84 protein-coding genes (1 of these 84 running past the window's edge) are annotated in these 115,343 nt (G+C 45.8%); 35 read left to right on the top strand and 49 right to left on the bottom strand.

Annotation, left to right across the window (positions count from 1 at the left end):
- From hrcA to bioF, 5 genes are all read left to right on the top strand, one after another.
- Positions 1–527, top strand: partial view of a heat-inducible transcriptional repressor HrcA gene (gene hrcA, locus H6F52_RS01770; RefSeq protein WP_190410381.1) — the 3' portion only. 586 nt of this gene lie to the left of the window's left edge; 527 of the gene's 1,113 nt are visible here — the last part of the coding sequence; its start codon lies beyond the left edge, outside the window; it ends in the stop codon at positions 525–527.
- Positions 528–646: 119 nt separating this feature from the next.
- The gene (locus H6F52_RS01765) at positions 647–1,333 is read left to right on the top strand and encodes a DUF2834 domain-containing protein (protein WP_190525348.1); all 687 of its coding nucleotides are present in this window, start codon (positions 647–649) and stop codon (positions 1,331–1,333) included.
- Between the two features lie 14 nt (positions 1,334–1,347).
- Positions 1,348–2,031: a hypothetical protein gene (locus tag H6F52_RS01760; protein ID WP_190531521.1), complete on the top strand. Its 684-nt coding sequence runs from the start codon at positions 1,348–1,350 to the stop codon at positions 2,029–2,031.
- Between the two features lie 180 nt (positions 2,032–2,211).
- On the top strand, positions 2,212–2,895 hold the full coding sequence (locus H6F52_RS01755) for a DUF2834 domain-containing protein (protein ID WP_190531519.1): 684 nt from the start codon (positions 2,212–2,214) through the stop codon (positions 2,893–2,895).
- A gap of 297 nt (positions 2,896–3,192) precedes the next feature.
- Positions 3,193–4,359: an 8-amino-7-oxononanoate synthase gene (gene bioF / locus H6F52_RS01750; RefSeq protein ID WP_190531516.1), complete on the top strand. Its 1,167-nt coding sequence runs from the start codon at positions 3,193–3,195 to the stop codon at positions 4,357–4,359.
- A gap of 67 nt (positions 4,360–4,426) precedes the next feature.
- Here bioF and H6F52_RS01745 read toward each other — a convergent pair whose 3' ends face one another.
- Positions 4,427–5,848, bottom strand: coding sequence for a general stress protein (locus H6F52_RS01745; RefSeq protein WP_190531514.1), 1,422 nt, complete (start codon positions 5,846–5,848; stop codon positions 4,427–4,429).
- Positions 5,849–5,910: 62 nt separating this feature from the next.
- Complete coding sequence (locus H6F52_RS01740; RefSeq protein ID WP_190531513.1) at positions 5,911–6,075, bottom strand: hypothetical protein; 165 nt, start codon at positions 6,073–6,075, stop codon at positions 5,911–5,913.
- A 381-nt stretch (positions 6,076–6,456) separates the two neighbouring features.
- Here H6F52_RS01740 and H6F52_RS01730 point away from each other — a divergent pair, with 381 nt between their 5' ends.
- Together H6F52_RS01730 and H6F52_RS01725 are read left to right on the top strand one after the other, a co-directional pair.
- The gene (locus tag H6F52_RS01730) at positions 6,457–8,067 is read left to right on the top strand and encodes a HAMP domain-containing sensor histidine kinase (protein ID WP_190531511.1); all 1,611 of its coding nucleotides are present in this window, start codon (positions 6,457–6,459) and stop codon (positions 8,065–8,067) included.
- Between the two features lie 158 nt (positions 8,068–8,225).
- Positions 8,226–10,847, top strand: a complete 2,622-nt coding sequence (locus H6F52_RS01725) for a CHAT domain-containing tetratricopeptide repeat protein (RefSeq protein WP_190531509.1) — start codon at positions 8,226–8,228, stop codon at positions 10,845–10,847.
- A 56-nt stretch (positions 10,848–10,903) separates the two neighbouring features.
- Here H6F52_RS01725 and H6F52_RS01720 read toward each other — a convergent pair whose 3' ends face one another.
- The 15 genes from H6F52_RS01720 to H6F52_RS01650 form a co-directional block, all read right to left on the bottom strand.
- A complete protein-coding gene (locus tag H6F52_RS01720; RefSeq protein WP_190531556.1) occupies positions 10,904–13,192 on the bottom strand; it encodes a CBS domain-containing protein in 2,289 nt (762 codons plus the stop codon).
- A 483-nt stretch (positions 13,193–13,675) separates the two neighbouring features.
- The gene (locus H6F52_RS01715) at positions 13,676–14,158 is read right to left on the bottom strand and encodes a hypothetical protein (RefSeq protein ID WP_339380271.1); all 483 of its coding nucleotides are present in this window, start codon (positions 14,156–14,158) and stop codon (positions 13,676–13,678) included.
- Positions 14,159–14,355: 197 nt separating this feature from the next.
- Positions 14,356–15,516, bottom strand: a complete 1,161-nt coding sequence (gene recF / locus H6F52_RS01710) for a DNA replication/repair protein RecF (protein WP_190433608.1) — start codon at positions 15,514–15,516, stop codon at positions 14,356–14,358.
- Between the two features lie 106 nt (positions 15,517–15,622).
- A complete protein-coding gene (locus H6F52_RS01705; protein WP_190531506.1) occupies positions 15,623–18,469 on the bottom strand; it encodes an HAD-IC family P-type ATPase in 2,847 nt (948 codons plus the stop codon).
- Between the two features lie 65 nt (positions 18,470–18,534).
- Positions 18,535–19,425, bottom strand: coding sequence for a lipid kinase (locus tag H6F52_RS01700; protein WP_190525338.1), 891 nt, complete (start codon positions 19,423–19,425; stop codon positions 18,535–18,537).
- 165 nt (positions 19,426–19,590) lie between these two features.
- Entirely contained in the window at positions 19,591–20,664 is a 1,074-nt protein-coding gene (locus H6F52_RS01695; RefSeq protein WP_190531504.1) for a glycosyltransferase family 1 protein, read from the bottom strand.
- A gap of 2 nt (positions 20,665–20,666) precedes the next feature.
- Positions 20,667–21,473, bottom strand: coding sequence for a glycosyltransferase family 2 protein (locus H6F52_RS01690; protein WP_199300303.1), 807 nt, complete (start codon positions 21,471–21,473; stop codon positions 20,667–20,669).
- Between the two features lie 35 nt (positions 21,474–21,508).
- Positions 21,509–22,582 carry a glucose-1-phosphate thymidylyltransferase gene (locus H6F52_RS01685; RefSeq protein WP_190531500.1) on the bottom strand — a complete coding sequence of 358 codons (1,074 nt, stop codon included), beginning with the start codon at positions 22,580–22,582 and terminating at the stop codon, positions 21,509–21,511.
- Positions 22,554–23,453: a dTDP-4-dehydrorhamnose reductase gene (rfbD, locus tag H6F52_RS01680; RefSeq protein WP_190531498.1), complete on the bottom strand. Its 900-nt coding sequence runs from the start codon at positions 23,451–23,453 to the stop codon at positions 22,554–22,556. Before rfbD ends, H6F52_RS01685 begins: the two co-directional genes overlap by 29 nt.
- Positions 23,453–23,995, bottom strand: coding sequence for a dTDP-4-dehydrorhamnose 3,5-epimerase (gene rfbC / locus H6F52_RS01675; RefSeq protein ID WP_190531554.1), 543 nt, complete (start codon positions 23,993–23,995; stop codon positions 23,453–23,455). The genes rfbD and rfbC overlap by 1 nt, the downstream gene beginning before the upstream one ends.
- A 19-nt stretch (positions 23,996–24,014) precedes the next feature.
- On the bottom strand, positions 24,015–24,941 hold the full coding sequence (locus H6F52_RS01670; protein ID WP_190531496.1) for a glycosyltransferase family 2 protein: 927 nt from the start codon (positions 24,939–24,941) through the stop codon (positions 24,015–24,017).
- A gap of 127 nt (positions 24,942–25,068) precedes the next feature.
- A complete protein-coding gene (locus H6F52_RS01665; protein ID WP_190531551.1) occupies positions 25,069–25,803 on the bottom strand; it encodes a methyltransferase domain-containing protein in 735 nt (244 codons plus the stop codon).
- A gap of 68 nt (positions 25,804–25,871) precedes the next feature.
- A complete protein-coding gene (locus tag H6F52_RS01660; RefSeq protein ID WP_199300302.1) occupies positions 25,872–29,429 on the bottom strand; it encodes a glycosyltransferase in 3,558 nt (1,185 codons plus the stop codon).
- 56 nt (positions 29,430–29,485) lie between these two features.
- The gene (locus H6F52_RS01655; RefSeq protein ID WP_190531494.1) at positions 29,486–30,856 is read right to left on the bottom strand and encodes an ABC transporter ATP-binding protein; all 1,371 of its coding nucleotides are present in this window, start codon (positions 30,854–30,856) and stop codon (positions 29,486–29,488) included.
- Between the two features lie 41 nt (positions 30,857–30,897).
- Complete coding sequence (locus H6F52_RS01650) at positions 30,898–31,743, bottom strand: ABC transporter permease (protein ID WP_190531492.1); 846 nt, start codon at positions 31,741–31,743, stop codon at positions 30,898–30,900.
- 438 nt (positions 31,744–32,181) lie between these two features.
- Between H6F52_RS01650 and H6F52_RS01645 the strand changes: the two genes are divergently transcribed.
- From H6F52_RS01645 to chlG, 3 genes are all read left to right on the top strand, one after another.
- A complete protein-coding gene (locus tag H6F52_RS01645) occupies positions 32,182–32,376 on the top strand; it encodes a DUF2862 domain-containing protein (protein ID WP_190531546.1) in 195 nt (64 codons plus the stop codon).
- A gap of 6 nt (positions 32,377–32,382) precedes the next feature.
- Positions 32,383–33,480, top strand: coding sequence for an ArsA family ATPase (locus H6F52_RS01640; RefSeq protein ID WP_190531490.1), 1,098 nt, complete (start codon positions 32,383–32,385; stop codon positions 33,478–33,480).
- Positions 33,481–33,570: 90 nt separating this feature from the next.
- Complete coding sequence (chlG, locus tag H6F52_RS01635; protein ID WP_190410408.1) at positions 33,571–34,563, top strand: chlorophyll synthase ChlG; 993 nt, start codon at positions 33,571–33,573, stop codon at positions 34,561–34,563.
- Between the two features lie 84 nt (positions 34,564–34,647).
- Here chlG and hpsP read toward each other — a convergent pair whose 3' ends face one another.
- From hpsP to H6F52_RS01585, 10 genes are all read right to left on the bottom strand, one after another.
- Entirely contained in the window at positions 34,648–35,847 is a 1,200-nt protein-coding gene (gene hpsP, locus H6F52_RS01630; RefSeq protein WP_190531488.1) for a hormogonium polysaccharide biosynthesis glycosyltransferase HpsP, read from the bottom strand.
- 35 nt (positions 35,848–35,882) lie between these two features.
- Positions 35,883–37,058: a hormogonium polysaccharide biosynthesis glycosyltransferase HpsO gene (hpsO, locus tag H6F52_RS01625; RefSeq protein ID WP_190531486.1), complete on the bottom strand. Its 1,176-nt coding sequence runs from the start codon at positions 37,056–37,058 to the stop codon at positions 35,883–35,885.
- 49 nt (positions 37,059–37,107) lie between these two features.
- Positions 37,108–38,703, bottom strand: coding sequence for a glycosyltransferase family 39 protein (locus tag H6F52_RS01620; protein ID WP_190531484.1), 1,596 nt, complete (start codon positions 38,701–38,703; stop codon positions 37,108–37,110).
- Between the two features lie 2 nt (positions 38,704–38,705).
- On the bottom strand, positions 38,706–39,683 hold the full coding sequence (hpsN, locus tag H6F52_RS01615) for a hormogonium polysaccharide biosynthesis glycosyltransferase HpsN (protein WP_339380834.1): 978 nt from the start codon (positions 39,681–39,683) through the stop codon (positions 38,706–38,708).
- Between the two features lie 67 nt (positions 39,684–39,750).
- Positions 39,751–41,433, bottom strand: coding sequence for a hormogonium polysaccharide biosynthesis protein HpsL (gene hpsL, locus H6F52_RS01610; protein WP_190531482.1), 1,683 nt, complete (start codon positions 41,431–41,433; stop codon positions 39,751–39,753).
- Positions 41,434–41,536: 103 nt separating this feature from the next.
- Positions 41,537–43,000, bottom strand: a complete 1,464-nt coding sequence (gene glmM, locus H6F52_RS01605) for a phosphoglucosamine mutase (protein ID WP_190410413.1) — start codon at positions 42,998–43,000, stop codon at positions 41,537–41,539.
- A 73-nt stretch (positions 43,001–43,073) separates the two neighbouring features.
- On the bottom strand, positions 43,074–45,047 hold the full coding sequence (locus H6F52_RS01600) for an ATP-binding protein (RefSeq protein ID WP_190531481.1): 1,974 nt from the start codon (positions 45,045–45,047) through the stop codon (positions 43,074–43,076).
- Positions 45,048–45,200: 153 nt separating this feature from the next.
- Entirely contained in the window at positions 45,201–45,500 is a 300-nt protein-coding gene (locus H6F52_RS01595; RefSeq protein WP_190531479.1) for a hypothetical protein, read from the bottom strand.
- Positions 45,501–45,592: 92 nt separating this feature from the next.
- Positions 45,593–46,192, bottom strand: coding sequence for a DUF3177 family protein (locus H6F52_RS01590; protein ID WP_190410416.1), 600 nt, complete (start codon positions 46,190–46,192; stop codon positions 45,593–45,595).
- Between the two features lie 457 nt (positions 46,193–46,649).
- On the bottom strand, positions 46,650–46,871 hold the full coding sequence (locus H6F52_RS01585) for a Calvin cycle protein CP12 (protein WP_190429721.1): 222 nt from the start codon (positions 46,869–46,871) through the stop codon (positions 46,650–46,652).
- A 411-nt stretch (positions 46,872–47,282) separates the two neighbouring features.
- Between H6F52_RS01585 and H6F52_RS01580 the strand changes: the two genes are divergently transcribed.
- Positions 47,283–48,533, top strand: a complete 1,251-nt coding sequence (locus tag H6F52_RS01580; protein ID WP_190531477.1) for an FIST N-terminal domain-containing protein — start codon at positions 47,283–47,285, stop codon at positions 48,531–48,533.
- A gap of 116 nt (positions 48,534–48,649) precedes the next feature.
- Here H6F52_RS01580 and H6F52_RS25950 read toward each other — a convergent pair whose 3' ends face one another.
- The 4 genes from H6F52_RS25950 to H6F52_RS01565 all read right to left on the bottom strand — a co-directional run bounded on the left by H6F52_RS25950 (position 48,650) and on the right by H6F52_RS01565 (position 52,103).
- On the bottom strand, positions 48,650–49,459 hold the full coding sequence (locus H6F52_RS25950) for an acyltransferase (RefSeq protein ID WP_199300300.1): 810 nt from the start codon (positions 49,457–49,459) through the stop codon (positions 48,650–48,652).
- Between the two features lie 102 nt (positions 49,460–49,561).
- Positions 49,562–50,317 carry an acyltransferase gene (locus tag H6F52_RS25945; RefSeq protein ID WP_190531474.1) on the bottom strand — a complete coding sequence of 252 codons (756 nt, stop codon included), beginning with the start codon at positions 50,315–50,317 and terminating at the stop codon, positions 49,562–49,564.
- A gap of 415 nt (positions 50,318–50,732) precedes the next feature.
- Positions 50,733–50,861 carry a hypothetical protein gene (locus H6F52_RS25940; RefSeq protein ID WP_277877460.1) on the bottom strand — a complete coding sequence of 43 codons (129 nt, stop codon included), beginning with the start codon at positions 50,859–50,861 and terminating at the stop codon, positions 50,733–50,735.
- Between the two features lie 141 nt (positions 50,862–51,002).
- Positions 51,003–52,103, bottom strand: coding sequence for a metallophosphoesterase (locus H6F52_RS01565; protein ID WP_190531472.1), 1,101 nt, complete (start codon positions 52,101–52,103; stop codon positions 51,003–51,005).
- 284 nt (positions 52,104–52,387) lie between these two features.
- Here H6F52_RS01565 and trmB point away from each other — a divergent pair, with 284 nt between their 5' ends.
- Entirely contained in the window at positions 52,388–53,023 is a 636-nt protein-coding gene (gene trmB / locus H6F52_RS01560; protein WP_190531470.1) for a tRNA (guanosine(46)-N7)-methyltransferase TrmB, read from the top strand.
- 95 nt (positions 53,024–53,118) lie between these two features.
- Here trmB and H6F52_RS01555 read toward each other — a convergent pair whose 3' ends face one another.
- Entirely contained in the window at positions 53,119–54,729 is a 1,611-nt protein-coding gene (locus H6F52_RS01555; protein WP_190531468.1) for a phospholipid carrier-dependent glycosyltransferase, read from the bottom strand.
- A 90-nt stretch (positions 54,730–54,819) separates the two neighbouring features.
- On the opposite strand from H6F52_RS01555, the gene H6F52_RS01550 reads away from it, so the two are divergent.
- The 8 genes from H6F52_RS01550 to H6F52_RS01515 all read left to right on the top strand — a co-directional run bounded on the left by H6F52_RS01550 (position 54,820) and on the right by H6F52_RS01515 (position 71,018).
- On the top strand, positions 54,820–56,274 hold the full coding sequence (locus H6F52_RS01550) for an NCS2 family permease (protein WP_347276176.1): 1,455 nt from the start codon (positions 54,820–54,822) through the stop codon (positions 56,272–56,274).
- Positions 56,275–56,608: 334 nt separating this feature from the next.
- Complete coding sequence (locus H6F52_RS01545) at positions 56,609–62,623, top strand: hybrid sensor histidine kinase/response regulator (RefSeq protein ID WP_190531466.1); 6,015 nt, start codon at positions 56,609–56,611, stop codon at positions 62,621–62,623.
- Complete coding sequence (locus H6F52_RS01540; RefSeq protein WP_190531464.1) at positions 62,623–64,191, top strand: response regulator; 1,569 nt, start codon at positions 62,623–62,625, stop codon at positions 64,189–64,191. Before H6F52_RS01545 ends, H6F52_RS01540 begins: the two co-directional genes overlap by 1 nt.
- A 654-nt stretch (positions 64,192–64,845) precedes the next feature.
- Positions 64,846–66,471, top strand: a complete 1,626-nt coding sequence (locus H6F52_RS01535) for a glycosyltransferase family 39 protein (RefSeq protein WP_190531462.1) — start codon at positions 64,846–64,848, stop codon at positions 66,469–66,471.
- Between the two features lie 499 nt (positions 66,472–66,970).
- The gene (hflX, locus tag H6F52_RS01530; RefSeq protein WP_190531460.1) at positions 66,971–68,671 is read left to right on the top strand and encodes a GTPase HflX; all 1,701 of its coding nucleotides are present in this window, start codon (positions 66,971–66,973) and stop codon (positions 68,669–68,671) included.
- Positions 68,672–68,871: 200 nt separating this feature from the next.
- Positions 68,872–69,270: a hypothetical protein gene (locus H6F52_RS01525; RefSeq protein ID WP_242033814.1), complete on the top strand. Its 399-nt coding sequence runs from the start codon at positions 68,872–68,874 to the stop codon at positions 69,268–69,270.
- A 190-nt stretch (positions 69,271–69,460) separates the two neighbouring features.
- On the top strand, positions 69,461–70,006 hold the full coding sequence (locus H6F52_RS01520; RefSeq protein ID WP_190531455.1) for an NUDIX hydrolase: 546 nt from the start codon (positions 69,461–69,463) through the stop codon (positions 70,004–70,006).
- Between the two features lie 229 nt (positions 70,007–70,235).
- Entirely contained in the window at positions 70,236–71,018 is a 783-nt protein-coding gene (locus H6F52_RS01515) for a DUF72 domain-containing protein (protein WP_190531453.1), read from the top strand.
- Between the two features lie 103 nt (positions 71,019–71,121).
- Here the strand turns inward: H6F52_RS01515 and H6F52_RS01510 are convergent, their stop codons facing one another.
- Complete coding sequence (locus tag H6F52_RS01510; RefSeq protein ID WP_190531451.1) at positions 71,122–71,499, bottom strand: hypothetical protein; 378 nt, start codon at positions 71,497–71,499, stop codon at positions 71,122–71,124.
- On the opposite strand from H6F52_RS01510, the gene H6F52_RS01505 reads away from it, so the two are divergent.
- Positions 71,498–72,631, top strand: a complete 1,134-nt coding sequence (locus tag H6F52_RS01505) for a hypothetical protein (protein WP_190531449.1) — start codon at positions 71,498–71,500, stop codon at positions 72,629–72,631. The genes H6F52_RS01510 and H6F52_RS01505 overlap by 2 nt on opposite strands.
- Before the next feature lie 532 nt (positions 72,632–73,163).
- Here the strand turns inward: H6F52_RS01505 and rppA are convergent.
- Complete coding sequence (rppA, locus tag H6F52_RS01500) at positions 73,164–73,871, bottom strand: two-component system response regulator RppA (RefSeq protein WP_190531540.1); 708 nt, start codon at positions 73,869–73,871, stop codon at positions 73,164–73,166.
- Positions 73,872–73,957: 86 nt separating this feature from the next.
- On the opposite strand from rppA, the gene hisG reads away from it, so the two are divergent.
- From hisG to H6F52_RS01485, 3 genes are read left to right on the top strand one after another with little or no spacing between them, the layout of a single operon-like run.
- The gene (hisG, locus tag H6F52_RS01495; RefSeq protein ID WP_190414808.1) at positions 73,958–74,602 is read left to right on the top strand and encodes an ATP phosphoribosyltransferase; all 645 of its coding nucleotides are present in this window, start codon (positions 73,958–73,960) and stop codon (positions 74,600–74,602) included.
- 14 nt (positions 74,603–74,616) lie between these two features.
- Positions 74,617–74,850 (top strand): hypothetical protein, encoded by a 234-nt coding sequence (locus tag H6F52_RS01490; RefSeq protein ID WP_190531446.1) that lies wholly within the window; start codon positions 74,617–74,619, stop codon positions 74,848–74,850.
- A gap of 27 nt (positions 74,851–74,877) precedes the next feature.
- Complete coding sequence (locus tag H6F52_RS01485; RefSeq protein WP_190531444.1) at positions 74,878–76,752, top strand: ABC transporter ATP-binding protein; 1,875 nt, start codon at positions 74,878–74,880, stop codon at positions 76,750–76,752.
- A 61-nt stretch (positions 76,753–76,813) separates the two neighbouring features.
- On the opposite strand, the gene H6F52_RS01480 is transcribed toward H6F52_RS01485, so the two are convergent.
- Positions 76,814–79,210, bottom strand: coding sequence for a PhoX family phosphatase (locus H6F52_RS01480; protein WP_190531442.1), 2,397 nt, complete (start codon positions 79,208–79,210; stop codon positions 76,814–76,816).
- 555 nt (positions 79,211–79,765) lie between these two features.
- Here H6F52_RS01480 and H6F52_RS01475 point away from each other — a divergent pair.
- Positions 79,766–80,605 (top strand): hypothetical protein, encoded by an 840-nt coding sequence (locus H6F52_RS01475; RefSeq protein WP_190531440.1) that lies wholly within the window; start codon positions 79,766–79,768, stop codon positions 80,603–80,605.
- A gap of 362 nt (positions 80,606–80,967) precedes the next feature.
- Here the strand turns inward: H6F52_RS01475 and H6F52_RS01470 are convergent, their stop codons facing one another.
- The 3 genes from H6F52_RS01470 to H6F52_RS01460 all read right to left on the bottom strand — a co-directional run bounded on the left by H6F52_RS01470 (position 80,968) and on the right by H6F52_RS01460 (position 88,999).
- Positions 80,968–81,444 (bottom strand): hypothetical protein, encoded by a 477-nt coding sequence (locus H6F52_RS01470; protein ID WP_190531439.1) that lies wholly within the window; start codon positions 81,442–81,444, stop codon positions 80,968–80,970.
- A gap of 212 nt (positions 81,445–81,656) precedes the next feature.
- Positions 81,657–84,452 carry a PAS domain S-box protein gene (locus H6F52_RS01465; RefSeq protein ID WP_190531437.1) on the bottom strand — a complete coding sequence of 932 codons (2,796 nt, stop codon included), beginning with the start codon at positions 84,450–84,452 and terminating at the stop codon, positions 81,657–81,659.
- Positions 84,453–84,592: 140 nt separating this feature from the next.
- The gene (locus H6F52_RS01460) at positions 84,593–88,999 is read right to left on the bottom strand and encodes a PAS domain S-box protein (protein ID WP_190531435.1); all 4,407 of its coding nucleotides are present in this window, start codon (positions 88,997–88,999) and stop codon (positions 84,593–84,595) included.
- 382 nt (positions 89,000–89,381) lie between these two features.
- Between H6F52_RS01460 and trpD the strand changes: the two genes are divergently transcribed.
- The 6 genes from trpD to H6F52_RS01430 all read left to right on the top strand — a co-directional run bounded on the left by trpD (position 89,382) and on the right by H6F52_RS01430 (position 94,956).
- Entirely contained in the window at positions 89,382–90,506 is a 1,125-nt protein-coding gene (gene trpD, locus H6F52_RS01455) for an anthranilate phosphoribosyltransferase (RefSeq protein WP_190433664.1), read from the top strand.
- Between the two features lie 247 nt (positions 90,507–90,753).
- The gene (gene carA, locus H6F52_RS01450) at positions 90,754–91,905 is read left to right on the top strand and encodes a glutamine-hydrolyzing carbamoyl-phosphate synthase small subunit (RefSeq protein ID WP_190414798.1); all 1,152 of its coding nucleotides are present in this window, start codon (positions 90,754–90,756) and stop codon (positions 91,903–91,905) included.
- A 222-nt stretch (positions 91,906–92,127) separates the two neighbouring features.
- A complete protein-coding gene (locus tag H6F52_RS01445; RefSeq protein WP_190414821.1) occupies positions 92,128–92,496 on the top strand; it encodes an anti-sigma factor antagonist in 369 nt (122 codons plus the stop codon).
- Between the two features lie 340 nt (positions 92,497–92,836).
- Positions 92,837–93,274, top strand: coding sequence for a ribonuclease III domain-containing protein (locus H6F52_RS01440; protein ID WP_242028867.1), 438 nt, complete (start codon positions 92,837–92,839; stop codon positions 93,272–93,274).
- 412 nt (positions 93,275–93,686) lie between these two features.
- Positions 93,687–94,607, top strand: coding sequence for a 23S rRNA (guanosine(2251)-2'-O)-methyltransferase RlmB (gene rlmB / locus H6F52_RS01435; protein WP_347276055.1), 921 nt, complete (start codon positions 93,687–93,689; stop codon positions 94,605–94,607).
- A gap of 61 nt (positions 94,608–94,668) precedes the next feature.
- Positions 94,669–94,956 carry a DUF1816 domain-containing protein gene (locus tag H6F52_RS01430; RefSeq protein WP_190414796.1) on the top strand — a complete coding sequence of 96 codons (288 nt, stop codon included), beginning with the start codon at positions 94,669–94,671 and terminating at the stop codon, positions 94,954–94,956.
- 217 nt (positions 94,957–95,173) lie between these two features.
- On the opposite strand, the gene H6F52_RS01425 is transcribed toward H6F52_RS01430, so the two are convergent.
- The gene (locus tag H6F52_RS01425; protein WP_190531432.1) at positions 95,174–96,025 is read right to left on the bottom strand and encodes an alpha/beta hydrolase; all 852 of its coding nucleotides are present in this window, start codon (positions 96,023–96,025) and stop codon (positions 95,174–95,176) included.
- Between the two features lie 5 nt (positions 96,026–96,030).
- Complete coding sequence (locus tag H6F52_RS01420; protein WP_190531430.1) at positions 96,031–96,747, bottom strand: CAP domain-containing protein; 717 nt, start codon at positions 96,745–96,747, stop codon at positions 96,031–96,033.
- A 527-nt stretch (positions 96,748–97,274) separates the two neighbouring features.
- Between H6F52_RS01420 and H6F52_RS01415 the strand changes: the two genes are divergently transcribed.
- Positions 97,275–100,421: a PAS domain S-box protein gene (locus H6F52_RS01415; protein ID WP_190531428.1), complete on the top strand. Its 3,147-nt coding sequence runs from the start codon at positions 97,275–97,277 to the stop codon at positions 100,419–100,421.
- Between the two features lie 112 nt (positions 100,422–100,533).
- On the opposite strand, the gene H6F52_RS01410 is transcribed toward H6F52_RS01415, so the two are convergent.
- On the bottom strand, positions 100,534–101,322 hold the full coding sequence (locus tag H6F52_RS01410) for a thioredoxin domain-containing protein (protein ID WP_190531426.1): 789 nt from the start codon (positions 101,320–101,322) through the stop codon (positions 100,534–100,536).
- 236 nt (positions 101,323–101,558) lie between these two features.
- Between H6F52_RS01410 and gatA the strand changes: the two genes are divergently transcribed.
- Positions 101,559–103,016 (top strand): Asp-tRNA(Asn)/Glu-tRNA(Gln) amidotransferase subunit GatA, encoded by a 1,458-nt coding sequence (gene gatA / locus H6F52_RS01405; RefSeq protein ID WP_190414791.1) that lies wholly within the window; start codon positions 101,559–101,561, stop codon positions 103,014–103,016.
- A 65-nt stretch (positions 103,017–103,081) separates the two neighbouring features.
- Positions 103,082–106,627 (top strand): DNA polymerase III subunit alpha, encoded by a 3,546-nt coding sequence (locus H6F52_RS01400; RefSeq protein WP_190531424.1) that lies wholly within the window; start codon positions 103,082–103,084, stop codon positions 106,625–106,627.
- Positions 106,628–106,675: 48 nt separating this feature from the next.
- On the opposite strand, the gene H6F52_RS01395 is transcribed toward H6F52_RS01400, so the two are convergent.
- The 4 genes from H6F52_RS01395 to H6F52_RS01380 all read right to left on the bottom strand — a co-directional run bounded on the left by H6F52_RS01395 (position 106,676) and on the right by H6F52_RS01380 (position 109,292).
- Positions 106,676–107,863 (bottom strand): serine/threonine-protein kinase, encoded by a 1,188-nt coding sequence (locus H6F52_RS01395; protein ID WP_190531422.1) that lies wholly within the window; start codon positions 107,861–107,863, stop codon positions 106,676–106,678.
- Positions 107,864–108,008: 145 nt separating this feature from the next.
- A complete protein-coding gene (locus H6F52_RS01390) occupies positions 108,009–108,311 on the bottom strand; it encodes a TMEM165/GDT1 family protein (protein ID WP_190531420.1) in 303 nt (100 codons plus the stop codon).
- A gap of 95 nt (positions 108,312–108,406) precedes the next feature.
- Positions 108,407–108,733 carry a TMEM165/GDT1 family protein gene (locus H6F52_RS01385; RefSeq protein WP_347275957.1) on the bottom strand — a complete coding sequence of 109 codons (327 nt, stop codon included), beginning with the start codon at positions 108,731–108,733 and terminating at the stop codon, positions 108,407–108,409.
- Between the two features lie 208 nt (positions 108,734–108,941).
- Positions 108,942–109,292, bottom strand: coding sequence for a YkgJ family cysteine cluster protein (locus H6F52_RS01380; protein ID WP_190429480.1), 351 nt, complete (start codon positions 109,290–109,292; stop codon positions 108,942–108,944).
- Positions 109,293–109,555: 263 nt separating this feature from the next.
- Between H6F52_RS01380 and H6F52_RS01375 the strand changes: the two genes are divergently transcribed.
- The gene (locus H6F52_RS01375) at positions 109,556–109,678 is read left to right on the top strand and encodes a photosystem II reaction center protein Ycf12 (RefSeq protein ID WP_190414819.1); all 123 of its coding nucleotides are present in this window, start codon (positions 109,556–109,558) and stop codon (positions 109,676–109,678) included.
- Positions 109,679–109,837: 159 nt separating this feature from the next.
- Here the strand turns inward: H6F52_RS01375 and recJ are convergent, their stop codons facing one another.
- From recJ to cysH, 4 genes are all read right to left on the bottom strand, one after another.
- A complete protein-coding gene (recJ, locus tag H6F52_RS01370; protein WP_190531418.1) occupies positions 109,838–111,991 on the bottom strand; it encodes a single-stranded-DNA-specific exonuclease RecJ in 2,154 nt (717 codons plus the stop codon).
- Positions 111,992–112,080: 89 nt separating this feature from the next.
- Positions 112,081–112,554 (bottom strand): hypothetical protein, encoded by a 474-nt coding sequence (locus tag H6F52_RS01365; protein WP_242033813.1) that lies wholly within the window; start codon positions 112,552–112,554, stop codon positions 112,081–112,083.
- A 193-nt stretch (positions 112,555–112,747) separates the two neighbouring features.
- Positions 112,748–114,100 (bottom strand): exonuclease subunit SbcD, encoded by a 1,353-nt coding sequence (sbcD, locus tag H6F52_RS01360; protein ID WP_190531538.1) that lies wholly within the window; start codon positions 114,098–114,100, stop codon positions 112,748–112,750.
- Positions 114,101–114,191: 91 nt separating this feature from the next.
- Positions 114,192–114,923, bottom strand: coding sequence for a phosphoadenosine phosphosulfate reductase (gene cysH, locus H6F52_RS01355; RefSeq protein ID WP_190414784.1), 732 nt, complete (start codon positions 114,921–114,923; stop codon positions 114,192–114,194).
- Positions 114,924–115,343 lie beyond the last annotated feature (420 nt).

The raw sequence follows: 115,343 nt of genomic DNA, 5'->3' as shown, positions 1-115,343 counted from the left end.
TTCTGAATAGCCACTTGCGGGGGCGATCGCTCAGTGAATTGGCAACTTTAGACTGGAGCGAACTAGACCGAGAATTTCAACGATATGTCGATTCCTTGCGAAATCTGCTTTCCGACTTGATCCGTCGCACTTCCCAACCTGCCACAACTCAAATTATGGTTCGTGGCGTCGCTGAAGTATTGCGTCAGCCAGAATTTTCCGAGTTACAGCAAGTGCAGACGCTTATACATCTATTGGAAGAGGAACAAGACCAGCTGTGGCCTTTAATCTTTGAATGGCCTAGACCAGATGTCACGGCTATCTCAGATGTCACTTCTGGTTCGCGGGTGACGGTGCGGATTGGTTCGGAAAATCCTTTAGAACCGATGCGTACCTGTACGCTGATTTCTGCAACTTACCAGCAGGGTTCAGTACCCGTGGGAAGTGTGGGTGTTTTGGGGCCAACGCGGATGGTGTACGAAAATGCGATCGCACTCGTTGAAGCCGCCGCCGATTATCTCTCGGATGCTCTTACGCAACCTGCTTAATTTAGAAAATCGCTAATCGCGATTAGCGATTAGCGATTGGGTAGCCCACCACGAACCACGAACGATAAACATGGCTAATTGCGATTAGCTCTAATTTTTGCTTTTCATTCTTCACTGATATGGCTAGAAAAATTGGCTTTTGGTTGCTTTGGGCAGCATTTATTACCTATGCCTTTCTGTTAGCACCTCCTGAACAACCAGGCACATTTGAACTTATCAAAAATCTCTCCACAGGTCAATGGACAGGGATTAACCCCCTAGTCGTCACGCTATTCAATCTTCTGGGCATCGTACCGATGATTTACGCCTGTCTGATGCTCATTGATGGCAAACAGCAAAAGGTAGCAGCTTGGCCTTTTTCGGCGTTCTCTTTTGGAGTCGGAGCATTTGCTTTGTTGCCTTATTTAGCACTGCGAGAACCCAACCAGGAATTTCACGGAGAAAAGAATTTATTTCTGAAAATACTCGATTCCCGGTGGCTTGGTTTTTTACTAACATTCGGCGCTGGGAGTTTGGTTGTATATGGCTTATTGGGCGGGAATTGGGCAGATTATATTCAGCAGTTCCAGACAAATCGCTTCGTTCATGTCATGAGTTTGGATTTCTGCCTGCTGTGGTTAATATTTCCCGCACTTCTGGGAGATGATATGGCGCGTCGGGGAATCAAGAATTCTACACTTTTTTGGATAGTAGTGCTGATTCCTTTGTTTGGCGCTTTAGCTTATCTTTGCCTGCGTCCTCCCTTACCAGAAACTAATGCCGAAGCTTTCTCCACGGAACGGCAACCCGCACAATCTAGAAATTAAAATTTGATGGAAATATGGCTAGAAAAACAGCACTTTGGTTATTATGGGCTGGATTTATCTCCTATGTTTTGCTGCTGGCACCGCCAATTACGCCAGACACACTGAGGCTCATTAAAAATATATTGACGGGTCAGTGGACCCAGGTCAACCCAATTATCCTTTCTATATTTTCCCTGATTGGCATCTGGATACTCATCTATAGCTGTCTTTTGTTCGTCGATGGGAGGATGCAAAAGATTCGTTTCTGGCCTTTTGCTTTGGGTTCAGCGGGAACGGGAGTGATTAGCCTAATACCTTATTTAGCATTGAGGGAACCGAATCAAGAGTTTTCCGGGCAAAAGGATACCTTGCTGAAAGTTTTTGATTCTCGCTGGACGGGTATTATCCTCAATTTCAGCACGCTTTTCTTGCTAGCATTTGGCTTGCTTGCGGGTGATTGGGCAGGGTTTATTCAACAATTCCAAAGCGATCGCTTTGTCAATGGCATGAGTTTGGCTTTTTGCCTGTTCTGTCTGTTGTTTCCGAGCGTTCTCGGCGATGATATGGCGCGTCGAGGGTTCAATATTCCCCCAGTTTTTTGGGCAGTATCGCTGGTTCCTCTACTGGGACCCCTTGCCTATCTCTGTATTCGTCCACCTTTACCAGACTCTGGTGCTGGTTCAGCACCAGAGTCTGTTGCGAACACTACACGAGTGTGAACAATTTTCGAGGTTTTTAGGAGAGAACAAACCGCGGAGGTCGCAGAGGACGCGGAGGAAAGAAAGGAGAGGCTGTGGCTTTCTTTTGAATGCAAGTTGGTGTGACTTAAGACGGAGGTAAGTGCTGTTATCGGACTTTTAAAGTTAAATAATTGATGTATAAAGTTATGGGTCAAGATTATGGGCAGAAAAATTGCCTTGTTCTTGATATGGATTACATTTCTTGTCTATACCGTATGGTTAGATCCACTTGCTCAACCAGAGACGTTTTCGCTGGTTTGGAAGTTGTTAACATTCCAGTTGGCAGATGTGAATGCAATTCTTGTGGCTATCTTCTGGCTCATGGGCGTTTGGCCTATGATTTATGCTTGTCTGATGTTTGCGGATGGCACAACGCAACCGTTTCGCTCATGGCCTTATTTCATTGGGGCAAATGGAACGGGTGTGATTTGTTTGATCCCCTATTTAATTTTCCGAAAATCAAATCAAGAATTTTCTGGACCGAAGGATAAATTACTAAAAATTCTAGATTCCCGTTGGACAGGAATTTTCCTACTGTTAACAACGATTGGCTTACTTGCCTACGCAATATTTGCTGGAGATTGGGGAGATTATATTCAACAGTTTAAAACCAGGGAATTCGTTCACCTCATCAGTTTGGATTTTTGTCTCATGTGCCTGGTGTTTCCATTAACGTCACTGTTTGGCGATGATATGGCTCGTCGGGGCATAAAGGAGGCTCGAATTTTCTGGGCGGTGGCGCTAGTACCTTTATTTGGACCACTTGCTTATCTTTGCCTGCGTCCACCTTTGCCAGAATCAAGTGCTGACGTCAGCTTTCAAGCGTCTAATTTGACAGCTTAGCTTGCGAGTTGTGCCAGGAGAATGTGAAAGGAGAAAATGAAAATATAGAGGGGTGCTGTAGCGTCTCTGGGAGGTGGAAAGCATGATTGCCACTTTTCCTGTATTTTCTTTTATAGCAATTCTCGTTTGGACGCAGTACCGTTTAACCCCACCCCTGCCCCTCCCCGCAAGCAGGAAAGGGTTCAATACTGCCCTCTCTCCGCTTGCGGAGAGGCGGTTGGGGGTGAGGTTCCGAGTATATTGCAACAAAGTGAGAACTGCTATATAGGCGAGTTAAAGGTGCGATAACCGATCGAAATGCCAACGAATCCTTACGCTTGGGTAGAGCAATCCCTCGCCACCATTCACCGCGCAGATTGGTATCGGTCGGTGCAAGCGATCGCTAGTCGTCCGGGTGCGACGGTGTTGCTGGAGGGGCGTGAAGTCATCAATTTTGCCAGTAATGACTACTTGGGACTCGCGGGGGATGAACGCCTCATCCAAGCCGCAGTAGCGGCTACTCAGACATTTGGCACGGGTAGCACGGGTTCTCGGTTACTCAGCGGACATCGGGAACTGCATCGGGAATTGGAAAAAGCGATCGCATCCCTCAAACAAACTGAAGATGCCTTAGTTTTTAGCTCTGGATATCTGGCAAACTTAGGTGCGATCGCTGCTTTAGTCGGAAAACGCGATCTGATTGTGTCTGATGGGTACAATCACTCCAGTCTGAAAAATGGGGCGATTCTTAGCGGTGCAATGGTTATTGAATACCCTCACTGCAATGTTGAGGAGTTAAAAACCCAACTGAATTTACACCGGGAAAAATACCGTCGATGCCTGATTCTCACAGATAGCGTCTTCAGTATGGATGGCGATTTGTGCCCCTTACCGGGACTGTTAGAGCTGGCGGAGGAATTTAGCTGTATGCTGCTCGTTGATGAAGCTCATGCCACAGGGGTACTCGGAGCAACGGGTGCTGGGTGTGTAGAACATTTTGGCTGTAGCAATGTCCCGTTGATTCAAATCGGCACTCTCAGCAAAGCTTTAGGCAGTTTGGGTGGATATGTCGCAGGCAACTCGGCTGTGATTGACTTTTTGCGGAATCGGGCACCTAGTTGGATTTATACAACGGCTCTTTCCCCCGCGGATACCGCTGCGGCATTAGAAGCCCTTCGCATCATCCAAAAAGAACCGGAACGCCTCGCTAGTCTGTGGCGTAATGTCAATTTTCTCAAACAGCAGATTGCCCAGAAGTTACCACTACAATTACTGCCTTCTGAATCACCCATTCTCTGCTTTCCCTTGGAAAGTGCAGAAGCAGCGCTAAAAATGGGACATCAACTAAAAGCATCCGGCATTTTCGCCCCAGCGATTCGTCCTCCCACGGTGCCTACGAGTCGAATTCGGCTCTCGGTAATGGCAACCCATGAAGCTGCCCATCTTCAACGATTGGTGGAGGCGTTAAATGAGAATTACTTTTGATTATCTCGCGCAAAGGCGCTAAGACGCTAAGAAAAACTTTGCGCCTTTGCGCGAAATTCTGGAAAAACTATTGCCGATGGTCAACGATGGTAACGCGATCGCTTACTTGGGTCACGTTATCCTGAGACTTAATCTCATTCACAGCCGTCAGATTCTCCTGAGGTTCGACGATGCGGTTAGTGGAATCGCTTCTCGAAGTTGTAGAAGGCGGTACATCGTAGATAGCCCACTCTTGAATGCCGCGATTGCTCAGAACTGATTCGGCACGTTCGATATCGTCTTCGGTGCCATCTACCATAACCAGATAATCACCGCGAGCCACAAGATTGTTATAAACTTGCGCTCGATCTTCAGGAATTCCTAAACCCAGCAGTGCGCCAATCAAGCCACCTGCGGCTGCGCCGATTCCACTCCCCGCCAGGGTGGTTGCGATCGCAGTTGCGGTAGCACCAGCCAACAAAATCGGGCCAACTCCGGGAATCGCCAATACACCCAAACCGAGTAATAAGCCAGTCAGACCGCCTAAAGCACCCCCTGCGATCGCCCCTGTGGTTGCGCTTTCATCAACGTTATTGTCATCAACGCGATCGCTCATTTCAACGCCAGCGATTTGATCCTGGGGGTCTGCATCTCTGGCAACGACGGAAACTTTACTCATCGGAAAGCCAGAATTACTCAGCTCGTGAAGCGCATCTTCCGTATCCCGACGGCTGACAAAGGCACCAACGGCTCGCTTGTGTCGGCTGAAATCGCTGTCATTGACATTATCTTCTGTAGGAACATAGGTGACGGGAGAGGCGGCACCCAGCGGATTCATTCCTAACGAAGAGGAATAACCCGTCGCCAGGGGATCGAGTCCTAACGGGGAAGGATACGTGCTGCTGATCGGATCGAAGGGGGTTGAGGAAGAAGCGCCATAATTGTCAGGAACCGCCGAAACCCCCGTCACATCGTAGACACCCCAATGCTGAATACCTTGCCGGTTCAAAATCGATTCAGCACGATTAATTTCGTCTTGCGTACCCTCGACAATTACTAAATAATCTCCTTGGGAGACTCGGTGGTTGTAAACTTTGGCTTGTTCTTCAGGAATTCCTAAACCCATCAGTGTGCCGACAATGCCACCTGTCGCAGCGCCAACCGCACCCCCGATTAAAGCATCTCCCAGAATAGAAGCGATCGCACCTCCTGCGATAACCGGACCAAATCCCGGAACTGCCAACGCACTTAAGGCTCCTAGGACGCCAACTAAACCGCCGACCGCACCGCCTGCTAAGGCACCCGCCGCTGCACCCCCACCGGCTTCATTGCCACCTCCGTAAGGGTTGACTTCAACACCAGCTACCTCATCTTGCCGAGTGCTATCCCGTGCCACCACAGAAACTGTGTTCATGGCAAAACCAGAGTCCCTAAGCTCGTTGAGCGCATATTCCGCCTGTTCAGGTGTAGAAAATACGCCGACAGCTCGCTTGTTTTGGTCGAGGGTCATTTTTTTCCTCCTAGAAGTATTCAATAACTTCCGTCAGCACAAATACAGAATCAATTTTTTATTTATGCACTTTGCTTATCTTTCTGTTTTTTTCTACACTTTTCATCAGCCTGGAGATGTAAAATTTTCTCTATCAACAGATGGGTAAAAGATGTTCTTCTGTCAGCTCCTAATGCATTTTTTGCATCAGTTTTTTTGACGAAAAACTCTTTTTGGTTTTTGCTCATTTTTTTGTATGCCTTTATTCCTTGCCCCTTAGCATGAGTGGAAAGACACTTATACTTTGTCTTATACAGTAAACTTAACCCCGAAGCTGCTTCTGTTTCGGGGAAGGGGAAAGAACTTATCTTTTATGAACTTACTTTTATAAGGAGAGGAGTTGCCAAGAGATTAACGGACATTTATCAGGGAGAACCGGCTCCTAGAGCATGAATGGGGAGATTGTGCCCCGATGACCCTGAGAAATTTTTCCGAACAGAGCGCGGGAATTGCCACTGATTCGTTCGGTTATACCACCACCGATAGAGGGCAACTATCGGTACGCTCATAATCAGAAGTAGTTTAAAAGACGCACCGCCAGTTGATTGCCGTTAAAGGGGTGGATCTTTGTGCAAAAGAAGTGGTTACTACCAACCATCAGTGAAATATTAGCCCAGAGCGAACACAGCGAACAAACTGGGGCAAATTCTGTTATGCCTTCTGTAGAGCAGACAGCAGAAAAAGCGCATGGATTGCGCCCTGCCAGCCGGACGGCACGAGAGTACGCCCGTGCCTCGCGGGAGTGGTGTGGAGCGATCGCTGCCTTGGAACAGTTGCTGCTGCAAGTTCTAGAACCTGCCACTGATTCGCTACAAGATTCGCCACAAACCTTGGGCTTAATTTTAGCGGGTCCTGTGCCGGTTCTGAGCCACCCAGCGGTCATGACTCGCGTTCATACCGGAATTTTTACAGCAGAGCGATTTAATCCTCTGGCATTAATGCCATTTCTGCTGCCTCCCGCAACAACTCAGCAAAAGGAAAACGAACCTCAATCCACTTCCAACTTCCCGTTAATCCCTGCCGATCCCTTAACAAGCGAACAGTTTTGCGTAATTTTCACACCACGGTTTAGTTTGGTGATGGTTGTTGGAGAAGATATTACAGGTGCCCCAGCTTTCCAATATTCTTTTGATCCGCAAGTGGTGGAGCAAGCGTGGCAAACTTTGCGATCGCGCTTGTTGCTGACCAGTCTTCATCAAGTGAGTCAGTTAGAAACTTTAGTCGAACGCTTTGCACCCCAAGCGCCCGATTATCGAACCGTTATGCAGTTTAGCCGCTTGCTATTGAAACATCTGCCCGAAGAAATTAGAGGCGAAAATCGGAAAGACGCCGAGTTTTCCCGTCTTGGGTGTGAGCAAGAAGCAAAAGGTAAAGAGCTAGAAGATAATTCCCAACTGCCCATTTTGAATCCTAAATTAATTGAAAATTCAAAATTAAAAATTCAAAATTCTAATGATGTGGAATTACTTCAAGCGTTTGCCCACGAAGTACGGACGCCCTTGAGTACCATACGCACCTTAACGCGGCTGTTGCTGAAGCGCCGCAACGAATTAGCACCGGACATCATCAGGCGTTTGGAAGCGATCGATCGCGAGTGTACCGAGCAAATTGACCGCATGGAGTTGTTTTTCCGAGCGGTGGAATTAGAAACAGAAACCGTTAAGCGCTCGCCCGTTCACCTGACTGCGATGTCGGTAGCGCAGGTCTTCCAAAACAGCATTCCTCGCTGGCAAAAACAAGCAAATCGTCGCAACTTAACCCTAGAGGTGGTATTACCGCAAAAGCTCCCCGCTGTTGTCAGTAATCCCGCCATGCTGGATCAGGTACTAACTGGGTTAATTGAAAACTTCACTCGCAGCATCCCCGCAGGCGGTCATATTCAGGTGGAGGTGACACCCGCCGGAGACCAGCTAAAATTGCAACTTCAGTCTCAAAACCAACCTGACGAAAGCGGCAACTCGCTAGCCGCAGACAACAACCCACCAACGTGCAAGTCAATTGGTCAGCTATTGATGTTTCAGCCAGAAACCGGATGTTTGAGCCTCAATCTCAACGTCACCAAAAATCTCTTCCAAGCGTTAGGAGGAAAACTGATTGTACGGCAACGACCCCAGCAAGGTGAGGTCATGACGGTTTTCCTACCGTTAGATGTGGATGGTTCCGGCATTTGGAATGCTTAATTGGTAATCGCGGGATAGCGATCGCTATCCCGCCACCAATGCGAGTCTTAACATCTAGCATCCGCTCTTCGTTACAGCCGCGATCGCTGGACAGTATCTTTGTGTCTGGGCTATGACAGTGTAGCTAGTGCCACACATCTACACCTGTTGACCCAGCCATGCGACGCCCAAAAATCGGACTGATGCTATTCGCCATGCTTGTTGCCAATGGCGTGACGCCAGTTGCCAATCTTCCAGCACCCTTAACAGCACCCCAAGCGTTGGCTCAAACCCCAAATGCAAGGAAAGCGGAAGCAGAGCGACTGGATGGGCAAGCATTTGACCAGTATCTTGCCAATCAACAGGAAGCGGCATTACAGTCTTGGCAACAGGCACTCTTGATCTACCAGGAACTCAAAGACCGCCGAGGCGAGGAGTTGGTTTTAGAAAAGATCGACATGGTTTATGAGACTCAAGCAGACCGCCTACGTAAACAAGGAGCTGGGCAGTATTTTACCAGTCAATGGGCAGCTGCATTACAGTCTTTGGAACAGTCACTCTTAATCTACCGGAACATCAAAAACCGAAAAGGCGAGGCATTGGCGCTAGGAGGGATAGGACTGGTTCATGACTCTCTAGGTGACTATGCCAAGGCGATTGATTACACTCAGCAGCAGTTGGTGATCGCAAGAGAAATAGAAGACCCACTCAATGAGAGGGCGGCATTGGCCAATCTGGGAGGGATTTACCTTAACTTGGAAAACTACCCTAAGGGGATTGAGTATTCTCAGCAGGTATTGGCGCTCGTCGCAGCAGATGGATTTCCCGATCCACAAGCTGAGGGAAAGGCAGTAGCCAATTTAGGAGCAGCTTACGTTTCCCTGGGAGACTATGCCAAGGCGATTGACTACCTTCAGCAGCAGTTAGCCAACGCACGGGAAATAGGAGACCAACGAAGCGAGGGGGCGGCACTGGGCAATCTAGGAGTGGCTTACAGTAACCTTGGGGACTATGCTAAAGCGATTGAATCCTCTCAGCAGCAGTTAGCGATTGTCCGGGAAATAAAAAATCGACGAAGTGAGGGGTTGGCACTTGCTAATCTGGCAATGGCTTATATTTTTTTAGGAGACTATACCAAGGCGATTGATTACACTCAGCAGAGTTTGGCGATCGCACGAGAAATCAAAGATCGACGCAATGAAGGAGCTTTACTAGGTAATCTGGGAGTGGCTTACCGTCGCCTTGGAGACTATGCTAAAGCGCTTGAATACTCTCAGCAACAGTTAGCGATCGCACAAGAAATTCAAAACCGTGAAAGCGAAGGCATAGCGCTGCAAAATATAGGTTTTACTCTCTATAAACAAGGCAATTTCGTAACCGCAGAGCCAATTTTAATGGATGGAATTAAGGTTCTGGAATCTATTCGAGCGGGCTTAGGCAGTAACGATGCGAATAAAGTGTCAATCTTTGAAAGGCAAGTTGGTACGTACCAGACATTACAAAAAGTCCTCATTGCCCAGAGTAAAACTGAGCCAGCACTGGAAATTGCGGAGCGGGGAAGGTCACGAGCCTTTGTGGAATTACTCGCTGATAGGTTGCAGGATGACAGGTTACAGGTTGAAGGTTCAGCTCCACCTTCTAACCTTCAACCTCCTACCATTGAGCAAATTAAACAAATTGCTAAAGCGCAAACCTCGACACTCGTTCAATATTCGATTATTTACGACACATTCAAAGTTCAAGGTAAACAACAAGCTCAAGAATCAGAACTCTATATTTGGGTCATCAAGCCTACAGGTGAAGTAACGTTTCGCACCGCTGACCTGAAACCTCTGTGGCAAAAACAAAATATTTCTCTAGAAGAACTTGTTACTAGCAGCCGTGATTCCATCGGCGTTAGAGGTCGTGGCCTTGCCGTTGCCTCTAAAGTGGATAAAACCAGCACTAATAAACGATTACAGCAACTGCATCAACTGCTGATTCAACCGATTGCTGACCGATTGCCAAAAGACCCCAACGACCGAATTATTTTCATCCCTCAACGTGAACTGTTCCTAGTTCCCTTCCCAGCACTCCAAGATGCCAGTGGCAAATACTTCATCGAACAACACACTATTGTGACAGCACCCGCTATTCAGGTTCTGGAGCTAACCCACAAGCAACGGCAACGTGTATCGGGAAAGGAAGTGCTAGTGGTAGGCAATCCTACAATGCCTAAAATTGCTCTTAAAATTGGGGAGAAACCGGAGCCGTTATCTCAGCTACCGGGTGCGGAACAGGAAGCAAAAGCGATCGCTTCTCTCCTCAAAACCAAACCGCTCATTGGCAAGCAAGCGACCAAAATAGCGATCGCGCAACAGATGCCCAAAGCGAAGATTATTCATCTGGCGACACATGGATTGCTGGATGATTTTCAAGGTTTGGGTGTACCGGGTGCGATCGCTCTCGCTCCATCTGAGCAGGATACTGGCTTACTTACTGCTAGCGAAATTCTAGACATGAAACTGAATGCTGAGCTAGTCGTGCTGAGTGCTTGCGACACTGGCAGAGGCAAAATTACCGGCGATGGCGTTATCGGACTATCTCGCAGCTTAATTACTGCGGGTATACCCAGTGTAATTGTGTCCCTCTGGTCGGTTCCAGACGCCCCTACAGCATCCTTAATGACCGAATTTTATCAAAACCTTCAAAAGAATCCCGACAAAGCGCAAGCGATGCGTCAGGCGATGCTGACAACAATGAAGCAACACCCCGATCCGAAAGACTGGGCGGCTTTTACTCTTATTGGAGAAGCACAATAATTAAATTAAAACAGAAAGATAGAAATTCTTCGGTTTTTAATTCCTTCTCCCATTCGCTAAGCTCCGTGTAGCTGTTGCTCTTCATTTCGCTCAATGGCAGGCTTTAGACGACGGGATGTATACATAGAATCGGCATGAGTTGTCTGTCGGATTGGAATCTGAATTACAAACTCAGTTCCCTCACCGGGTGCGGAAATACACTTCAGCTGACCGCCGTGTTTTTCCACAATCTGATAGCAAATTGACAATCCTAAGCCGGTACCTTTACCCACAGGTTTCGTTGTGAAGAAAGGGTCAAACATTTGCCGCCGTACTGCTTCCGTCATCCCTATTCCGTTATCTTCAATCCTGATAGCTACCTGATTTTTACCGACTAATTCGGTGCGTATCCAAATTGTCGGGGGTTGAGAATCGATACTGTCCTCCCCATGAGCCATCCCCCATGATTCCTTAGCAAAGACCTCTTCGAGGGCATCAATGGCATTACTGAGAATATTCATAAATACCTGGTTAATCTGCCCCCCCAAACACTCCACAGCAGGGAGATTGCCATATTCTTTAATAACTTTAATCCCAGAGCGTCCCGCTTTTGCTTCTAGTTGATTTTGTAATATCAGAAGAGTACTATTTATCCCATCGTGGATATTCACAAATTTCTGTTGCGCTTCATCCAATCGGGAGAAATTTCGTAGGGACAGTACCAAGTCCCGGATACGGTTGGCTCCCACCTTCATCGAGCCTAAAAGTTTCGGGAGGTCTGTCTTCAAAAAATCCAGGTCAATTGCCTCAATTTCTGTTTGAATTTCCGCTTCTGGTTGAGGATGATGTTTAATATAAAGTTGCAGCAGATTCAGCAAATCCTGGACATATTGACCGGCATAGCTGAGATTGCCGTAAATAAAATTAATCGGATTGTTAATTTCGTGGGCAATACCAGCTACCAGTTGCCCCAAACTGGACATTTTTTCTGTTTGAATCAGCTGGGCTTGGGTTTTTTGCAGTTGGTGTAAAGTTTGTTCCAGATGTTCGGCTTGTTGTTGTAGAGACGCGATTAATCCTGTCTTTTGCGCCTCTGATTTCCGCAAAGCCGCCTCTACTGCGACACGCTCAATAATGTCCTTTTTGAGAAGCACATTCGCTTGAGCTAATTCGGCAGTTTGTTCCTCTACTTGTTTTTTTAAGTTATCGTGCGCTTGTCGCAATGCCTTTTCAGCTCGTTTGCGCTCAGCAATTTCACAACGCAATCGCTCGTTGCTATTTTCTAATGCTTTGGTACGCTCTTCTACTGCCTGCTGCAATACCTCAATGACATTGTACATATCCGCTGGGTTCAGCACTTGTAGCAGGCTGGTTTGGGAGACAATGCCGAGTAATTCGCCCTGATTGCTAGCAACTACCAGACGTCGCACGCGCCGCCGCTGCATTTCTTGATGGGCAACCCATAGGGAATCTGAGGGTTGCAGACAAAATAAGGGTGTACTCATTACGTCTTTTGCCTGCAATTTCGACAAGTCTAATTCCATCGCCTGAAACTGCACCACATCTCGCTCTGTGACAATGCCTACGGGCATTGGGAATTGAGAATTAAGCGTCTTTATTGGCTTGTTCTCAATTTGGTTTTCCCTCTGTTCTGTAATGACGACACAGCTGACTAGCTGACTCGCCATGATTTGGGCTAAATCGAGAACAGAAGCCGTCATAGGCGCATGAACGACTTGGGATGTCATCACATCCGCGACGTATCGCAATCGCGTTAGAAGATTAACGGGTTGCAACGCTTTGCGAATACTATCGTGCGTGACAATTCCGACTACCCCTGCATTATCGTCGATGATTGGCAAATGGCGAATTCGGTGCTGACGAAACAAGGAAAGAGCTGTGAAAACATCGTGAGCTTCTGATTGTCTGAGGGTAATGGCTGGTTGCGTGACGACATCGGCAATTTTGACGTTAATTAGGGAAGCTCTGGCGGCAGTCAGTCTAACGATATCGCGCTCTGTAAAGACTCCCACAAGCTGCGATCCTTGCATGACTAAGACACAATGACCTGCGGCATCGGCAGTGTCAAAATCGGTCTCCTCTTGTGACAACCAACAGGATGCAGGGTGCGGCAAGGCGGCGTTCATTCCCTCGCTCGCCTCCCAGCTTGGGTCTTCTGATGCTGCACTGGTGTCTGCTTGTGTCCCTCTGGCTTGGGTTCCTCTGGGCAACTCACAACTACTACGTAACTGGCTCATGAGCGCCAACACATCAAGGAGGGGTGTATCAGGCGCTACAGTCAGAGGCTGACGGTCAATAGCAGGGTCTAGAGATAGGCAAGGAAGCGGCAGGGCGTTGGGCTGCATTGTGAACCCATCCAGTAATTTCCACAGGGGTACTGTTGGCAATTGTAAACTGTGATACACCCAAACTTCTGCTAATTCTTAGTTATGTGCAATAAATCATTACTTGATTGCAATAAATATTTATGTTTTATGAAAGAAAATAAATCCCTAGATAGAGGGCTAATTCATAAATTGTCTATATAAAATCAGTACAAGTATCCTAAGAGCAAATATTTCCCTTTCTAGAAGAGAGTCCAATGAGTCCAATGGTTCTTAGCTCTTCAAAAATGAGGAATCGAGGGTTATTTTTCTTATCAAAAAAGAATAATAAAAAGGCTCCAGCAACGACTCAAAATTAGGATAACGAGCAAGAACAAATACATTAAACCCAAATTCGTGCTGGTATATTGCACCTAAAATAATTTACAAATAAGCTTAATGATTAGGGTATAGGCTAATTGCTAATTGGGCAAAAAAGGGCTTTGATTAGCGACTAGCCATTCGTTATTCAGGCTTAAACAGCACCAGTATTTTATCAACAATCGCATCACCAGCGCGGGTTTGCAGGATGGAATATGCTAATTCAATGAACGCAAAATCAGGGCGATTGTCTGTTTTAATCAGTTTGCTAGCAGGATAAAAAGTAATGTCATTGACAATGCCTTCATTCGTTATCCCTGTTTGCCAACCTGCTCGATTCCACGACAGCGATTTCCCACGTAAAGTCAACTGAAACCACTCGATATCATCTTCTCGCAGGTCAATAAACAGATCGAAATAAGGTTCTCCACCCTGATACCATACTCTTTTGACGCCATCTCCCTTGGCTGAGGTCAATAGCTTCTGATTGATCCGTCGCAACGAAGCGCCCAGTCCTGCAATCTCATCCCGATCCATAGCCATATCCATTTTTCGCATAGCAGCAAGGTTAATTACGTCACAATCAATCTGGGCGTAGGTTGACAGTTCGTTAAATAAGTAAGGCACGGATTCTCTCTTTAGAACATATTGGTGGATACGAGACTTCTGAGGGTGACTCCGGATTTGAGAATAAGGTTATAGGCTGCAAGCCAGCGATTAACACTAAAAGAGAAAGAACGACTTGTTATAGGTGCAGGTTTATCCATCTAGTTGGCTATTTACAAATATTTGGCTTCAATCCGTCCTTATGCAACTAACAAACTTCATCGTTTTATTTGTCCTGCCTGAACAGAGAGAATTTGAGAAGAATTCAACCACTGGGCATCGAAGGAACCTAAGTGAGTAGTGGTAATCAGGGTCTGAAAGCGGTCTTGGATGGCATCTAACAGTTGATTTTGGCGGTTTGGGTCTAACTCGGCTAGAACATCATCAAGTAGTAACAGTGGCGGTTCTCCAACGACTTCTTCAATCAACTTTAGCTCTGCCAGTTTCAGCGCCAAGACTAGGGTTCGCTGCTGACCTTGGGAGCCATAAATTCTTGCCGGTGTTTGGTTGATGGTAAACTCAACTTCGTCCCGGTGAGGACCGACGAGGGTTGTGCCTTGGTGACGTTCGACGACCCGACGCTGTTGAATTTTCTCTAGAAAAGCTTGTTGCACCGCTTCGGGTTCTTCCTTCTCCAGGGTGACATTGGGGGCATATTTTAATTCCAGCACTTCAGCTCTACCGCTAATGCTAGCGTGCCAAGCCTGAGCGAGAGGTGCCAGCCGTGTCAGGACTCTGGCTCGACGACGGGTAACGCGAGAACCCGCGATCGCTAATTGGACATCCCACAAGGCCAATTCTGAGTCACGATTCAAGTCCCCATCGGTGGAAATTTCCTCTTGCCTGTTACTAGAAGAAGGTTGGGCTTTTCTCGCTTCTTGTCTTAATAAGGCGTTGCGCTGCCGTAATACTTGGTTATATTGCTGCAAAATGTGGGCGTAGACGGGTTCCAACTGGGTGAGGATGGAATCTAGCCAGTTGCGGCGTTGTTCGGGGGCACCTCGCACTAGATCTAAATCTAAACTGGAGAATTCTACAGCGTTGAGGACGCCGAGAAAATCCATTTGGCGTCGCAAAGCTTCTTGGTTAATGGCTGCGGTACGACGCCCTTGAGTGCGGAGGGTTAAAGCCAGATCCACTAAGCCGTTAGCGCGTTCCAGCGTGGCTGTAATTTTACCGTCCGCCGCGCCTTCGCGGATCAGGTCGCGATCGCGTCCGGCTCGATGGCTTTTGAGGGTTGATAGTAACTCGACTGCTTCCAAAAGATTGGATTTTCCTTGGGCATTATTCCCCACCAAAATCGTCTTAGGAGCCTCGAAATCAACTCCACAATCCAAGTAGTTGCGAAACTGGCGCAGGTGGAGGGTTTTGAGATACATAGCTAATGGATCATTAGTAATGGAATGGGTAATGGGGCATGGGTGATTATTTTCAGCCTAGATTCTTCCAATAACCAGTCCCTAATTCCCCATTACTTATTACCCATTACCGTCTGCCTTTGTAAAAAAAACGGATAAACAGTTTTTCCATCTCAACCCAAACGAACATTAAGGCACTGAAGCCGATACAAATACCGAGTTCAGTAAGAGTCAGGTAGTGAGTTCCAAAGAAAGAACGCAGAGGGGGTACGTAGACGAGCATTAGCTGCAACGCCGTGGTAACAACCACCGCTCCCCACAAATACAGGTTGGTAAAGGGATTCATCTCGATCGTCAGTTGGCTGTTAGAACGAACCGCCAAAGCGTGTCCCATCTGAGCGAGACACAAGGTTGTAAAGACCATAGTCTTCCAAACATCTGGATTTCCCGGATAGCCGGGTGCATGAGTATAGTTGTAAGCCCATGCCATCAAAGCAATACTGATAATCGCAAAGACAATCCCAATCCGAACCATGTAAGAACCCAGCCCTTGGGCAAAAATACTTTCGCGGGGATTCATGGGAGGACGGCGCATCACGTCGGGTTCTGCGGGTTCTACGGCAAGGGCGAGAGCGGGTAAACCATCCGTAACCAGGTTCATCCAGAGAATCTGCAACGGCGAGAGCGGAACGCCCCCCAAGCCAAGCAGAGGTGCAGCGGCAATGGTCAACACTTCGCCGATGTTGCTGCCCAAAATGTATTTAATAAAGCGGCGAATATTACTGTAAACAGTCCGCCCTTCTTCTGTAGCGGCGACGATGGTGGCGAAGTTATCGTCCAGTAGCACCATATCGCTGGCTTCTTTGCTGACATCGGTGCCGGTAATGCCCATTGCGATGCCGATGTCGGCTTGTTTGAGTGCTGGGGCATCGTTGACGCCATCGCCGGTCATGGCGACAAATCTACCGCGACGCTGGAGGGCTTGAACAATGCGGAGTTTGTGTTCGGGGGCAACACGGGCGTAGATGCTAACTTCGTCAACGACTTGATCTAGCTCCTCTGGACTAAACTTTTGCAGTTGTAGACCTGTGAGGACGCGATCGCCTTCTTGGGCAATCCCTAAATCTTGGGCGATCGCTTGTGCTGTTAGCTGGTGGTCGCCAGTAATCATCATGGCTCGAATTCCAGCGGCTTTGCATTTAGCGACTGCATCCCGCACTTCCGGACGCGGAGCATCCTGCATTCCGACTAAACCCAGCCAAACTAATTCTTGCTCGTTTGTTTCCTCCGATCCTTCGGGCGGAACGCTCTCTAAAGGCTTGTAAGCAAATCCCAGTACCCGCAAGCCCTTACTTGCCATCTGGTTATTTTGCTCCAGAATTTGAGTTCGTTGCTCATCGCGCAGAACTTCGCTCTGGTCGCCTACCTGAATTTGGGTACAACGCTCCAAAATTAACTCTGGAGAACCCTTCGTAAACATCAGGTGGCTGCTAGAAAAAGGCGTGTTTTGAATCCAAGCGCCCGCTTCGCAGATCGCGCTCATCCGCTTGCGTTCGGAGGAAAAAGGAAACTCGGCAACGCGGCGCATTTGGCGGCTTAGCGGTTCCTTATCAATTCCTCCCTTCCCAGCCAGGACAATTAATGCCCCTTCTGTGGGGTCGCCGAGAATTGCCCACTCATTCTTGTCGTGCTGTAACATTGCGTCATTACAAAGCACGCAGCCAAGCATGAGGATTTGCAGATCCCGATACTGCTCTGCGGCTACCTGCCGCTCGTCGAGATAAAATTCTCCGGTAGGGATGTAACCTTCGCCGGTAACGCGGAAGGTATGGTTTGCCGTGTCTACCCGCTGCACCACCATTTTATTTTGGGTGAGGGTGCCGGTTTTATCCGAGCAGATAGTTGTGACAGAACCGAGGGTTTCTACCGCTGGGAGTTTGCGAATCAGTGCGTGGCGGCGTACCATCCGCTGGGTTCCCAGTGCCAACGTCACTGTAATGACTGCTGGCAAGCCTTCTGGCACTACCGCCACTGCCATCGATAGAGAAACTTCCACAAGGTCTTGCAAGACATTCCAGTTCCAACGCCCCTGGCTGAAGAAATTATGCAGCATTCCGCCGACGATGACGATGGCAACTAAGATCAAAGAACCCGTCACCAGCACGTTGCCCAGCTGGGTCATTCGCTGTTGCAACGGGGTGTCTTCAGCTTCGACGGATTGCAGCATATCGGCAATTTTGCCGAGTTCCGTCTTCATACCAGTGCCGGTGACGATGACCTTGCCGCGCCCTTGGACGACTTCAGTGCCTTGAAAGACTAAGTTAATGCGATCGCCCAATGCGGTTTCTTCACTCAGATGCACCGCTGCCTGCTTACTTGATGGATGAGCTTCGCCGGTTAGTGCCGATTCCCGCACTTGCAGATTTGACTCTTCAATTAGACGCCCGTCGGCGGAAACCTGCACCCCTGCTTCGAGGAGCATGATGTCTCCTGGAACAAGATCCTTGCCGTCCACCTCTAATTGTCTGCCATCGCGGATCGTTCGCACTTTCGGAGAGGAAAGCTTCTTGAGGGCGGCAAGTGCTTTTTCGGCGCGGCTTTCCTGGAGATAGCCCAAGACGCCGTTAAGGATGACAATCAGTAAAATTGCAATTGTGTCCTTGAAGGGAATTTCACCAGGGGCTAATCTGCCAGCGCGTAAATCCACCAGGTCTAGAATCCCGGAAATCAGTGCTACTAGAATCAGCATCAACAACATGATGTTCTTGAACTGATCGAGCAAGATTTCCCAGGTACTTCGACCCGCAGTTTCTTGCAGTTCGTTGGGGCCGTATTGCTGCAACCGCTGTTTGGCTTCCTGGGTCGTCAGACCAACTTCTGGGTCGCTTGCTAGCTGCTCCAGTGTCTTGTCCACTGGTAGAGTATGCCAGACGCTTGCTAGATCGGGTTTTGAATGTGAAGGAGATGGGGTCACGGGAAATGCTTTAACACCTACTAGCACTTAATCATAGGGCTTAAATCCGGTGACTGGGAGGTATTTTAAGGAGTGCGTAGGGGTGATTGTGGAACTAAAACCGATATTGCTTTAGGAATTAGGCGAAATTTGGCAGGGGTGTAAGTGGTGATTTCACCATCAGTATTAATCGGGAGAGGTTTTAGCGTGGATACCTCAATTTCCCGCCCTTGAAGACTTCGCACCTCAGGCCATTCTGCTTGTTTTCCTTTTAGCATGGAAGGTAGCAATCGGACGATCTGCCATGCATTTTGAACTTCCAAGCTGTACAGATCCAAGCGCTGGTCGTCAATGGTAGCATCGTCAGCAACGGTCATGCCACCGCCGTAATATCGTCCGTTGCCTACGGCAATCTGAACGGTTCTCACCTGAATAGATTCGCCATTGAGACGAATTTTTGCTAGAAAAGGACGCGATCGCCCAACTACCTGGATGGCGGTGACTGCATAGGCGAAGACTCCCCAGCGTTGCTTAGTTTCTTTGGTTAGCTGCTGAGTAATTTGCACGCTCAATCCGAGACTAGCAACATTGAAGAAGTGCTTTCCATTCACCCAACCTAAGTCAATTCGCTGTTTTTGACCTGTTGCGATTACCTCGCAAGCTTCAGGGAGGGAGACAGGAATTGAAAGGGTTCGTGCCAGGTCGTTGGCTGTTCCTAAAGGTAGGATGCCTAGCGGGAGTTGGGTGTCAATCAGACCCTCGGCAGCGGCATTTAGGGTGCCATCTCCGCCACCGATGATAACCAGATCGACGCGATCGCGGTAGCGACGGATAATTTCTGGTATCTGCTGGGGCTTTTGTGTGGACTCTTCTTGCAGGTCAAATCCTAACTCCTGCAATTTGGCAACCGCCTCTGATAGACCTTCTTTTCCTCGGCGTGCGTGGCGATTTAGCAGCAACAATGCTCGCCGGTTCATGCTGAGCCTCTTCCATTAATTGTCAATTATTTTGACAAACCTTTGATAAAAAGAAATCTACCTGGGGAGGCAAGAGGAATTGAAGCTTGAAGGAGAATCTTGAGCTGACCCCCAATCTTAACTTGACAATTTGCCACTTTGTAATTTTGATAATTTTCGCTGTGTTTACAAATATCGCTGAAGGACTTGGGCAGTCGCTTGTCCAGTTTTTGTCCAGCTAAATTGACTGGCTCTAGCAAGACTAGCTTGACGAAGACGCGATCGCCATCCTGAATCCGTCACCACTGCCTGCATCGCTTCGGCAATTTCTCCCACGTTGTAGGGATTGACTAAAAGGGCGGCGTCACCCGCGACTTCTGGCAGCGAGGAGAGGTTGGAAGTAATCACGGGGGTGCCACACGCCATTGCTTCTAAAACGGGCAGTCCAAAGCCCTCCCAGAGGCTAGGGAAGACGAGAGCGATCGCTTGATTAATTAGCGTCGGCAATTCCTCGTAGGAAACGTAATCTAGAAATTTTACTTGATTCTTTATACCTAGCTGTTCCACCTGCGCCATCAACACAGGCGTATAACGCTTATCCCCAGATCCAGCTATCCATAATTCATTGTCACGGCAACTTGGTAAAGTAGCGAATGCGTTAATTAACCGAGCAATATTTTTGTAGGGATCTTGGCGACCAATATAGAGGAAATAACTGCTTCTAGGAATATTTAGAAACCGAAAATGATTGACGTCATAAGCCAAATGAATTGGCGTAATTTTATATTCTGGAATGTGGAAGAAATCAATAATATCCTGAGCGGTGGAGCTAGAGTTACAAATAATATGCTCAGCTTGCGCTAAAACCTGGGGAATATAGTAGCGGAAGTAGGGCGTTAGGGGAGAAAAGCGTTTAGGAAACCGCAGCGGGATGAGATCGTGAACCATTACCACTGAACGGCAACCCGCATACAACGGCGCTTCAGGAACTGGGGAAAAGATTAAACTAGAATTCAATTTTTTGTAAATTTCGGGCAACTGCCGCTGCGTCCACAGCAGACGGCGAAAATGCCCTTTTGACCCTTGTGCGGGGGTTAGATCCGACGGAACTGGATAGCAGCGATAGTTGGGAAAATTTTGGGCTGTCAGTAAGGTTGGTTCGAGAGGCTGGAGGTGCGGAAAAAGATTTATGGCATAGGTGCTGATGCCAGTCGGTTGGGAAAAAATGAAGGAAAGATTGACTAGGAGTGGACACAGCAAGGTTAGTATCGCTTTTTTAAATAGAGGAAGACGCCGTAAAGTTTACCAAGGGCGACCGACGGTTTTACTACAAGTAACATAAACGCATGGAAAATAAGACGGAGAAACCGTAGCGATCGCACTGTTAAACTTGCATATCTTTCCAAGGTTAGCAAGTAGCTATAGGTACTATGCTTGATTTTATTAAAAATGTTTCTGTCTGTAATCGAAGACGGTTGATGCCCGATGCGAATCAGAGGGGTAATACCGATTAAATGCCCCTCTAGGGAATAGCGTCTACAAAAATCAAAATCTTCATAATAAAGAAAGTAAGCCGGGTCAAACTCAGGACAATTGGGAAACATTCGGAAATTGACCAGCAGACTACATCCCGAAACCCAATCGCAGGGCATATAAGCTAATTTTGGATGCGTCAACAACAGGTTTTCAGAGAGAATTGTTCCAGTTTCAGGAATAAAGCGTCCTCCACCAAACCAAACTTCTCCTGCCGGTGTATAGATAAAAGTGCCAACAATAGAAAGTTCTGGATAAGTCTTAAAAAAGGCTGGCACTTGTTCTAGAGTCTTTTCTAGAAGATAGCTGTCCGGGTTGATAATCCAGACGATTGCTTCATTATCTTGCTCATAAATCCAATTTAAACCTAAGTTACAGCCTTTGCCAAATCCTAGATTAGTTTTTGCTTGAAGAATCAGAATACTATCCGTTTTGACTTGCTCAATTGAAGCATCATCTAAAGAGTTATTGACAATAACAACCTGATAGGGAACCTCGCTATCCTCCGGAAACGATCTAATGAGTTGAGTAACCAAATCTGTTGAATAATAGTTAACTGTAACGAAATAGATCACGTTAGTTCAACGTGGCAATCATCACCAATCATAAAACGCAGGGCCTTGGGTCGGCGGTGGGCCGCGGTTAGCTGGGCGCGTTGCCCAATTAGACTATCTACAATTCGCTGATGAATTCCCACCACTTGAGCGCCCTGTAAGATAACACTATGCTCAAGATCGGCGTCGATTAGGATGCTGCAATCACCAATGCTACTATAGGGGCCAATAAAGCAGTTTTCGATGTGGCAATCTCGACCGATAATCGCAGGACCCCGAATGGTACTGTTAACAACTTTTGACCCTTCACCAATTTCCACTCGTCCAATGATTTGAGTTTGGTCATCCAGCTGACCTTGAACTGAACCAACGAGATAACTATCTAGAATAATTTGATTGGCTGACAAAAGATCGTCTTTTTTACCAGTATCCAGCCACCAGCCTTCTAATTGACACGCTTCTACGCTTTTTTGCTGGTCGATCAAGCATTGAATGGCATCTGTAATTTCCAGTTCGCCTCGCTTAGATGGGTGGATACAAGCAATGGCGTGATGGATGCTGCGATCGAAAAAGTAAATCCCCACTAAGGCGAGATTGGAGGGAGGAACTTGGGGTTTTTCTACCAGATACAATACTCGTCCCTTCTCATCCACTTTGGCGACACCAAAGGCGCTGGGATTAGCCACTGGACGCAAGAGAATCATCGCGTCCAAGTTTTGGGCTTTGAAGGTGTCCAGAAATGGATCTAAATTGTTCTGGATCAGGTTATCGCCCAGGTACATGATGAAGGGTGCATCTTCCAAGAAAGGTTGGGCAATTTGGACGGCGTGGGCAAGTCCTGCTGGCTGTTCCTGGAGAATGTACGTAATTCTGGCACCGAAGCGATCGCCATCGCCAGTTTTGGCTTGAACTTCTGCGCCGGTTTCGGGACTGATAATAATACCAATGTCGGTAATGCCTGCGGCAACGATGCGTTCGATGCCGTACCAGAGGATGGGTTTGTTCGCGACGGGCACGAGTTGTTTTGCCCCCGTATAGGTGAGAGGACGCAGCCTCGTGCCTTTACCGCCGGAGAGAATTAAAGCTTTCATCGCCTATGTACTCCAGTAACATCTGCCGCAATCCCTGTCGCCAGTGGGGGGGATAAGTTCCCATAACCGCAGATATTTTCCCACAGGAAAGGACAGAATAGGCGGGACGATGTGCGGGAGTGGGATATTCAGCAGTAGTAATGGGGATGATGCGCTGGACTTTTAAGGGGAACCCCACGTGTTTGGCTTCTTCAAAGATGGCAACAGCAAAGTCATACCAGCTGGCGACACCGCTATTGGTGTAGTGGTAGGTTCCGGCGATTTCTGGTGTCAGATGGGGAATGAGTTGCGCGATCGCTTGTGCTAAATGTTTTGCCCAAGTCGGGCTACCAATTTGATCGGCAACAACGCGGATTTCCTCGCGTTCCCCACCCAGTCGCAGCATGGTTTTGACAAAATTACTTTTGCCGTAGGTGCCGTATACCCAAGCTGTCCGCAAAATAATATAGTTATTGCAGTTTTCTTGAACTGCTTGCTCTCCGGCTAATTTTGTGCGACCGTAAGTGCTTGCAGGGTTAGTATTGTCAGTTTCTTGATAAGGGTAACCGTTTTTGCCGTCAAAAACGTAATCTGTAGAAATATGAATTAGGTACACGCCTAATTTTTGGCTTTCTTGGGCTAGGATAGCAGGCGCTAAAGCATTTACAGCGTCAGCCTGTTCTGGTTCACTTTCGGCTTTATCCACTGCCGTATAAGCGGCAGCATTAATAATTACCTGCGGCTGAACTTCTTGGACTATCTGACGCAGGGTTTCTGGCTGTGTAAAATCAACTCTTTCACGTGCAACAGCTATTACTTCTGCATTAGTAAATACTTGCTGTAATTCTTGACCTACTTGCCCTGCACTACCAGTAAGTAATATTTTTGTCATCAAAAAACCTCAGCAGTTTTTATAGTTTTACCAGCTTGGTCTTTTACAGATAGTATTGGTGTCCCATCTAAAGGCCAATCTATAGCTAAATCAGGATCGTTCCAAAGAATACAACGTTCGTGTTGAGGGGCGTAATAATCAGTAGTTTTGTAAAGAACTTCCGCTACTTCTGAAATAACTAAAAATCCGTGAGCAAAACCAGCAGGAACCCAGAATTGCTTTTTATTTTCAGCATTAAGAATACAACTAACCCACTGACCAAAAGTCGGAGAGTTTTGGCGAATATCTACTGCGACATCAAAAATTTCACCAACAACAGCACGGACTGACTTTCCTTGAGGTTGTTGGATTTGGTAGTGTAACCCACGTAAAACATTTTTAACTGAACGTGAGTGATTATCTTGCACAAAGTTAGCTGAAATTCCAGCTTTCTCTATAAAGCTGTTTTGATTGTAGCTCTCAAAAAAGAAACCGCGACTATCACCAAAAACTTGCGGCTCAATCACTAATACATCAGGAATTGCAGTAGTTATGATGTTCATCAGTATACTAATTTGAATATCAATTCCAAGTTTTACCAAGCTTACCTATCAAACCATGAAATGTTCCTATTAAACAACCCCACATTTTGAAAAATTTATTTTTAGGGTCAAATACTATTATTTTAATAATAGTATAAATTAAATACTTGACTCTTCTTAAAACGCTTATAAACTTATATACACCTTGGGCATAATTAGTTTCTAAATAAGTATGATTCCTACAAATATAATAATGACGTAACGCCGAGTATTTTTGGATAATAATTTCTTTATTAATAAACTTGATTTTTAAAGGCTCTCCAAAATTATGCTTCATAAAAGCATTAGGAACAATTAAATTATGGTAACCTGCTTGTTTTAGTCTTAGTCCATAATCCAAATCTATTCCATCAATAAATAGATCGCTACGTGGCGGTGGGATAGTTTTAGCAGCAGCGATAGAGATTAGAGAACCAGAAGTAATTGGTGCATCACAATCATAAGGATTAGTTAGGCTCTCTGAGCCATACCCTCTAAAACTATCTTTTTTAAAAACAGCACCTTGGACTATTTTATTGTTTCTACTATCTATAGGAGTAGGTGCAGTAATACCAATTTTATATTTATTACTTGAAAATTTTTTATAAACTTCTAGAAGAATTTCAAGACAGTTATATTCAGGGACACTATCTTGATCGAAAGCCCATAAAAAGTCATATCCTTGTTTAATAGCCCATGCAATTGCCCAAGTTAAACCAGCCCCAATTCCTATGTTTTCTGGATGAAATTTGATTAAAATATTTTCTTGATTAGTAAGATGTAATAAAGGCTTCGTGCTGGAGTTATCTACTATTAGTAACTTCTCAACGGGCAAGGATTGGCAAGTAATAGCATTGATACAATCTATAACTGCTGTTGGATTTTCATAAGCAGTTATATAACCTGCTATCTTGTATTGCTCGCTCATTTATGTAGTATCACTCCAGCAAAGCGATGTAAAGACAACACTATTGAAATATATTCAATTAATTAGTAATGAAAACCCTTACATTCACTATAAATATTATTTTTGACTATTATAGTTCAGGCTGAATTTATCTGGCAGATTTTAGAGCAATCAAGAATTCGTTATAAACAATATTATTGTATTGTTTATCAACAATTTCCAACCCTTCAATCATACCCGCTTCAATCAAATAGCTAATTTGGTTAAAAAACTCTTCATCTGTCCAAACGTGACAATGAGCATCTGCCATTCCCGATTCAAAATTTTTGCATCCCCATTCATAAAACTCTTTAGGTGATTTTATGCTTTTCTGCCTTAAATCGTCAGATGCAGCCTTGGCAAATTCCAAGATATGCTCTAATGAAGGATAGTTACAATTATTATAATAATCGTCTAGCAGATGTTCTATTGTAGTTGAAGGTCTTGAGGCATCAAAAGTTCTTCTCTTATCTGGACAGGCAATAATAATTACCCCTCCTGGTTTGAGCAAATTGTGTAAATCCTTAATATAGCCAATGACATTAGGAATATGCTCAATAACGTGGCATAGAACTACAAAATCAAACTTTTTGTTAATTTGAGTGTGAACCTCACTATATCTTTGGAGAATGTATTTGACAGGCATTACTGTCTCTGGCGGCAGGTTCCAGAGACGAATCATTTCTTCTGCTGAACGAAAGTCTGCAAATTCGCAATTGCCAACCTCTTTGGAGACAGTTGGTAAGTCGCAAGCTCCTATTTCTAAACCTTCTGATTTTTCTAAGTCAACTAAATTATTTAAAAATTGTAAGCGGTTTAACTGATAATCTGCTCTAGTAATCATTCTTTTACTCTGAATTCTAAATTTTTTAAACAAAATCAATTTTCTCTTTTTTATCTGTGTATATTCATTCAACTTCTAAAGTTAAAGCTATATTCTCTAATAATTTTCTCAAATTGAGAACACATATTTTTAACTGTTAAGTCTTTGACAGAGTGATAACCAGCAGTTGCAATTTTGTGTCTTAGTCCAGAATTATCTACAAGGTTTGTTAATGCCTGAAAAACAGATCCTACATTAGGCTCGCATAAAATACAAGCTTCATCATCAACCATTGCTCTCACTGGAGGAACATCTGCTTCTACTGTGGCACAACCGCAAGCCATTGCTTCAAACACTACTGTGCTGATATTGGTCATAGAAAAAGATAGATGTATATCAGATGAGCGCATTGCTTCTGCTGCTTTTGCTTGAGTTAAAACACCTAAATTTTCGTAAGGAAATGGCAGTTCTAAAGCTTCTTCCAGTCCGTACAACTTAATTTGCACATTAGGATTATGCTTATGCAATTTATCTAATATTTCAACCCCTAAGGCAAAGTTACGCCTAGGGATATAAGGACGAGCAAAAAATAAAATTGAGCAGGATTTATTTGTATCTAAATGCCGCTCCAGAATCGGCTCTTTTGCTAAGAAAGCTTCATTCAATGAGAAGTTTATATAGGGGTATTTGATGCGATTTCTTTTACTCAAAACTTCGGCTAAATACTTGCCAATACAAATCATTCCCAAATGTAAATCGTAAGTCGCTTCTGCTTGTTTAAAACAAATATCCTCTGGATCGTAGAAATGAGGTTCGTAATCTTGAATAAAATATGCTTTAAATCTTGTATTAATTAACCCCTCGACAACATAGGCTGTAGGCCAATTGGTTGCAATTGCTACATCAGAGTCTAGAATACCTTGATGACCACAATGAATGATTGCTTTGCTCTTGCCAAAATTATCCTCGCAAAATTTCTGAACTTGTTCAGGCGTAGAACCTGCTAGATGCGCGATAGGTTCAACATAAATATGTACTTGATAACCTTGTGCGGCTAAATAATGGGCTAGGTAAAAAATCTGCTTATAACCTCCACCCGTTTGAGCAATTGGCGCTCGTAGAATAAAAGCAATTGAAAGAGGTTTATTGGCTGCTAAACTTCCACCTAATAAAGTGTTCCATAATTTCAAATTTTCTAAGGCTGAAACTCGTGTTAGGTAGCGACAATTTACATCCTCAAAGGCTTTCTGCCCCATTTGCTGTCTTATTTTGTCGTCAGTTACAAGTTTGTATAAAGCAGTTTCCCATTCCTCTAAAGTCTTACATAGTCGTCCATTAACTCCATCTTGAATAGCGACACGGAAAGCAGTTGTATCTGAGGCAATAGTTGGGACTGATAAAAGCGCCGCCTCAAAATATTTAAGTTCGCTTTTCGATTCCGTAAAAGCATTATTCTTTTCCAGTGGCGCAAGATTGATATCAACTTTTCGGTAGATTTTTGGTAAATCCCTCCAAGGCATAAACGGAATAAACTCTATCTGTGAGCTAACTTCCTGTAATTCTTCGGGAATATCTAGATGTCCAACTACTAGGAGACGAACATGAGAAAATTTAGTCAAAATACTTTTCAAAGCTAAAACGCATTCTGCGAAATCTTTGGCATGAGTTTTAGTGCCGCTAAAATACGCAATCCGAAGCATCCCATCCTTAGGAACATAGCTTTTACGAGCTTCAATTGCTCCTTGCTCCATTTCATCACTAATACGATTACGTAATATTATTGAATCTTTATTAGGAAATTTTTCTTTGATTTCTTGCTGGAGCCGAGCGGTACTTACTGTGACGTAATCACATAAAGATAGGGATTTACGATAGCGCTTAATACCATCTTCATACAGCGCCTTTTCTTGTTTATCCATTCTATTGTAAGCATCAATTTGAGAAAGACGCGATGGATCAAATACTAAATCATCAGTATCAAAAATTACTTTTATGCCTAGTTGTTTAGCTTTAATAACAAACTGTTCAAATTCGTAAGTATGCGGAACCCGATGAGCAACAACTATTTTATATTTAGAAAGAAGTCGATCGTATAAAAATACCATTGGTTCATAAACATCAACTGAATATCCAAGGTATTTTAAAATTTCTGCTTGATGATGACACCGATACCGATAAGCATCTCCAGGACAGCCACTAATAAAAGCAAACATTTTTAAGCTGTCATCAGTGGATGTTTCTTCCTGACTAGACTTAGAATTTACTTGACTAGACTCAGAATTTATCTGTTTATCTTCTATTTTATGAACTACATTTAATACTTTATTAGTATTAGGTGTAAACATTTCTGAGGCGGGAACCAAGTTTAGGAAGCCCTTAATTTTGAACCAAGCGACCCTTAGCCTCCAAAACTTACTGGTTTGCATTGCAGTCACTAAAGTCTGAGCATATACTAGGTCAGACTGCGATCGCTCAAATTCTGTCTGAGTTTTTCGCAACTGGGATTGCGATCGCTCTAGTTCTGCCTGAGTTTGTTGCAATTGAGATTTCACTCGCTCTAATTGAGATTGAGATTGCTGCAATTGAGATTGAGATTGCTGCAATTGAGCCTGCGTTTGTTGCAATTGAGATTGAGATTGTTCAAATTGTGCCTGAGTTTGTTGCAACTGAGATTGGGATTGCTCAAATTGTGTCTGCGTTTGTTGCAACTGAGATTGGGATTGCTCAAATTGTGTCTGCGTTTGTTGCAACTGAGATTGGGATTGCTGTAAATTACCTAAATTAGTCTTTAAACTTTTTTGTAGCCAGCGAATATCTAACCAATCTTGCAGAACCCATGCTAAGGAAGATTGCTCTTGAACATCTTCAATTAAAGGCAAATTTGGAAATAATTTGTTTGTGTCTGCTTGAATGTTTAGTTCCTCATAAAGAGCTAATGCTTCTGGAAAGTAATTCTTTATTAAAGTTGGTCTTTGGGACTTAGATATTTGAGTATTAAGCAATTTTGGATCGTAAATATCTGCTGCTTTAACTTGTAAAGAAATCCCAAATTTTTCAGCAATTGCTTTAGTTAATATATCCTGATGGCTAGATAAAATATTAAGGTTGAATAATAAACACCGCTCAGGAAACTGAGAATAAAAATCTAGTACTGCTTGGTTATAGTTAATCCAAACTTTTAAGGCAAAATTCGGGTTGTGCTGAAATATTTCATCGCCTCTTCGATATAGCGAGTCAATTACTTCCCAAGGAGCGCGATAAACAAATAAAAACTTAGCTTCAGAAAGTAAATCTGCCCAAAAATGAAGAAAGAGAGTTGTGCGTGGATCTTTCCAACCCCAAAGATTATTTTCTGAATTTTTCTGAACTATTAATTTTGCTTTCTTTATAAACTGCTCTTGGACTTTAATATTGTTTTCTAAAGTCCAACCTTCGGGACTAATACCTTGGGAAAATAAAACTTCTTTATGAAAGTCTACAAAATCTAGATTTTCAAAGTGTCCTTTAGCATTTGTTGGGTTACCTCCCATCAATCTTTGACCAATGTTTATTCCAGCATTTTGCAGTAGAGAAGCTGTTAAAGAAGTTCCGGAACGATGCATTCCAGCAATGATTAATGTTAAGTTTTTTACTTCTTGGGGTAGCATTAGCAAAGATTAAGATTAAAAATTATTAAAGCAAGTTCAAAGAACACCAATACTTATTAAACAACTTGTTCCAAATCAGAGTTTGGTTGGGCTAACGATACATAGGTTTCTGTGTTAAAGTCCACAAAATTAGTCTCTAACAAGTTTTCTTCTGGTTGTACTCTAAACATAGCTGCATCTATACATCGGTGTAAATATATTTCTTCTGTATCTAATATCCCCAAAACTCCTGCATTCAAGAAATAAACTCCTGGTTGTAAGCAGCAATGGAATTTAAACTGAACTTGAAGAACACTTCCTTTTTCTACACAAGCAATTGCCTTATCAAAGGTATGCGATGTGGCTCCACCTAGTTCCAAGCCGCTTGTAGTTTTAATTAACATACCACATCTTACTTTATAAGCTGTTTGATGAAAACAAACAGAGTATGTGTATATATATCCTTTCCGTCTTTGTAAGATATTAGCGCGTTCACCTGATAAGGTGGTTATATGAGCTTGCTTAATTTCTGCACCTCGTACTATATAGGAAACAGTACTTTGAGGCCGCATGTTTGGGTCATAAATATTCTTTTCCTTTGTTTGAGAATATTTATTTTTTCTCTCTATAGGATTATTGTTTTGTAAGTTGATATTTAAGATATTCTGGTTATTTAAATTGCGAATCTCATCTCGTAAACTACTTTGTTTTTCTGGTGGGGCATAAAGCAGTTTCTGATAGCTAGAAACTATTAACTTAGGATTTGCACGTAGTAGTAATTCACCTTTATCAATTAACACAGCAGTATTGCAAAGTTCTACTATCGAAGAGGCTGAATGCGAGACAAATAAAATTGTTCCGCCTTTTTCCTGAATTGCCTGAATACGAGCAAAACATTTGCGCTGAAAAGCCTCATCACCAACAGAAAGAGCTTCATCGACAATCAAAATATCCGGATCAATACTAGTGGCAACTGCAAATGCTAAACGCACAAACATCCCACTTGAGTAAGTTTTAACAGGCTGGTCAATAAAATCCCCAATATCTGCAAATCGAGCAATTTCATCAAATTTTTCTTCTGTTTCTTTTTTACTTAATCCTAAAATCTTGGCATTAAAAAATACATTCTGCCGACCTGTAAACTCTAGATTAAATCCGCTACCTAACTCTAACAAAGCTGAAACACGACCATTGACTTGGACATTGCCTGTAGTTAATGTCAGTGTTCCGGCAATAATTTGTAGCAGGGTACTTTTTCCAGAGCCATTCTTTCCTACAATCCCTACTGTTTGTCCCTTAGGAATTTCCAAATTAATATCTCGCAAAGCCCAAAATTCATCAGCTTTACTCTTGCCTGGGAGCAACAGTTCCTGCAACCTGTCTATAGGATGAGCATAACGCTTAAAGCATTTTGAAACATTGTTCAGCGAAATTGCTATTTCACTCATCACACCACTACTAAAGACACAACTAGCAGATTAATCTAAATTTAGAGAACATCAGCAAAGGCTGGACGTAATTTTCGATACACGCTTAACCCCCCAAGGAATAGTAATAGAGATACTACGCATAAACATCCCCATTCTGCCCCATGCTGCACGCTTCCTACTAAGACTAAGTCTCTATACACTTCCGCAAGTGTCGTTAAAGGATTTGCCCAAAGAACCCAATTCTGCCACTCTTTTGGAATAGCTGATATTGGGTAAAGAATTGGTGTCAAATAAAGCCAAAAATTTAATACCACTGCTAGGGTTTGTGGCACATCTCGTAAAAATACTGTTATGCTTGCTCCCAAATACCCAAAACCAGCAGTTAATAACAACTGTGGTAACCAGATCAGAGGCAGTAAAGCTAATGTAGTATGTAAGGTATGAAAGGATAATGCTATTAACACAATCAACGCCATTAAGCCAAAGGCACTCTCAATGAATGTTGATAGTACAGGCACAAGGGGTAATAAAGCTAAGGGGAATACTACCTTTTTGACTAAATTTGGTTGTGATACTACAGATACAGATCCCTGCAAAAATCCGCCTGTGAAGGCAATCCATGGCAACAATCCAGCAAAAAGCCACAAGCCAAAGGTAGCACTATCGGCTGGCAATCCCTTGAGATTGAGCTTGACCTTAAGAACAATGGAAAATACGTAGGTATAAATTACTAATTGCGATACCTGATTTAGGAGCGGCCATAAATTGCCTAAAATTGAACCTTTATAGCGAGCCTCTAAATCCCTTCGGACTAAAGTCCTTAATAAATCAAACTTGACCCACCACAGGTCATTAACCGGAAGCCAACGCCTCACCCTGCCAGCCTTGCGAACAACTGCTTTCATCGACTTCAACAAATCCTGCTACTCTCTCACAACCGAAACACGAATCCACTTTTTCCTATGAAGCTGAGTTAAACATTAGAGTTCCCATTGCCGATTCTTGGCATTTGTTGGCTTTTGTAACAAGTCTAGTCTATTTAAGTTAAAGATAATATAAGAAATTTGCCCTAATACAAGCAGAAGTTTTACGAGTTACAGTTTAGGCCAAGAGTCGAGGGTAGCAGGCTCTTGGTCATCTGGATGCTAGAGCAACAAAGCAGCGGAGCAACGAGTATGGGCGTAAATACCTTCTATGGGCATTGGGAAGAGGTCATCTGAACCGGAAAAAAGCGATGCCTAAGAGGACGCCCTTCGGTTCGTCACCGCTCGATCAAACCAATCTGCGAGGTTTTGCCCTAAACTGTGGAATGATTTGGAATGGTTCATTGCATCGGAGCAGTAATGGAGATCGGTCAAAAAGTTAAAGTATACCGCCTCAGAGACAGGGTTTCTCCCGCTGTTGCTAATAAACTGGGGAAAGTCGGCAGCATCAAAGGCTACAAAATGACAGATGGTAGTGGCGTTGGGGTCGTTGTGCAATTTGACGACAACTCGACCACTTGGTTTTTTGAAGATGAACTGAAACCCGTACAGTAAGAACAGATGGCCCTGATTTTAACGTTTTTGGGCAAAGGCGGCACGGGTCGCACCACAGTGGCGATCGCCGCCGCCAAACAACTGGCAAGCAAGGGAGCGCGAGTGCTACTTGCCGGACAAGACCCCGGCCCCACTCTTGGATTGCTCCTAGGGGCGTCCCCTAGCGTTGACCCCCAGGAACTGGAGCAAAACTTACAAGTAGTACAGTTCCAGTCTGCCGTGCTACTCGAACGCAGCTGGGAAGAAGTCAAAAAACTGGAAGCGCAGTATCTACGGACGCCTCTGCTGAAAAATGTCTACGGTCAGGAGTTGGGCGTTCTGCCAGGGATGGACAGCGCCCTGGCTCTCAACGCCATCCGCGAGTACGAAGCCAGTGGCAAGTACGACGTCATCATCTACGACGGCAGCGGCGACCAGACCACGTTGCGGATGCTAGGGATGCCAGAGATCCTCAGCTGGTATATTCGCCGCTTCCGGAAAGTGGTGGAAGATTCCGACCTGTGGAGAACCGTTTCGCCTTTTATTCAACCCATCAGCAGCGCTGTTCTCAATGTGTCATGGACTGGGGATAATTTTGCCCAACAGCCCACGAATGAGGTAAACAATCTGCTGGAGCGAGGGAGAGCCGCAGTCGCCGATCCCAACCGCGTTGCCGCCTATTTGGTAACGACGGGTGCGCCAACTGCTGTTGCAACTGCTCAGTATTTTTGGGGCAGTGCCCAACAAGTCGGGCTGACCGTGGGAGGCGTTCTGCTCAACCAAGAATCGGTCGCAGAAGGTATTTCGGAAAACTTTACTCCACTTGCGGTCAGTGCCCTTCCCAGCTCGCCATTGGGTGACTGGCAACCACTGATAGACGCCCTCCCAGATTTGCGCCAAGTATCGGGGCTGCCCAAACCTATCGAGATTGACATTCCAGGTCGTCAGGTACGTCTATTCTTGCCTGGTTTTGATAAAAAGCAGGTAAAACTCACCCAATACGGCCCTGAAGTCACCATCGAAGCCGGAGATCAGCGGCGCAATATCTCCTTACCCCCCCAGTTGAGCGGTCAACCCGTCAAAGGCGCTAAATTTCAAAATAGTTACTTGGCGATTTCGTTCTAATTGGTCATTGAGAATTGGTAATGGGTAATGGGTACTTGATAATGACCATTACCCGTTACCCATTACCTATTACCTATTACCCATTAGCAAATGACAACCGACAAACAACAAACAACCGATAACAACCCATCTGAGCGGAGTGCGAAAACTCGTCAACTGCTGGGCATGAAAGGTGCGGCTCCTGGCGAGACTTCTATCTGGAAAATTCGCTTGCAGTTGATGAAGCCGATTACCTGGATTCCCTTGATTTGGGGCGTTGTCTGCGGTGCGGCTTCTTCCGGTGAATACACTTGGACGCTGGAAAATGTCCTGAAAGCCGCTACTTGTATGCTGCTGTCGGGACCTATTTTAGTTGGGTATACCCAAACTTTAAATGATTTTTACGATCGCGATATCGACGCGATTAACGAACCCTACCGTCCGATTCCCTCTGGTGCCATTTCTGTTCCCCAAGTGGTGACGCAAATTTTGGTACTGTTATTTGCGGGGTTAGGGCTTTCCTACGTTTTAGATAGATGGGCGGGGCATGATTTTCCTACCATCACCTGCATTGCCTTGGGCGGTACGTTTCTCGCCTATATTTACTCTGCGCCACCGCTGAAGCTGAAGAAAAATGGCTGGCTGGGCAATTACGCCCTTGGTGCGAGTTACATTGCTCTCCCCTGGTGGACAGGTCACGCGCTGTTTGGCGAGTTAAACCCTACGATTATGCTTCTGACGCTGTTCTACAGTTTGGCGGGGTTAGGAATTGCCGTAGTGAATGACTTCAAGAGCGTTGAAGGCGATCGCCAACTCGGTCTACAATCGCTTCCGGTGATGTTTGGCGTTGGCACGGCTGCTTGGATATGCGTGCTGATGATTGATATCTTTCAAGCTGGAATTGCCGCGTATTTAATTAGCATCCACCAAAATCTTTATGCGGCAATCTTGATATTACTCATCATCCCCCAAATCACTTTTCAGGATATGTATTTTCTGCGCGATCCCCTGAAAAATGATGTGAAATATCAGGCAAGCGCTCAACCTTTCCTAGTTCTAGGAATGCTTGTTGCTGGTTTGGCGTTAGGTCACGCCGCTTATTAGTAGTAGCGCGTCTAGCCTAGAATGCTTGGTTAAACAAATGCCCGAAAGCTTACATTTCAAGCTTTTCAGGTCTGAGTAAGCCCACTAAATTAGACTGGACGCGCTACTACTTTTGCTTGTAAGAATTTGTTGGTAAGCTTTAATCGTTGTTTGAGCGATCGCTTTCCAACTGTAATTTTTCAAAGCGTATTCTTGGGCATTGATTCCCCGCCGCTGTCGTTCCAAAGCATCAGCCAGCGCCTCGCGCAATTGTTCAGTTAAACTATCTACATCACAGGTGCAAACCCAGCCAGCTTCCGCTTGTTGAATTTCCTCCCAGATATAAACTTGGTCAGAAATTACCACTGGGGTTCCATTGCACATTGCCTCTGCCACAGCAATGCCAAAGTTTTCGTAGTAGGAAGGGAGGACAAATACATCGGCATCTTGTAGTAAGGCAGTTTTCGACTCACCAGTTACAAATCCGGTTATAGTCGTGCGATCGCGTAAAGGTGACGCTTGCAACTGTTCTCGAATTTTGTTCTCATAAGCTGGATCTTGCGGATTTCCACCTGCCAGCACAAAGTGAAAATCAGCACCCTCTTCTAAAAGTTTTTCCAAGGCTGGAATCAGTAAATTTAGCCCTTTTTTCGGGTCAATCCGAGACATAAACAGCAGCAAAGGCTGAGTCTCCGGAATGCCTAATTTCCTTCTAGCTTGACCTTTCGGTAGGATTGCTGGCTGCTTTACGCCTAAGGGAATTACCACATCCGGCGTTGAAGTTCCGAAGCGTTCGGAAATCTTAGCTTCTTGGGGGCTGGTGAAGTGAATTCCCGCCGCACCTGCTAAATTGGGACGTTCCAGCAACGCCGCATAAATCTGCTTGATTCTCTTCTTCTTGCGTAAGTCTGCGGGGTCTAGCGTCCCCAAAGGACGCATTAAATACGGTAAATGACGCGATCGCGCCACAGTCGCCGCTGCTGTGGTTACAGGCGAAAATAAAGCATGAATATGAGCTAAATCAAATTCAGTCGCGTGTCCCGCTAACCAGCGCAACAAATCTAGGGAAAACTTATAGCGTCGGAACGGGGAACAGGGGAAATAACGCACTTGATAGCCGTTTTGTTCCACCGGACGGTCGAGAGGCACATCCAAGGGTGGCTGACCGACATCACCGTTGCTATTTGTTGTTAGTACCGTCACCTCTACCCCTTCAGACGCCAGTGCCTCTGATAGCCCCAGAACCATCTGACTGGGACCCCCATAAACTAAAGAAATTGAAGGGACAATTTGTAAAATTTTCATTTTGTTTGTCAGTTGTCAGTTGTCAGTTGTAAGCACTACTGACTCTTGACTAACTGTTTATAAAAATCTAATTGCTGCTTAGCTAATGCAGTATTTGTATATTGCGCGATCGCTCGTTCATAACCCAGCTTACCCAACTTCTGGGCTAAATCTGGTTGTTCCATCAATTGCCCCAGGCAATTTTGCAAAGCTACTGCATCTTTCTCTGGAAAGATTAACCCCGCATCTCCAATGACGTGCGGAATTTCCCCGGAATCAGAACCAATTACAGGAACTTGGCAAGCCATCGCTTCAATCAGCACATGACCAAACTGTTCTTTCCAACCAGCGGCAGTCAAAGTTTTAAACTTATAAGTTGTTTCTGAAGGTAACACTAGCGTATTCATCAGGTTGATATAGCAGGGAACTGCGTCATGAGGAACGCTTTCCACCAAAATCAATTTATCTTTAATCCCCGCCTCAGCGGCTTGTTCTAGTAGTACCGATTGCAATGGGCCGCGACCGAGTAAAAGCAATTTCCAGGGGCGTGACTGCAAGCCTTTCAACGCTTGCAACAGCGTCAGCAGACCTTTTTCTTCCACAAACCGCCCCACAAACCCGACCACAAATTCATCCGGTTGAATCCCCAGTTTTGCTGCCAATTCTGGCTGGGGTGTTGGTGAGAACAATCTTTCATCTACACCCAGCTGCGGCATCACCTTGCTAGGGCCGTCGTAGCCACGCTGCCGCAATATATCCACACCATCTTGATTTCCGGCAATCACTCCGTGAGTGTGTCGTAGGTTATAAGCTTCTAGCAAGGAAACCGGAAATTTTAGTTCGTAGGGTAAGTTCCACCAGGTAAAAAACACATTTTTGGCCTTCAGCCCTAACAGTCGATTAAGCGTAATCAGCTGAGCATACCCTAAAGCCTTTGAACCCTGTTCCACTTGAATAATCTGGGGTCGAAACTGGCGCAACAAAGAAATCAAGTCAGCCCCAAAGGTAAGCATTCCCTGGTTGTTCTGGCTGAAATTAGAAACTGGCACGATTTGAAAAGAGCCTTCTTGACGCAGCTGAGTTTCAATCGTCTTATTTTGAACACCCCCAGGTTGCCACTGGCGCGGCACAACGACAGTTACTTCAATTCCGGGTTCCAGTTGAGCTAACGCCCTTAGTTTCTCGCAGTTGAGGTCAACGATATAAGTGTGACTGGCAACTAAAATTTTCATTGCGAATATCAAGAACTATTTTTGAATTTTTAGGTTTCGGCTATTAGCTTTAATTTTTTTCTAAACGCCAAATATCCTGTATTTTAGGTGAATTATTCTGTGCTACCAAAACAGGTTCTATTTTATAGTTCTGCTCTTGCTTTAGTTTCTGAAGCAGTCCTTTAGACACTTCCAATAAAAAAACATCGCTATAACCATCTGGTACATTGACTGAGCTAGCTTTTTTAGTCAGTATTTTAAACTGTACTTTTGAATCTAGTAGATAGCTAATCGTGAATGCACGGCCTAAATTATCAGTAATTACTAGAGGACGAGTTGCTTGGTTGATTGTACGAGCTACCGCTGGATAGTGTGGGCTTCCAAAAGCCGACCAGGAAGGAGTTTGAGCAATGATTCCACAGGATATAATTCCGCTCATAAGTATGGCTGATGCTGCTACTTTTCCAAATGTTCTTTGCCAAGATTGTTTGGAACTTAACCAATTAGCTAAAAAGTACGAAACTACTATTTCTAAACCTAAAACAGTAGGAATTAAATATCTAAAACGGGTCGAAATAGAACCTCCGGTAATTATATCTTTGAGCATTAGTAGGATCCCTGTCATCCCAATTAATGTCAAAATAAATAACCATACCCGTTCTGGATTTTTTTTGAAAAGTAGATAAAAAGAAAAGCCAGTAATTATTAAGATTAAAGGAGTAAAAAATAATTGTAAATATCGTAAATTTTGAGTAAGACCAGCCCAAGGATCGTAAAAATCAACAAAAGTAGTTACTATATTGTCTATCCAGACCTTAATCAGTGATAGCAAAGGGATGCGGCTTGATACCTGATCGACTGAATACGAAGACATACCCGATGCCATAAAAAGATAAAACCACGGCAAAAAAATTAATCCACTACAAGCCGAGGCAAGTAGATAACATATTAAATTTCTGTAAAATCGAAATCTTTCGGTAAGAAAAACATAGGCCCCGTGTGCAATTAAAACAAATCCAAATAGTACATTAGAATATAAACCACCAATAGCAGTTATTCCATATATTACCCAACTAAGTTTTGTCTTGGTTCGCATCGCTCTCAAAAGAGCCGCGCTGGATAATAAAGTGACGACTGCCAGTAAACTATACGGTCGCACCACTTGAGCATATTGTAAATGAAATGGAGAGACAGCGACTAGAGCTGTGGCGATCCAGGCGGCAAGGTGAAATTCAAATAATTCCCAACATAGCCAATAAATACCTACTAAAACAAAAAGACTAATAAATGCTGAAAAGCTTCTTTGAATGATTAACGGATTACTAAATATATGGGTTCCCAATTCTGACCAGATTCGCATCCCCACTGAAAAAACAGGTGGAAATACATAGGGTTCTAATACCAATCTTTGAATAGATTGATTGAAACTTATATCAGGATTTATCCACTGATACTTCTGTAGCTCGTCAACTCCAACTACCGAATCATCAACCGCTAAGAATCGTTGACCGAATATGTAGGTGGTGCTAAAAGTCTCATCATTTGAATAAATTTTTTGGTTGAGGTGATAAAACCTCAAAAAAATGCCTAAAACCAAAGAGAGAATGAGCAAAGCTTTTAGAAAAAGGGGAAGCACATGAAGATCGGGTGTTGTTTTATTTTCCATAGCTACGCCTCCTTTTTGTCGAGCTGGGTGTATATTTGACCATCTGCCCAGTTAGATTGAATAACTGTACCCAATGCTTTAAAGAATCCGAGAGTGTAGGAAACACCGCGACTAAGGATTTTGATGGGAGAACCGCTTTTGTAACAAGGGGGATGACCTAAAACGTGACAGTCAAATAGCTTGGCAAAGAATCGCAGACATTGAGCTGGGGTGAGGTTTTTGAAGCCTAATAGAAAGTGGTTGTGATAGAAGGTAAGTTGGTACTGGAGCGATCGCGTACTAATATCGTGACAGCCGCCAGTTTCTTCTCCTAGGTGAACTAAATCAGCATCGGGGTCGTACCAAATCTGATACCCTGTCTGCCGCAACCTTAGACAAAAATCTGACTCTTCGCGCACCGCACTCCCTCGAAACCGCTCATCAAAATGCAGTCCGTGCTTCGTAAAAATTTCTCGCCGGAAAGACATATTGCAGCCTCTGGCAGTCAGAACGCGCTGCGGCTTCACGGTATGCACTAAGTCAATGTGGTACCAGGCAATTCCAGGGTCCATCGCTTCTGGGGGCAAATCCTCAATCGTCAACTTATTGCCGGAATCTTCCAACTTCATCCGGTCAAATACTCGCCCTGCCACCGCACCCACTTCCGGACGCTCTAAATAATTGCGAGCATGAGCCTCTAAATATCCAGGCTTTAGCAGAACATCATCATCCAGAAATAACACAATTTCCCCAACTGCCCGCCGTACCGCATAATTTCGGGCACCCGGTAAGCTTGCCCAATCTACGCGAAACCAACGAATTTTACCGCTGTTTGCCAACTCCTCAAGATACGCTTGAGTTTCGGGCTGGTGCGTGGCGGTTTGATCGACCACTAGCACTTCAAAGGCTGGGTAGTCTTGCAGCAAGACATCTTTGAGCGTGTCTCGCAAAGGTTCTTCACGTCCGTAAGTGGGGATAATAACCGAAATCAAAGGCTTCACGGTTTACTGCTCCGAAATGCAATTGAATAGTGAGCGATCGCTGAATACTGAGCGATCGCTGCCTTAATTATGTGGCAGGTACCGGGCTTGTTTTGCCGACAGTACGCCTTCCAGATGATTTGCGGCGTCCTTTCTTCTTCGTTTTAGCCTCATCATTTTCCTCCTCTGCCAATCGCTTCTCTTGTTCCTGCTTATCTATTTCTGGCAATTTAAAAATAACACCGGCAAAAAACCAGTAATAAATTGCCACCTCGGTATCCAAGGGATACCAGTAAGTGTTATAACTTAGCACTAAAATCAAAACCCAAAAACTGGCACCAAAACTGCGTAAACTTTTGTCTTTCACCGAGCGGTAAATTTTGAAAGTAATCGCTGTCAAGCAAGTCACGAAAACTAGAAACGCCAACGTGCCTGCCGGGCCAATTTCGTATAGAACCTTAGGGTAGTAAGTTTCAACCAGCGCTGCATCACCAAAAATTCGAGTGGAATTGGTAGCCGTTCCCAAACCGCGTCCCAAAAATCCCCGCTGTTTCTTCATTGCCCAATTAAATTGCTCCACAATAAATGCTTGGGGAGGTGAAGCATTCCAGCGGCTGACAAAACTATCGATCCGCTCCTGAATTAAAGCTGGGTTGGCGGCGGCGGCGATGCTCAACACCACACCTAGCCCGACTCCAACGGGGATAAACCGTTTGAGGTTCGCTACTTGTCCTGTAAGCACCAGCAGCAGTACGAAGACAACGGGAACCAGCGACAGGGCAATTCTTTGACCGGAAATCACCGCATTGGCAAAGACAAGTGCCATACCGACTAAACCACCAATCCGCCAGAAAAATGAAGTGTCACAGAAGGCAGTTGCAAAGGTAAAAAAGGCGTTGGAAATCAGGAACCATGCCCAGTGCCAAGGAGAGACAAACGTACCTGGTAAGCGAATCATCCCGACTTCCGGGCTGTAAACCAAAGCGCCACCGACAAAACACTTGGCATCCAGGGTTGCCTTAAACAAAGCATCAGCAACCAGTCCTCTGGTACCAGCACATCTACCGCTAGTCAGCATCGAGTACTGAATAAAGCCAAGGATACAGCAGATGATGGCGAGAACCAGATGCATTCGTGTCAGGAAGAGCAATTCCTTTTTTGTCCGAATCAGATAGTAGGCACAAAAAGCCAGGGGAACATACCCCAGAAAAACTTTTAGACCCAAAACTCCCTGCAAAAAGGGTTGTCCCGACCTACCGCCCGAAAATTGTAGGAAGCCGTTAACAAGAAACAGCGTCAGCCCAGAAAAGACTAACAGAATGTACAAGCTCGGCTTGATCTCTTTGGAAATCAGGATGGGTAGCTTTTTCCTTTGACAGTCCTTTACTAGAGCAATCAATGCGGGAATATAGATTCCATCTTTAGCCAGCTGGAATACAGGATTCCCGCCGCCAATCCAGTAGGTGACGGTGCCATTAATCGGTAGGTAAAGGAGGAATGCCCATAGGGCTTTGCGGGGATATTTGTAGGAAAACCCCAGCGCCGGAATTGCTAAAGAGGCTAAGGCTGCTTTTGGTCCAGCGGCGAGAAATAGGAAGATAGCAAGAACGGCGGCAATCCCCACGCTGGCAAAGGCAAATTGAGTAAATTCTTTTCGCGCCTGCTGCGCCTTGCGCTTTTGGGCTAACTGCTCCTTAAGACTTAGGGTTGGCGTTTGAGACTGCTGTTTTGTATTTTTAGACTTTTTGGATTTTAGCTTTGATTTCGGCATGGGGGAGCTTGAAGCTGCCGGTACCCATCGATTTTGGCATACATGATTTGAGATGCGTGGATTAGCGATCGCATCCACCTATCCACGCATCTCTTTCTCAAAATCACGCCAGATGTTGTTCGACGGCGAGAACCAGCTGTTCTGTCCAGTGATTTGTTAAGTCGGCACTGGCGGCTTCCACCATAACTCGGATGACGGGTTCGGTGCCAGAGGCGCGAACTAAAATTCTTCCTTGGTCTCCCATCGCTGCTTCCGCTTGAGCGATCGCATTTGTCACAGCGTCGCACTCTTGCCAACGCCGTCTCTTTTCGCGGTCTTCCACTCGCACATTCCGCAGCAGCTGCGGATAAGTCTGGAAGCTTCCATCGATCAGTTCCGAGAGGGATTGCCCAGTGCTATGCACCAGTGCTGCTATATGTAAAGCGGTCAGCAAGCCATCTCCAGTGAGACTGTAATGGTGGCAGAGGATGTGTCCCGATTGCTCGCCGCCCAGCTTTCCCCCAGTCCGGAGCATTTCCGCCTGTACGTACTGATCGCCAACGGCTGTCCTGACGAAAGAACCGCCTAGCTGTTTCCAGGCGCGTTCAAAGCCTAAATTTGCCATGACGGTCGCCACGATCAAATCTCCAGGCAACTGTCCAGCTTGCCTCAGGGTATTGCCCCAAAAATAGAGGATATAGTCGCCGTCAACGACGCGACCTTGGGCATCGACTGCCATGACTCGGTCGGCATCTCCATCAAAAGCAAAGCCTAAGTCGGCACCGTGCTGCTTGACGGCTGACTGGAGGGAGCTGAGGTGAGTCGAACCGCAATTTACATTGATGCGATCGCCGTCGGGACGATCGTGCAAGCAGATGACTTCTGCCCCCATCTCTTGAAACACCGCTGGTGCTAGATGAACCGCTGCGCCCCAAGCCAGATCCAGCACGACTCGCAACCCTTTTAGCCCGATCCCTGGTGCGAGCGATCGCTTCAGCAAGTCCAGATAATTTGTCACTAACTCCGGTCGATGATAATGCTGTCCCCAGCTACCATTCAACGTGGCGAAATTCGCCCTTCCTCTTAAAGCCGCTTCAATGTCCTGCTGCAATGCGGGGGGCAGCTTTGTACCATCCGATCCAAAAAACTTGATTCCGTTATCTTCTGGCGGATTGTGGCTAGCAGAGATCATCACCCCGCCTACGGCTTGGGAGGCGCTGGTGAGATGAGCTACGCAGGGAGTCGGGCATAGCCCTAGATTCCACACTTCCAGTCCCGCTGACGTTAAACCAGCCGCAAGCGCCATTGCCAGCATATCGCTAGAGTTTCTAGAATCCTGCCCTAAAATCACCGGCCCTGAGGTGGTTGCCGATGCCCGCAGCACTTGACCTGCCCAAAAGCCCACTTGCAAGGCTAGGGATGCACTCAGCAATTCTCCAGCTTTTCCGCGAATGCCATCGGTGCCAAACAGGGGAGTCGTTGGCAACGCGAGGAAACTGGAAGCAGGATTATTACCAATCCGGATGCCTGGTTGCTCTACCTCAGTCACAGGACTGGAGAGCTGAGGACGGCTTGGGGATGAAACCATATTTTTAAACCACTCCAACACACAACACACTTACAGTGGAGGATAGCACCTTCCGGAATAACCCAAACCTCTCTTAGGGTCTGCCGTTGGCTTGCTCTAGCTCAAGGCGGCTGCTGAGTGCGATCGCATTCGGATGTTTGCTGGGCAAGACCAGTGCAAACTCAGTTCCCTTCCCCGGCTGCGAATTCACCTCAATTTTGCCTTGATGCTTTTCCATAATTTGGGCGCAAATTGCCAGTCCTAGCCCGGTACCTTTTCCCGCAGGCTTAGTCGTGAAGAAGGGATCGAACAGTTTGTTTTGAATATCTGGGGGAATACCGAGACCGTTATCTCTAATCCGCACTCGTACAAACCCGGGATTTTCTGTTTCTATTTCTGTCTGAATCAAAATCTGCGGGCTGGTTTGCTGGCTTTGCTCAAGCAAGGCGTCAATCCCATTGCTCAAAATATTCATAAATACCTGGTTCAGTTGCGCTGGATAACACTCAACTAAAGGCAACTCTCCATATTGCTTAGTTACTTCAATGCCGCGTTTAAGTCGATGATTGAGAATCAATAAAGTGCTGTCAATTCCTTCATGAATATCAACAGGTTTCATTTCCGCTTCGTCTAAGCGAGAGAAATTTCGCAAAGACAGCACGATTTGACGGATGCGCTCAGTTCCCATCTTCATCGAAGAGAGTATTTTCGGCAAATCATCAGCGACAAAATCTATGTCAAATGCTTGAATTTGAGCTTGGATTTCGGGGGCGCTATTGGGATAATGTTGCTGGTAAAGATCGATCAGCGCGAGTAAATCCTGGGTGTACTCGCTGACGTGGCTCAAGTTGCCGTAGATAAAGTTAACTGGATTATTAATTTCATGGGCGACTCCTGCTACCATTTGACCCAAGCTAGACATTTTTTCCGTTTGAATCAAACGGGCTTGAGTTTGCCGGAGATCGTGTAAAGTGTGGCTGAGTTCGGTAGCTTGAGACACTAACTCAGCATTCAGTTCTTGTAAATGAGCGCGAGCTACTTCTAGCTGCTGATTTTTGCCCTCTAGTTCTTCAGTCCGTTCTGCTACCCGTCTTTCCAAAGTCTGGCGAGCGAACTCCAATTCTTGAGTATAATTTGCAACTCGTTGAATGAGGGTGTTGAAGGAAATCGCTAATACTCCAACTTCATCTTGAGTAAGGACAGGAGCTTGCAGGTCAAAATTAGCTTCCTCATTCGCTTGAGTCACTACTTTAGTAACTGCTTCAATCGGATGAGCGATCGCGCGACTGGTATAAATGGCGATCGCAACCGCGATCGCACTCGACAGTAGCATGGCAGCGATCGTAACCTGGGTTCCTACCTTTTCTGCCTCTTCTAGACCCTCATAGGCTTCTTCTTCTGCCTTGTGAGCGTTTGTAATTAAGATTTCTACGTCTTCTGAAAAGTTGTCAAACTCAGTAGCTACTTTATTATTCGTAAAAGCGATCAGTACCTGCTGTGCGGCTGAAACATCCTGCGTTTTTAAATTCAACTCATTAATTTTTTTTAGGAGAGATTCTACTTGCTGAAAGTAACTTTCTACCGGATTCTGGTTATTTTGAAGAAATTGCTTCAAATCCCGGCGATTAGTCCTATCTGCTAAAGCTCTGATTTCAGATAGCCGATTCTCAACCTCCGCTTTATGCTCCATGAAATGAGCATAGTGTTCCCTAAATACCTCTGGTTGCGATATTAAAGAAATAAATTGTTGCTGGTGGTTTCGTGCCTCTAGGACGTTAAACCTCAAGTCATTGAAAAGAAGTGTTTCCTTATGTACCCTCTCTAGATTCTCCCTAGATTGATCTTCATAGTAATAATCTCCTACCGTACGTCCTATGGCGGTTCCTACAATCGCCACAGCCAGAGTTAGGGCATATCCAAAACCAATTTTCTTTCGGATACTGAGACGATGGAGCAATCGGTTTGCCCAGTCTGGAGAAGGTTCTGGGGGTCTGAGTTGGCTTTGTGGCTCAGACTTAGCAGCAACGACCCGTTCGTGTGGGGTAAAGCTAGCGTCTGGAGATGGCATAGTCGAAATTCCAGTGGGATACTCAATGATAGTTTTCCCTTAAAAATATTTAATCTAACAATAGATAAATATTAGATTTTGTCTGACCTAAGCCGCTAATGTTTATTTCTTACCTACTTCCTTAGCTTTCGCAAACCTAAACTAACTAGTTGATTAAACTCCCGCCTCTAACAACAAGGGTTGAATTGCCTCCCAAGTTAATCCTTGCTCTATATAATGGGGAGCTTCCGGATTGTAAGGGGAAAGAACTCTATCAATAGAGATAATCGATGCCTTATCTGGTAGCACCGGCACATCCGGATCGAACGCTGTTGGGCGCATCAAAGAACTAGAATATCCTTTAAAGATGGCAATTTTGTCTTCTTCTCCAGCAATTTCAGCCGTGACAACCAGGACTTCATGAGGGCGCTTGGCGGTGTATCGCTCTAGACGCTGCCCAACAGCATTACTCATATTTGATGCGGGGTGTAAAAGGTTAAGGACAAACAATTAAAAAGCCAAAATTAAAAAATCAATATTTTTTAATTTTTAATTTTTAATTGTTTTTACTGTTCCATTGCTGAGCGTCCCTCCTTGCCCAGCCGGATCAAGACAAAATAACTCAAGTAAAGTACATAAATCACCAATCCCACCATCGCCAAAAAGCCTAAAAATCGAGGTGTATAACTGGGATGGAAATACTGTTTGTACATCCTAGGTGCTTCTAACCAAACGTCACAAAATGGTTTCTGGATTGCTCCTGGGGAAAATGCACAAGACAGGAAAGGAAGGAAAGCTAAAGCGCCCAATGTTAAATAAACACTGACAGCCCAACGCCACGCTGTTAGCACTAGCTTTAGAGGACGCAGTGGTTGATCGTCAATTTCATCGTTGATATCTACCCAAAACCAGAGTGATATGGGAATCAACAGGCGGGCAAAGAAAGACGACACGTAGGAAATAGGCCATCCAGCAATCATCAAGTAAATTGTAATCGCCAGTAGACTAGAAACCCGCCAGTAGATGATTAACAAGCGCACCATTGCATCGGCTTTCTGGATAAAAGCCCAGATCAGCAGAATCAGCGGAATGATAACAGTAAATAGTAGCGCTAGTCGGTAGTCCATCCAAACTAACGGTCGAAACCAGAGGTTGTCATTGTCCATTGGCTGTGTATGGCAGAAAGGGGAATTTTACCCACTCATTTTAACTGTCTAGGTGCAACTGCCACTCAACGAATCTCGTTGCTCTAATTGCCTGCAACAGCTCCCTACACTTGAGGAAAGGGAATTTTTTCTCTTTCCCTTATCTTTACTTTCCCGCTCCAAAACTGCTTCTTTTTCACTTGTGGGGGCAGGGAGCTTAGATTCGTTTCCCGATTGCTCAGTAGGGGTAGGGAAACCCCTGCGCTACTTTTTTGGCTTACGCGAGAAGCCGCTTCAGAGCGATCGCATCTGTCGCATTCAAACAAGTATTCGTATAAATAGCTACACAAAACAAAAAAACAAGCAACTCGAACGACTTCAATCAGGTTCTTGTTGCTTGTTAAGTGCCGGAAATTTATCCGGTGAATTTGTGCGGCGAACACCAGCTCGGGCTGGTGACATTTAGCACCAGATTAAATTATTCTTCGTAGACCCGGCACTCATCTGCTCCTGGGTTAGCGTCACAATACCGCTCCAAAGAATTCTTCGGCTTGGTGTCCCGCTGATGGGATGCTTCTGCTTGCAATTCTTCAACGGCATCCCAGGCAGCCGCACACTCACCGGAACCTGCGCCCTTTGTATCGCACACAGTCCGGGCTTGCTCGCGCTCTTGTTCAATTTGGTCTTGGATGTTGCTCATAATTCTCGTCCCCGTTTCTTGTTTTAATTCAGGAAACCTGGTGAATTTCGACCGTTATCGGTAATCTCCAATCAGGTGTTCTGCTCGCTGACTCTAAGTTTTCAGTCGTTCTTTCTTTGTCATATCAGCAAGTGACAGCACCTGAACAGGATCGATCTTTATCTTTTAAGATTTGGTCGTTTCTGACTCACCGAGGTGCCAGTATACACTTAACCGGCTAATCTATGGTTATCTTCACCATATTAACTAATGTTAAGGCGCTACTGCCACTCGCCAACTCCTCCCCTAGGGTTGAAGTAAGGGACTCTACAACCTGTGCCTTGCGAGTGTTAGGGTAATGATAAGGCTTTGATACCCTGCCAATCCGCCCAAGAGCATTGGCTTACAAAAGCGCATTTTTGTGTAATCCCTATGGCTAAGCAGATCAAGTGGACGAACGCCTTATCAACCCGTCCGTCTTTGGAAGCGGCAGTGGCAGAAGTGGTTGAACGTACGACTCTGGCGTTGCAGGCATCGGCTGACTTGGGGCTGGTGTTCATCTCGTCTGCCTATGCGAGTGAATATTCACGGCTGATGCCATTGTTGCAAGAACAACTTAATATCAAAGCGCTGATTGGCTGTGGTGGCGGCGGCATCATTGGCATGAATTCGCAGGACGAAGTGGAAGAAGTCGAACAAGAACCCGCATTAAGCCTTACCTTGGTTCATCTTCCTGGAGTCAATGTTCGCGCATTTGAGATTTCTAGCGATGCTCTGCCTGACCTAGATAGCTCACCGGATAATTGGGTAGACCTGATTGGCGTATCACCGGCTGATGAACCCCAGTTCATCTTGTTAGCCGATCCTTTCTCTTCCAAAATTAATGACTTACTTCAAGGACTGGATTTTGCTTATCCAGGCTCGGTGAAAGTGGGGGGACTGGCTAGCACTGGCAGTTTGGGTAACAACACGGGTTTATTTTGTAACTACCAGCTCTACCGCGAAGGAACGGTTGGCGTCGCTTTAAGTGGCAATATTGTACTGGAAACAATTGTGGCACAGGGCTGTCGCCCGATTGGGAAGCCTTATCGAATCACGAAAGGAGAACGGAATATTCTTTTGGAACTGGCTCCCCAAGAGGATAGTGCCGAGGTGAATGACTGTGTCGGAAAGTCTGGGACGCCTCTGGAAATCTTACAGGATTTAATCGAGAATTTGAGCGAGGCAGACCGACAGTTAGCACAGCATTCGCTGTTTGTAGGCTTAGTGCGGGACGAATTTAAGTTAAACCTGGAGCCGGGAGATTTTTTGATCCGCAACTTACTGGGCGTAGATCCTAGAGTGGGGGCGATCGCAATTGGCGATCGCGTCCGCCCCGGTCAGCGCATCCAATTCCACCTCCGAGACGCCCTAACCTCCGCAGAAGACTTAGAACTCCTCCTCCAGCGCTATCAAAAACAGGCACCTAACGATTCTCCATCTGCCGGTGCTTTGATGTTCTCCTGCCTGGGGCGAGGAGAAGGGCTTTATGGGCAGCCTAACTTTGACTCCGAGCTATTTCGTCGCTATCTAAAAGACATCCCCCTGGCGGGTTTCTTCTGTAATGGTGAAATTGGCCCTGTAGCAGGAACTACCTTCCTGCATGGATACACTTCAGTCTTTGGTATTTGTCGCCAAAAATAAATTGATTACAGTTTGGAAACTTTATACCTCAAGACGGGGAACAGGTAATTCCTGAAAAAACAATTACCGATTACCAGTTCCCAAACTATTTGTTTCACAATTCCGGCACAGTTAGATTAAATGTTGCTGGCATCGGTAAGTTTAAGACCCCCAACTTTTACTAAATTCTCAGCCGTACCATTGCGTTTGGAAACAACCTTAGCCGGTACACCTACAGCAACCGAATAAGGAGGAATATCTTTAGTTACGACTGCGCCTGCACCGATGACACTACCCTTACCAATCGTGACTCCATCCACGACGGTTACTTTGCTTCCCAGCCAACAATCATCTTCAATCACAATTCCCTTGCAGGTATCACCTTGGCTGACAATCGGACTTGTGGCATCGGCAAAGTTATGATTGCTAGCATAAATGGTGGTATGCGAAGAAATTAAACAGTCTCTGCCAACTTTGATTTGACTGCCAGATAAACAAGTGTATGGACCAACATACGTATTGTTTCCAATTTCAATGCAACCTCCAGGCATAACTTTGATATCAACGCCACGGTCGAGCCTAACCCGCTTTTTCAGACAAATTTTACTGTTTTGACCACCAGCATATAAATAAATATTTCTGCCTAAGGACACCTCCTCTTCAAGATAAATTCGACTATTCTGGTCGCCGCTTTCTAAGAGAGTTCCCCGAAAAATTTTAACTTTATCTCCAATTTCAATACAACAAGCGCGAATAAACTCAACACCTGGTTGAATCAAAACAGACGTACCTATGCGTCCTAAAATACTCCGGTAAAAAAAGTTTCGCAGTTTTAAACCGATTGATAAGGGGAACCACCCAAAAAATGTAATGAATAAAGATTCTTTCTGACGGTTCCATTGGGAAGGATAGCGGTAATTTTGAATGTCCATTGCTGTTTCTGTCAAATCTGATTTTGGTAATAACAAATATCAAGCGATCTGTAACAGGGATTGAGTTTTTGCTCAGCAGCAGGAAGGCTATTTAAAATAGCCTTCTCTATTCAATTGTTAAGAGTCTGCAACTAAAATTCCCTGTTTTATTTCGCGTTCGCAAACGCTATTTCGCTGAGAAATAACCCTAGCAGGAACGCCAACTGCAACTGAGTAAGGGGGAATATCTTTGGTTACAACCGCGCCTGCGCCGATGACGCTTCCCTTCCCAATGGTGACTCCATCGAGGACTTTGACTCCACTGCCTAGCCAACAGTCATCTTCAATCACAATTCCTTTGCAAGTGATACCTTGCTTCCAGATATAAACTGTAGGATCTGCAAAGTTATGATTGTTGGCATAAATTCCTACGTGTGATGCGATTAAACAGAATTTGCCAATTTTGATATGACCTGGGCCACCTAAACAGGTGTAGGGAGAAATATGCGTTCGTTCCCCAATTACAATATTGCAGTTACCTCGTTCGGTAACATTAATATCAACGCCTCGATCGAGGCATACTAAATCTCCCAGAGAAATCTTACTGTTTTCGCCGCTAGCGTTTAGGCGAACGTCTCGAAGAATTTTGACATTGTCTCCAACTTCAATAGAAGAAGCATTCAACAATTCAACTCCACTTTGAATGTATAGAGCTTTACCTACCCGACCTAAAATTGTTGGGTAGAGTAGTCTTCGCAGCATCGTACCCAACGGTCGCCGAATTCCTCCTATTAAGGTAATTAAGAGGAATTCGTTCACCCGCGACCATCGGGAAGGTTCTAAATATTTTTGTGATAAAGATTGGGATTTTTCCGCACTTATGTTGTTAGTCATGGTAAATGCACTCCAAAATCATCCTAAGGAAAACTAACATTTGATGATTTGTAGGAGTAACTATCTCTTGAGCGAAATCAGTACAGCTTCAGCAAGCTTGTCTTTGACTTCAAGCCATCAACCTAAGGCAACGATTAGAGGCAAGATTCTCCAAAAAAGCTGGAGTTGTTGTTAACTTACAGCCATTTCAAAAGTAATACCTGCTCGATACAACAGACTCTTACTCGTGTTAGTTTCAATGCCTCCAAACCCAAGGAAGCTTAGAAGCCTAAGCTATAGGCTTTAAAGATAGTTACTATGAGCAAGCAAAATTTTTAGCTATGCTTGCCAAAATCCTGAAAATTTTAGGAAACTAGCTTAGTTTCTTTTCACTGCGATCGCCCACTCGTCTGGCTTCGCCTATAAACCGCCTTAACTAAGGAGGAGTATCTCCAACTTCAGCCATCACATTAAATTCCACCATCGGTGCAAACAACATGGCACTTCCGCGATGGCTATGACGACTTTCTTCTATCCAGTTTCGTTGGTCTACTACTAAGGTCACGATGTAGAGCGTGGATTTAGAGACTTGTATCTAGACTGAGAATGAGCTTAAGCAATGCTATGGCACTTTAGAGACACTTTACTGAAGGTAAAGATTGAACAGCATCTTACTAAAGATAGATCAAAGAGCTGATGAATTAGGTTATGGAGATAAAGTTGTGTAATTGTCAATGAGGGCGGGGGTGCCATCGGGAGCGATCGCGCCAAATGACTCGAAATAACGCTTTGCGACTGGGGGGAAGTGGGAGAAATCAAATAAAGCATCCCCCTTGGCAACATCTGCCCAGAAATAGCGTAAATTGGGGGCGAGTCCCTCTGCCTCTGTCATCGGGATATTTAAGGGTGGCTCAGTCAGCAACTTGAGCATGAAGGGAAGCGAGCGATCGCCCATCCAATCTCTTGAGAATTGTGGCAGCGTTGGGAAATGGGGGACAGATTCCACCCGATGCGACTCAATCTGTAAGGATTTTTTGCCTTGGTTATCGGTGCGGAAGTTCAAGATCCGGTAGGGATGAGGATAGCTAACCAGAGAACCTGTGGTGATCTCATAAACACCGCGATCGCAAGCAATATCCTGAATATGCAAATGCCCTGTAAAAATTAGATTTACCCCCGCCTCGCGGAGCATTTGCAGCAGCACTGGCGCATTCTCTAACATATACCGACGCCCTAGCTGGTGGGTGGATTGTCCGGGTAGATGCTCGACGACGTTGTGATGCACCATCACCATCACTAACTCATCATTAATCTCTTTGAGATGTTGTTGCAGCCATGCCAACTGAGCATCATCCAAACGCCCTATCTGTTTCCCGCGATCGCTAAAATTATTGGAATTCAGCCCAATTAAACGCACTCCGGGTAGAATTTGAGTCGTGTAATACAGTTGCTCCGGATGCTCGTAGCCAAACTGTTGGTAATAGCGGGGAAACTCTTGGAGTCCAATGGCGCTATCAGTGGGGAGAAAACTGAGTACATCATGATTCCCCGGTACCACGTAGGCTGGGAAAGGGAGCTTCAAGAGGCGTTTTTGCAGCCAAGCATGATTTTCTGGTTCCCCATCCTGCGTTAAGTCTCCCGGTATCAACAGAAAATCTAAGTTGAGTTGTTCCAGATGTCTCAGTACAATCTCCAATGCTGGGATGCTGACTTCTACCATGTGAAAACGGCTGGGATGATCCGTAATCGTGTCCGGAAGTGCAATGTGCAAGTCGCTGATGACAGCAAAACGAAAATTGAGACTCATAGCGCCAACGCAAAAATGGATGAGGGAATGTGATAATAGCAATCCCCGTCGATCATAACCTTTGGTACATTCTCTTCCGCACGCGAAGCAGTTAGTGCGCCAAGTTCGCATCAAAACCTAACCTCTAACCTTCTTCCCTACCAAGAAAGGGAGGGAAATTCGCTTTGGAGGCTAAAATATTCCTGTTTTTTCTCCTGGTAGGAAAGGGTTAGGCAGAGGGAAAAACTTTGTGTTGGATAATATTTAGTTACTGAATCGCTAACATCCAAAAAAGGAGTTTCATTTTGTCACCTGTCCGAGTTCGCCAACACGTTAATCCACTTTCCGCCAAGTATCAAACGCCGGTAAATCCTCCCGACTGGCAGAATATTTATGCCGATCCGACAAAGCCGCTGCATTTAGATATTGGGTGTGCTAAGGGGCGGTTTTTATTGAAAATGGCGACTGTAGAACCCGATTGGAATTATCTGGGTTTAGAAATTCGAGAAACCTTAGTAGAAGAAGCCAATGAATGGAAACAGCAGGCGCAATTAGAAAATCTTCACTACTTATTTTGTAATGCCAATAACTCATTAAATCCTATTTTGAGTTCTTTGCCAGTCGGAACCTTGCAGCGCGTCACCATTCAATTTCCCGATCCGTGGTTTAAAAATCGACACGCCAAACGCCGCGTGGTGCAGCCAGAAATGCTCGAAGTTTTGGCAAAGTACCTGGTTACTGGAGGAGTGGTTTTTGTTCAGTCAGATGTTGAGGCGAGCGCAGTGGAAATGCGCGATCGCTTCTCCTCTTCCCCAGCCTTCCAAAGACAGGGAGGCGATGACTGGTTAGACACAAATCCCCTGCCAGTGCCAACTGAGCGCGAAATCAGTACCCTTTCTCGCGGCGAACCCGTTTATCGCGCTTTATTTATCAGGAGTTGAATTTTGAGGGTTGAGTTTTTAAGGATGAGATTAATGGCGAGAAAATGAGGAAATTTTCAAAACTCATCACTCAACCCTCAACCCGCAAAACTTTCCTAAATCCAATTCGGCACCCACTGGCGTAACCAAGGTGGCACAGACCGAACATTGAAGCGCGGTATCAAGATTTGATAATCCCTTGGAGATAAGGGCAAACCTAAATAGATTGGCATCCAGAACACAAAAGCTGCCAAAATCGCAAAAATTACTGTCAGCGCGATCGCTCTTAATTCACGCGCCGGACTTTGCAGCCACCTATCAACAATCCAGGCAAGCGCCAACCCCGCAAACACAGACGATCCCATGTAATGGTACAAAAACGTGCAGCGAGTTACCCGCACCCAAGGCAGCACATTCGCCAACCAGTTTAGAACTAAGTACAAGGCAATCCAAGTTGAAACGCTTGGAGTAAATTTCCACCCTTTCCCAGTCAAGAAGTATTGAGCTAGCAAAAACAGCAGCAGCAAAATTGCCGCCGTTGAAAGAATCCACAGCACTGGATTCCCCATCGCGTGGACATCGTAAATCACGTTACCCACCCCTTTCGGTAAAGGCGGAAGTGCGGGTACCGTCGTATTCGTATTTTGAGCCGTTTGGTAAAAGTACGCCACCGGGCGCAGCATCAACAGCCAGGTATACCATCTGGAGCAGTAAGGATGAATTTTCGGCCCATCACCCACTCGTTGATGGTATGCCAGAATTTGCCTTTGCACCTCCCAAAATCCAAATTCTGGGTTGAGTTGAATGTGAGGAATCCAAATAACGGCGTAAAAAAGGAATGGGATGATTGCTAAATTCACTAAAATGTGCAGTAAATTTAGCTGCGTCAGGTTTTGTAACGGGGTCAGAGTCAGGGCTGAGGAGCTAGGATTTAGGACTGAGGACTGAGGGCTGAGGACTGAGGAGTCAGGAGTCAGGACTGAGGAATCAGGAAAAAATCGCCTCTGCTCCTCCGCTCCTTGACTCCCAGGTTCTCCGGTTTTTTTGCTCGCTTTGTCGGATGCCTGTTGCACCCATTGCATCGCCCAGGCAAAACCCCACATAAAGTAGGCACCTAACAGAAACCACAAGCCATTCCACTTGATAGCCACGGACGCCCCGAAAAAAATACCGGCTAGCGCTAGCCAAAACCAGCGTCGCATCGCTTGATTCGCGAGACTTAATAAGAAAAACCACTGCCCCAGCAGTCCAAAAATAACCAGATAAACGTTATTCAGGGCATAGCGCGACTCTACCAGAAATAAACCATCGGCGGCAGCAAAGATAGCAGCGATTAACGCATAGCTGCGCCGATAAGTGAGTTGATAGGCGATTCCCCCCAGCACTAAGGGAATAAATGAGCCAGTCAGCGCATTTAGCCAACGGTAACTCCAAGGCGAATGTAGAGAACCCGTCAGCCCGTTCATCGTATCTTTCCCGAAGGGTAAGCGATCGCCTATCCACATCCCCACGGCAATGATGTACTTGCTCAAAGGCGGATGCCCATCAAAAAAGGGAGTCCGGGTTAAATAGTTGTTGGCAAACTTCGCATAGTAAACTTCATCAAACACTAAAGTATTAAATCGTTCCAGCCCCCAAAAACGCAGGGCAAGCGAAACCAAGAATACGCCAGCCATTCCAATCCAGAACCACCGTTGGCTGATAGAACGTTTGTTAAACAAGAACATAAAAACCTGCTCAAACGCTTCAAGGCATTTCCAAACTGTGTAGCATCATCCCAAAAATTTCTCAATAAAACTTTACTCTGAGTAGAGTGCGTGTCAGACAAAAAAATGAACAAGGATGAGTTGAGCCAGAGTGAAGTCGTTGCCAGTCAAGGATCTTCGCCCCCACCGACCGGGTGGCAGGGTGCGATCGCGCGATTTTTTAAATTTGAGGAATTCCACACCAACTTTCGCACCGAAGTGTTGGCAGGCGTGACCACGTTTATGACAATGGCATATATTCTGGCAGTCAATCCGGGAATTTTGTCAAATGCCATTTTTCTGGAAAAACCGCAAGATTTATTTGGGGAGTTGGCGATCGCAACCGCGATTTCCAGCGCAATTGCGACCTTGATGATGGGATTAACGGCTAATTATCCGTTTGCCTTGGCACCGGGAATGGGACTCAATGCCTTTTTTGCCTTTTCTGTCGTTTTGGCACTGAAAATTGATTGGCGAGTTGCCCTCAGCGCCGTTTTGATCGAGGGGCTAATTTTCATTGCTTTGACCCTATCAAGTATTCGCAGCCAAATTATCCGCGCCATTCCTGAATGCCTCAAACAAGCGACAGCGGCGGGAATTGGTTTATTTATCGCTTATATTGGCTTGGCTGGCGATCCGAAAACGGGGGGTGCGGGGATTATTGTGGCGAACCCCGTCACGAAAACCGCCTTGGGAAACTTGCAACAGCCGCAAACACTGGTAGCGATCGCGGGGATTCTCATCACCTTTGCTTTTGTCGCTCGCCGTGTCAAAGGAGCGCTATTATGGGGAATTCTCGCCACTGCCTTGTTGGGATGGATTCTTCGCATCGTACCCCCGCCCTCTGGAATTATCGCACTTCCCCAATGGCCTGGAGATTTGCTCGGTCAAGCTTTTCAGGGGTTAAGTCAGATTAACCAAACCAACATCTGGAATTTGCTCGCTGTCACCTTTGTTTTTCTGTTCATCGATCTCTTCGACACCATCGGCACCCTCGCCGGTGTCGGCATTCAGGCAGGCTACATTGATGAAAATGGCGAACTGCCCCGCGCGAGTGAAGCGCTGATGGCAGACGCCGTGGGAACCACGGTAGGGGCAATTCTGGGAACTTCCACCGTCACCACCTATATCGAGTCAGCCGCTGGCGTCTCGGAAGGAGGACGCACCGGGTTTACTGCCGTTGTTGTCGCCGCTTTATTTAGTTTGTCGATATTTTTTATCCCTTTGTTGGCAGCAATTCCCGCCTTTGCTACAGCACCCGCACTGCTCGTTGTTGGCGTCTTGATGGCAGGAAATGTCCGTCTAATTCGTTGGGACGATCCTGCCGAATCAATTCCCTCTTTTTTGACGATTCTCCTGATGCCTTTGACTTACTCAATTGCCGAAGGTTTATCAATTGGTTTTATGACTTATCCACTGGTAAAAACATTTCAAGGAAAAGCGCACGAAGTCAGTTTAGCTGTGTGGATTTTAGCTGGAGTATTTGTACTGAGATTTGTATTTATGGCGGTAAACTCTGCTACGTAAAGTAACGACTTAGAAGCGAGCAGAAACTCCATTTCTAAATCCTTTTGCCAAAAAATTGCTTTTTTAAACCACAAAGGCACTCAGACACCAAGATGAAGAACTTCGTGTTTCCTGAATGTCTAAGTAGCTTTGTGGCTAATCTTATCCAATCGCTTACGTCATCAATCCGGGTTGTGTGGAAATGCTAACTTCTATGTCTAAATATTGAGCTTTATTTAGGATTCGAGAATTTGTAGGGGGGTTTGGGAACGATAAATCGAGCGGCGAATTATCCTTATTCTTAGGGATTCCCATAAATTTATTCCCAGTTGATGTTACCCACACTCTTATAAAAATGATTCTTCCCCTTTCCGGTTACGAACTCGTTGAAGCCCTACATGAAGGCATCAATACCGTTATCTATCGTGCTTCCAGGCAGATGGATGAAACTTCAACGATCGTTAAAGCGATCAAAGCTGAGTATCCCACCTTAGAAGAGCTAACTCGGTTAAAACATGAATATAAAATTTTAGAAACTTTAGTAGACATAGAAGGAATTGTCAAGCCCCTAGCTTTAGAAAATTATCAGAATGGTCTAGCGCTTATCTTGTCAGATTTTGGGGCAATCTCGCTAAAAGATTATATTAGCGATCGCTCTTTAGACTTAAGCGAATTTTTAAACATAGCCATTCAGCTAGCATCCACACTTGCTCAACTGCATTTAGCCCAAATTATTCATAAAGATATTAAACCTCAAAATATCATCATTAATCCAGAGACAAAGCAAGTTAAAATAATCGACTTTAGCATTGCTTCTCGTCTAGAAAGAGAAAACCAAACCCTTGGCAACCCCGCCTTACTTGAAGGTACTCTCGCCTATATGTCACCGGAACAAACCGGGAGAATGAATCGGTCACTTGACTACCGCACCGACTTCTATTCTCTAGGTGTCACCTTTTATGAAATACTCACAGGTGAATTGCCTTTTAATGCTAGCGAGCCTCTGGAATTGGTACACAGCCATATCGCCAAAATGCCACTTCCACCTCATCAACTAAATACGGAAATTCCAGAGGCAATTTCCAATATTGTAATGAAATTGTTAGCTAAAAATGCTGAAGACCGCTATCAAAGTGCAGATGGCTTAAAGTTTGACCTAGAAATCTGTCTAATGAAGCTACAGACTACCGGAACGATTTCTGACTTTATTTCCGGCAGTGCTGACAAGGCAGGTCAACTACTGATTCCTCAAAAGCTTTATGGTCGTGAGGCGGAAGTTACTACCCTGTTAAATACCTTTGAGCGCGTCTCCGATGGTACTGGGGAAATGATGCTTGTTTCTGGTTATTCCGGCATTGGCAAAACTGTTTTAGTTAATGAAGTTCACAAACCCATTGTTCGACAACGGGGATATTTTATTACCGGAAAATTTGACCAGTTTAAGCGCAATATTCCTTATGCTTCCCTGATTCAAGCATTCCAATCCTTAATTCTGCAACTGCTAACTGAGGGCGAAGCAGAAATCCAAATTTGGAAAGAGAAACTCTTAGTTGCTTTAGGCGTTAACGGGCAAGTCATTACAGACGTGATTCCCGAAATCGAACTGATTATCGGCAAACAGCCGCACATTCCGGAACTTGGAGCAACTGAATCGCAAAACCGTTTCAGCCGAGTATTTAAACAATTTATTAGCGTATTTACAACTAAAGAACATCCACTAGTTGTTTTTCTAGATGACTTGCAGTGGGCGGATTCGGCATCGCTTAAATTAATTGAACTGCTGATGATCAATACTGATAGCCAGTATTTATTGCTAATTGGAGCGTATCGAGATAACGAAGTTTTTCCCACGCATCCGACATTTCAAACGATTGACAAGATAAGAGAAATGGGTACGACAGTGAATGATATTGTACTTCAACCTTTACAACTGCTGAATGTTGAAGAATTAATCGCCGATACTTTAAATGAATCGGTTCAAGCAAAACTGCTAGCGGAGTTACTTTTTAGCAAAACTCAGGGAAACCCTTTCTTCTTAACTCAACTTCTCAAAACACTTTACCAGGAAGATTTGCTGGTTTATAACTTGCACTTAGGAGAGTGGCAATGGAATCTTGAGCAAATTCAAGCGATTGGTATCACCGATTATAATGTCGTCGAGTTGATTGCTAGAAATATTCAGAAACTGTCGGATGAGACGCAGAAAGTATTAAAATTGGCAGCTTGTATTGGCAACACTTTTAATTTAGAAGTTTTGAGTGTTGTCAATGAAGAATCCTCCTTAGTTACTGCCACACAATTGTGGTCAGCACTTCAGGCAGGTTTAATTTTGCCCTTGAGCAATGAATACAAAATTCCCCTCGTATTTAGCCAGGAAGAATCGGGCGGTATTACCTTAACTGACCTCAAGGTTGACTACAAGTTTTTACATGACCGCGTACAGCAAGCCGCTTATTCTTTGATTCCTGATGAGCAGAAAAAACAGACTCATCTAACAATTGGTCAATTACTACTACAAAGCACGACGCCGGAAGAACAAAAAGAAAATATTTTTGCGCTGGTTAATCAACTTAATTACGGGACTGACTTACTCCATTCTGAGTCAGAAAAATACGAACTAGCTCAACTCAATCTTATCGCTGGTCAGAGAGCCAAAGCAGCAACCGCGAACGATTCCGCCGTCAAATATTTACAGGTGGGTTTATTTCTTCTGGCGAGAGATAGCTGGAACAGTCAATATGAACTGACATTAGCACTGCATGAGGAAGCAGCAGAGGCAGGTTTTCTGAGCGGTGATTTTGAAGGAATGCAGAGGTTAATTGAGAGCATACAAAACTGCGCCAAAACGCTGCTAGACAAAATTAAAGTATATGAAGTCCAGATTCAAGCTTATGTATCGCAGAACAAGCTACTAGAAGCAGTTAATACAGCATTAAAAGTTTTAAAGCTGTTAGGGGTGGAGTTTCCCGCTCAGCCCAATCCATCAGATATTGAGCAAGCATTGGCGGAAACTGCATCAATTTTGAACGGGAAGCGAATTGAGGATTTAATTGAGCTACCTCACATGAGCGACCCCTATAAACTAGCAGCCATAAAACTTATGTCAAGTATCTTTTCTCCTGTATATATTGCAACCCCAGAACTGTTGCCCTTGACATTGTGCAAACAAGTAGATTTATCAGTCCAATATGGCAATGCTTCCGTGTCTCCGTTTGCTTATGCCAATTATGGTCTTCTGCTTTGCGGAGTTGTCGGAGATATGGATTCAGGCTATCAGTTTGGTCAATTGGCTTTAAGTCTAATGTCCAAGTTAAATGCTCAAGAAATTAAAGCCAAGACAGTTGTCGTAGTAAATTCATTTATCCGACCTTGGAAAGAGCATCTGAGAGAAAGCTTAGAGCCTTTAGTGTCAGCTTACGTTAGCGGAATGGAGACGGGAGATTTAGAATATGCAAGCTATGGTCTAATGCAGTACTCCTATTTCGCTTACTTTAGGGGCAAAGAACTGGCTATCCTTGAAAGAGAGATGGCTACTTACAGAGATGCTGTTCATAAAATCAATCAAAAAACAGCACTTCACTATATAGAGACCTATTGGCAGGCCGTTTTAAATCTACTCGGAAAAAGTGAAAATCCTAGCCTTCTCAAGGGTGAAGCCTGCGATGAGCAGATCAGGTTGTTATTGCACGAGCAAGCAAATGACAAAGCGGGAGTTGCTTACATATATTGGAACAAACTTTTACTTAGTTACTGGTTTGAAAATTACTCAGAAGCAATTGAAAATATAGCCATAGCAGAGAAATATTTAGATGGATTGGTAGGATTGCCCCCTGTTCCTATTTTCCATTTTTACGATTCTTTAGTACGGCTAGCAGTGTATGTCGAACGCTCAAAGTCAGAGCAACAGGAAATCCTCGTTCGCGTACAAAGTAATCAAGAAAAAATGCAAAAATGGGCGCATCATGCCCCAATGAATCATCTGCACAAATTCTATTTAGTAGAGGGAGAACGGCATCAGGTTCTAGGAGAAAAAGTCGAGGCGATAGAGATGTACGACAAGGCTATTACCCTCGCCCAAGAAAACGAATATATCAACGAAGAAGCATTGGCTTACGAACTCGCAGCTAAATTCTATTTGTCATGGGGTAAAGAAAAGATTGCCCAAACCTACATGACCGATGCTTATTATGCCTATATGCGCTGGGGTGCTTTAGCTAAAGTCAAACATCTAGAAGAAAAATACCCCTCATTAATAGCGCGATCGCCTGTTGCCACCGAAACCCCTTTCGTTCATACGATGACCATTGCCTCGTTAACTACTACAGGCAATCAAACAGGGTTGCTAGACTTGGCAACTGTAATGAAAGCATCTGCCGCCATTTCTGGCGAAATTGTTCTGTCTAACTTGCTCAACAAGTTAATGAAGATTTTGATAGAAAATGCAGGCGCTGAAACTGGCTTGCTTATCCTATCAAAAGAGGGTCAACTGGTTATAGAAGCGGCAGGGGCTAAAGATGAAGTCCAAGTGCTGCAATCTGTACCAGTATCAACATCTGGGCAGTTGCCTGTCTCGGTACTTAATTACGTCTCCAGAACTCAGAAAGATGTCGTTTTAAACGATGCTATCCACGAGGAAATTTTTAACACCGACTCCTACATTACCGAACAAAAACCAAAATCCATTTTGTGTGCGCCTATTCTATCTCAAGGTAAGTTAAGTGCCATCCTGTACCTTGAAAACAACTTGATTGCTGGCGCTTTTACACCGAAGCGGGTAGAAGTGTTGCGGATGTTATCGGGACAGGCTGCGATCGCTCTAGAGAATGCACGACTCTATGCCCACTTAGAATCTGCCAACCAACAATTAGAAGAATACAGTCGTACTCTGGAAGCGAAAGTAGAAGAGCGAACCCTGGAGTTACAAGAAAAAAATGTCCATTTGCAAAAAGCCCAGGAAATTGCTCAATCAGCCAACCGTGCTAAGAGTGATTTTCTCGCAAATATGAGCCATGAATTGCGGACACCGCTCAATGGCATTTTAGGTTATGCCCAAATCCTCAAGCGAGACAAAAGTTTAACTGATTTACAAAAAGATGGTTTAGGTATTATTCACCAGTGCGGCGACCATCTGCTAAACCTGATTAATGACATTTTAGACCTTTCCAAAATTGAAGCCAGGAAAATGGAACTTCACCCAACAGATTTTCATTTTCCAGAGTTTCTAGAAGGCATTGCCGAAATCTGTAACATCCGTGCCGAACAAAAAGGCATTTCTTTAATTTACGAGCAGATTACTCAACTTCCCACAGGTGTTAGGGCTGACGAGAAACGATTGCGGCAAGCTTTGCTAAACTTACTCGGCAATGCTGTCAAATTTACTGAAACTGGAGGCGTGGCTTTTAAAGTCGGCTATTACAAAGGCAAAATCCGGTTCCATGTGGAAGATTCAGGAATTGGCATGGCACCAGAGCAATTAGAAGAGATATTTTTGCCGTTTCAGCAGGTGGGAGAAAACCATCGCAAATCTGAGGGAACCGGATTAGGATTGGCAATTACCCGCCAATTAGTTCAGATGATGGGTGGCGAAATTCAAGTCCAAAGTATTTTAGGAAAAGGCAGTATTTTCTTCTTTGATTTAGATTTGCCTGAAGTTTTTCAATATGCTGAAGGTGTCAAACAAGATCAAAAAAATATCGTAGGATTTAAAGGCTATAAGCGGAAAATCCTCGTAGCAGACGATAAGCGAGAAAATCGCTCAATTTTGCTCAAGCTGCTATTGCCTTTAGGGTTTGAAATTTTGGAAGCGATAGATGGCAAAGACTGCCTGAAGAAAGCGGCTGAATTTAATCCCGATTGCATCTTAATGGACTTGATGATGCCTGAAATGAATGGCTTTGAAACGACTCGGCGTATTAGGCGATCGCCCGAACTAAAAGATGTGATAGTGATTGGAACTTCTGCCAGCGTTTTTGATTTCGATCAGAACAAAAGTAAGGAAGCAGGCTGCAATGATTTTTTACCCAAGCCAATCCGAATACCAGAGCTTTTAGAAAAGTTACGACTTCACTTAGGGCTGGAGTGGGTTTATGAAGAAAACGAAAATCAACTAGAAAAAGACAATAAAGAAGAAAATTATCAGCCCAAAAACCGAAGCAATCAGCATTCATTAGCTACTCCATCAGCAGAGGAAATTGCAGCTTTATTTGATTTAGCAATGAAGGGCGATCTCAAAGGCATTGTAGAGCGAAGCGATCAACTAGAAAAATTAGATATTAAATATGCACCTTTTTCAGGCGAATTGCGTCAATTAGCTAAAAGCTTTCAAGTTAAAAAGATCCGCGAATTTTTAAGGACTGTAGGAAAAAATTAATGAATCCTTCAAATATTGAAAATGGGGTAATTTTAATCGTTGATGACAACCCTACAAATTTAGGAGTGTTGTTCGATTTTTTAGTAAATTCGGGCTTTCAAGTATTGGTAGCGCAGGATGGCGAGGATGCAATTGCTCAGGTTGATTATTCCCCGCCCGATCTGATTTTATTGGATGTACTCATGCCCGGTATAGATGGGTTTGAAACTTGTCAGCAATTGAAAGCGAAGGAATCAACGAAAGACATCCCCGTAATTTTTATGACGGCGCTTTCTGAGACTGTGGATAAAATCCGGGGATTGAATCTTGGGGCGGTTGATTACATTACTAAGCCGCTTCAACATGAAGAAGTTTTATCCCGAGTCAAAATCCATTTAAGCTTGCGAAATCTGACTAAAAGATTGCAAAAACAAAATGTGCATCTGGAACAGGAGATTGAAGAGCGAACTAAGGCAGAGAAAGCACTTTTAAAACTTACATCTGAGTTAGAAGGGCGGGTAAAAGAAAGGACGGCTGAACTTTTCCTATCCAATCAGCTGTTGACCCAATCAAATCAGCATCTGCAACAGGAGATCCAAGAGCGCATCTCTACTGAAGCAGCCTTGCAAGAATCAGAAGCACGCTATCGAGAACAAGCGCATCAGCTTAAACTTTCCTTCCGCCAACTTCAAGAAACTCAAAGCCAACTGGTTCATAGTGAAAAAATGTCTAGTTTGGGGCAACTGGTAGCGGGTGTCGCCCATGAAATTAACAATCCCGTTAACTTCATCTATGGGAATCTTACTCACGCCCATCACTATAGCCAAGATTTGCTCGACCTCTTGAGCCTCTATATGAAGTACACTCCTGCACCGCCACCTGAAATTAAGGAACACGCTGAGGCAATAGATTTAGAATTTTTAATTGAAGACCTGCCCAAATTGCTGAGTTCGATGAAAGTTGGATCTGACCGCATCCGCGAGATTATTTTGTCGTTGCGGATTTTTTCCCGCATGGATGAAACCCAAATGAAGCCTGTGGATATTCATGCTGGGCTAGATAGCACGCTGCTGATTTTGCATAGTCGGTTCAAAGATAGCGCTAACCATCCAGGTATTCAACTTGTCAAAGAATATGGCAATCTGCCTCTGGTGGAGTGTTATGCAGGTCAACTCAACCAGGTGTTTATGAATCTACTGGCGAATGCAATTGACGCTTTGGAGGAGTATGACAAAAAGCGATCGCCTGAGGAGATTTTCTTTTGCCGCAGTACGATTCGGATTCGCACCGAAGTAACTGACAATGAGTTTGTGACAATTTGGATTGGGGATACTGGCCCCGGTATAGCAGAGGAAGTACGCGATCGCCTATTCGATCCCTTCTTTACGACGAAAGCAGAGGGTAGAGGTACGGGTTTGGGATTATCGATTAGCTACCAAATTGTAGTCAACAAACATGGTGGTCAGATGACGTGTATTTCAGCACCAGGACAGGGGGCGGAGTTCATGATTAAAATTCCGGTTCGGTCGTGCCCTCCAGAATTAGGTTGCCAATGCGCCATTTTGGAAGAAAGCGGAAATTCGGTCTAATATCAGAACCCGTCAGGTGTCAACTTAAGATTGGCTTAGCGGTTGAAACCACCGCGATACAGACAAAACCTGCCTTCTCCGGTTCAAAACTTATGATTCCATGAGTCCCCGCAAGCCGGACTTAGTTTATTTAGCCGTGGCTTCCAGTCGCTAGGGCTTCAGTAAAACTAGCAGTATCTTCAATTAAACACTATCAAACTTCCACTTTTTCAGCGCTAAACCGTAATATTACTGAGATTTAATAAAAGATGGATTGGCGTACATACTGCTAAATCCCTTATCTGCCTGTAGCTTAGACAACACTTCACCAAATCTTTGTTATTTGCTAGGAAAAGATGAATTTTCTGTAAAGATTCTGTAAAGACTCTCTGGAGAGTCAGTATTTCCCCTAGGGATTGCTTAGGATATAGCGGAAGCACTCCTAAGAAGCTGAGTATTTTTACTTAATTTTTGGCTTATATCTACAAAACGAGCAAGAAACTGATTTCCACAAGTTACGTGTTTTTACGAGAACCTTAAATTTTCATCTACAAAATTAGATGGCTTGTGATTCTGAAAAGCGTGCAGAGGCTAATCAAAAGAACATAGAGCTTTTTGAAACTGGGTTTAAGTACTTGATATTTGTGGATTGGAAGAGGATATAGGAAAATCTATATGCCAAAAACTGGGACTCAGGCTAAAACTAATACTAAACTAAATAGCCGAGGTTCCCACTCCTGGGAACTTCCTCCAACTTGGCTACGATTTTTAGTCATCAGCGTACTGGTTTTGGGCATATTTTTTCGATTTGCAAATCTGGATCGAAAAGTTTATCAACACGATGAAGCTTTTACCTCAATGCGGATTTCTGGTTATTCCAAACCAGAAGTACAACAACAACTTTTTGATGGTCGTGTAATCAGTGTTGAAGATTTACAAAAGTATCAGCGTCCCAATTCAGAAAAAGACTTAATTGATACCATGCAGGTGCTGGCGCAATACCCAGAACATCCGCCGCTATATTACGTGATGGCACGATTTTGGGTGCAGTGTTTTGGTAGCTCGGTAGCAGTGACAAGAAGTTTGGGTGCCCTAATTAGTTTACTAGCATTTCCTGGCATTTATTGGCTGTGCAGAGAATTATTTGAGTCATCGTTGACGGGATGGATAGCGATCGCTATCATCGCTATTTCACCTTTACACTTACTGTACGCGCAGGAAGCGCGGCAGTATAGCTTGTGGACGGCAATTGTCTTGCTATCGAGTGCAGCACTACTACGAGCTATCCGGGTTAAAACTAAGCTAAGTTGGGCGATCTATGCAGTTACTGCGGCATTGGGACTCTATTCAAACTTATTTTTTGGGCTGACTTTAATCGGTCATGGGATTTATGTCATCTTAACTAAAGCCTATCGAGAAAATAGAACAGTTATTGCTTATTTACTGGCATCGATAGCAGCATTTCTAACTTTCGTACCCTGGGTTTGGGTGGTTTTGAGTAGCGATCGCATCATTGACAGAGTGGCATCAGCTCCAAAACCACCCAATTTATTTACTTTAGTTAAATGGTGGACTCGGAATCTCAGCAACATTTTCTTAGATGTAGATTCTAGCGGTTACTGGTTCGATCCGATTGGTTATGACGATCCTTTTTCTATTCCTCTTAGTTTAATCTTAGTTGGTTATTCGATTTATTTTCTCTATCGCCATACCCCAGCGAAAGTTTGGCTATTTATTTTTACTTTTACTGGGATGGCGGTTATCCCCCTCATGCTACGAGACTTAATGACTGGGGGATTTTTATCTACAGCACCGCGATATTTGATCCCATCTTATTTAGGAATCCAGATAGCTGTTGCTTACCTCCTGGCTAGTAAAATTACTTGGAGTTTTAATTCCATCCGGCAACAAAAACTGTGGCAGTTTGTGATAGTTGTTCTACTTTCGTGCGGAGTTTTGTCCTGTGCAATCAGCTTTCCAGCAGACGTATGGTGGAACAAGTTTATGGACACTTATAATCCTCAAGTGGCTCGCATCGTTAACCAAGCTTCTCACCCACTTGTGATTAGCGATACTAAGATTCCGGGAAGTGTATTATCTCTCAGCCGCCTACTCAGCCCGAAAGTACAGCTACAGTTGGTGAGCCAACCAAAAACATTTCTAGCTGCTGATGGTTTCAGCGAGATATTTTTATTCGATTCCTCAGATACTTTACGAAACCAACTTGAGAAAACACAGGGTTACAACTTAAAAATAGCTTTCAAAGGCTACAAGTTTGAACTTTGGGAAGCAAAAAAATAGCGGAGGCAATCCTGTTTTATGCCTAAACAAGAATTTGTGAATAATTGGTAATTGGGGATTAGGATAAAACTCAATAATCTATTCCTTATTCAGTAAACGGACGAACTAAATTATTTATAGCCTGAAGAAAGTGTTTGTCGTTCTACCTCAAACCCTTGTCAATGTTGCATTTTTTACCTCAAGAGCGCCGACAAGATAACTAGCGATCGCAATCTCCAACGCCGCTATCCTCATGCTCAAACTTTAAGCGATGGCTCTGATCCTAGATACTGTGAATCAGTCGCAAAATCAGTCGCACACCTGCTACCGGAATCTGGCAGCAACTGGGTTGGGCGTTCGCGCTTAAAGGCTGATACGTCTAGGGTTGTCCACCCATCTCCCATTTTTGCCGATCGCCGCTTCTTAACCTCTACTTAGTCCAAAAGGGAGATTAAGTCAAAAAGGAAGATTAGTAAATATTGAAGCAAAGGATTCAATACGCTAGTTTTTAGGGCGTCTTATGCAAACTATTTACGGAAATCTTCAAGGATTACAATCGAGCCATATCAAGCAACTACAGCGGCTTTACGAACAGCGCCAACCAAGCGATCGCCTGACGACTCCGGAATTCGCTCAAGCGCTAGCCGAAATTAGTACGTCCATTCATCACCCTGTATGCTGTTACATCAATCGACGTGGACACCCAATCCGAATCGCCGTCGGTACTCCCAGCCAAACGCAAATTCCGCCCCAAGAGTTGCCCCGGCATAAGGGCGAACACTTGAGTGGAATTCGCTGTCTTGCCACTCAACTCAAATCCGATCCACCAGATACAGCGGCACTCAGGGCAATGGCACAGCAGCGCCTAGACGCCTTAGCAGTGTTAGTTCCAAAGGGCGATGGAGCGCGACGAAATGGTGAAGCCGCAGGCGATGTCAAGGAAGCTTATCTTGCTCACCTGGTTCCCGAAGCAGAAAAGCCCTGGGTTATTTCTCGTCCCCTTAGCTTAGATGACCTGACAGAGCAAGGCTTTGACGACTTAGTAGATGAATGGGAGAGTGAGTTCTCCGAGTCAGGCTTTGAAACATCGCAATTCCACGAGAATAACTCAAAAGGCGATCGCGTTCTGCTGGTTGGGTTGATGACAGAAGACGTCTCTCCGCAGCGGTTTCAAGATGGCCTGGAGGAACTCGTTCGCTTGGTTGAAAGTGCCGGAGGACAGGTATTAGAGACAATGCAACAAAAGCGATCGCGTCCTCATCCTCAAACGGTCGTCGGTCATGGAAAAGTTGAAGAAATTGCCCAACGCGCTCATCAACTGGGAGCCAATATCATTGTCTTTGACCGAGATATCTCTCCCTCTCAAGCTCGTAACCTAGAAACCGAGATCGGTATCCCTGTCGTAGACCGGACTGAAGTAATTCTCGATATCTTCGCTCAACGCGCTCAATCCCAAGCGGGTAAATTGCAAGTGGAATTGGCGCAACTGGAATATATGCTGCCTCGGCTGAGGGGTCGGGGTCGGGAAATGTCCAGACTAGGAGCCGGGATTGGTACGAGAGGACCGGGTGAAACCAAGCTAGAAACAGAGCGGCGAACCATTCAGCGCCGAATTGCCCAACTCCAGCAGGAAGTCAACCAATTACAAGCGCATCGCTCCCGGATTAGACAACAACGGCAAGAGCAAGAAATTCCCTCGATTGCCGTGGTTGGTTATACCAACGCTGGGAAGTCCACCCTGCTGAACGTGTTAACCCACGCCGAAGTTTATACGGCAGATCAACTATTTGCCACCCTCGACCCCACAACTCGAAAGCTAGTCATTACAAACCCCGAAACCCAAGAGCGGCGGACGATTCTTCTGACAGACACGGTCGGGTTTATTCACGAACTCCCGCCACCGCTCATGGATGCCTTCCGAGCCACCCTGGAGGAAGTAACGGAGGCGAATGCCATGCTTCATGTCGTCGATCTATCCCATCCCGCTTGGGAAAGCCACATCCAGTCGGTCATGGAAGTGCTTGAAGAAATGCCTGCCCTTCCAGGTAAAGCTTTGATTGCCTTTAACAAGGTCGATCAAGTAGATAGCGAAACGCTAGCCTTCGCTCAACAACAGTATCCCGAAGCTGTGTTTATTTCAGCTACTCAACGCTTAGGTTTAGAGACCCTACGCCAGCGGATGGTGCAACTGGTTGATGAAGCAGTTTCACAACCGCACTAATAAAAATGTGACAAGAAGCCAGTAATTACGGTGTCTATTTTTGGCAATGTCCCCCGCTTAAAAAGGGGTTATAAGCATTTTCCCCCTTTTTAAGGGGGATTCGGGGTTCCCTCTGGGGAGAGGGGGATCGAGTGTATAGGATACCCAGTTAAGTCAAGAACCAGCAAGCTAAGCAAACAAGAATTCACACACTATTTGCAATGATGAACAATCCAATAACGTGGAAGTACGTATTTCCAACCAAAGCTATCATTAACTGGGTCGAATCTGTAGCTTTGTTGTTATCTGACCAATGGATTCGCCAAATGCTAGGTCAAGAACCGCTCACCAATCCTGAATATTTACATCTGTTTGGCGCATTGGTATTTACAATCGGGATTGGTTATTGGTGGGTTGGTAAGGATATCTCTCGCAATCACGACCTTATAAGATTTGGAATTTGCGCCCAAGTTTCTGTCTTTATCGTTTTGGCTTATCACACCTTAATCGGTGGTCTTCACCCATTTTATTTAGTTCCGGGTGTCATTGACCTTACCTTTGCGATTCTCTTTAGTTTATTTCTCTCCTCTTATGAGCGGATTAAACCAGCTTTAGAGTAATTAGAGTCGAGTATATGTAACTTAGAACCCCACCCCTACCCGTTCACGGGGAAGGAGAAATCTTACCTTCCTATGTCAACGGGAAATTATAGCAGTCATAAATAATTCCTGAACGCAAGATACCCGACTTCTCCAAGAAGTCGGGTATCTGAATCTCACATCTGACAACTCAAATAGGAGAGAACGCAACATGACCCAAAAACATGGCCCTTGGACAATCCAAGAAACGAATCGAAAGTACCAAAATTCATTTATCAATGTTCGTGAAGACCAAGTTCTCCAACCTGATGGACAACCGGGTACGTATGCTACCGTCACGATGAAATCTGGCGTTGCTATTTTGCCAATCGATAGCGATCGCGTAGTCTATCTTACCCGGCAATTTCGTTATGCGCTTGGCAAAGAAAGCATTGAAGTTGTCGCTGGTGGTGTTGAGGAGGATGAACCGCACCTGGAATCTGCACAACGAGAAATTGAAGAGGAATTGGGAGTTAAAGCTTCGGAATGGCTCGATCTCGGAGTTTTTGACTTAGATACATCAATTGTCTACTGTCCGGTACGTCTATTTCTAGCAAAGCAATTAACATTCACCCAATCCCATCAAGAAGGAACGGAAACGATAGAAACAGTTCGGATTCCCTTAAATGAAGCGGTGCAAATGGTGATGGATAGCGTAATCACACACGCGCCAAGCTGTGTGCTGATTCTGAAAGCGAATAAGGTACTTGGCGAATAATAGGCGATCGCGCTGACACTGGCTAAACATATCACCACAAACTTTGGAACTTATGAATAAGTCTCACGGTTGGGACGCACTCAAACTAAGCTAATGGCAAATGTGGCTGGCAAATGTGACTCGCAATAGTGGCTATGACTTTGGTTGCGACTTCCTTTTCAAGCACTTTTAGTCACTCGGGCTTGGTGATTTGCAAGAGATAATGATTTAGTTCAAATGGAACAACTGAATGAGTGAAGAACAAGAGCAGGAATCTCAACCTTTTACGGCAGCTCCGCTGCTGCAAATTGGTACTAGCGGTTGGGTTTATAAGCACTGGATGAACATTTTCTATCCAGCGCAGATGCCTGGAAACCAACAACTCCCATTTTATGCACAGCACTTTCCGACTGTAGAAGTTAACTTTTCTTTTTATCGTCTGCCAGAGCGGTCTGTATTTGAAACGTGGCGAGAGCAAACACCTGAAGGGTTTATTTTTGCTGTGAAAGGTAGCCGCTACCTTACCCACATGAAAAAGTTAAAAGATCCGGCTGAGCCGCTATCTCGCTTGATGGAACGAGCGGGGGGTTTGCAAGAAAAATTAGGCCCAATTCTGTTCCAATTTCCTCATACCTGGCCCCTGAATATCGAGCGACTTCAGCCATTTTTAGAATTGCTTTCTTCTTATCCAGAACAACGTTATACATTTGAATTTCGACACCAAAGTTGGCTAATTCCACAGGTGTACGAACTATTAGAGCGTGCGGGTGCAGCCCTTTGTTTGCCAGTCAGTCCCACGGTTCCGCTAGATATTCGTTTGACTGCGCCCTGTACTTATATCCGGATGCACAGCGGGCAATGGGGCGTTGGCTACAGCGATGAAGAATTGTCTACCTGGGCTTCCCATATCCGCTCATTTCTTCAACAAAAGATTGACGTGTACGTGTATTTCAACAACGACCCAGATGGTCATGCTATCCACGATGCTGAACGCCTGAAAGCATTACTGTCCATGAATTGCTCAACCTTTTAGCAAATATACCTGGCGATTGAAAATCGCGGCTACACAAACAAAGTCCGCCTTCGCGGACTATTGAAACCCGCATAGGCGGGTTTAGTCTGTGTAGATGCGAATTCTATTCGCCCTTTTTACTGGCTGTGTCGTGGGAATACTGAGAAAGGATGCGATCGCTCGTTTTCTGTGATGCAGGGAAATTGTTAGCGCTGGCTGTGTCGTGGGAATACTGAGAAAGGATGCGATCGCTCGTTTTCTGTGATGCAGGGAAATTGTTAGCGCTGGCTGTGTCGTGGGAATACTGAGAAAGAATGCGATCGCTCGTTTTCTGTGATGCAGCTAAATTGTTAGCGCTAGCTGTGTCGTGGGAATACTGAGAAAGAATGCGATCGCTCGTTTTCTGTGATGCAGCTAAATTGTTAGCGCTAGCTGTGTCGTGGGAATACTGAGAAAGAATGCGATCGCGCTGCTTAAGTTTTAGCAACCAGGAGAAAATCATGAGTTTAACAGTTACAGCAACATTTATGCTTGCTGATTGGATCGCTAAGGGACTTGCAGATGGAACCTTTGAACGGGCTGGGGGTGTGGTTAGAGAAGTAGGAACAGGGCGAATCGTTACTTTTTTACGGGAGTTTGGCTCAACCGCTGCTCAATTGCCGCAGCAATTGCAAATGGCTAAAGGAGTTTTGATGATAGGTTCTGCTGCTAGTCTGCTTAACCTGGGTGTATCAGTGATCGGATTTGCTGTAATAAACCAGCGCCTCAACGAATTAGAAAAACGCCTAAAAAATGCAGAAGAACTATTGAAGAAGATTGACCGCAAAATTGATCTTGGATACTACGCTAACTTTCGTGCCGCACTGGATTTGGCAGTTAGTGCTTTTACAATGTCCAAAGTTGAAAACCGTGAACGTGCTGCCTTTGCTGCTATCGATCGCCTTTTAGCAGCTCAACATCATTACACAGCTTATACTGACAGCGAACTAGAACAAGGTAGCCAGATCGCTGATGAATATCTTTTGACGTTATCTTTAGCTTATATTGCTGAAGCACGTTGCCATCTAGAGTTAGGAGAACCCGATATAGCCCTTAATCGCTTCCAAGAAGGCGCGAAGGTTGTTCGTTCTCGTATTCATAAATATGTTGAGCTTCTACTTACTTCTAACCCAGCCGCCTATTTACAGCCTCAGTTTAAAGGTCAGATAGATTTGCGGCGGCTAACCCGGATTTACCAATGGATTGACCCAGCTTTGGATGAAAATGCTGTGTTTGAGCTTCAACGTGAGAATTTACTCAAGATGGCACAAGATCCTGATAAATGGGCTGAATCGTTACCAGCAGCAATTCTAAGTCGCGTTGAGGTTGCAGGAGGTTGGTTTGGACCAAATGCAGGAGATTTGAAACGGGAGGCTGATAAACGTCTTCCCGAAGTGCTAGAAGTCATAGAATCTATGGTGGAAACCAATCGCCGTTTTGAAGCGTATCAGGCAGAAATACAAGCGATCGCACAATTGGGAATTACCTTCCATGACTGGCTGAAATTAACTCCCTCCATAGACTCTAAACCCGACGGTGCAGAATTAATGTACATCATTCCATCCCAGCCGTTAGAGTTGCAATTCTCTGTTTAAAGTGGTTTCTCTTCCAGAAAAGAATAGCCAGCAAATATTGCCTGACAATCTCTTCCCAAGCACAGGCGATATGCTGATCATTAAAATTTAAAAGTAAAAAAAGCTAATCCGTGATTATTGCGCGTAACTAATAAGAAGATAAATGTCAAGATAGCACCAGAAAAAATAGCCCATAAAACATATCGATTTTTTCGATTCAACCAACTAAAGAAGAATACTAAAAGGAGAAAAAGAATAGTAGTAGCAATTCTTTGTAAGTTTCTTAAATCCCAAGCTATCAAGGGGTCTTCCAAATCTCCAAGCATCATAATAAAATAGCTCCTTGTAATTTAGGCTTATTCTAAGCAATATCAATAGACAGCTCAACAGCTAAACACATAGTTTTGTGTAGACGATACCAAGCGATCGCTACTGTTAGGGAAGCGGACGTAGAGAATCCTGGTGGAATGCTGCGGATGATAGTTGAGAGACATCAGCGGTTTGCCTTTTGAATATCGCCACTGAAAGTTAGAAAGCAAGTCAGAAAGCCGCCTTAGCCGCCATCTCCAAAGCGATAGCCTTTGCCATAGACAGTATGAATCAAAGTTGTCTCTCCAGATGCCTCAATTTTGCGGCGCAAAAGGCGAATCAAAGCGGCTAAAACGTTACTGCTGGGTTGTTCGTCTGGGTTCCACAAATGTTGATGAATTTGGGTGTGAGTGAGCAACTGCCCCGCGTGACGCATAAAATATTCCAGCAGCTGAGTTTCTTTCTCCGATAACTCAATGGTGCGTCCGTGACGATAAGCTAGCTGGTTTTCACAATCTAGTTCTAAATCTCCAATCTGAAGTAAGTGAGGATGGTAGTGCGCTTCTATCGTCGCGCTAGCAGGCGCATCAGTCGCGGAACGACGCAGCAAGGCGCGGACTCGTGCGAGTAACTCTCGCAATTCAAACGGCTTCACTAGGTAGTCATCCGCACCGGCGTCCAAACCCAGCACGCGGTCGTCTAGGGTATCTTTGGCAGTGAGAAAGAGGACGGGTGTAGCATCTTTGCGCGATCGCATCTGCTGACAAATTTCCAACCCGCTGATCTGCGGCAGCATCCAATCCAAAATCAGCAAGTCATAGCCTCCTTGCAGCGCCATCTGGTTGCCAGACGCCCCATCATAAGCCAACTCAACGCTGTAGCCTTCACGACTTAGCACGCGACTCAGCGGTTCAGTCAGCTCAACTTCATCATCCACCAAGAGAATTCGCATCACAAAAGTTATGAATTATGAGGTATGAGTTATGAGTTACCTTGTGACATCCAGAACTCAATACTTAACACTCAGAACTCTATTCTATGCTTACCGTTGCATTGCCCAAAGGCGCACTCTTATCTGATAGCATTCGTCTACTGCAAAGTGTCGGACTCGACTTTAGCGCCTTTAAAGATTCTGGCAACCGCCAACTGCAAATACAAGACCCCACCGGCACCGCCCAAGCCCTACTGGTAAGGGCGCAAGATGTCCCAGTTTATGTGGAATATGGGCAAGCACATTTAGGAATAGTCGGTTACGATGTTCTGCGGGAGAAAAACCCCCAGGTTGCTCATCTAGCTGACCTCCGATTTGGTTCTTGTCGGCTGTCAGTGGCGGTAAAGTCTTCTAGCCTTTATCGGTCAGTCTTACAACTGCCGCCCCACGGTCGAGTCGCGTCTAAGTTTGTTCACTGTGCCTACGAATACTTTGAAAGCTTAGATTTACCCGTAGAAATTGTGCCTTTGTCTGGTTCCGTAGAACTAGGGCCGATTACCGGGATGTCCGAGGCGATTGTGGATTTAGTTTCCACAGGTCGCACCCTGAGCGAAAATGGCTTGATCGAGATTGATACACTATTTGAAAGTACAGCGCGGTTAATTGCCCACCCTCGGAGTTATCGCCTGAATACGGGCGATATCCATCAATGGGTCGAAGATATCAGAAGCGCTGTTCTAATTAATTGCTAGCGCAAGGCGATCAAATGGACGAAACAATTAGGATTTGCTCGGTTGATAAAAATGCTTGGAGTTCAATTGTGCAAGGTTTTGACCCGAATATTCTCCAAGATGTGCTAGAAGTATATGGCGCTGATGGCGAGAAAGTCGGAACTCTGTGCGAATCGGTAGATGGCAAATCCTACATCAATGGGCAACCTGAAACAGCTTACCTATCTCTACAGGCAGCTGCTACAGCACTGGTGAAAGGGGAACAATGAAATAAGTAGAAAGAAGATAGTGGCAGCATGACTCAATCCCCGCCTCTGACGGAAACTAGAGAGCGATCGCGCGTTCGTGAAAGCGACTGGCGACTCTTCCTGCGCTTAGTCCCCTACGCGCGGAAAAGCAGTCGTCTGCTGATAATTTCCATCCTGTTGTTGGTGCCGCTGTCAGTCGCCGGGGCAATTCAACCGATCATCGTGGGGCAAGCAATTTCGCTGATTCGCGGGGAAGAAGTCTGGTCTTTTCTTCAAGGTAAAGGCTTGTTGGAAGGAATCAATCTTCTCGCCGTTTTACTGCTGCTAACGATGATCGTTCGCATGGTGTTCACCGCTGCCCAAGGTTACACCGTGCAGAAGGTGGGGCAGCAAATTACCGCCGAGATTCGCACTGACTTATTTCATCACGTCACGTCCTTAGCGGTGCGATTTTTTGACCGCACCCCTGTAGGACGATTGATTACCCGCCTCACCAGCGATGTCGAAGCACTAGGGGATGTCTTTTCCACAGGTGCCATTGGCATTGTCAGCGATCTGGTATCGATTTTAGCGATCGCTGTCACCATGTTTTTGCTGCAATGGCAGTTGGCATTGATGCTGACACTGATGTTGGTACCAGTCACGGCTTTGATTATTTACTTCCAACAGCAGTATCGCAAAGCCAATTACAAAGCCAGAGAAGAACTGTCTGCACTCAACTCAACGCTGCAAGAAAACATCGTTGGGGTGAACGTCGTGCAGCTATTCCGGCGAGAGAAATTCAACTCAGAACTGTTTCGGGTGACGAATCAGCGGTACATCGAGGAAGTGGATAAAACCATTTTTCACGACTCAGCCGTATCAGCCACCTTGGAGTGGATTGCACTGGTAGCGATCGCGGGCGTACTCTGGTTAGGTGGACAAATGATTATGGGCAAAGCCCTCAGTTTTGGCACCCTCTCTGCCTTTATCCTGTATGCCCAGCGTCTCTTCGATCCCTTGCGACAATTTGCTGAAAAATTCACCTCCCTGCAATCTGGTTTCACCGCCGTCGAACGCATCACCGATATTCTCAACGAACCAATTGAAATCCGCGATCCTGAAGGGACACAAAAACAGCTTATAGACAGGGGAATTATCCCGTCTGTAGCAGAGGAACCCAGGAGAATTTCCCATTCCCCATCCCCAACCGCCAAAGGTGAAATTCGCTTTGAAAATGTCTCCTTTGCCTATAAAAATGATGAATACGTCCTCAAAGACCTAAACTTCACCATCCATCCCGGCGAAAAAGTCGCTCTCGTTGGCCCCACAGGTGCCGGTAAAAGTTCGATTATTCGTCTGCTGTGTCGCCTTTACGAAACCACCGAAGGTCGCATTTTCCTCGATGGTGTCAATGTCCGGGACTTACCCCAAAGAGAACTGCGGGAACACCTAGGCGTCATCCTTCAAGATGGCTTTCTGTTTGCCGGTGACGTGAAGAGCAACATTACTCTAGGAGATACTTACTCCTTTGAAGAAATTCGACAAGCCGCCGAAAAAACCAATGTTGCCAGTTTTATCGAACAACTGCCTCAAGGCTACGATACCCAACTTAGAGAACGAGGCACTAATATCTCCAGCGGACAAAAGCAACTCTTAGCATTTGCCCGTGCCGCTATCCGCAATCCCCGTATTTTAGTGCTAGATGAAGCAACAGCCAGTCTAGACGTAGGTACAGAAGCCTTAATTCAAGATGCCCTCGACAAATTGCTGGAGGGACGCACCGCTATTATTATCGCGCACCGTCTCTCAACCATCCGCAATGTAGACCGGATTTTGGTGCTGAAACGAGGGCAACTGGTAGAGTCGGGCAGCCACGATCAATTGTTGCGCCAAGGCGGACTCTACGCCAGTTTGTATCAGTTGCAAATGTTAGGCACTTAAGCAGACAAAAGTAAAAAGGCAAAAGAAAGATTCTTGTCTCTTTCTTTTGCCTTTTACTTAATTAAACAAATGTGCCATTTGACTGCTTGCGGCGAATGCCAATCACTGAAGGACGTGGTGGTCCTTGAGGATTTCCCTCAATATTGCTAGGCCAATTACTGCCCCGAGGAACCGTGCGCTGTTGGTTGAATAGAGTGCCATTCAAGTCCAGCATCTCAATCGTTCGGCTCAGTGTTTGCTGAGGGGTAAATGGACAATCTTCACCGGGGTGCTGCACCGAAAGAATCAACGTATCGCCGATAAAAGTCGGCCCCGTCAACTCGCAACGTGGAGGACCGTAGGCAAAGGGGACGATTTCTCCGGCATCCGGGCCAGTGGTGGGAATGAAAAAGAGCCAGTTATTGCCAAAAACCCCAATCAGGTTAGAAGTTTGAACATTGAGATTAGAATCATCCACACTAGGAGAGTTAGAACCCACTACCCTGTGGTCTATCGCTAATGGCGTTGCGGCAGCACCAACATCGAAACCATTGTGAGCGCTAGTAGACATATCCGTGACGCCCCAAATATTTCCTTGGGGGTCAAATGCCAAGTTATCTACATTGGCAAAACCCGAACCCGGTTCTGCTCCCGCTTCCCCACCTTTAGCAAATCGCTGCCAGCGGAAAGTTGTACCCGTAGCATCTGAGCTGTTTTCCATAATCTTGAACAGCTCACCCGAAGGCTGTCCGGCGTTGACGGCAGGGCTGTACTTAGAAACCACAAAGATTCGAGAATCGGGGTAGCCATCGCTTCCCGCCGCACCATCCGTGTAAGCAATAAATACATCCTTGGTGCGGGGATGAACTTCGATATCTTCGGGACGTGCGGTAGGAGTTCCGCCAAGGAGGTTGGCAGCTAAGAAGGCATCCACGAGGACAGCCCCTTGGCTGGTATAGAAGTTGGACAGCTTCTTACCTTGATAACCTGGCAGAGCTGTGGCTTCATTGGTGGTATCTAGGTTGAATGCACCGCCATCTGTAGTTTGACCCGCAACACCGTTCCGTCTGGGTAGTTTAATCAAACCATTCCGGCTCGCTTTGCCCAAAGCGGCAATTTCTTTTAAGCCAAGAACGGAGGGCGGAATCGGATTGGTAGTAGCATTCAAATCCAGGGGAATCCACGTTCCTGTCCCGTCAGGATTGTAACGGGCGACGTACAGCGTCCCCTCCTCAAATAAAGCGCTGTTGTTCTTGCTATTCGGGGCAGAAACAGTGCCTTTGCTAACAAATTTCCAGGTGTGTCCGCCGCGCCGGTCATCACCCATGTAGGCAACTAATTTTTTCCCAGCTTCCGCCCGCATGGCGATGTTTTCATGGCGATAACGACCTAATGCAGTGTGCTTGCGCGGGCGGAAATTTGGGTTACTGGGATCGATTTCCACCATCCAGCCGTATTTCTCGCCAACCAAGCCAAATTTTTCCCCACTGGTACCGGCGGTGTAGCTAGTCTGAGTACCATCAGATTTTACAGATTCTGTGACTCCTACAAAAAAGGCTGTGCTTGCCTGAAAGTTTTCTTCCGCTGAGAGGATGGTTCCCCAGGGAGTAGTGCCGCCAGAGCAGTTGTAGGCAGTGCCAATGATTTTGTTACCCAGCCCATCTACGCTGAGAGGAAATACTTGGGTGGCAGCGGGTCCCGTACTCAACAGGTAGTTTTGATCGCCTTTCTGGTAGCTCTTGGAACCCCAAGAAGTAATAGTTTTATACTGATCGGAACGCTGGCTGTTAATCCCTAAACCGGAAAGACCATGAATGCGTCGATTGTTGGGGTCTTTAACAATCGAATAGCGTCCGGCGCGATTTTGGCGTGCCATTCGCAGAACCGAACCGCCCATGTTGTACATGATTTCGCCCAACAGGAGAAGATCGGTTTTGTCAGCCGGTAAACTCTGCCCAACGACTAAGGGATAAGACTCAGGTAATCCTGCTAAATCCTCTGGGACTTCAGGGAGTGTAAAAGTAAACGGGTAGGAGACATACTCGTGATTTACCCAAAGGTAGCCGTCGTTGGGATTTCTGCCATCCAGGGGAACAAAGCCAGTGTAGTCGTTGTTGTAGCCAAAGTATTCTTCTGGGTTGGGATAAACGCGATCGCCCCAACGTACAATCACATAACGTTCGTACTCTGGGGGCACCACTACATCATCAACGATGTTGTAGGTGCTTAACCGAGTATCGGTAGAAGCATTAATTACGCTTCCTTGATAATTAATGGCTGTGGCGTAGAAGCTTTTTTGCTCTTGATAAATCGGTAAAGGATGCGGCAATCGCACTGGGGTAAATTTCAGTGGTAGAACCGCTTGGGCAACGTTAGGATTGCTGCCAAAATGCTGTCTCCCCAAAGTAGGAGCTAGTACAGCAGTACCCGCACTCGCCCCAAAAAAAATTAGTAGCTGCCTCCGACTGAACTTAGACATTAAATTCCTCTCTTTTTGCGATCGCAATAATCAAAAATTTTGAGTCATTATTTGACAGGAATTTAGCCGAGCTAACCTCTATAAAGCTTAAACAGTCAACCAAAAATGCTGCGACAGCTAAGCCACAGCATTCATGTCAACGGCTAGTCAACGCAGCATTACCTCAAGCCATCGGCATAAGTATCTATACCTGTAGCATCCTGCCTGCTTTTTGTTCTCTTTAGTCGAATGGGCGGCTCCCTCATACTCGACTTCCACCGCCAAATCTGAGTGTTTCTACGCACCCTCTGGAATACTACTGACGTAGAATTAAGCTTCTTTAATCTCTGGGTTAATAAAAGATTAATAAAATATAAATTTATCAAGAAGTTGTCAATAAGATTGTTAAGCCAAATTTTAGCAGGTCTTATTCCTCTATTAATGTTCGCTTAACCAAAAATGCTTTTAATAGAGATATAAGTGAAAATACTTAAAAAGCTAAACTAAGCCTGCTTTTAAAAATTAGCAGGACTTTAAAAATGACCTTTTTGTCAGAAAAAATTAGGAGTTAACTTAATGATAAAAACAATTAGTCTTGCAGCACTGGCTATCAGTGTAAGTGTAGTTCTTCCATCTACAGTAAAGGCTGCTGTTCTAAATAGAGGATTTGAACAAGGGTTTCAGAGTTGGAAAGCCCTAGGCGATTATCGAATAGAAACTTCAGATTTTGGAATTAAGCCATTCCAAGAAAAAAACCAGGCTTTTCTCTCAACTGCATACCAAGAAACTTTTAGTCTCGACAATAATTCTAATCCGATTATTGGCGGTAATGCTGCTCCCGTCACTTTCATTTCTGGCTTTGCTGAAGAAGAAACTTTAGAAGGATTCTTGGGTTTCTCAACTTTCTTGGGCGATCAATCTTTATACGCTCTAGCGACCGCAGAGCCGATTGAGGGATCTGCCATTAAGCAAACTTTTAAAGGCAGTGCTGGGCAAAAGTTATCTTTTTCTTGGAACTTCCTCACGAATGAGGCTGTTGAGCAACCTGGGGTTGATGACTTTACCTATCCTGATTTTAATGACTTTGCTTTTGTAAGTCTTCAGTCAGATTCTGGTACTCAATTTTTTAATTTAGCGGATACGATTTCAAAATTCAGTAACTCTTCAAGTGTCTTTAATAAAGAAACTGGATGGCAAACTTTTTCTTATATTCTTCCAGCCTCAGGGGAATATACTTTAGGGATTGGGGTTGTGGATGTTGGGGATGGAACACGGATTTCTGCCTTAGTGGTTGATGAGGCAGAGGCAGCAGTTGTTCCTGAAAATACTCCTACATTGGGTATACTTCTTTTTGGAACTTTAGCAGCAGTAACCAGGTTAAAGGGTAGAAAGAAAAATACAGGTTGGTTGTCTTAAAAAGCTTATTTTAGCGTTTTTTCTACCTAGAGGCGCAATGAATGATTTTCGGTTACTGCTGTAATTCTTAGATTCCCTCCAATGCTCATTAAGTGGGAGCAAAAAAGCAGCTTAGAGGATGTCTGAAAAGTCATAATCGAGACGCTGAAACAGTAGAGATCCCCCTAAATCCCCCTTCAAAAGGGGGACTTTGAAAAAATTCTCCCGCTTAAAAAGGGAGGCTAAGGGGATCGAAGCAACTTCTTACGTTTTCTTGCACTTTGGGAAGAGCAAGATTGAGAGATGCTGAAGTTTTGTCTTTAAACTTTAACTGAAATGTACTAGATGCGCGAATAATTGCGCCGTGTATATTTACCTGTAGATTAATCATCCCGAAAACCCGGATCGTCTTCGCGGCTGAAGGTGGATGTCGGTGGAATCGGAGGTGACGAGGAATTAGATGAACTATTATAAAAGCCTAGTAGCAATCCAGAATTATCAAAATATCGAATCCAACGATCAATTTTAGGTTCTGTCTGCCAATCAGAACGATACACTTTTGAAAATAGAAGCGGGGCTACTTGTCCTTTGACATCACCGAAAATTCTGATATAAATTTGTGTAACCTCTGGATTTTGTGCGAATCCCTGCTCAACAGAATTGCTAGCAATCGATTCTGCTTGCTCAAGCACGTCTTCAAAACTTTGATTGGTGTTCGGGCTAAAAATTAGATCGATTTGTTGGCGTTCCGGTTGTTGAGTTGTAAACTCCTGAATTTGAGAGAAAACAGGGGGAGCGATCGCGCTCAATCCTGTAAAAATTAAAAATGTGGCTGAAACGATGCCGCGATGGATACCCATTGCTGTTACTCGTTAAAATTTTATCGCTTTATTCCTTCTACTGAAAGTCCTTTTTGACACAGCTTATCTTTGCGATCGCACTTCAGCATTAACAGACTAACACTCGTAGAATTAATCAGCCACTAAGCGAAGGTTAATTCTCAGTAAAGACGAAAAATAGAAGCGGGTAGTTAGGTATAGTGAATTTAAGTAAAAATCTTCTCCAATGGAACCTAACTGTGCTGCTGAATGGGAATTGCGATCGCAAACTCTGTACCTTGCCCCGGTTCGGAAAGGCAGTGCAATTGACCTCCGTGTTTTTCTACCACAATTTGATAGCTGATCGATAAACCTAACCCCGTACCTTTGCCTACGGGTTTGGTTGTAAAAAAGGGATTGAATAGCTGTTTTTGCATGGCTTCCGTCATCCCTAGACCGTTATCGGCAATGCTAATTAATACCCGATCGGAGTTGACAACAGAGGTGCGAATGCAAATTTTAGGGATGTAGGACTTAGTATTTTCTTCCCCACGCTCTATTCTCTCTTCTAAGGCATCGATTGCATTCGTCAGTAGATTCATAAAGACTTGATTCAATTGTCCGGCATAGCATTCTACCTGCGGCAAGTCGCCGTATTTCTTTATTAGTTGAATGCCAGGATGGTCAGGTTTTGTCTTCAGGCGATTTTGTAGAATCAGGAGACTGCTCTCAATCCCTTCATGAACATCAACCGCCTTCATTTCTGCTTCATCCAGGCGGGAGAAGTTCCGCAGCGATAAGACAATCTGACGAATACGCTCAGCACCTACTTTCATGGAAGTTAGCATCTTAGGAAGGTCTTCGATCAGAAAATCTAGATCGATAGCCGCCATTTCATCTTGAATCTCAGGGACTGGATGGAAATAGTGCTGTTGGTAGAGCTGTAGTAGATTCAGGAGGTCTTTGGTGTATTCGTCTGTGTGAGCTAAGTTGCCATAGATAAAGTTAACGGGATTATTAATTTCATGGGCAATACCGGCAACCAACTGCCCTAAACTCGACATTTTTTCTGTCTGTACCAGTTGAGCTTGGGTTTGTTGGAGTTCGGAGAGGGTTTGTTCGAGTTTGGCGGCTTGTTCTTGGAATTGTTTGGCAGTGGTGCGGGTGGCGGCGTAGAGTTCGGCTTGGTTAATTGCGATCGCAAGTTGGTCGGTTACAGCGTGCAGCAGTTCGACTTCCCAATCTCTCCAAGGTCTGGGTGCAGAACTCTGGCAACAGCTCAGGATACCAATGGTACCCGATCGAGTTTGAATGGGCAGCACCAAGATAGAGGCGAAGCCCATCGAACGCAGAAATCTACGCCACAGGCGATCGCTAGCGTATGCCACGCTTCGCGGCTCCTCGCTTGGCTGAGCTGCGCCTCGCGGCTTCTGGCTCAGTTTCTCGATATCATCTATCCGCAGCATTTCCAGGTTCAAAAGTTTTTGCCCCATCGATCCGACAGCAGCAATCGGGTAATAACCTCTGAGATCGGAAAGCTCCGAATTGCGAGCTTCCTTGACAATTGCCCAACCGGGTTCCTCTCTGTCAGGGTAATACCAGGCAAAATGACACCGCTCAATCTGCAACAAATTGCGGATCTCTTGAACCGTTGTTTCCAAAACTTTGTCTAAGTTAAGACTGTTACGGATTTGGCTAGCGAGACGGTTGAGCAAGTTTTCCCGCCTTGCCTGTTCTCTTAGTCGCGCCTCACTTTCGCGCAGTGCTTCTTCCGCCTGTCGGCGATCGGTGATATCCGTAATCATCGCAAAGGCTCCAGCATACTTCCCCGCTGAATCGAAGATGGGAGAGGTCGAAACAATTGCCCATCGAAACAAGCCATCTTTGCGACATAATTTAAAATCAATCTTGTCCTCGATACCTTGACGGCGAAGCTCGACTTGGCGAGCAGCGATCGCTTTCCCTTCATCATCCATGAAATCAAATAGCGACCTACCCTGCATCTCCTCAATGCTGTAGCCAAGCATTTCTGCCAGTGTGCGATTGACAAAAATCGTCTTGCTTTCAGCGTCGATCACCCAAATTCCTTCTAAGGCAGTCTCAATAAAGTGACGATAACGCTCTTCGGATTCTCGTAGCGCCTCCTCAGCAGCTTTACGCTCGGTGATATCCCGCGAGACGCCGACTAGACCTATGACATTTCCAGAAGGATCGCGCAAAACGCTTTTTGTAGAGAGATAAATCTTGGTGATTCCCATGATGGTGACAACTTCCTCAACCATTTCCGGTTCACCCGATGTCATAACGCGGCGGTCAGTTTCGTTTATCTGACGGGCAATCTCAGGCGGCAACAACTCGGTATTATCCTTGCCAATAATTTCCTCCACCTGCCGATTCAGAATAGTGCCAAAACCTGAATTCGCCATCACCACCCGGTATTGTAGATCCTTGACAAAGATGGCATCGGGTGTTCCTTCAATAACTGCCTGCAAGAGGCTATAGCTCTGTTCGAGCGCCACCTCGGTACGCTGGCGCTCTAGCATCTCTTCCTGCAATTGCTCGTTGGCTTTCCTAAGTTCAGCCGTCCGCTCTTCGACCCTGATTTCTAGCTCAGCCTTTGCCTTTTTTAGGGCTTGCTCTGCCTGGTGACGCTCGGTAATGTCAATCCCCGTACCGATGATGTACTTGACCCCACCAGCGGAGTCGAGCAGCGCCGTATTCGACCAAGCAATCAAACGGCGATCGCGATCGCGTGTTAACCAATAGTTGTCATACTGGTTTGGAAACTGACCCGCTTGAAGATTTTTGAAGACCGTTTTGACAGATTCCACTTCTTCTGGCAGCAGAAATAAATCCCAGAATGGTCTGCCTTTGACTTCCTCCGCCGAGTAAGCAGTGGTTTGCTGGCAAGCTTGATTAAAAACGACAATTCGCCCCTGGGTATCGAGAACCACTACTAAAGTTGCTGCTGTATCTAGAACAGCGGCGACGAAGTTGCGCTCGTCCGGCAACACTTCCTCGGCGTTGAAGGTTACACGACTTTCTGACATATTTTTTGAGATGCTTATTCAGAATTTGTTGATTCTACATGATGGTGCTATTGGTTCAGATTCTTCAGCTACAAAAATTTGGATTAAAACTGTTTAACCAAGACTTGTGTTAGCGGGAAGCAAATTACAGCAGGCGAATCTTAATTTGACTTGGCTAAAACCGATTTTACAGACAAACCTGACTGCTTAATCGGAAGATAAATTGCAAATTCTGTTCCTTCATCCATCTGGGAACTCACCATAATTTTTCCATGATGCTTTTCCATAATTTGATAGGAAATCGAAAGTCCTAAGCCAGTTCCCTTCCCGACATCTTTAGTTGTGAAAAACGGGTCAAATATTTTCTCTAGAATTGGTTGTGGGATTCCAGAACCATTATCCCGAATTCTCACGATTATCTGATTTTTTCCTAATACTTGGCTAGAAATAACAATTTGTTTATCTTCCCGCTCTTTCTGAGCCAGCAGTGCATCAATCGCATTACTCAGGATATTCATAAATACTTGATTGAGCTGTGCAGGATAACACTCAACAAGAGGTAACTTGCCATAGTGTTTAATCACATTAATCTCTTTTTTGAGACGGTTATTTAAAATTAACAGCGTATTGTCCATGCCTTCGTGGAGATCAACGGCTTTCATCTCCGCTTCATCAAGACGCGAGAAGTTCCGTAAGGATAAGACTAGCTCGCGAATTCGCTGCGTCCCTATCTTCATAGAAAACAGCATTTTGGGTAGGTCTTGAGCGATAAATTCTAGGTCAATTTTCTCTACAAAACTCTGAATTTTAGGCGCGGGATTAGAATATTGTTGCTGATAAAGTTTCACTAAGTTAAGTAAGTCTTGAACGTAGTCGTTCGTGTGTTGCAGATTGCCGTGGATAAAGTTAACCGGGTTATTAAATTCGTGGGCAATGCCAGCAACCATCTGACCGAGGCTGGACATTTTTTCGGCTTGAATCAGCTGAGTTTGAGTTTCTTTGAGTTCTTGCAATGTTTGTTCCAGTTGCAAGGCTTTATCTTGGGCAAGATGGGCGGAATTACTAGCGTCGGCGTAGAGTTCAGCTTGGTTAATTGCGATCGCCATCTGATTAGCGATCGCGCAAAGCAGTGCCACATCAGCATCCGTCCAAGGTTTTGCTTCTTGGATGCGATTACAAATTATCAAGCCAATCCTACCGAATTGTGTTTGAAGTGGTAGCCCCAACACAGAAGCCGCACCCGTTGTCAATAACAGCTGCTGTAACGGCAGATCGTTGTTTAGAGTCTTGACATCATCGACGCGAACAATTTCTTGGCGCAGGATTTTCTCAGTAAATGCACCAAAGGCTTCATCCGGGAAAAAACCCACCCAACTACGAAGATCGGTCTTTTTGGCTTCCTTCACCGCTTCCCAACTAACAGGCTCCATGTCAGGACGGTACCAGGAAAAGATGCACGTATCTAGGTGCAACCGATGATAGATTTCATGAACAGCCGTCTCTAGAATGGTATCCAGTTCTAAAGAGTTACGGATCTGGCTAGCTAAATGATTGAAAAGTTCTTCTTGAGCCGCCAGTTCTCGGAACCGGGCTTCCGATAGCCGCAACGCTTCCTCAGCGGCTTTGCGATCGGTGATGTCGGAGCAGATTGCTAAATACTGGAAAGGATTTCCTCGCTCGTCCAGAACAGGAACGATGGCAGTATCAACCCAGTAATAAGTTTCATCTTTAGCTCTGTTCTTAATTTGACCTCTCCAAACCTTGCCGCTAGAAATTGTTGACCAAAGCTTGCTAAAAAATTCTTGTGGATGATAACCAGAATAAAGAATTCGATGGTCTTGCCCTATCAGTTCTTTTGGGGAATATTTGGATATTTCACAAAATTTATCGTTGACATAGTTAATCATTCCTCTTCGATCGGTAATAGCAACAATCGCCGCCTGATCTAAGGCAAATTTGACGTCTGACAAATCTTTGAGCGATCTTTGGAGTGCTTCCTCTGCCTGCTTGCGTTTAATCCCTATGGCAATTTCATCGGCGGCAAATTCTAGCGCCTTGAAAATAGATTCGCTCAAGGTATGGCGGGTAAACATTGCAATCACCCCTACCATCTGACCTTGGAGCATTAAGGGATAGCCAGCAAAAGCAACCATTTCCTCTCGCTTCGCCCAATCTTTATCGCTAACACGAGGATCGTCGAGGACACAATTCGTTAAGTGTGGTTTTCGCTCTTGAGCAATCAGACCGATTTTGAATTGTCCGACTTTAACGCGGCGATGATTGCCGTTTAGGTGAGTATATATCCCTGCACTAGCTTGCAGCTCTAGTACGTTTTCCTCAACATTGAGCATCCAAATGCGGGCGAATGCTGCATCTAGGTGTTTAACCACAGCCAAGACGCAGCGTTGCAGGATACCTTGTAAAGTGTCGCTTTGAGTGAGAGCAGATCCAATATCAGCACGAAATGCGGCTAGTCTAGCTCGCTCTGCTAGGGCTTTCTCAGCAGCTTTCCGCTCAGTGATGTCGTGGAAGTAGACAGAAAGCCCCTCTTCACTGGGGTAGGCACGGACTTCAACCCAGATATCGAGAGCTGGGTAAAATTCTTCAAACGTGATAGAGACTTGTTCAGCAGCACTCTGGTGATATTGATTGTAAAAATTTGACCCAATTGCAGCGGGAAACCGATCCCAAATATTCGTGCCCAGAAGTTCGGACCGGGTTCTCTGTAAAAGTAGCTCCGCTTGCTTGTTGATATAGGTGAACTGCCACTGATGGTTGAGGGCATAAAAGGCATCCGTGATGCTTTCAAGAACCTTGAAGACTCGCCGGTTTGATGAGTGTAATGCCTCTTCTGTTTGCTTGCGATCGCTAATATCAAAGATTGCCCCGTTTAGACACAGAAGCTCTCCGGTGGAATTGAATATGCCCTGACCTTTCTCGTAGACCCATCGGATACTTCCATCGGCTCGAATGATTCGGTACTCAATGATAAAAGGCTGTTTTTTCTGCACAGCCTCTTGGATAAGCCTGTCCACTATCGCGGTATCTTCAGGATGAATAATACTGGCAAAACTGCGAACTTGATTGTGAATAAAGTCCCCAGGCGGATAACCAGAAATTTCTGCGATCGCATCGCTGATAAACTCCATCTTCCAGTCGTCATCGCAGCTACACCGATAGATGGCACCTGGAATATTAGCAACCAAAGCTCTGAATTGCTGCTCGCTTTCCTGCCGTGCTGTTTCGGCGTGTATGCGATCGCTAATGTCACGGGCAACCGCATAGATTAAACCTTCTGGAGCAAAGGGGACGCACGTCCACTCCAGCCATTTATAGGAACCGTCTTTACAGCCGTAGCGGTTTATAAAGGAGCTAACCATGACTCCGCTAGCAAGCTTCCTCGCCTCAGCAATGCTGGTTGCTCGATCTTCAGGATGAATAAAATTCAACAATGGCTTTGCTAAAATTTCTTCGCCAGTGTAGCCAAGTGTTGTTTCAAAAGCTGGGTTGATCTGCTTAAAATAGCCGTCAAACCCGACGACACAAAGCATATCGAATGAAAGGTTGAAGAAGCGATGAAGCTGTGCTTGGGTTTGCTTCAGTTCCTGGGTGTGTGTGCCGACGCTGCGGATTAGCTGGTTGAGGGAGGTTGTCAGGCGTCCAACTTCATCCTCGGTAATTACGGGTGCCTGGAGAGTAAAATTTGCTTGTTCGGTAACTTGCTGAGCAATTTGAGTTGCAGTTTCCAGAGGATGCGCGATCGCTCGACTGGAATAGCGGGCGATTATCGCGGCGATCGCCATTGACAGCAACATACTGGTAACAATTATCTGGATTCGCAGTTTCTCTACCTGCTGTAAAGCGATCGCTGTTTCTTCCTCATCGTGATTAGCAACCTCAATCAATTTTGTTAAATCATCTGAGAGACTATCAAACTTAAGCGCCTCCTGAGTATTGGTAAAATTAACCAATGAATTTTGGATTTTCGGAACTGTTTTAGGCTGCAACCCACCATTTTTCTCAATTTTCTTTAAAATTACATTTAGGTTTTTGCTATAAATTTCTACAGTTCCGTCGTAAGTTTTCAACCAATTTTCGACTTCTGCAATCTCTCGATCTGAATGCTTGAATAATTGAGATTCATTACCAAATAATTTTACTTGTGAATAAAGTTTTTCAACCTTTTCAATTTTCTCTACTAAGCGCAAAACTTCGCTGTGAAACTCTTTTGGTTTTCTTAACTGATAAATTAACTGTTGCTGCTGGTTTCTTGCTTCTAGTACAGCAATTTTCAAACTACTCAAAAGATAAGCTTCTTGCTGCGCATACTTGAGTTGCTGTGACATCTGTCGCTGGTAATATTCGCCAACGAGAAGCCCTGCACTCGCCCCCAAAGTTGCTATTCCAATGGCAACTGCATATCCATAACCAATCTTCTGCCGGATACTTAAGCGACGGATTAGCTGTTTTAGCCAATTCTTCGGAGGTTTTTTAGAGTGGTTTTCTGGAACAAATGCAGGATTTAATTTTATTTCCTCTTCAGAAACTTTTGGCTTGAAAGACTGCATCAACAGAAACCCTCGGTAACTACCATTAATTTAGGCAATTCGTAAAATACTCATTTTTGCCTGAGAAGCTTCGTTTATTTATAAAAAGTTAGTAATATAAAGTTTTGATGAAGCGAATCAACGCTGTATACCTACGCACAAATAAAGTTAATAAATAGGGTGATACTGATAATGACAAGTATGAATATTTAAAATCATCAAACTAAAAGGGTCTAATTGGAATCAGCAAAATAGCTGAATCTTAATATTTATCAAAAAACCACTGTGCGCTCTCAGGAAAATTACGACACAGAAGCGTGCAGGACGTTGCTAGAGAGCTTGGCGATCCGATAAGCTTTTGCAAAATGCCTCTGAACTGAGTGCGCTGCACCCAGACCTGTCAATGACTAATACTCCTTCACTGATAAGCCAAGATGCTGGGACGACAGGAGCGATCGCTTCTACCGACACATCCATTTGGCCTAACTTGCTACAACAGCTACTCGATCGGCAATCCCTGCCTCATGACCAAGCCGCCTCTCTCATGCAGGCATGGTTAAACGAGGAAATTCCACCAGTGCTATCGGGGGCGATTTTAGCCGCCCTGCAAGCAAAGGGGGTTTCGGCAGACGAACTCGCTGGGATGGCTCAGGTGTTGCAGTCTCAATCCTCCCCACTCAGCCCACTCGTCGAGAAGGCGAAGCGCCCACAATCCCCCATCCTCACTCCAGTCATTGACACCTGTGGAACTGGTGGAGATGGGGCATCAACCTTTAATATCTCTACCGCCGTCGCCTTTGTAGCTGCTGCTGCTGGCGTCTCAGTCGCCAAACATGGCAATCGCTCAGCTTCGAGCAAAGTTGGATCGGCGGATGTCTTGGAAGCGCTGGGAGTCAACCTAAACGCCAGCAGTGAGAAAGCACAAGCCGCACTAGAAGAAGTCGGGATTACCTTTTTATTTGCACCCGGTTGGCACCCAGCGCTCAAAGCGGTGGCATCGCTGCGGCGAACCTTGAAAGTGCGGACGGTCTTTAATTTATTAGGCCCATTAGTAAATCCGTTACGCCCTACCGGGCAGATCATTGGGGTGTGCGATCCTAACCTGGTCGTGACGATTGCCCATGCTTTAGGACAGTTAGGAACTCAGCAGGCAATTGTCCTGCACGGACGAGAGAAACTGGATGAAGCTGGATTAGCAGACGCGACAGATTTAGCAGTGCTGTCTGGTGGTGAGGTACAACTGACAACGCTGCATCCCCACGAATTAGGCTTGACACCAGCACCCACCACGTCGATTCGGGGTGGAGATGTTGAGGAAAATGCCGAAATTTTGCGCGATGTCCTTCAAGGAAAAGGAACATCTGCACAGCAAGATGTAGTGGCTTTGAATGCGGCGTTGGCACTCCAAGTTGGCGGCGCGATCGCAATGGGTAGCCATGCGGAGGGCATTACAATGGCTAGAGAAATCTTGGGTAGCGGTACTGCCTGGTCGAAGTTGGAGCAGTTAGTTGAGTTTCTGAAAAATTAGCCATTCGCTCATGTTTTTTTGAATGGGCGATGTCTATACAGTAGGTCTCCCGATAGTAGGGGCATGACATTGCCATGCCCCTACAATACAATGCACCCAACCTTGGAATTGCTATCGTCGCCCCTTCAATTAGGAGCTGCCAAATGCGATCGCATTCTCACACAGTACCCCCTACCTCTTATCCCAACGGCTGTGAGATGCTAACTTACCAACTAAGAAGTAATTTCTAAAAACTAACCACTCCCTTATGTCTATTTCTTCTCCTCAACCAGCTCTGCTTGTCCTTGCCGATGGCACGTCGTACAAAGGCTGGTCTTTTGGTGCCCCTGGAACAGCTATCGGTGAAGTGGTCTTTAACACAGGTATCACCGGCTACCAGGAAGTCTTGACAGATCCCAGCTACTGCGGTCAGATTGTCACCTTCACCTATCCAGAATTAGGCAACACTGGCGTCAATCTAGATGATGAAGAATCGAATGGTCCCCAAGTGCGGGGCGCGATCGCTCGTAACATTGCCTCCCGTCCCAGCAATTGGCGTTCCAGCCAGTCTTTGCCCGATTATCTCAAGCAACACAACATTCCAGGCATTTACGGCATCGATACCCGTGCCCTTACCCGAAAGATTCGCTCTGCTGGTGCCATGAATGGCGCGATTTCCACTGAAATTCTTGACCCCGTTGAATTGTTGGAGAAAGTACAAGAAGCTCCCAGCATGGCAGGATTGAATCTAGTTCGGGAAGTGACCACTGCCAAAGTCTATGAGTGGTCTGACCCCACCGAGTCGAGTTGGGAATTTAGCCCTGGAATCCCCTCAGAAAGCGGGGAACCCCTCACGGTGGTTGCCATTGATTTTGGCATCAAACGGAACATCCTGCGGCGTCTGGCGAGTTACGGTTGCCGCGTGGTCGTGGTTCCCGCCAATACACCCCCCGAAGAAATTCTCAAGCACAACCCGGATGGAATTTTTCTTTCCAATGGTCCCGGCGATCCCGCTGCTGTCACCGAAGGCATCGAAACCACAAGGGCGCTGCTAGAAAGCCAGAAACCGATGTTTGGGATCTGCATGGGGCACCAAATTCTTGGTCTTTCGCTGGGGGCTGACACCTTCAAGCTCAAATTTGGTCATCGGGGCTTAAATCAACCCGCCGGTTTTGAGAAGCAGCGAGTGGAGATTACTAGCCAAAATCACGGGTTTGCCATTGACGCAGATTCTCTAAATCCAGAAGTAGAAATTACCCACCTAAACCTGAACGACCGCACCGTGGCTGGGTTGCGTCACAAATCTCTACCCTTCTTTTCCGTGCAGTATCACCCAGAAGCCAGCCCTGGCCCTCACGATGCCGACTATCTGTTTGAGCAATTTGTTGAGCAGATGCGATCGCATAAGCGTAGCGCCTAGATGCGATCTCATTGCCTCGATAAGACCCGTTAGCGAGTAGATTTCCCCCTCTTTGAGGGAGAGGGGGAAAGAGGGGTGAAGGGTGTCCCGGATGAAGTAGAAAGTCTTAATATCCTTGCTCGGTCGCGAATAACTAAGGACGAATTACAACAGATGCGTATATCCGCGCATTGTGTTTTATAATAAAGCCTCGACTAAGGACAATCCAGCTAGGAGGGTGTTATTCCTGAGCCACTAACCCTAACTGTCAGCTTAAGAGGCACTCGCGAAGTTAGGGACAATTATCAGCTATTCCGCCTCACAGGCTTATTGGATGCTTTTTCCGAACCCACATTTCGGAAAGTTATCAGCAAGTGTATTGAAGATGGACCCAGCAACGTTGTGCTGGATCTTTCCAAAATTGATTTTGTTGATAGCTCTGGATTGGGCGCTCTAGTGCAGCTGGTGAAAAAGGCTCAAAGCCTTGAGGGTAGTTTGCAAATTGTTACAAATGCCCGAGTGACTCAAACTGTCAAGCTGGTTCGCTTAGAACAGTTTCTGTCATTGCAGCCTTCAGTCGAAGCGGCATTGGAGAATGTCAAGCCTGCTTGACCTATACAGAGGCGCGATCGCGTAGCGGCGCGGATGCGCTTTTCGTATGCCGCGATGATTCGGCTACTCGCGCTTGAGGGGCGGGTTCTAAAGCCCCCGCCCCAATCATTTTCAAAAGTCCTGAACCGGGAATGATGGGGAAACAAAGAGCAGCAGTGCAGAGGCGCAGGAGACAAGGGAACAGGTAATTACCGATTACCCCCTACCGACTCCCGACTCCCCATACCCCATCCCCTGATTTTCAGGCAAAAGCATTAAGATCAACTAGAGGGCGAGGTAGGGCATAGATGTGAGTTCACAGGAGGAAGAGTGTTCAGATTGGCTGAATACTAACCCCGTACTGGGTGAAACCAAAATATCGTTGAACTCGATCTGGGCGATCGCAGATCGTCGCACGCAAATTCAGCGGATTTCCCCGGCGTCTTTAGCTTATCTAGGAGATGCCGTGTATGAGCTTTATATCCGTAGTTTTTATCTACTGCCACCCAAGCGATCCCACGCTTATCATGACATGGTAGTGGCGCAAGTGAGAGCTGAAAGTCAGGCAAAAGCATTGCGATCGCTCGAACCCCACCTTACCAACACAGAATTAGAAATCTTGCGGCGGGGACGTAACGCCGCGGCAGGTCGTCCCAAGCGCCTCGATCCCGAAATTTATCAACAAGCTAGCAGCTTAGAGACGTTGATGGGCTATCTTTACCTAACAGATCCCCAGCGATTGAATCAGCTGCTGAGCTACTTAGAGCTAAATCCACTTCCACAAGTTAAAGATTCTTAACAATATGGCCGATCAACATCGCCGCCCTCAGCCTCCAAGCAGATCCAGCGCCAGTCGAGGGAAGCCCATTCGAGCCAAGCGTGCCTTCCCAAAGCGTCTTGGGGACAATCGGATTGGGAAGCGAATTGTAGAGCAACAGACGCCCCAGGATCGTTCCTTCTCTGATAACGAGGATGTCAATCGGGATTCGCGCCCAGTTGGGAAGCACGAGCAAGTCAAGCCAATTCTCCAGCGCCGGGAGCGTCAGCAAATCCGTCCTGCTTCCCGTCACAAAGACACAGACTCAATTGACACGCGCCGGGAGCGTCAGCAAATCCGTCCTGCTTCCCGCCACAAAGACACAGACTCAACTGACACGCGCCGGGAGCGTCAACAAATCCGTCCTGCTTCCCGCCACATAAACACAGACTCAATTGACACGCGCCCGACAGACAACTTCAAGCCAAAGAAGTCAATTCCCAACCGTCACGAACGGGAGATCCCCAGAGGTCGTTTTCAGGACGAGGATCGAGCAGCAGCAGCCGCACCCGAAGAAGAAAGCGATCTGATTTATGGACGGCATCCTGTCCTCACAGCGTTGGAAAAACATCGCCAGCTGAATCGGGTTTGGATACTGCCAAATTTGCGTTATGATTCCCGGTTTCACTCCCTCCTACTGAAAGCCAAGGAACGGGGAACGGTAATCGATGAAGTTAGTGCGCGCCGCTTAGAGCAAATTAGCCACGGGGCAAATCACCAAGGAGTGGTCGCTCAAGTCGCACCCTACGCTTACACTGACCTGAGTGAGTTAATCGCTCAGGCAAAATCCGTCTCGGAGCAGCCAGTGCTGGTGGTAGCGGATGGCATTACCGATCCCCACAATCTAGGAGCGATTATTCGCACGGCAGAAGCTTTGGGTGCCCAGGGATTGGTGATCCCTCAACGACGAGCAGTGGGAATCACATCCGCCGTCATGAAAGTGGCAGTCGGAGCTTTAGAAACTTTTCCTGTTTCCAGAGTGGTTAACCTCAGCCGTGCCTTAGAAGAATTGAAAGCGGCTGGCTTTTGGATTTATGGCACCGCCGCAGGCGATGGTCAAATGTTACACACTACTCAATTTACCGGGCCAGTAGTATTGGTGATTGGTTCTGAAGGTGAAGGATTGAATCTTCTGACACAAAAGTGTTGTGACTTCCTGATTTCGATTCCGCTACAGGGAAACACACCGAGCCTGAATGCGTCAGTCGCAGGGGGAATGGCTCTTTATGAGATATATCGTCAGCGCTGGTCGAATCGGCTCTACTTGAATAATCTTTCAAAAGAGACTTTCAAAAAGAAAGATGACAGAATATAACAGAATGTAAAGAACAACCTTTTAGAAGACTGCTTTGTATCCCCTAAGATAGGCCAAAAACATGAAGGAATTCTTGATTAACATTCTCCACTTCTTTGGATGGGCTTCGTGGGTTGAGATTGTCACAGACAACCCCCGTTGTACTTACTACTTTGGCCCTTTCCTTAGCTCCCAGGAAGCTGATAGAACCAAAGCTGGTTATATCGAAGACCTGGAAGCAGAAGGAGCGAAAGGCATTAAGGCTACTGTGAAGCGCTGTAAGCCAGAGAAGCTGACGATTTACGATGAGTCGGGGGAGCGTTTTGACCGCCAAAGAACAGCTACGTTTTTTAGCGGTCAGCCTTCTTAGGTTTTGAGCTTTTTCACAGGTGATATCCACTTCCTTTGAATCCCCATTAGCACCTTACCCCTAACCGCTCTGGGTTTACCAGAGGGGTGCGATCGCTAGGAATAGATGCTTCTGGGATGCTAAGAATTCACAAGATTGGAAGGATACCAGACTCGAACTTGCATCCCCTTTTGTGGGGGCTGCATCACTTCGGGACAGGGTGAGGCGACGATGGTATCTAAACTCTGGCTGGCGTCACGACTTGTGGATGGCTATCGAGCCAAGAGTCAATGTCCCGCAGTACCCGTTCGGGAATTTCCCAGGGAAATAAATGAGCGGTATTCGGGTAGCAGTGCCATTGGCAATCCTTGAGGTGATGAGCCGTTTCTAAACTCGACTCAGGGGTGATGTGGCGATCGCTTGCTCCTGCCAGCATCAAACTCGGACATTGGATTTGCTGGAGATCCGCCAATCGGTTGTAACCAGCTCTCAGAGCAGTATTGAGGGCCTGTGTTGCTGCCGCTGAGGTTTGCAAGTAAGCTGACATCGCTTCCAATGCGAGGTAGCGGTAAGCGCCAGGAGTGTGTTGTCCGATCAGGTAGCGATAAAGCGATCGCTTCCCAAAGGTCTCAATATTCCATTCCCACCCAGGCTGTACCCGGTTCACGATCGAAGCCAGCCCCGTGTAGAAATTATCCTGCCAGCTGATTGGCGGATGATTCCCACGGGGGCGTGCTGCTGTGGCAATCAAAATCAAACCCGTGACTCGCTTTGGCAGCTTCAGCGCCAACTCCATCGCCAAAATCCCCCCTAACGACCAACCCAATACCAGGCAACGCTCAATCTGGAAGCGGTCTAGAAGCGCCTCCAAATCGGTTAAATGGTCTTCCATTCTAAAATTACCCTTAATGCGACTATTGCCGTATCCCCGGAGGTCAGGGGCAAAAGTTTGGAATTTTTGGGATAAGTGGTTAGTGAAGACAGACATACTGCTGCCTAACCCCGGATGACCGTGTAGACAGAGAATTGGAAAGCCTTTTCCCTGGCGGAGAACGCTGAGCTGATGAGATGAAGAGGACGAGTGATGCATGAAGCCTATTTCTCTTTATATCCTCCAGCATAGGTAATCACGCACATCGATTTGTATTTTGCGTGAGACCCAAAAGCCACTCCTGCGACTCGGAAAGCCGGGTTGAAAATGTTTTTTCTGTGACCGCGATCCGGAACTCCATCATCAATGATTAACTGCATGACGATAGATTGAGGGGTGTCAGAGCCGTAACTAATATTTTCGGCTGCGGTGGTTTGCCAGGAACCGTAGCGGTTGATGCGAGAAAACGGATCGCTGCGATCGCTCCCATTGTGACCAACCTTACCTTTTGGTCCTTGGTCTTTCACATGATCCCTAGCCCCCAATGACATCCCTTTAGATGCACTTAGAGGTGGGAGAGGACGAGTGGATTTCAGGAAGCGAATCGCTTCATCGACGGCTTTCACACCTTCTTGGGTTTGTAAAAAGACGTTTCCAGACATTCTCACTTGCTTACCTTGGAAGCGTTTTTTCCAATTCTCCAGTACGGCGGCATAGGCGGCGGGATTTTTCCGCGCCTTATTCATTTCAGCAATCACTCCTTGTTCCAGCGGTGAGAGAGTAGTTGCCTGCGCTAGCAAGAGAGAGCCTTCTTGAGAAAAACCAACGGGGACAATATTACCGCTAACATTTGCTAGAGGCTGCCGCGCTTGACCCATCAAAGGAGAGAACGTAGCGAGTAGAACGATGGGGGCAAATGCCCAAAATTGAATTCGACGCATAAGTTACCTTAAGACTCGCTGCCACGAGTTGATAAACTGTCCGTATTAGATAAATAGACAGCACCCGACGAGAAAGTTTCCCCATTTTTGACTACGAGGGGATCGTCTAAAATTTTCAGTGTTTGTGCTAGCTGAGTTTCATTTTGAATCGCGTTACAGTTGATGTCATCGGTGCGATCGCGTACTACTTAGCCTTGAAGTTAGCTTTGAAGCCGCGTTCAGTAAGTTTGTATAATTCGACGCAATTAAATTCTTGTATTGAACCTGATTCAGAATTTAGGGCGCTGGTAAGGTGGAGTGGTAGCATGCCTCTCACTTGTATTTGTCAGCGATAAAACTTATCTATATACGCAGAATAATTCTAGTTTTTTTGCAATTCGTCATTTCAACAAATGTTACTAGCGTTTGTGTAGAGGGAACTCTAGATATTGAATCCTCTTTGTCATCATGCACTTTGGTATGCAGATGGGGAGGCTGAGAAACCCCAGTATTGGATACTGTCCAGTGTAGGAACCAATCCCTAATTCATGAAACAGCACTTCCCGGCTCAGAGCCAGATGAAGCACGATTGCCTTTGTTTCCGATTCATTGAAAACCTACCCTTGGCGGCTGCCATTCTCGATAGCAACCTCAACTATCTGCTCTTCAGCCAGCGGTGGTTGAGCGAACTGGGACTGAAGCAACCAGAAATTATTGGGCGATCGCATCCTGAAGTTTGTCCCTCGGATTGGGAACCCTTACAGGCAGCATACCAACGTTGTTTGACCGAAGCAGTCGAGATGTTGGTAGAAGAACCGTTTCAGCGAACGGATGGCTCAACTGGTTGGCGCAAATGGGAGATTCGTCCTTGGCAAGATGAAACCGGAGTGATGGGCGGCATCATCCTGGCAATCGAAGATATCACGGAGCGCAAACAAGCTGAGGCAGCTTTAGCCGTTAAGGAGGCACGATTTAGAGATACCACCGCGAATCTACCTGGGGTGATTTTCCAGTTCACCAACCGGAAGGATGTCTGGAGAGTAGATTATATGAGTGAAGGAATCTGGAATCTCCTAGGCGTGACGGCTGAGGTGGTGATGGCAGATTTCGGCGCGTTCATTCGTCAGGTGCATCCTGACGACTTAGAAAGCTATTATGCATCGGTCACTGAAGTGATTGAGCAATCCATCCCTTGGCACTATGAAGGGCGATTAATCAAGCCAAATGGAGAGATACGCTGGTGGCAGGGTAGTAGTTCTATCCCTACAAAAAACAATCAGGGTGAAATCATCTTCTGTGGGGTGCTGCTGGATATCACGGAGCGAAAGGAAGCGGAAGCAGCACTGAACCAAGGGAAGCTAGAGCTAGAACAACGAGTCGAGGAACGCACCCAGGAACTCCGAGCGGTGGTGGCACACCTGCAAGACGAAATTCGAGAGCGAGAGCAGGCAGAAGCCGCTTTGAAAGAGAGCGAGGCAGAACTACAAGCGATTATCGATAACTGTCCGGCAGTGATTTATTTAAAGGATATTCAAGGACGACACATTCGGGTTAATCGGGAATTTGAACGGTTATTTGGCATTACCAGAGAGGAGATTAAAGGAAAGACGAATTACGACTTGTTTCCCCAAGAAATGGCTCAACAGTTTACACAGAACGATCGACGGATTCTGGCAGGGGGAAAAGCCATCGTCTCAGAAGAAATTATCCTCCATGAAGATGGTTTGCATACCTACGTTTCGGTGCATTTCCCAATTCTGGATGAGGATGGTGTGCCTTACGCGCTGGGTGGAATTTCGACGGATATCAGCGATCGCAAGCGCGTCGAAGACGAACGCAAACAAGCGGAAGCAGTCCTGCGCGAACGCAATGCCATCTTAGGCTCTATTTTGGAAAGTACACCAGACTTCATCCTTGTCAAAGATCGGCAGGGGCGTCATATCGCGCTCAACTCTAATTTGGCAAACTTCTTTGGAAAGCCAATTGAGGAGATTCTTGGCAAAGACGATTCTGAACTGCTACCTCCCGACATTGCCCACCAAATCATGGCGAGAGACCGTCAGATTATGGAAGCAGGCGTTACTGAAGCTTATGAGGAAGTGGTTTCTAATGGTGACATCAACACCACCTTTTTAACGACAAAAGCTCCTTGGCGGGATGCTCACGGTAACATTCTGGGTATCGTTGTCATCACGAGGGATATTAGCGATGTCTACGACGAGCTTCGCTTACGCAAACGGGTAGAAGATGCCTTGCGATTGTCCGTTCAGCAGCTAAAAGAGCAAGCACAGCGCGAACAGTTAATTAATCGGCTCACAAACCAGATTCGCAATTCTCTTGACTTTGATGCCATCTTAGAGACAACATTGCACGAAATCCAGAAAGTCCTTCAGACCGATCGATGTCATCTTGGCTGGTATCACGGCAATGTAGAGGAGCCATACTGGGAAATTTCTCCGGAAGTTCGCCTTGCTCACCTACCCGATTTGACCGGACGCTATCCTGCATCGGCATTCGGTGTGTTAGCGACCAAACTTCTAAAGCTGGAAACCTTACGAATAGAAGATATCGAGACGGTAGAAGATCCCACTTGGCGAGACTTTGTACGCACGCTAGGAATGCGAACAGTACTGATTATCCCCGTTCAGTTACCTGGGGGTATGGTTGTCGCAATTTGCTGTAGCCACAGCACCGAGCCGCGTTGCTGGAACGATAGCGAGGTCGAGTTGTTACAGGGCGTGATCGAGCAGTTTGCGATCGCGCTCAACCAGGCAGACCTGTACAATCAAACCCGTACTAAAGCACACGAGTTAGAGCAGACACTCAAGGAACTCCAGCAGACTCAGGCGCAATTGGTACAAACTGAAAAAATGTCCAGTCTGGGACAGTTAGTTGCTGGCGTTGCCCATGAAATTAATAATCCCGTCAACTTCATCTACGGCAATCTCACTTATGCCAACGACTATATGCAAGACTTGCTGAGGTTGCTGGAACTGTATCAAACGCACTATCCTCACCCACATTCAGAAATTCAGGAAGAAGCTGAAGCGATTGACCTAGAATTCCTGATGCAAGACTTGCCGAAGCTGCTATCGTCGATGAAAGTTGGAGCCGACCGAATTCAGGAGATCGTGCTGGCACTCCGCAACTTCTCACGCATGGATGAGGCAGAAGTGAAAGCGGTTAACATTCACGAAGGAATTGACAGCACGCTAACCATCCTGCACAACCGCCTGAAAGACAAATCTGACCGTCGCGGCATTGAAATCATCAAGGAATACGGAAATTTGCCCTTGGTGGAATGCTACGCCGGTCAGTTGAATCAGGTGTTTATGAATGTGCTTTCCAATGCGATGGATGCCCTAGACGAACGGGACGCTCAGCGATCGCCTCAGGACATCAAAGAAAATCCCAGCCGAATCACCATTTATACCCAGTTACTGAACCCCCAGCAGGTGCAAATCCGCATCGCTGACAATGGACGGGGGATGACTGAAACGGTTAGACAGCGCCTGTTTGAACCTTTCTTTACCACCAAATCGATTGGCAAAGGCACCGGATTGGGTTTGTCCATCAGCTACCAAGTGGTCGTCGAAAAACATGGTGGTCAGCTGGAGTGCATTTCTTCTCCCGGTAAGGGAGCTGAGTTTCTGATTACACTGCCTTTAGTTACCAAAGTGACAGCCTCTCTGTAATCTGGCATTCTGTCAACTCAGGTACAGCTAAATGACTGAGGCTGTCAGAAGCGCTCAAAGGCAATGAACGCTTAAAGCGCTCCATCCAGATTCAATCTTGATGACGCTAGAACTATTTGGCAGCAGTGAGTAGATTTTCCATATCTGACAGTTGGATAGGACCTGAGAAAGTCTCAGTATCGATCAAGAAAAAGGGAGTGCCTGCAAGCCCTAAACTCTCGGCTAGCTGAACATCCTGTCCAATCGCAGCACTAGCCGTATCGCTAGCGCGATCGCGGTTAAATTGCTCTAAATCCAAGTTGAGTGTTTGGGCAATCTCCACATACAACTCCTCGCCCAATTTTTCTTGCTTGGCAAATAAAGCATCATGGTATTCCCAGAATTTGCCTTGCCGATCTGCCGCCCAAGCCGCTTTAGCTGCTGGCATGGCTTCCGCATGGATCGGAGTCAGGGGAAAATGCTTGTAAGCTAAAGTCACTTCATCCGGATGCTTTGCGATCAGCTCCTTTAGCGTGTCATGCGCTTGGGCACAATAAGGACATTGGAAGTCTGAAAATTCGATTAGCACAACCTTTGACGACTCTGTTCCCGTCGTCGGAGAGGCACCAATCACTGCCTTAGGATTGGTCTTGAACTCCTGCAAAAATGACTGCTGGGCTTGGCTTAGCCGCTGTTGTTGTTGTTGTTGATATGCCTGAACCGACTCCAGAATTACTTCTGGGTGCTGACGAATCACCTGCAAAATTTGCTCTTCCAATCGCGGACTAATTTGGCTAGCGGCTTGCACTGGGAGTGTCCAACCGAAAAATGTTAGAGACAATAGCAATAGGGTTGCGAGTCTCAATACTTTCTGAGCGAGAAAGCGCATGGGAGCGATCGCGCAAAACTGAAATCGACGCATAATTGACCTGGCGTGTGTTACGGACACGATCCAGTATGCTCGACTTGGAGGGTAACTGGACAGCGTCGGGAAAGGGATGTCTTGTGTAGAACAACCTTCGGTTCGGCATTTCCGGGTTTGCCAAACTTCCCGCTAAAATTTCACAATCCCAAAGGATTGCTGAATTAACCACCGCGTCTAAACCACGACCTATACTAAATATCTGGACTTTGAGTCACTAAAGGTAGAAGCAAAGCATGCCATCCATCCGCGAGTTGCACAAACAACTCATTAGTAAAGAACGCTCCGCTGTAGAACTCACTCAAGAAGCTTTAGACCGCATTCAGGCACTAGAGCCGAAATTGAATAGTTTTTTGAGCGTGACGGCAGAGAGAGCATTAGAACAGGCTCAAGCTGTGGATGCCAAAATCGCTGCTGGTGAAGAAATCGGGCTGATGGCTGGCATTCCCATTGGCATCAAGGACAATCTCTGTACCCAGGGAATTCGCACCACTTGCGGTTCCAAGATTTTGGAAAATTTTGTCCCCTCCTACGAGTCAACCGTGACCCAAAAACTGGCAGATGCTGGTGCGGTGATGGTGGGCAAAACGAATATGGATGAGTTTGCGATGGGCAGTTCTACGGAAAGCTCTGCCTATCAAGTCACCGCCAACCCTTGGGATTTACAGCGGGTGCCGGGAGGATCGTCTGGCGGTTCGGCGGCGGCGGTGGCGGCAAGAGAGTGTGTGGTGTCTCTCGGTTCCGATACAGGGGGGTCTATCCGTCAGCCAGCATCTTTCTGCGGCGTTGTCGGGTTAAAACCGACTTATGGGCTGGTTTCCCGTTTTGGTCTGGTTGCTTATGGGTCTTCTTTGGACCAAATTGGGCCATTTGCGCGGACAGTCGAAGATGCGGCAATTTTACTGGGAGCGATCGCAGGTTACGATCCCAAAGACTCCACCAGTCTTGACGTAAAAATCCCAAACTATGCCAAATCCTTGAGACCTGACCTGAGACCTAGAGGTCAGTTGAGAGTCGGTTTTATTAAAGAAACTTTTGGCGAAGGTGTAGACTCCTGCGTCTGGCAAGCAGTCACAAAAGCGATTGAGCAGCTGCAAAATTTGGGAGCCGAAATTCAAGAAATTTCTTGTCCCCGCTTCCGCTACGGTTTGCCCACCTATTACATCATTGCTCCTTCCGAGGCATCCGCCAATCTCGCCCGTTACGACGGCGTGAAGTATGGCTTCCGGACGCCTGACGCGGACAATCTATTGTCAATGTATACTCAGACCCGCTCCGCTGGTTTTGGCACCGAAGTTAAGCGGCGGATCATGTTAGGCACTTATGCTCTCTCCGCAGGATATTACGACGCCTATTATCTGAAAGCGCAAAAAGTCCGCACCTTGATTAAACAAGACTTCCAACGGGCTTTTGAAAGAGTGGATATCTTAGTGTCTCCCACTGCTCCCACCACCGCATTTAAAGCAGGGGAAAATAGCGAAGATCCCTTGAGTATGTATTTAAATGACCTGATGACGATTCCTTTAAATCTCGCAGGTTTGCCTGGATTGAGTTTACCTTGTGGATTCGATGACCAGGGATTACCGATTGGGATACAGATGATGAGTAACGTGTTGCGAGAAGATTTGCTACTGCAAGTTGCTTATGCCTATGAGCAAGCAACTGATTGGCATCTACGCGCTCCAAAACTCTAGATTAGTAATCGGTAATTGGCATCACCGATTACCGATTATCGATTACCAATTACCGATTACCGAATATGTCTTTTGTTGGTTTGCACGTTCACAGTGATTACAGTTTGCTGGATGGTGCCAGTCAGTTACCGGAACTGGTGGATCAAGCATTGAAATTGGGGATGCCTGCGATCGCGCTCACAGATCACGGTGTTATGTATGGCGCGATTGAGCTAATTAAGGTTTGTCGTGGGAAAACGATTAAGCCGATTATTGGCAATGAAATGTATGTCGTTAATGGTGATATTGAAGAACAAAAGCGCGGCAGAAAAAAATATCACCAAGTTGTATTAGCTAAAAATACAAAAGGCTATAAAAACCTAGTTAAACTAACAACAATTTCTCATCTCAAAGGGTATCAGGGAAAAGGAATTTTTGCCCGCCCTTGTATCAATAAAGAATTATTAGCTGAATACCATGAAGGTTTAATTGTTACCAGTGCTTGTTTGGGAGGTGAAATTCCTCAAGCAATTCTTCAGCGCCGACCCGATGTTGCTCGTCGAACTGCTCAGTGGTATAAAGATGTTTTCGGTGAAGATTTTTATTTAGAAATTCAAGATCACGGTTCTCAAGAAGACCGAACAGTTAACGTTGAGATTGTAAAAATTGCGCGGGAACTAGACATAAAAATTGTCGCTACTAATGATTCCCATTTTATTTCCTGCAACGATGTCGAAGCTCACGACGCATTGTTATGTATTCAGACCGGAAAACTGATTTCTGAAGATAATCGGATGCGCTACAGCGGCACTGAATATCTGAAATCCGCTGATGAGATGAAATATCTGTTTCGAGATCATCTACCGGACGACGTAATTGAGGAAGCGATCGCAAATACCCTAGAAGTCGCAGACAAAGTTCAACCTTACAACATCCTCGGCGAACCTCGCCTTCCCGACTATCCTATCCCAGCCGACTACACCGCCGATACCTATCTCGAAAATGTTACTTGGAAAGGTCTCTTAGAACGCTTTGGTTATCGTTCGCGTGCTGAAGTCGATCCCATCTATAAAGAAAGGCTGGAATATGAGTTGAAAATGATGCAACAAATGGGATTTTCAACTTACTTTCTAGTCGTTTGGGACTATATCAAATATGCCAGAGATAATAATATTCCAGTAGGGCCTGGTCGCGGTTCTGCGGCGGGTTCTCTGGTTGCTTATGCCTTAAAAATTACTAACATCGATCCCGTCCATCATGGGTTACTATTCGAGCGATTTTTGAACCCAGAACGGAAATCTATGCCAGATATTGATACGGATTTCTGCATTGAACAACGGGACAAAGTGATTGAATATGTTACCCAAAAGTATGGCACGGATAGGGTGGCGCAGATTATTACCTTTAACCGCCTCACGTCTAAAGCTGTGTTGAAAGATGTCGCCAGAGTGTTGAATATTCCCTATGGGGATGCAGACAAAATGGCGAAACTGATCCCAGTGGTGCGTGGTAAGCCAACAAAACTCAAGGTGATGATTTCGGATGATACCCCCGCACCAGAGTTTAAAGAAAAATACAATAATGACCCCATCGTTCGCCATTGGATTGATATGGCAATGCGAATTGAAGGAACGAACAAAACTTTTGGGGTACACGCCGCCGGTGTCGTGATTTCAGCAGAACCTTTAGATCAAATTGTGCCGCTACAACGAAATAATGACGGCTCAGTCATTACCCAGTATTTCATGGAAGACTTGGAATCGCTGGGGTTGTTAAAGATGGACTTTCTGGGGTTAAGAAACCTAACTATGATCCAGAAAAGCATCGATCTAATTAAGCAAAATAAAAATATTACTCTCGACCCCGATCAACTCCCACTTGAAGAAAGAAAAGCTCAGAAAATCTTAGCCAAAAGTGAAGTTAAAAAAATCCCCCTAGATATTCAAAAAACCTACGAAGTATTAGAAAAAGGTGAATTAGAAGGCATCTTTCAATTAGAGTCTTCTGGGATGCGTCAGATTGTGCGCGACCTGAAGCCTTCCAGCATCGAAGATATTTCCTCAATTCTTGCTCTCTATCGACCAGGACCATTAGATGCGGGTCTGATTCCTCTATTTATTAACCGCAAGCATGGTCGAGAAGAAATCAAGTATGTCGATCCCTTACTAGAGCCAATTCTGCAAGAAACTTATGCGGTTCTTGTTTATCAAGAACAAATCATGAAAATGGCTCAGGATTTAGCCGGATATTCTCTAGGCCAAGCAGATTTATTGAGAAGATCGATGGGCAAAAAAAAGGTTTCGGAAATGCAAAAGCATCGAGAAGCCTTTATTGATGGAGCTGCTAAAAATGGGGTAAAGGAAAAGATTGCTGAAGATTTATTCGAGCAGATGGTTAAATTTGCCGAATATTGCTTCAATAAATCCCATTCAACGGCTTATGCTTATGTAACTTATCAAACGGCATATTTAAAAGCAAATTATCCCGTTGAATACATGGCAGCGCTGCTGACCTCTAACAGTGGCGACCAGGATAAGGTGCAAAAGTATATCACCACTTGTTTGAGTATGAATATTCAAGTGGAGCCGCCAGATATTAATCGATCGGGAGTTGATTTTACACCGCTGCAAGAGAGTATTTTGTTCGGGCTTTCGGCAGTCCGAAATGTGGGAGAGGGGGCGATTCGGTGTCTTTTGGCAGCACGAGAAACCGGGGGCAATTTTAAGTCTTTAGCTGATTTGTGCGATCGCGTGGATCTTCGCACAGTTAACAGCCGCGCCTTAGAAGCTTTGATCAAATGCGGTGCGTTTGATACCCTCGAACCCAACCGACAGCAATTAAGCAAAGACCTTGAGCTAGTTCTCCCTTGGGGACAAAACCGCGCCAAAGACCGAGCCAGCGGTCAGGGAAATCTCTTTGACTTTGGAAATACGACAACAGAAAGTAGCTTTGAATCTGCTCCCAAGGCTTCAGCCATCCCTGATTTTTCTCAACACGAAAAGTTACATTTTGAGAAAGAACTGCTAGGCTTTTACGTCTCTGACCATCCCCTTAAATCTGTGCGGAAATCCGCTCAAATTCTCGCTCCGATTAATCTTAGCGAACTCGGCGACCAGCGGGAGGATACGACTCTTAGCGCCATTGTGATAGTCAGCGGGATCAAACCCGTAGTCACCAAAAAAGGCGATCGCATGGCGATCTTGCAAATCGAAGACTTAACAGGTCAATCTGAAGCCGTCGTCTTTCCGAAAACTTACGAACGCATTCACTTACATCTGGTCGTGGATAATCGCCTGATTATTTGGGGAAAAGTAGACAGGCGAGACGATAAAACTCAGCTGATCGTTGAGGATACAGAACCCATTGAACAAGTGCGGATGGTGATGGTGGAACTGACACCTCATCAAGCGGGTGACATTGCGGAACAGCATCGCTTGATGACCAATCTCCAAGAACACTCAGGCGATAAAGACAAAGCAAATGTCCCGGTGATTGCAACGGTGAAAGGAGGACAGCGGCACTTAACCGTTCGCCTTGGTCGTCAATTCTGGGTGCAAGACCACAACACAGCGGTTGAGGCGCTCAATTCGGCGGGTTTTCCGGCTCGCGTTCAGCCTCTGATCGCTGTTTGAGATTGTTTAATTGATGGCGGTGCCTTCCAAACAGCCATCCCCAAGGCGCTAGCTCTGAGGGGGCTTTTTGGGCGTTGGAGATCCCAGAAACTGACTTTTTAGCTCCTCCAATTCCAAATCGACCTGGCTGTTAGCTTTAGCAGGATTTGAAGATGGAGGTTGTGGGGACGCCGATTTTTGATTTTCGTTTTTGGCGGTGCTACCACCCATTATTTCGGCTTTTAAAGCCTCTAATTCAATATCAATTTGGCTTTTGGATGTATTAGGGGGCTTGTTGGCAACGGGTGGTGTCACTGGCGATGATTTTAGAGGCTTGGCAGGTGTCGCCGGTGTATGAGAAATTACCGTGACTTGGGCTGGCGAAGGATTCAGGTCTTTCAAGACTTCTTCTACTGATTGATAGCGCCGACTGGGAGCAGTTTGCAGCATTTTGTCCAGAATTTTGTCCAGCGAATCGCTAACTTTAGAGATTAAATATTGCCGCCAAATCCAAGCATCTTCGTTAATATCGTACAAGTCAAATGGAGAGCGCTGAGTTAATAGATGAATGCAGGTGACGCCTAAACTATAAATATCGCTAGCGAAAGAAGCTTTGCCTCTGGCTTGCTCTGGTGCCACATATTCAGGGCTGCCAATGCTGGTTCCCGTTTGGTTGAGGGCGTTAGTGGTGGCAACTTTAGACGCGCCGAAATCAACCAGAACGAGCTTGCGATCGCGACTTCTGCGAATAATATTTTCTGGCTTAATATCTCGGTGAATCACTTGTTGGCTGTGGACAAATTGCAGCACTGACAATAAATCACTCAGCAACTGACGAATCTGAGATTCGCTAAAAGCACCCACCTGTGCCAATTCTTGGGCTAAGTTTTGCCCATCGATAAACTCTTGCACCAAATACTGGCGATCGTCTTGAGTAAAATATGCCAGTAATTCGGGAATCTGGGAATGTTTACCCAGTTCATCCAGCCGCATCGCTTCTTGGTTAAATAACTCAATTGCCTTTTTAACCGTGCTGGTGCCTTGGGCTTGCGGGTAAAACTGCTTGATTACGCAGCGCGGTTTAGAAGGTTTGTCTTCATCCACTGCCAAAAAAGTTCTACCAAAACCGCCTTGCCCAATCGGTTTGATGGCACGGTAGCGGTCTTTGAGCAGCAACTTAGTGCCGCAAGTCAGGCAAAACTTTGTATCAGAGGGATTTTGAGAGTTTGGGCAAGCTGGATTGAGGCAATAGCTCATAGTGGGAAGCGCTGCAACTGACTAAATCTATGTTGACACTCCTAGAGCTAAAGCCTTGTTTTTTTACGGGCTTTTTCCAGAATTAATGTTTTTCTGGCTGGAATTTTTCTTCCCAATCTAAGAACTCAAAGCCCAAACCCGATCTTTACGGTATCTCTTCTAAATCTTCTGGCACATCGGTATCGGGCCACAACAAGCGGACGGCAATTAAGGCAAACCCAATGGCTGCGATCGCTTTGAGTAACCGCGCAGGCAACAGCACCGCCACGCCTTCCCCAGCAATGACTCCCAGGAAGCTAGCCAACAGCAGTGCGGCGATCGTTCCGAGAAACACGGCGCGGGGAGATTTAGAACTGCCACTGAGCGCGATCGCTGCCAATTGGCTTTTATCGCCAATCTCCGCTAAAAATACCGTGATGAAACTAATTCCGAGAAGATGCCAATCCATAGTTGAAGGTTGGAAGGGTTAAAGGTTGAAAGTTTTGAATCGCTGACAGGTTGAACTTTCAAAGTGCCAACCTTGCAACGTGAAAATCTTGCAACTTAAAAATGTACGACATCCCACAGCAACATCACAGAAACGAAAAGCAAACACGCTCCCGCTGCCATGTCCAAGGTTTTAGGAGATAGCCTAGTTGCCAGCCAGCGCCCCAACAATACACCCACCAAGCTTGTGGCAATCAGTGCCACCGCCGCCCCTGCAAACACCAACCACGGCGACTGAGATTCTGCACTCATCAGCAGCGTTGCCACCTGAGTTTTATCTCCCATTTCTGCCAAAAAGATCGTCAAGAACGTGGAGCTAAAGACTGTCCAAGGTACCCGCTGGAAAAGCTTCACTTTTGGCTTTTGAGATTTAGAATGGCTAATCTTTGAAGAGGGTGAAGGCGCTGATTCAACGGCAGGTACCTGGGCGCTAGGACGCTCTAAGGCAGGCAGGCTAGGAGGCAGTGCAGAAAGTTTCACTATTGAGTTAGGCTCAACGCTAGCTAATTTTCATATTCTTTTCATTTTCTCAGAATATGGTACAAATATCAACCTTTGGTTGCTTGCAGAAGATTTAAGTTCCTAATCGGTTTCAAAAGCCAACTTCCTGGTTAAATCGGATCATTTCTAAAGAGCGATCGCCATAAACGCCTTCAATCTGTTCGCGGCAACACTCCACCGCAAAGTCATTGAGTTCCTCTGGCTCAATGCCGTACAATTCCTCAAAAACATCTGCCTGCACCCGACAAAAGCGAGGACGATCTAGATAAATCTGACATTCTCGCGTCTCCCGATCGAAATTCACACACCATCCCCCTTCGCCGACCATGCTCAGATATAGCTGTAACTCCTCTGGCATGAGATATTGATCTAAGTCAGGGCGATCTGCTGGATCGAGATGACAGCAGGCTCCACATTGCTTAACACATCGCCAAGTCGGCATTGTTCCAAACCATCTTTCAAAAAGTTCTCGTCTCTTCAGTTTAGACGCGATAAATCGCGCCTTGGAGAGATGTTTTTCCTTGCCAGCCACAAGAAACGACTTTCTGAGGGGTTTTTGTCATTGTTTATACTTTTGTAAAGTTCTTTAAATAAAAGACGCGATCGCTGGGTAAGATTAGATGGCAAAATTTGCCAATTAGCTATTCAAATCAACACATTGTAAATACCCGTAGAAAGGCAGGACAAATGGAGATTTTCAGCGACTTGTTCAGCGGTTTGAGCAGCATCAACTGGGAAGTCATTGCTCAGCTAGGCTTTGTGGCGGTAATTATGCTTGCTGGCCCAGCAGTTATCTTCGTGCTGGCATTTCGAGGCGGCGACCTCTAAAAGACTGGCATTTTGACACAAAATCGTATTTTCAACGCAAAGTACCGCAAAGGATAGCGCAGAGTCTACGCGAAGGATGAGCAGATAGCTTTGTGTAACTTGGCAAATCCCTTTGCGTTACTTTGCCTTAAAAAATCTTATCTAGCTTTCTCAGAAAACTTAGGTATTTTTCCCCGGTAGATCCAGCGCTTGCATTGCCGCTTTAATCAATGGATAAAACGGAGGTTTCGTCACATCAACCTCTTTGGCATTTTCCCGCGTGATTCCGAGTAAACCCATTCGGTGTCCTTGCTGAATCGCCAGAACCTTGCCTTCGGGATTTCTAATTTTTAACTCTTTTAAAGACTCAGAAAGGCTACAGGTATAGCGACGCTGGTTGTAGTGAAACTCAGCTTTCAATCCTGGGGAGAAGGACAATTGATGAGGTTCCCCCGTGGAACGTCGCAGACCTACTAACTCCAGTTGTATTGTGGTGTTGCCATTCCAGGTATTTTGTCGCAGTTTGTAGGCGATATCAACCCGCGACGGTAAAGGGTAATAATTGCCCCATCGCCAAGCGATCGCTTCGATTTTCCGAACCTGACTCCCGTTATCCCCAGAGTCTTGGAATTTTAATTTGACGTGACCCTTCCCGACAATTTTTTGCTCAACTACGCGGACATTCGGCGTCCAGAATACGGGATCGGCGTTTTCAATCCCGCACGGGTGGAGGGCATCAATCTGTTGATACAAGTCGAGATTAATCTCGTTGAGATTCGCCTGAACGTCGATCTTAAGTAGCGGCTTTAGGTGCTGGGGTTCCAGACACTGATGAGCAAAAAGGCTAAGACGCGATCGCAATGCGGGGAGATTTTCGGCTGGCATCGAAAAGCCCCCCGCCGCCTTGTGTCCGCCAAATTTCCCCAGCAAATCCTGACAAAACTGCAAAGCTTCAAATACGTGAAATTCAGGAATTCCCCGCGCCGAACCCCGGACGTGATGCTCATCTTCATAAGTTCCGATAAACACCGGCACGCCGTAGCGTTCCACCAAGCGCGAGGCAACAATTCCAATCACCCCATGATGCCATCCCGGTTGAACCAGCACTAACACCCGTTCTTGCTGGAAGTCAATCGACTTATCTGGAATTTGAGGTAAAACCTCACTGTCAGAATCTAACTTTTTATTCGGAGTTCCAATAATCTGGGTTTCTTCACACCAAGTAACAGCATCCCGTTCAATCTCTTCACAGAGTTGCTGTCGGTGTTTGTTAATTTGTTCGCACTGCATCGCCCGTTCCAGTGCGATTCCCATATCATCAGTTATCAGCAATTCAATCACCGTCTGCGGGTCGGCAATCCGTCCCACGGCGTTAATTCTTGGCCCCAGGCGAAACCCAATATCCTCTGGCTTTAAGGATTGTGGATTTGGGATTTTAGATTTTGGAGTTTCCGCTTCGCTGTTCTCTGTGCCTTGTGGTACTCCCGCTATCTGAATCAGCGCCTGAACTCCCGCTAGTTGAGAATTCGGTAATTGTTGCAAACCCCGCTTCACCCAGCGGCGGTTTACCCCAGTTAACGGTGCTAAATCGGCAATGGTTCCGAGGGTAAAGAGCTCTAATAGTGGCTTCACCAATCCCTTCGTTTGACCCATCTGTTGAGCGAGGGTGACAGCCAAGATATAAGCGACGCCGACGCCCGCCACCCCGCGATAAGGGGAAGATTCTCGAATCAGCTTGGGATTGAGAATGGCATCGGCTGGCGGCAGTTTTTCGGGAATATCGTGATGATCGGTGACAATGACTTTGACACCCAGATGTCGTGCCCGATCGATCGGTTCAAAAGCAGAAATGCCGTTATCTACCGTTAAAATCAGCCAAACGCCTTCCCGGTGAAATTCTTCGACAATACGGCGATTAATCCCGTAGCCTTCACTCATGCGGCTGGGAATCGCATAATCCACCTGCGCCCCTAACCACCGCAATGCCCGGAGTAATAGCGCGGTGCTGGTCATCCCATCCGCATCATAGTCTCCGCAGATCGCAATTTTGCGCTGGGATGCGATCGCTTCTTGCAACAACTCCACACTCATTGCTAAGTCGGGAAATTCTTCCAACGGTGAGGGCAAAACCTGAGATTCTGGATCTAGGAATGCTTGCGCCTCTTCAGGTGTCTCAATGCCTCGGTTAATCAGTACCTGACTTAACAGTGGTGAAAGACCCGTCGTTTTAGCTAACTGTTGGGCTAGTTCGTCTCGTACTGGAAATATTTGCCATCGATGATTGGGCAATCGGGCAGGACGAGGGGATGATTCTGAATGAGGGCGATCTTGCACAGGCGTCGTATTTCCAGCAGTCTGGCTCAGCCCATCCTATCAGTTTTAATTCGTTAAATGATTGGGTCTATAGGGATATGCGATCGCTTTTAATAAACAGCAACCCGACCGTCATCTCTTAAATAAATTGTGCGATCGCCTGGAGGACGCCCACCAGGACGGACTTCGATTCGTAAAGTTCTAGGATTCGGTTTAGCGAGTCTCACTCCTAGGGGTAAACCCGTCGCATCCCACAGCAAAAGTGATAGATTCGGGTCTGTACCCCCTCCCCTCGTGAAAGACACGACTTGTCCGGGATTCAGGGGAATCGGATCGGTACCCACCACCTTTTGCATCTGAACCAAACTCGATGTCAGGTTTACCACCTCATAGGTGATGCGTTGTCCCGGTACGAACTGAATCGGGGCTGGGGGGCACTTTGCCGCACAAGTTCCCGCCAAAGCTGGTTGGATGTGTGCCGCTGCACCAACGCTAAAAGCAGCTACGACTAAAACTGCTGGTAAAAATTTAGACATTAAAGGCTGCATTGTGACTTGCTGAGAAGTCTGTTCCCGAAAGCTCATTTACTCAAATTCTGTAATCTATTTATCTAAATTTTAAACTTTTTCAGAGTCTTTTGCTTTTTGCTGATACGCTCAAACCTGCTTTTTAGTTTATGTAATTATACGTATACTGAACCATGCTTAGTATGAAAAATACGCACATACTAAGTAATACTGAATCCTTGCAGATTTAGCACAAATTCAAGCAAGACTTTTACAGTAAACGCAGCTGGGAATCTGTCGTTGCCACAGATTGCTGACTCGGTTGATTCGTTCCTGCCTCTAATGCTTCCTCAATGTCAGAAGCGTTGAACCACGCCTCTTCCTCATGTGCCAGTAACTTCTGGGCTTCTTCCAGCATCAAGGCGGCAATATCCTTAAGGTCTTCCCGATTGGCTAAGTAAGTTTTCAGCGCTTCCACTGGATCGGTGCTGGCACTAGAACCGAGTTCGGGCAAGCGAGGACGCGCTAGCTGACTGACTAATTCCGCCTGAATTGTGTAGGTGTGGGCGTCACTTAAGCTGGCGTGCAGGGCGTTATTATCAATCAAATCTATCTGCTCGGAACGCAGTTTGTAGATTAGCCGTACGACAGCATCTTTAATATCTTTTTTGCCTATCGCTTTGATTAAAGCGGCTTGCGGCTCAGATGCATCAGAGACATCCACTTCGATAGTCCGGAAGGGGCGCACGGGAAGAGGACAAAATTCCCACTGGGCGTTGCCTCGTTCCATCTGAATCATCACATAGCCTTTGTCTTCTTTTTCTTCGCTGAAATCGACTCGCTCAATACTGCCTGGGTAGATCACTGGAGGCTGGTTCGACTTGTTGAGGTTCTGATGTCGGTGGACGTGCCCCAGTGCAACGTAGTCAAAGCAAGGTCGCGTCAGCATCGAGATGGGGATGGTAAACCCTTTGCCGACTGCTAGGAAGCGCTCTGCACCTAAGTTAGCTCGGTCTGCCATCAGGTGAGCTAAAAGAACGGTTGGTACTTCCGGATCTAGACGCCGGATTTCTCCTTCCAGGCAAGGCTCAAGACGCTTAATTAATAACTCGTTGACTTCGGCTAGAGACAAATCTTCAGTTTCCGGGCGCGTCAGCAGCGCCGAACGGGTAAGCCAAGGGAGGGTAATGATTTGGACGGGGCCGCTGCGGGTTTCGATGCGGTGGGTGACGATGCGATCGCCTACAATAAACCCCGGCACTCCTAATGTCCGATAAATACATAAACTTGCGCCTCCCTGCCCCTGAGAATGCTGGTCGTGATTCCCCACGAGCAACACCGTTGGGATCTGAGCATCGACTAAGCGGCGAAACTGACTGGCAAACGCTTCCTGTACATATGGCGGCGGCGTTGCATCGGGAAAAGCATCTCCACCGAACAAGACTAAATCGACGGGTTCGGCATTCTCTCCATCTGAGCTTTGCCCGATCGCTCGGTCAATACACTTCGATAAAGTATTGACAAAATCCTCAAGGCGTGTGTTTACTCCGGTTTCCGGATTGACCCGTCCGTGGGAGAAGCCACTCCCCATGTGAATATCGGATAGGTGGAGGATTTTAATCATTTTGCTAATTGGTAATTGGTGATTGGTCATGGGTAATGGGTAATCTTCTTGCCATTACCCATTACCCATTACCTATTACCCATTAGACATTCTAAATGTGAATTCCACATTCGGTTTTACCCATGCCGCGCCAGCGACCTGCGCGTTCGTCTTCACCCTCAGCAACGGGTGTCGTGATGGGTTCGTCGCCGATGCTGGCATATCCCTGATCGTGCAGAGGATTGTAAATCATGCCATGCTCAGCCACATAAGCCCAGCTATCCTTGCGTGTCCAGTTGGCCAGAGGATTCACTTTCAGCCGTTGCTGTGAATCTAGTTCCAAGACTGGCATATCAGCACGAGTCACGGCTTGGTCGCGGCGGCGTCCGGTAATCCAGGCAACGGTGCTGAGTTCTGCTAGACCCCGTTGCAATGGTTCAATTTTGGTCAGGTGGTGAAATTGAGTGATGTCCTTATCCCACAGCGCTTCGCCGTATTTAGCCGCAAAGGCTTCGCGGGAGTCTAGATCGGGAATTTTGTAAGTTTGGAGGTTTAAATTGTAAAGTGCCTGCGCTTTAGCAACTAACTCCAGGGTTTGAGGAAAGTGATACAGCGTGTCCAGAAACAGGACTGGCACTGGCGTTGCTGGTTTGAGATCGCGGTATAAAAGATCCGTAATTACCAAATCATCCACATTAAAGGCGCTGGTTTGCACCAGTCCCGTGGGGATATTTGTAACACACCAAGCCAGGATCTCTCTGGGATGAGCTTTGTCAAATTTTTGGTTAAGCTCATCCAGATTAAACGAGGAGATGCTAACGGGAGCTGTGGTGCTATCGCTCATGGTACGTTTCTAGTGAATTTCTGAATTCTTTATTACAAATTATTTTACCTCTTATAAGCACCTAACCCGATCGGAGAACAGGGCTATAAATGAACATCGTGTAAAGAATTGCATGGCATTCTACTGGCGCAGACATGGGCGCGGACAAGAATCACCCCGCCTACATTCCCTCGCCAACATCCTGCTATCGAGAGGAAGGATTGTAGAGGCAAAGCGTAGCCAGTCACAGAATAGACCTCCTGCATGAATGGTCAAGTAGTGTGCCAGTTCATAATCGAGATTGCACAATAAGGGAGTAGATCAGCATCAAGACACTGGGGAGTTGGTATGCCGTATACGGAGCTACAATCGCTTTCAGAAGGTGAGTTCAAGCGCTTATGCGGCGTTAGTCGTGAAACCTTTGCTGAAATAGTTGAAGTA

It is taken from the genome of Coleofasciculus sp. FACHB-542 (assembly GCF_014695825.1).
Lineage (GTDB): Bacteria > Cyanobacteriota > Cyanobacteriia > Cyanobacteriales > FACHB-T130 > FACHB-T130.
The sequence above is the reverse complement of the archived record's forward strand: the minus strand, read 5'-3'. Positions and strand labels throughout refer to the sequence as shown.

Bases quoted from the DNA above. Each gene is read 5' to 3' on its own strand.
- H6F52_RS01765 (WP_190525348.1), top strand. From the start codon at position 647: ATGGCTAGAAAAATTGGCTTTTGGTTGCTTTGGGCAGCATTTATTACC.
- H6F52_RS01760 (WP_190531521.1), top strand. From the start codon at position 1,348: ATGGCTAGAAAAACAGCACTTTGGTTATTATGGGCTGGATTTATCTCC.
- H6F52_RS01755 (WP_190531519.1), top strand. From the start codon at position 2,212: ATGGGCAGAAAAATTGCCTTGTTCTTGATATGGATTACATTTCTTGTC.
- bioF (WP_190531516.1), top strand. From the start codon at position 3,193: ATGCCAACGAATCCTTACGCTTGGGTAGAGCAATCCCTCGCCACCATT.
- H6F52_RS01745 (WP_190531514.1), bottom strand. From the start codon at position 5,848: ATGACCCTCGACCAAAACAAGCGAGCTGTCGGCGTATTTTCTACACCT.
- H6F52_RS01740 (WP_190531513.1), bottom strand. From the start codon at position 6,075: ATGAGCAAAAACCAAAAAGAGTTTTTCGTCAAAAAAACTGATGCAAAA.
- H6F52_RS01725 (WP_190531509.1), top strand. From the start codon at position 8,226: ATGCGACGCCCAAAAATCGGACTGATGCTATTCGCCATGCTTGTTGCC.
- H6F52_RS01720 (WP_190531556.1), bottom strand. From the start codon at position 13,192: ATGCAGCCCAACGCCCTGCCGCTTCCTTGCCTATCTCTAGACCCTGCT.
- recF (WP_190433608.1), bottom strand. From the start codon at position 15,516: ATGTATCTCAAAACCCTCCACCTGCGCCAGTTTCGCAACTACTTGGAT.
- H6F52_RS01700 (WP_190525338.1), bottom strand. From the start codon at position 19,425: ATGAACCGGCGAGCATTGTTGCTGCTAAATCGCCACGCACGCCGAGGA.
- H6F52_RS01685 (WP_190531500.1), bottom strand. From the start codon at position 22,582: ATGAAAGCTTTAATTCTCTCCGGCGGTAAAGGCACGAGGCTGCGTCCT.
- rfbD (WP_190531498.1), bottom strand. From the start codon at position 23,453: ATGACAAAAATATTACTTACTGGTAGTGCAGGGCAAGTAGGTCAAGAA.
- rfbC (WP_190531554.1), bottom strand. From the start codon at position 23,995: ATGAACATCATAACTACTGCAATTCCTGATGTATTAGTGATTGAGCCG.
- H6F52_RS01670 (WP_190531496.1), bottom strand. From the start codon at position 24,941: ATGAGCGAGCAATACAAGATAGCAGGTTATATAACTGCTTATGAAAAT.
- H6F52_RS01665 (WP_190531551.1), bottom strand. From the start codon at position 25,803: ATGATTACTAGAGCAGATTATCAGTTAAACCGCTTACAATTTTTAAAT.
- H6F52_RS01660 (WP_199300302.1), bottom strand. From the start codon at position 29,429: ATGCTACCCCAAGAAGTAAAAAACTTAACATTAATCATTGCTGGAATG.
- H6F52_RS01655 (WP_190531494.1), bottom strand. From the start codon at position 30,856: ATGAGTGAAATAGCAATTTCGCTGAACAATGTTTCAAAATGCTTTAAG.
- H6F52_RS01650 (WP_190531492.1), bottom strand. From the start codon at position 31,743: ATGAAAGCAGTTGTTCGCAAGGCTGGCAGGGTGAGGCGTTGGCTTCCG.
- H6F52_RS01645 (WP_190531546.1), top strand. From the start codon at position 32,182: ATGGAGATCGGTCAAAAAGTTAAAGTATACCGCCTCAGAGACAGGGTT.
- H6F52_RS01640 (WP_190531490.1), top strand. From the start codon at position 32,383: ATGGCCCTGATTTTAACGTTTTTGGGCAAAGGCGGCACGGGTCGCACC.
- chlG (WP_190410408.1), top strand. From the start codon at position 33,571: ATGACAACCGACAAACAACAAACAACCGATAACAACCCATCTGAGCGG.
- hpsP (WP_190531488.1), bottom strand. From the start codon at position 35,847: ATGAAAATTTTACAAATTGTCCCTTCAATTTCTTTAGTTTATGGGGGT.
- hpsO (WP_190531486.1), bottom strand. From the start codon at position 37,058: ATGAAAATTTTAGTTGCCAGTCACACTTATATCGTTGACCTCAACTGC.
- H6F52_RS01620 (WP_190531484.1), bottom strand. From the start codon at position 38,703: ATGGAAAATAAAACAACACCCGATCTTCATGTGCTTCCCCTTTTTCTA.
- hpsL (WP_190531482.1), bottom strand. From the start codon at position 41,433: ATGCCGAAATCAAAGCTAAAATCCAAAAAGTCTAAAAATACAAAACAG.
- glmM (WP_190410413.1), bottom strand. From the start codon at position 43,000: ATGGTTTCATCCCCAAGCCGTCCTCAGCTCTCCAGTCCTGTGACTGAG.
- H6F52_RS01600 (WP_190531481.1), bottom strand. From the start codon at position 45,047: ATGCCATCTCCAGACGCTAGCTTTACCCCACACGAACGGGTCGTTGCT.
- H6F52_RS01595 (WP_190531479.1), bottom strand. From the start codon at position 45,500: ATGAGTAATGCTGTTGGGCAGCGTCTAGAGCGATACACCGCCAAGCGC.
- H6F52_RS01590 (WP_190410416.1), bottom strand. From the start codon at position 46,192: ATGGACAATGACAACCTCTGGTTTCGACCGTTAGTTTGGATGGACTAC.
- H6F52_RS01585 (WP_190429721.1), bottom strand. From the start codon at position 46,871: ATGAGCAACATCCAAGACCAAATTGAACAAGAGCGCGAGCAAGCCCGG.
- H6F52_RS01580 (WP_190531477.1), top strand. From the start codon at position 47,283: ATGGCTAAGCAGATCAAGTGGACGAACGCCTTATCAACCCGTCCGTCT.
- H6F52_RS25945 (WP_190531474.1), bottom strand. From the start codon at position 50,317: ATGACTAACAACATAAGTGCGGAAAAATCCCAATCTTTATCACAAAAA.
- H6F52_RS01565 (WP_190531472.1), bottom strand. From the start codon at position 52,103: ATGAGTCTCAATTTTCGTTTTGCTGTCATCAGCGACTTGCACATTGCA.
- H6F52_RS01555 (WP_190531468.1), bottom strand. From the start codon at position 54,729: ATGTTCTTGTTTAACAAACGTTCTATCAGCCAACGGTGGTTCTGGATT.
- H6F52_RS01545 (WP_190531466.1), top strand. From the start codon at position 56,609: ATGATTCTTCCCCTTTCCGGTTACGAACTCGTTGAAGCCCTACATGAA.
- H6F52_RS01540 (WP_190531464.1), top strand. From the start codon at position 62,623: ATGAATCCTTCAAATATTGAAAATGGGGTAATTTTAATCGTTGATGAC.
- H6F52_RS01535 (WP_190531462.1), top strand. From the start codon at position 64,846: ATGCCAAAAACTGGGACTCAGGCTAAAACTAATACTAAACTAAATAGC.
- hflX (WP_190531460.1), top strand. From the start codon at position 66,971: ATGCAAACTATTTACGGAAATCTTCAAGGATTACAATCGAGCCATATC.
- H6F52_RS01525 (WP_242033814.1), top strand. From the start codon at position 68,872: ATGATGAACAATCCAATAACGTGGAAGTACGTATTTCCAACCAAAGCT.
- H6F52_RS01520 (WP_190531455.1), top strand. From the start codon at position 69,461: ATGACCCAAAAACATGGCCCTTGGACAATCCAAGAAACGAATCGAAAG.
- H6F52_RS01515 (WP_190531453.1), top strand. From the start codon at position 70,236: ATGAGTGAAGAACAAGAGCAGGAATCTCAACCTTTTACGGCAGCTCCG.
- H6F52_RS01505 (WP_190531449.1), top strand. From the start codon at position 71,498: ATGAGTTTAACAGTTACAGCAACATTTATGCTTGCTGATTGGATCGCT.
- H6F52_RS01510 (WP_190531451.1), bottom strand. From the start codon at position 71,499: ATGATTTTCTCCTGGTTGCTAAAACTTAAGCAGCGCGATCGCATTCTT.
- rppA (WP_190531540.1), bottom strand. From the start codon at position 73,871: ATGCGAATTCTCTTGGTGGATGATGAAGTTGAGCTGACTGAACCGCTG.
- hisG (WP_190414808.1), top strand. From the start codon at position 73,958: ATGCTTACCGTTGCATTGCCCAAAGGCGCACTCTTATCTGATAGCATT.
- H6F52_RS01490 (WP_190531446.1), top strand. From the start codon at position 74,617: ATGGACGAAACAATTAGGATTTGCTCGGTTGATAAAAATGCTTGGAGT.
- H6F52_RS01485 (WP_190531444.1), top strand. From the start codon at position 74,878: ATGACTCAATCCCCGCCTCTGACGGAAACTAGAGAGCGATCGCGCGTT.
- H6F52_RS01480 (WP_190531442.1), bottom strand. From the start codon at position 79,210: ATGTCTAAGTTCAGTCGGAGGCAGCTACTAATTTTTTTTGGGGCGAGT.
- H6F52_RS01475 (WP_190531440.1), top strand. From the start codon at position 79,766: ATGATAAAAACAATTAGTCTTGCAGCACTGGCTATCAGTGTAAGTGTA.
- H6F52_RS01470 (WP_190531439.1), bottom strand. From the start codon at position 81,444: ATGGGTATCCATCGCGGCATCGTTTCAGCCACATTTTTAATTTTTACA.
- H6F52_RS01465 (WP_190531437.1), bottom strand. From the start codon at position 84,452: ATGTCAGAAAGTCGTGTAACCTTCAACGCCGAGGAAGTGTTGCCGGAC.
- H6F52_RS01460 (WP_190531435.1), bottom strand. From the start codon at position 88,999: ATGCAGTCTTTCAAGCCAAAAGTTTCTGAAGAGGAAATAAAATTAAAT.
- trpD (WP_190433664.1), top strand. From the start codon at position 89,382: ATGACTAATACTCCTTCACTGATAAGCCAAGATGCTGGGACGACAGGA.
- carA (WP_190414798.1), top strand. From the start codon at position 90,754: ATGTCTATTTCTTCTCCTCAACCAGCTCTGCTTGTCCTTGCCGATGGC.
- H6F52_RS01430 (WP_190414796.1), top strand. From the start codon at position 94,669: ATGAAGGAATTCTTGATTAACATTCTCCACTTCTTTGGATGGGCTTCG.
- H6F52_RS01425 (WP_190531432.1), bottom strand. From the start codon at position 96,025: ATGCATCACTCGTCCTCTTCATCTCATCAGCTCAGCGTTCTCCGCCAG.
- H6F52_RS01420 (WP_190531430.1), bottom strand. From the start codon at position 96,747: ATGCGTCGAATTCAATTTTGGGCATTTGCCCCCATCGTTCTACTCGCT.
- H6F52_RS01415 (WP_190531428.1), top strand. From the start codon at position 97,275: ATGAAACAGCACTTCCCGGCTCAGAGCCAGATGAAGCACGATTGCCTT.
- H6F52_RS01410 (WP_190531426.1), bottom strand. From the start codon at position 101,322: ATGCGTCGATTTCAGTTTTGCGCGATCGCTCCCATGCGCTTTCTCGCT.
- gatA (WP_190414791.1), top strand. From the start codon at position 101,559: ATGCCATCCATCCGCGAGTTGCACAAACAACTCATTAGTAAAGAACGC.
- H6F52_RS01400 (WP_190531424.1), top strand. From the start codon at position 103,082: ATGTCTTTTGTTGGTTTGCACGTTCACAGTGATTACAGTTTGCTGGAT.
- H6F52_RS01395 (WP_190531422.1), bottom strand. From the start codon at position 107,863: ATGAGCTATTGCCTCAATCCAGCTTGCCCAAACTCTCAAAATCCCTCT.
- H6F52_RS01390 (WP_190531420.1), bottom strand. From the start codon at position 108,311: ATGGATTGGCATCTTCTCGGAATTAGTTTCATCACGGTATTTTTAGCG.
- H6F52_RS01380 (WP_190429480.1), bottom strand. From the start codon at position 109,292: ATGCCGACTTGGCGATGTGTTAAGCAATGTGGAGCCTGCTGTCATCTC.
- H6F52_RS01365 (WP_242033813.1), bottom strand. From the start codon at position 112,554: ATGAGCTTTCGGGAACAGACTTCTCAGCAAGTCACAATGCAGCCTTTA.
- sbcD (WP_190531538.1), bottom strand. From the start codon at position 114,100: ATGATTAAAATCCTCCACCTATCCGATATTCACATGGGGAGTGGCTTC.
- cysH (WP_190414784.1), bottom strand. From the start codon at position 114,923: ATGAGCGATAGCACCACAGCTCCCGTTAGCATCTCCTCGTTTAATCTG.